93 protein-coding genes, 4 tRNA genes and 1 pseudogene (2 of these 98 cut by a window edge) are annotated in these 115,343 nt (G+C 51.2%); 56 read left to right on the plus strand and 42 right to left on the minus strand.

The features are described from left to right. On the minus strand, positions 1–693 hold the 5' portion of the coding sequence (locus BUB38_RS06170; RefSeq protein ID WP_073158655.1) for a CdaR family protein. 324 nt of this gene lie to the left of the window's left edge; 693 of the gene's 1,017 nt are visible here — the first part of the coding sequence; its start codon is at positions 691–693; the stop codon falls past the left edge of the window. Positions 694–784: 91 nt separating this feature from the next. Here BUB38_RS06170 and BUB38_RS06175 point away from each other — a divergent pair, with 91 nt between their 5' ends. The 5 genes from BUB38_RS06175 to BUB38_RS06195 are packed head-to-tail and all read left to right on the plus strand — an operon-like array spanning position 785 to position 6,486. Next, positions 785–1,627 carry a cell division protein FtsX gene (locus BUB38_RS06175; protein WP_254794886.1) on the plus strand — a complete coding sequence of 281 codons (843 nt, stop codon included), beginning with the start codon at positions 785–787 and terminating at the stop codon, positions 1,625–1,627. A 6-nt stretch (positions 1,628–1,633) separates the two neighbouring features. Further along, positions 1,634–3,007 carry a murein hydrolase activator EnvC family protein gene (locus BUB38_RS06180; protein ID WP_083539700.1) on the plus strand — a complete coding sequence of 458 codons (1,374 nt, stop codon included), beginning with the start codon at positions 1,634–1,636 and terminating at the stop codon, positions 3,005–3,007. Between the two features lie 12 nt (positions 3,008–3,019). Beyond that, positions 3,020–4,177 (plus strand): DNA polymerase III subunit, encoded by a 1,158-nt coding sequence (locus BUB38_RS06185; RefSeq protein WP_073158661.1) that lies wholly within the window; start codon positions 3,020–3,022, stop codon positions 4,175–4,177. Then, positions 4,174–5,928 (plus strand): single-stranded-DNA-specific exonuclease RecJ, encoded by a 1,755-nt coding sequence (gene recJ, locus BUB38_RS06190; RefSeq protein ID WP_073158664.1) that lies wholly within the window; start codon positions 4,174–4,176, stop codon positions 5,926–5,928. Before BUB38_RS06185 ends, recJ begins: the two co-directional genes overlap by 4 nt. A gap of 9 nt (positions 5,929–5,937) precedes the next feature. Then, positions 5,938–6,486 (plus strand): hypothetical protein, encoded by a 549-nt coding sequence (locus BUB38_RS06195; protein WP_073158667.1) that lies wholly within the window; start codon positions 5,938–5,940, stop codon positions 6,484–6,486. A gap of 65 nt (positions 6,487–6,551) precedes the next feature. On the opposite strand, the gene BUB38_RS06200 is transcribed toward BUB38_RS06195, so the two are convergent. Together BUB38_RS06200 and BUB38_RS06205 are read right to left on the minus strand one after the other, a co-directional pair. Continuing rightward, a complete protein-coding gene (locus BUB38_RS06200; RefSeq protein WP_073158670.1) occupies positions 6,552–6,992 on the minus strand; it encodes a hypothetical protein in 441 nt (146 codons plus the stop codon). 36 nt (positions 6,993–7,028) lie between these two features. Beyond that, a tRNA-Leu gene (locus BUB38_RS06205) sits at positions 7,029–7,111 on the minus strand. Positions 7,112–7,183: 72 nt separating this feature from the next. Here BUB38_RS06205 and BUB38_RS06210 point away from each other — a divergent pair. Next, complete coding sequence (locus BUB38_RS06210; RefSeq protein WP_139258286.1) at positions 7,184–7,591, plus strand: hypothetical protein; 408 nt, start codon at positions 7,184–7,186, stop codon at positions 7,589–7,591. Positions 7,592–7,713: 122 nt separating this feature from the next. On the opposite strand, the gene gpmI is transcribed toward BUB38_RS06210, so the two are convergent. From gpmI to BUB38_RS06235, 5 genes are all read right to left on the minus strand, one after another. Continuing rightward, entirely contained in the window at positions 7,714–9,348 is a 1,635-nt protein-coding gene (gene gpmI / locus BUB38_RS06215; RefSeq protein ID WP_073158676.1) for a 2,3-bisphosphoglycerate-independent phosphoglycerate mutase, read from the minus strand. Positions 9,349–9,477: 129 nt separating this feature from the next. Further along, entirely contained in the window at positions 9,478–10,521 is a 1,044-nt protein-coding gene (locus BUB38_RS06220; protein WP_073158679.1) for a hypothetical protein, read from the minus strand. A 157-nt stretch (positions 10,522–10,678) separates the two neighbouring features. Beyond that, on the minus strand, positions 10,679–12,889 hold the full coding sequence (uvrB, locus tag BUB38_RS06225; protein ID WP_073158682.1) for an excinuclease ABC subunit UvrB: 2,211 nt from the start codon (positions 12,887–12,889) through the stop codon (positions 10,679–10,681). A 73-nt stretch (positions 12,890–12,962) separates the two neighbouring features. Continuing rightward, complete coding sequence (locus BUB38_RS06230; protein ID WP_073158685.1) at positions 12,963–13,661, minus strand: FISUMP domain-containing protein; 699 nt, start codon at positions 13,659–13,661, stop codon at positions 12,963–12,965. 7 nt (positions 13,662–13,668) lie between these two features. Beyond that, complete coding sequence (locus tag BUB38_RS06235) at positions 13,669–14,424, minus strand: FISUMP domain-containing protein (RefSeq protein WP_139258288.1); 756 nt, start codon at positions 14,422–14,424, stop codon at positions 13,669–13,671. 170 nt (positions 14,425–14,594) lie between these two features. Here BUB38_RS06235 and BUB38_RS06240 point away from each other — a divergent pair, with 170 nt between their 5' ends. Both BUB38_RS06240 and BUB38_RS06245 read left to right on the plus strand, forming a co-directional pair. Beyond that, the gene (locus BUB38_RS06240) at positions 14,595–14,792 is read left to right on the plus strand and encodes a hypothetical protein (protein ID WP_139258290.1); all 198 of its coding nucleotides are present in this window, start codon (positions 14,595–14,597) and stop codon (positions 14,790–14,792) included. 737 nt (positions 14,793–15,529) lie between these two features. Further along, positions 15,530–16,123 carry a hypothetical protein gene (locus BUB38_RS06245; protein WP_139258292.1) on the plus strand — a complete coding sequence of 198 codons (594 nt, stop codon included), beginning with the start codon at positions 15,530–15,532 and terminating at the stop codon, positions 16,121–16,123. 29 nt (positions 16,124–16,152) lie between these two features. Here BUB38_RS06245 and BUB38_RS06250 read toward each other — a convergent pair whose 3' ends face one another. Beyond that, positions 16,153–17,286 (minus strand): acyltransferase family protein, encoded by a 1,134-nt coding sequence (locus tag BUB38_RS06250; RefSeq protein WP_073158697.1) that lies wholly within the window; start codon positions 17,284–17,286, stop codon positions 16,153–16,155. 45 nt (positions 17,287–17,331) lie between these two features. Between BUB38_RS06250 and BUB38_RS06255 the strand changes: the two genes are divergently transcribed. Continuing rightward, positions 17,332–18,657 carry a GntR family transcriptional regulator gene (locus BUB38_RS06255; RefSeq protein WP_073158700.1) on the plus strand — a complete coding sequence of 442 codons (1,326 nt, stop codon included), beginning with the start codon at positions 17,332–17,334 and terminating at the stop codon, positions 18,655–18,657. A gap of 204 nt (positions 18,658–18,861) precedes the next feature. Here the strand turns inward: BUB38_RS06255 and BUB38_RS06260 are convergent, their stop codons facing one another. Further along, on the minus strand, positions 18,862–19,527 hold the full coding sequence (locus BUB38_RS06260) for an MBL fold metallo-hydrolase (RefSeq protein ID WP_073158703.1): 666 nt from the start codon (positions 19,525–19,527) through the stop codon (positions 18,862–18,864). Positions 19,528–19,593: 66 nt separating this feature from the next. On the opposite strand from BUB38_RS06260, the gene BUB38_RS06265 reads away from it, so the two are divergent. From BUB38_RS06265 to BUB38_RS06330, 14 genes are all read left to right on the plus strand, one after another. Then, entirely contained in the window at positions 19,594–20,400 is an 807-nt protein-coding gene (locus BUB38_RS06265) for an alpha/beta fold hydrolase (RefSeq protein WP_073158706.1), read from the plus strand. Positions 20,401–20,498: 98 nt separating this feature from the next. Further along, positions 20,499–21,830: a fibronectin type III domain-containing protein gene (locus tag BUB38_RS06270; protein ID WP_073158717.1), complete on the plus strand. Its 1,332-nt coding sequence runs from the start codon at positions 20,499–20,501 to the stop codon at positions 21,828–21,830. A 111-nt stretch (positions 21,831–21,941) separates the two neighbouring features. Next, positions 21,942–23,045: a vWA domain-containing protein gene (locus BUB38_RS06275; protein WP_073158720.1), complete on the plus strand. Its 1,104-nt coding sequence runs from the start codon at positions 21,942–21,944 to the stop codon at positions 23,043–23,045. A gap of 167 nt (positions 23,046–23,212) precedes the next feature. Continuing rightward, positions 23,213–24,241, plus strand: a complete 1,029-nt coding sequence (locus tag BUB38_RS06280; protein WP_073158723.1) for a VWA domain-containing protein — start codon at positions 23,213–23,215, stop codon at positions 24,239–24,241. A 178-nt stretch (positions 24,242–24,419) separates the two neighbouring features. Beyond that, entirely contained in the window at positions 24,420–25,103 is a 684-nt protein-coding gene (locus tag BUB38_RS06285) for a DUF4956 domain-containing protein (protein WP_073158725.1), read from the plus strand. A gap of 10 nt (positions 25,104–25,113) precedes the next feature. Then, entirely contained in the window at positions 25,114–26,178 is a 1,065-nt protein-coding gene (locus tag BUB38_RS06290; RefSeq protein ID WP_073158728.1) for an HlyD family secretion protein, read from the plus strand. 42 nt (positions 26,179–26,220) lie between these two features. Then, on the plus strand, positions 26,221–27,600 hold the full coding sequence (locus BUB38_RS06295; protein WP_073158730.1) for a hypothetical protein: 1,380 nt from the start codon (positions 26,221–26,223) through the stop codon (positions 27,598–27,600). Between the two features lies 1 nt (position 27,601). After that, on the plus strand, positions 27,602–28,432 hold the full coding sequence (locus BUB38_RS06300) for a polyphosphate polymerase domain-containing protein (protein ID WP_073158733.1): 831 nt from the start codon (positions 27,602–27,604) through the stop codon (positions 28,430–28,432). Between the two features lie 38 nt (positions 28,433–28,470). Then, positions 28,471–30,120 carry a lamin tail domain-containing protein gene (locus BUB38_RS06305; protein ID WP_073158925.1) on the plus strand — a complete coding sequence of 550 codons (1,650 nt, stop codon included), beginning with the start codon at positions 28,471–28,473 and terminating at the stop codon, positions 30,118–30,120. Between the two features lie 174 nt (positions 30,121–30,294). Continuing rightward, positions 30,295–32,118, plus strand: a complete 1,824-nt coding sequence (locus tag BUB38_RS06310) for a TolC family protein (protein WP_083539737.1) — start codon at positions 30,295–30,297, stop codon at positions 32,116–32,118. 37 nt (positions 32,119–32,155) lie between these two features. Continuing rightward, positions 32,156–33,154 (plus strand): HlyD family secretion protein, encoded by a 999-nt coding sequence (locus tag BUB38_RS06315; RefSeq protein WP_073158739.1) that lies wholly within the window; start codon positions 32,156–32,158, stop codon positions 33,152–33,154. A gap of 18 nt (positions 33,155–33,172) precedes the next feature. After that, positions 33,173–34,351 (plus strand): ABC transporter permease, encoded by a 1,179-nt coding sequence (locus tag BUB38_RS06320; protein WP_139258299.1) that lies wholly within the window; start codon positions 33,173–33,175, stop codon positions 34,349–34,351. Next, a complete protein-coding gene (locus BUB38_RS06325) occupies positions 34,352–35,542 on the plus strand; it encodes an ABC transporter permease (RefSeq protein WP_254794887.1) in 1,191 nt (396 codons plus the stop codon). Positions 35,543–35,619: 77 nt separating this feature from the next. Further along, the gene (locus tag BUB38_RS06330) at positions 35,620–36,336 is read left to right on the plus strand and encodes a zinc metallopeptidase (RefSeq protein ID WP_083539733.1); all 717 of its coding nucleotides are present in this window, start codon (positions 35,620–35,622) and stop codon (positions 36,334–36,336) included. A gap of 320 nt (positions 36,337–36,656) precedes the next feature. On the opposite strand, the gene BUB38_RS06335 is transcribed toward BUB38_RS06330, so the two are convergent. Then, positions 36,657–38,417: a segregation/condensation protein A gene (locus BUB38_RS06335; protein WP_073158747.1), complete on the minus strand. Its 1,761-nt coding sequence runs from the start codon at positions 38,415–38,417 to the stop codon at positions 36,657–36,659. 90 nt (positions 38,418–38,507) lie between these two features. On the opposite strand from BUB38_RS06335, the gene BUB38_RS06340 reads away from it, so the two are divergent. Further along, positions 38,508–39,080 (plus strand): FISUMP domain-containing protein, encoded by a 573-nt coding sequence (locus BUB38_RS06340; RefSeq protein WP_073158750.1) that lies wholly within the window; start codon positions 38,508–38,510, stop codon positions 39,078–39,080. Between the two features lie 73 nt (positions 39,081–39,153). On the opposite strand, the gene glmS is transcribed toward BUB38_RS06340, so the two are convergent. Next, the gene (gene glmS / locus BUB38_RS06345; protein ID WP_073158752.1) at positions 39,154–40,980 is read right to left on the minus strand and encodes a glutamine--fructose-6-phosphate transaminase (isomerizing); all 1,827 of its coding nucleotides are present in this window, start codon (positions 40,978–40,980) and stop codon (positions 39,154–39,156) included. A 127-nt stretch (positions 40,981–41,107) separates the two neighbouring features. On the opposite strand from glmS, the gene BUB38_RS06350 reads away from it, so the two are divergent. Then, positions 41,108–42,049, plus strand: coding sequence for an FKBP-type peptidyl-prolyl cis-trans isomerase (locus BUB38_RS06350; protein ID WP_083538093.1), 942 nt, complete (start codon positions 41,108–41,110; stop codon positions 42,047–42,049). 155 nt (positions 42,050–42,204) lie between these two features. Further along, on the plus strand, positions 42,205–43,518 hold the full coding sequence (locus BUB38_RS06355; RefSeq protein WP_073158755.1) for a M23 family metallopeptidase: 1,314 nt from the start codon (positions 42,205–42,207) through the stop codon (positions 43,516–43,518). A 6-nt stretch (positions 43,519–43,524) separates the two neighbouring features. Here the strand turns inward: BUB38_RS06355 and BUB38_RS06360 are convergent, their stop codons facing one another. Genes BUB38_RS06360 through BUB38_RS06370 form a run of 3 tightly spaced genes read right to left on the minus strand, consistent with a single transcriptional unit; the run spans position 43,525 to position 47,109 of the window. After that, on the minus strand, positions 43,525–44,943 hold the full coding sequence (locus BUB38_RS06360) for a S41 family peptidase (protein ID WP_073158758.1): 1,419 nt from the start codon (positions 44,941–44,943) through the stop codon (positions 43,525–43,527). A gap of 42 nt (positions 44,944–44,985) precedes the next feature. Continuing rightward, positions 44,986–46,317: a S41 family peptidase gene (locus BUB38_RS06365; RefSeq protein WP_073158761.1), complete on the minus strand. Its 1,332-nt coding sequence runs from the start codon at positions 46,315–46,317 to the stop codon at positions 44,986–44,988. Between the two features lie 39 nt (positions 46,318–46,356). Beyond that, complete coding sequence (locus BUB38_RS06370) at positions 46,357–47,109, minus strand: leucine-rich repeat domain-containing protein (RefSeq protein WP_073158764.1); 753 nt, start codon at positions 47,107–47,109, stop codon at positions 46,357–46,359. A gap of 302 nt (positions 47,110–47,411) precedes the next feature. On the opposite strand from BUB38_RS06370, the gene BUB38_RS06375 reads away from it, so the two are divergent. The 4 genes from BUB38_RS06375 (at position 47,412) to BUB38_RS06390 (ending at position 52,277) form a co-directional block, all read left to right on the plus strand. Further along, positions 47,412–49,304 (plus strand): AIPR family protein, encoded by a 1,893-nt coding sequence (locus BUB38_RS06375; protein ID WP_073158767.1) that lies wholly within the window; start codon positions 47,412–47,414, stop codon positions 49,302–49,304. Positions 49,305–49,541: 237 nt separating this feature from the next. Next, complete coding sequence (locus BUB38_RS06380) at positions 49,542–51,326, plus strand: fibrobacter succinogenes major paralogous domain-containing protein (RefSeq protein WP_073158769.1); 1,785 nt, start codon at positions 49,542–49,544, stop codon at positions 51,324–51,326. Between the two features lie 241 nt (positions 51,327–51,567). Further along, on the plus strand, positions 51,568–51,975 hold the full coding sequence (locus tag BUB38_RS06385; RefSeq protein ID WP_073158772.1) for a beta/alpha barrel domain-containing protein: 408 nt from the start codon (positions 51,568–51,570) through the stop codon (positions 51,973–51,975). Beyond that, positions 51,972–52,277, plus strand: coding sequence for a hypothetical protein (locus tag BUB38_RS06390; RefSeq protein ID WP_073158774.1), 306 nt, complete (start codon positions 51,972–51,974; stop codon positions 52,275–52,277). The genes BUB38_RS06385 and BUB38_RS06390 overlap by 4 nt, the downstream gene beginning before the upstream one ends. A 236-nt stretch (positions 52,278–52,513) precedes the next feature. On the opposite strand, the gene BUB38_RS06395 is transcribed toward BUB38_RS06390, so the two are convergent. Next, on the minus strand, positions 52,514–53,569 hold the full coding sequence (locus BUB38_RS06395) for a PD-(D/E)XK nuclease family transposase (RefSeq protein WP_073158777.1): 1,056 nt from the start codon (positions 53,567–53,569) through the stop codon (positions 52,514–52,516). Between the two features lie 303 nt (positions 53,570–53,872). Here BUB38_RS06395 and BUB38_RS06400 point away from each other — a divergent pair, with 303 nt between their 5' ends. The 3 genes from BUB38_RS06400 to mnmA all read left to right on the plus strand — a co-directional run bounded on the left by BUB38_RS06400 (position 53,873) and on the right by mnmA (position 63,816). Then, positions 53,873–55,495, plus strand: coding sequence for an acyl-CoA carboxylase subunit beta (locus BUB38_RS06400; protein ID WP_073158779.1), 1,623 nt, complete (start codon positions 53,873–53,875; stop codon positions 55,493–55,495). A gap of 302 nt (positions 55,496–55,797) precedes the next feature. After that, positions 55,798–62,688, plus strand: coding sequence for a T9SS outer membrane translocon Sov/SprA (gene sprA / locus BUB38_RS06405; protein ID WP_254794888.1), 6,891 nt, complete (start codon positions 55,798–55,800; stop codon positions 62,686–62,688). Between the two features lie 51 nt (positions 62,689–62,739). Continuing rightward, positions 62,740–63,816, plus strand: coding sequence for a tRNA 2-thiouridine(34) synthase MnmA (gene mnmA, locus BUB38_RS06410; RefSeq protein WP_073158782.1), 1,077 nt, complete (start codon positions 62,740–62,742; stop codon positions 63,814–63,816). 60 nt (positions 63,817–63,876) lie between these two features. Here the strand turns inward: mnmA and BUB38_RS06415 are convergent, their stop codons facing one another. From BUB38_RS06415 to BUB38_RS06425, 3 genes are all read right to left on the minus strand, one after another. Beyond that, entirely contained in the window at positions 63,877–64,665 is a 789-nt protein-coding gene (locus BUB38_RS06415; RefSeq protein WP_073158784.1) for a tetratricopeptide repeat protein, read from the minus strand. 21 nt (positions 64,666–64,686) lie between these two features. Next, positions 64,687–66,510 (minus strand): BatD family protein, encoded by a 1,824-nt coding sequence (locus tag BUB38_RS06420; protein ID WP_073158787.1) that lies wholly within the window; start codon positions 66,508–66,510, stop codon positions 64,687–64,689. Between the two features lie 73 nt (positions 66,511–66,583). Next, a complete protein-coding gene (locus BUB38_RS06425) occupies positions 66,584–67,657 on the minus strand; it encodes a CofH family radical SAM protein (protein WP_073158789.1) in 1,074 nt (357 codons plus the stop codon). A gap of 136 nt (positions 67,658–67,793) precedes the next feature. Between BUB38_RS06425 and BUB38_RS06430 the strand changes: the two genes are divergently transcribed. After that, positions 67,794–69,233 carry an esterase gene (locus BUB38_RS06430; RefSeq protein WP_073158792.1) on the plus strand — a complete coding sequence of 480 codons (1,440 nt, stop codon included), beginning with the start codon at positions 67,794–67,796 and terminating at the stop codon, positions 69,231–69,233. Between the two features lie 76 nt (positions 69,234–69,309). Here BUB38_RS06430 and BUB38_RS15785 read toward each other — a convergent pair whose 3' ends face one another. Then, complete coding sequence (locus BUB38_RS15785; RefSeq protein ID WP_083541984.1) at positions 69,310–70,995, minus strand: FISUMP domain-containing protein; 1,686 nt, start codon at positions 70,993–70,995, stop codon at positions 69,310–69,312. Positions 70,996–71,221: 226 nt separating this feature from the next. Between BUB38_RS15785 and BUB38_RS06445 the strand changes: the two genes are divergently transcribed. From BUB38_RS06445 to BUB38_RS06480, 8 genes are all read left to right on the plus strand, one after another. Further along, positions 71,222–72,619: an ATP-binding cassette domain-containing protein gene (locus BUB38_RS06445; RefSeq protein ID WP_073158794.1), complete on the plus strand. Its 1,398-nt coding sequence runs from the start codon at positions 71,222–71,224 to the stop codon at positions 72,617–72,619. A 1-nt stretch (position 72,620) separates the two neighbouring features. Then, entirely contained in the window at positions 72,621–73,745 is a 1,125-nt protein-coding gene (locus tag BUB38_RS06450) for an Mrp/NBP35 family ATP-binding protein (protein ID WP_073158797.1), read from the plus strand. A 10-nt stretch (positions 73,746–73,755) separates the two neighbouring features. After that, the gene (locus BUB38_RS06455; protein ID WP_073158799.1) at positions 73,756–74,067 is read left to right on the plus strand and encodes a DUF971 domain-containing protein; all 312 of its coding nucleotides are present in this window, start codon (positions 73,756–73,758) and stop codon (positions 74,065–74,067) included. A gap of 69 nt (positions 74,068–74,136) precedes the next feature. Next, positions 74,137–74,988 (plus strand): sigma-70 family RNA polymerase sigma factor, encoded by an 852-nt coding sequence (locus BUB38_RS06460; protein ID WP_083538097.1) that lies wholly within the window; start codon positions 74,137–74,139, stop codon positions 74,986–74,988. 17 nt (positions 74,989–75,005) lie between these two features. Then, the gene (locus BUB38_RS06465) at positions 75,006–76,733 is read left to right on the plus strand and encodes a tetratricopeptide repeat protein (protein WP_073158804.1); all 1,728 of its coding nucleotides are present in this window, start codon (positions 75,006–75,008) and stop codon (positions 76,731–76,733) included. Positions 76,734–76,779: 46 nt separating this feature from the next. Continuing rightward, the gene (locus tag BUB38_RS06470) at positions 76,780–78,690 is read left to right on the plus strand and encodes a tetratricopeptide repeat protein (protein WP_073158806.1); all 1,911 of its coding nucleotides are present in this window, start codon (positions 76,780–76,782) and stop codon (positions 78,688–78,690) included. A 30-nt stretch (positions 78,691–78,720) separates the two neighbouring features. After that, positions 78,721–79,146 (plus strand): septal ring lytic transglycosylase RlpA family protein, encoded by a 426-nt coding sequence (locus BUB38_RS06475; protein ID WP_254794889.1) that lies wholly within the window; start codon positions 78,721–78,723, stop codon positions 79,144–79,146. A gap of 132 nt (positions 79,147–79,278) precedes the next feature. Continuing rightward, a complete protein-coding gene (locus tag BUB38_RS06480) occupies positions 79,279–79,527 on the plus strand; it encodes an RNA-binding protein (RefSeq protein WP_073158810.1) in 249 nt (82 codons plus the stop codon). Positions 79,528–79,597: 70 nt separating this feature from the next. On the opposite strand, the gene prmC is transcribed toward BUB38_RS06480, so the two are convergent. The 4 genes from prmC to BUB38_RS06500 form a co-directional block, all read right to left on the minus strand. Then, positions 79,598–80,515: a peptide chain release factor N(5)-glutamine methyltransferase gene (gene prmC / locus BUB38_RS06485; RefSeq protein WP_073158812.1), complete on the minus strand. Its 918-nt coding sequence runs from the start codon at positions 80,513–80,515 to the stop codon at positions 79,598–79,600. A 27-nt stretch (positions 80,516–80,542) separates the two neighbouring features. After that, positions 80,543–81,610 carry a peptide chain release factor 1 gene (gene prfA, locus BUB38_RS06490; RefSeq protein ID WP_073158814.1) on the minus strand — a complete coding sequence of 356 codons (1,068 nt, stop codon included), beginning with the start codon at positions 81,608–81,610 and terminating at the stop codon, positions 80,543–80,545. A 136-nt stretch (positions 81,611–81,746) separates the two neighbouring features. Continuing rightward, a complete protein-coding gene (gene gltS, locus BUB38_RS06495) occupies positions 81,747–82,937 on the minus strand; it encodes a sodium/glutamate symporter (RefSeq protein WP_073158816.1) in 1,191 nt (396 codons plus the stop codon). A gap of 9 nt (positions 82,938–82,946) precedes the next feature. Continuing rightward, entirely contained in the window at positions 82,947–83,909 is a 963-nt protein-coding gene (locus BUB38_RS06500) for a TAXI family TRAP transporter solute-binding subunit (RefSeq protein WP_083541986.1), read from the minus strand. A 58-nt stretch (positions 83,910–83,967) separates the two neighbouring features. Here BUB38_RS06500 and tsaA point away from each other — a divergent pair, with 58 nt between their 5' ends. Then, positions 83,968–84,798, plus strand: coding sequence for a tRNA (N6-threonylcarbamoyladenosine(37)-N6)-methyltransferase TrmO (gene tsaA / locus BUB38_RS06505; protein WP_249269385.1), 831 nt, complete (start codon positions 83,968–83,970; stop codon positions 84,796–84,798). Here tsaA and BUB38_RS06510 read toward each other — a convergent pair. From BUB38_RS06510 to BUB38_RS06570, 13 genes are all read right to left on the minus strand, one after another. Then, a complete protein-coding gene (locus BUB38_RS06510; protein ID WP_175547649.1) occupies positions 84,790–85,617 on the minus strand; it encodes a tyrosine-protein phosphatase in 828 nt (275 codons plus the stop codon). The genes tsaA and BUB38_RS06510 overlap by 9 nt on opposite strands. Before the next feature lie 116 nt (positions 85,618–85,733). After that, complete coding sequence (locus BUB38_RS06515) at positions 85,734–88,280, minus strand: NHLP bacteriocin export ABC transporter permease/ATPase subunit (RefSeq protein WP_073158821.1); 2,547 nt, start codon at positions 88,278–88,280, stop codon at positions 85,734–85,736. After that, on the minus strand, positions 88,281–90,419 hold the full coding sequence (locus BUB38_RS06520) for an NHLP family bacteriocin export ABC transporter peptidase/permease/ATPase subunit (RefSeq protein ID WP_073158823.1): 2,139 nt from the start codon (positions 90,417–90,419) through the stop codon (positions 88,281–88,283). After that, complete coding sequence (locus tag BUB38_RS06525; RefSeq protein WP_073158825.1) at positions 90,419–90,928, minus strand: hypothetical protein; 510 nt, start codon at positions 90,926–90,928, stop codon at positions 90,419–90,421. Before BUB38_RS06525 ends, BUB38_RS06520 begins: the two co-directional genes overlap by 1 nt. Then, entirely contained in the window at positions 90,929–91,105 is a 177-nt protein-coding gene (locus BUB38_RS16005) for a bacteriocin (RefSeq protein WP_112131996.1), read from the minus strand. A 30-nt stretch (positions 91,106–91,135) separates the two neighbouring features. After that, a complete protein-coding gene (locus BUB38_RS06530; RefSeq protein WP_073158827.1) occupies positions 91,136–91,537 on the minus strand; it encodes an ATP-binding protein in 402 nt (133 codons plus the stop codon). A gap of 37 nt (positions 91,538–91,574) precedes the next feature. Further along, positions 91,575–91,871, minus strand: coding sequence for an STAS domain-containing protein (locus BUB38_RS06535; protein ID WP_073158829.1), 297 nt, complete (start codon positions 91,869–91,871; stop codon positions 91,575–91,577). Between the two features lie 126 nt (positions 91,872–91,997). Further along, positions 91,998–93,101: an SDR family oxidoreductase gene (locus BUB38_RS06540; RefSeq protein ID WP_249269384.1), complete on the minus strand. Its 1,104-nt coding sequence runs from the start codon at positions 93,099–93,101 to the stop codon at positions 91,998–92,000. Further along, positions 93,098–93,652 (minus strand): NUDIX hydrolase, encoded by a 555-nt coding sequence (locus BUB38_RS06545; protein ID WP_073158831.1) that lies wholly within the window; start codon positions 93,650–93,652, stop codon positions 93,098–93,100. The genes BUB38_RS06540 and BUB38_RS06545 overlap by 4 nt, the downstream gene beginning before the upstream one ends. Before the next feature lie 8 nt (positions 93,653–93,660). Next, positions 93,661–94,575 carry an MBL fold metallo-hydrolase gene (locus tag BUB38_RS06550; protein ID WP_073158833.1) on the minus strand — a complete coding sequence of 305 codons (915 nt, stop codon included), beginning with the start codon at positions 94,573–94,575 and terminating at the stop codon, positions 93,661–93,663. Between the two features lie 197 nt (positions 94,576–94,772). After that, positions 94,773–96,014 (minus strand): MFS transporter, encoded by a 1,242-nt coding sequence (locus tag BUB38_RS06555; RefSeq protein ID WP_083541989.1) that lies wholly within the window; start codon positions 96,012–96,014, stop codon positions 94,773–94,775. 100 nt (positions 96,015–96,114) lie between these two features. Then, positions 96,115–97,275, minus strand: coding sequence for a class I SAM-dependent RNA methyltransferase (locus tag BUB38_RS06560; RefSeq protein ID WP_073158837.1), 1,161 nt, complete (start codon positions 97,273–97,275; stop codon positions 96,115–96,117). A 561-nt stretch (positions 97,276–97,836) separates the two neighbouring features. Further along, a tRNA-Gly gene (locus tag BUB38_RS06570) sits at positions 97,837–97,908 on the minus strand. A gap of 123 nt (positions 97,909–98,031) precedes the next feature. On the opposite strand from BUB38_RS06570, the gene infC reads away from it, so the two are divergent. Genes infC through rplT form a run of 3 tightly spaced genes read left to right on the plus strand, consistent with a single transcriptional unit; the run spans position 98,032 to position 99,235 of the window. Beyond that, positions 98,032–98,652, plus strand: coding sequence for a translation initiation factor IF-3 (gene infC / locus BUB38_RS06575; RefSeq protein ID WP_249269383.1), 621 nt, complete (start codon positions 98,032–98,034; stop codon positions 98,650–98,652). Between the two features lie 23 nt (positions 98,653–98,675). Then, a complete protein-coding gene (gene rpmI, locus BUB38_RS06580; protein ID WP_073158842.1) occupies positions 98,676–98,873 on the plus strand; it encodes a 50S ribosomal protein L35 in 198 nt (65 codons plus the stop codon). 11 nt (positions 98,874–98,884) lie between these two features. After that, positions 98,885–99,235, plus strand: a complete 351-nt coding sequence (gene rplT / locus BUB38_RS06585) for a 50S ribosomal protein L20 (protein WP_073158843.1) — start codon at positions 98,885–98,887, stop codon at positions 99,233–99,235. Between the two features lie 186 nt (positions 99,236–99,421). Here the strand turns inward: rplT and BUB38_RS06590 are convergent, their stop codons facing one another. The 4 genes from BUB38_RS06590 to BUB38_RS06605 form a co-directional block, all read right to left on the minus strand. Continuing rightward, a complete protein-coding gene (locus BUB38_RS06590) occupies positions 99,422–100,546 on the minus strand; it encodes a GGDEF domain-containing protein (protein ID WP_175547650.1) in 1,125 nt (374 codons plus the stop codon). A 66-nt stretch (positions 100,547–100,612) separates the two neighbouring features. Continuing rightward, a complete protein-coding gene (locus BUB38_RS06595) occupies positions 100,613–101,884 on the minus strand; it encodes a M16 family metallopeptidase (RefSeq protein ID WP_073158847.1) in 1,272 nt (423 codons plus the stop codon). A 5-nt stretch (positions 101,885–101,889) separates the two neighbouring features. Then, positions 101,890–102,741: a nuclease-related domain-containing protein gene (locus BUB38_RS06600; RefSeq protein ID WP_083541991.1), complete on the minus strand. Its 852-nt coding sequence runs from the start codon at positions 102,739–102,741 to the stop codon at positions 101,890–101,892. Between the two features lie 47 nt (positions 102,742–102,788). Beyond that, the gene (locus BUB38_RS06605) at positions 102,789–105,209 is read right to left on the minus strand and encodes a DEAD/DEAH box helicase (RefSeq protein ID WP_083541994.1); all 2,421 of its coding nucleotides are present in this window, start codon (positions 105,207–105,209) and stop codon (positions 102,789–102,791) included. Positions 105,210–105,500: 291 nt separating this feature from the next. Between BUB38_RS06605 and rbsD the strand changes: the two genes are divergently transcribed. The 8 genes and pseudogenes from rbsD (at position 105,501) to rbr (ending at position 111,984) form a co-directional block, all read left to right on the plus strand. Continuing rightward, on the plus strand, positions 105,501–105,899 hold the full coding sequence (rbsD, locus tag BUB38_RS06610; protein WP_073158851.1) for a D-ribose pyranase: 399 nt from the start codon (positions 105,501–105,503) through the stop codon (positions 105,897–105,899). Between the two features lie 20 nt (positions 105,900–105,919). After that, positions 105,920–107,404, plus strand: a complete 1,485-nt coding sequence (locus BUB38_RS06615) for a sugar ABC transporter ATP-binding protein (RefSeq protein WP_073158853.1) — start codon at positions 105,920–105,922, stop codon at positions 107,402–107,404. Then, positions 107,404–108,378, plus strand: a complete 975-nt coding sequence (locus tag BUB38_RS06620) for an ABC transporter permease (RefSeq protein WP_073158854.1) — start codon at positions 107,404–107,406, stop codon at positions 108,376–108,378. The genes BUB38_RS06615 and BUB38_RS06620 overlap by 1 nt, the downstream gene beginning before the upstream one ends. A 13-nt stretch (positions 108,379–108,391) precedes the next feature. Beyond that, positions 108,392–109,300: pseudogene (locus BUB38_RS16970) on the plus strand (substrate-binding domain-containing protein); the annotation flags it as partial. After that, complete coding sequence (locus BUB38_RS16975) at positions 109,295–110,167, plus strand: substrate-binding domain-containing protein (protein WP_346348710.1); 873 nt, start codon at positions 109,295–109,297, stop codon at positions 110,165–110,167. The pseudogene BUB38_RS16970 and the gene BUB38_RS16975, both read left to right, overlap by 6 nt. A gap of 9 nt (positions 110,168–110,176) precedes the next feature. Then, entirely contained in the window at positions 110,177–111,067 is an 891-nt protein-coding gene (locus BUB38_RS06635) for a ribokinase (RefSeq protein WP_073158856.1), read from the plus strand. A gap of 117 nt (positions 111,068–111,184) precedes the next feature. Next, positions 111,185–111,269 (plus strand) — tRNA-Ser (locus BUB38_RS06640). A 175-nt stretch (positions 111,270–111,444) separates the two neighbouring features. Beyond that, entirely contained in the window at positions 111,445–111,984 is a 540-nt protein-coding gene (rbr, locus tag BUB38_RS06645) for a rubrerythrin (RefSeq protein ID WP_073158858.1), read from the plus strand. A gap of 237 nt (positions 111,985–112,221) precedes the next feature. On the opposite strand, the gene BUB38_RS06650 is transcribed toward rbr, so the two are convergent. Next, positions 112,222–112,294, minus strand: a tRNA-Glu gene (locus tag BUB38_RS06650). Positions 112,295–112,466: 172 nt separating this feature from the next. Here BUB38_RS06650 and BUB38_RS06655 point away from each other — a divergent pair. Beyond that, a complete protein-coding gene (locus tag BUB38_RS06655; RefSeq protein ID WP_073158860.1) occupies positions 112,467–115,214 on the plus strand; it encodes an ATP-binding protein in 2,748 nt (915 codons plus the stop codon). A 126-nt stretch (positions 115,215–115,340) separates the two neighbouring features. Continuing rightward, positions 115,341–115,343: the 5' end (the start) of an anaerobic C4-dicarboxylate transporter gene (locus tag BUB38_RS06660; RefSeq protein WP_073158862.1), read on the plus strand. The gene runs 1,368 nt beyond the window's last position; only the first 3 of its 1,371 coding nucleotides appear in the window; the start codon lies at positions 115,341–115,343; its stop codon lies off the right edge, out of view.

Below are 115,343 nucleotides of genomic sequence, written 5' to 3' on the forward strand. Positions count from 1 at the left end.
GGGAATATTCTGGAAAGTCTTGCTGTCCATCTTCTGGATGTTCACGGCGATGGTCACTGTGGAATCGCTTGGCTTTACGAAGGATGGAAGAGATGCGAAATTCAGGGGGACTTTGAACTTGCCGCTCTTACGGAGGGTATCGTAGTTGACAGAGTCTGTGGGAATGTCGATAATGCGGGTGAGGGCATTACGGGCGCCGGAAACCTTAAGCTCTTCGGGGAGGATGGCGGGATCGTCGGCCAGCAGGTAACCCTGGGCGGCGTTGAAATTTACGTTAGACTTGATGGGAACGTTACGGACGATGCGGGTGTCGATTTCCAGGTCGATAAAGATAAGCTGGTTGTCGGGTTCCACAAAGCGGATGTCGGGGAATCCGGGGGCCACGAAGTTGTGGGCGTCCAGGTGGATTCGGGTTCCGCCTAGTTCGGCGTTCTGCAGGTCTACCACCATGGCTACGGAATTCTGTTTGTCCTTGTTCATCTGGTGGCGCAGACGGATCAAATCCCAGGACTTGCCTTCTACGGTAATGTGCAAGGTGTGGGGCGGTTTAGAGGCGATGGCCATGTTCTCGTGAAGCTTCACGAAGTGCAGGGGAACTTCCATGGAAAGCTGGAAGTCCTTCTGTGAAATGACAAGAAACCAGAGGGCTATGCCAAAGACTAGTGCTGTTATCTTTATTACGATATTTCCCATTGTCGCCCCGTAAAGAACTCTTGAAAATTTAGTTATTATTCAACCCGTGCTTGGACAACTCGGCTACTTAATATCAGAATCTTTTAGAGGAATGAGGCAACACCGTACGGTGATCTTGCCTTCGTTGGTCACAATCTTTCTCTGTTCCCTATTGCTTTCGGCTTCCATCACCGTTTTGGGTGGTGTTGTGCGTCTGATGTCTACGGAGCGGAACCTGTATGCAATCGAGGCTTTCCTGCCCGAATCCCTTTCGATGGATTCCATAAAAGTTATACAGACCCGCCTGCAGCATACCAAGCATATCGATTCCGTTTCCTTTATCAGTGCCGATTCCGCCCTGGCGGATTTCCGCAACCATTTCTCGGGTGAGATGCTGGACCTTGTGGAAGGGAACCCCATTCCTCCGTTTTTCAGGGTGACCCTGGATGAGGCTAGCCAGAATCCTGCCGACCTGGTGACTTTGCGGAATGCCCTGGCCCAGGAAGAATTTTTCGAGGAAGTCCAGGCGCCTGTGGAATGGGTTGAAAAATTTGCGGCCTGGAAATTCAAACTGGTTTTCTGGCCCGTCTGTATTAGCGTGTTGCTGCTGGTGACGCTGTCGCTGATCATCTGTAATTCCGTTCGCCTTTCGCTGTTCTCTCGCCAGCTGCTGGTAGAGAACATGAAGTACGCCGGCGGAAGCTATTTCTTTATCGAGTTCCCCTTTGTGCTGCAGGGCGTGATTCAGGGCCTTGTGGGTAGCGGTCTTGCGGTGATCCTCTTGATGACACTGGTCAATTCCGTGACGCAGGCTTTCCCGATTGTCTGGACTTACCTGGATGGGCTGGGTCTTGTCTTGGCGCTGGTGGTCTTGCTGGTGACGGCCCTGTCGGGTTATTTCAGCTTTAGGACTGTTCGCCGGTTCCTGATGGTCAAGCGTAACGAACAGGAATAGGGCTTCATGCGTTTTTTGGTCTTGCTGTTGTGCTTTCTGGTGGGTGTAGGCTTTGCCGCTCCCAATGGAAAGGCTGCGCCTGCAAAACCTGCTGCGAAATCTGCGCCTGCAAAACCTGCGGCTTCAAAACCTTCGGCCGGTAAGCCGGCCGCCTCAAAGTCTGCGGCTCCTAAGGCGGTCACCAAAAAAACAGACGCCCAGATCAGCGAACAGAAAAACGCACTTAAGAAACTGGAGTCCGACCTGGCCAAGAAACGTCAGGAACTGGCTCTCCTTGAAACCGAAGAGAAGGGCGTGCTGAACACGATTTCTCTTCTGGACCAGAACTTGAACCAGACTCGAACTTACATCAGCGAACTTTCCAAGAGCGAGAACATGCTGGAAAGCGCCATTGTTCAGCTGGAGGCCGATATCGATTCCCTTGACCAGAAGATCGAGGAACGAAAGGAGGCCATGAAAAAGAGAATTAGAACTTTGTATGTAAATGGACGCGCTAACGAGGCGAAGGTCCTTTATAATCTTCTGACTCAGGAAGGCAACCCTGATCGACAGGTGTACTGGGTACATCGAATTTTGAATCAGGACCAGCAGGAAGTGGAAACCTTGCAGCAGCTGGTTTATGAACGTGATGAAAAGAAACAGCAGTCTACCGACCATCTGGCTGACTTGAAGAAAATGCGCGACAAGAAAGCTGCCGAAGAAAAGGGTCTCGTGAGCCAGATGTCTGGTCAGGAACGGATGTTGAAGTCCCTGAAGCAGGACCAGAATATGCAGCGCCGCGCCCTCAAGGAATTTGAGCAGAACCAGAAGACCATGCTGGCCTTGATCAAGAAGCTGGAAGAGCGCCGCAAGAAGGAAATCGAGGCGGCCAAGAAGGCCGAAGCCGAACGCAAGGCAAAGGAAAAGGCGGGCAAGTCTAAGGGCAAGAAGCCCGAGAAGAAGGATACGAAGACGGTGTCCAAGCCCAAGGTCGTGGTGGCCGAATCGGTAAAGGGACCTAAGTGCAGACCTTTGAAGGGTGACGTCATCAGTAATTATGGTCTCCAGGAACATCCGGTGCTTCATATCATGACTCGCAATTTGGGTGTAGAAATCCGTGGCAAGCGTGGCGAAATGGTGAAGGCTGCTTCTGCCGGTACCGTGGTCATGGTCTCCGAAATTGACGGTCGCGGCCCCTCCGTGATTATCGAACACCAGGGCGGAACCTATTCCGTGTATGGTCATATGAAGTCTATTCGCGTACAAGAAGGCAAGGAAGTCCGAAATTGCGAAGAAATTGGCGAGGTGGGCGACGTTGCTTCCTTAAATGGAATTAAATTGTACTTTCAAGTTAGCGAGGGGACTCAGACCGTGGATCCCCTTCAGTGGTTAAAGCAGTAAATAAAGCAGTAGATGATTGAATATATTCTAAATGGCCCCGCCTCCCAGGAACGTGCAAGGATCCGGCTGATGTCGGCTCTCCGTGAGAATCGTTTCCCGCAGTCAATCCTGATTGACGGTCCTGCCGGTATCGGCAAGAAGGCTCTGGCCATGAAGCTTTCTCAGGCTCTGCAGTGCTCTAACCCTGACGAACGCCCTTGCGGCCACTGCTTTGGCTGCCGTATGGCGATGGACAGCGGCGATACCAATAGCTGGGTTATTCCCCTGGATACCAAGGAAGCCCACTCCAAGAGCGGTGCCGACGTTTCTGCCGGCAGTACCGCCAAGACTGTAGAAGATATTAAGAAGGGCTACATCGAGGAAATCCAGAAGAACCCTTACCGCGTAGACCTTTTTGGCCCTGCCTCCTTTATTTCGGTGGACCTGATCCGTTCCATGACCGGTGGATTCGCCATGAAGGGTGACCGAGTCCGTGTGGTGATCATTGCCGAGGCGGACCGCATGAACGAGGCGGCCAGCAACGCCTTCCTGAAGACTTTGGAAGACGTTCCCCCCGATACCTATTTCATCTTGACCACGTCTTCCCGCGAGAAGATGCTGCAGACCATCCGTTCCCGTTGCCTGGCCCTGCACCTGCTGCCCCTGACCGATGCCGAGGTCCGCAGCGAATGTGCCCGGGTTTCTGCCGGCGAGGTTTCCGAAGAGGAACAGGATGAGGATAGCTTTAGCGAAGGTGTTGAAATTCCCGACGATGTGGTGGGCCTGGCTGTAGGCTCTCCGGGCAAGGCTCTCTACTATGCCAAGCGGAGCAAGACTTGGTGCAAGCTTGCCGCCGAATTCGTCCGCAAGTCCCTGTTGCAGGACTACACCGACCTTTTTATGACTTTGAAGGATGCCGAACTGGATGAGGCCTACGAGGCCAACCGATTCCTCGAAGTTCTTTCCTTCCTGATTGCGGACCTGATCCGCCTGGTGGCTGGTGCGCCTTTGCGCTTGCCCGAGACCACGGCTAACGTGGGTATCGAGAACTTCCCGCGGGTAGATGCCACCGCCCTTGAACTTTCACTGGTTGCAGTCCAGGAGACCATGTCCCGCATCGAGTCCCGCCGCGTGACCGCCTCCATGTGTCTGCAGAATCTGGCCCTTAAACTTTTCGAGGGCTATAAATGACTTTTGGCGTAACAGAAGAACGCCTGGCGACGTCTATCTCGCACAGCCTCAGGATCCCCCATGTGGTGGCCCGATTCCTGGTGGCCCGCGGAATTACTTCTGCGGCCGATGCCCACCGCATGCTCTGCGGTAGCAAGGATGATGTGCTGGACCCCTTTGGAATCATGGGGATGGAAGACGCAGTCAACTGGCTTCTGGATGTGCGCGAAAAAGGTGGCAAGGTTTTCGTCTTTGGTGACTACGACCTGGACGGTATGACTGCCGTGACCTTGATGACTCGTGCCCTGGCTGAAATCGGCATGGAGTCTGACTGGCGCCTGCCTAACCGCTTCGGTGATGGCTATGGTCTTTCTATGTCGGCGGTAGACGAGATGTACGAAGCTGGCGCCCGCTATGTGGTGACTGTCGATACGGGTATTACCGCCAACGCCGAAATTGCTCACGCCAAGGAACTGGGAATGGCGGTCATGGTGATCGACCATCATCAGCCTTCTGGCGATGGCCTCCCGGTTTGCGATGTTCTTCTGGATCCCCATCAGGAAGGCGATACCTACCAGAACCCTGAACTTTGCGGCGTGGGTGTTTCCTATAAGTTTGTCTGTGCTCTGTACTCCAGGCTCGGACGTCCCGTTCCCGAAAAATTCCTGGACCTGGTGGCTCTTGGAACTCTGGCCGACCTGGTTCAGATGACTCCCGAGAATAGATGCTTTACCAAGGCTGGCCTCAAGAATCTTGAGAGCAGTAGCTGGCCCGGCCTTCAGGAAATGTATGGCAACTTGATGAAGCCCCACAGCGCCGTGGGCGGCATCGACGTGATGTACAAGTTTGCCCCCATCCTCAATGCCCCCGGTCGAATGGAACGTCCGGATCCGGCACTTAAGCTTTTGCTGAGCCCCAACAGAGCCAGCGCCAATGCCCTGCTGGCGGAACTTCGCGACTGGAACGCCCGCCGCAAGCAGAAGGAAGCGGAAATCACCGAGATGGCCATGGAACAGGTTCGCGCAGTCTATGGCGAACGTATTCCCACCGTGATTGTGGTGGCCGGTGAAAAGTGGCATGTGGGTGTGATCGGTATCGTGGCTGCCAAGCTGGCCCAGGAATTCCACAGACCCTCCGCCGTCATGTCGGTTTGTGATGGTATGGCCCACGCCAGTGCCCGCGCTGTTCCCGGCTTTAACTGGCACAAGGCCCTTTTCGAATCCAAGGATTTGTTTGACCGTTGGGGGGGCCACGCCAACGCCGCCGGCTTCTCTCTCCCTGCCGACAAGGTGGATGAACTCCGCGCCCGTCTGGAGCGCTCTGCCGAAGTTCAGGGCTACACCGGCGAAGAGGAATTGCAGGAAGAAGCCTACCCCTACGATATTGAAGTTTCTCTCCACGAACTTGAAGTGGAAGCTGGACAGTACATGCCCACCAAGGGAATCCCCTTCGCCCAGAACCAGATGCTGCGTCCTATGATCACGGTGCTGGACTTCTTCGATATGATGGAACCCTTCGGCGGTAACTTCCCGTCTCCGACCTTCCGTGCCGCCGGCGTCCGCGTACACAGGATGCGTGAACTGAAGGGCGGACACCTGCAGATGGATATCTCCCAGGCGGGTAGCCGCGTGTTCCCGGCCATCGCCTTCGGCCTCCGCAAGAACAAGAACTTGCTGACTCGCGGTGAACTGGTCTCCGTGGTTTTCGAACCCACCTGGAACTACTTCAACGGCAAGAAGACCCTGCAACTTTGCATCAAGGCCATCGAGTAGCACTGGATCATGCGTAACCTTCCCCTGATTTTTCTGGCATTTGTCATTGCCGTAATGGTGGTTGCCCTCCTGCGCATCCAGCAGGCTCCTGCTCCCATCGTGACCATCATTCCCGCCGAGCCCGCTCCCGTTAGCCCCATGGCCGGTTACACGGGCCGCATGGTCATGCCTTCCATCAACGACATCTACGTTCTCGAGAATACGGCCAACCGCGACCTGAACCAGATCGCCCAGTATATCCAGGGCCGTGCCGCAGGCCTCCACTGGCTGGCTGCCGAACACTTCAAGGCCAAGAAGAAATCCCGCAAGAAACCCAGCCGTCTGCAGCCCCTGTCCTCCGAGGGCGACATCCTCATGGGCATCAAACTTTCCCTAGATTCTCTGGGTCAATTCGAATCCCAGATCCTCTTCAGCAACGTCAACGACGAAGCTTTGAACGCCCTGGTGCAGCAGCATATCAGCCAGTTCTGGCGCTACAGGAAGAGCGCCGGCGGTCGCTTTGAAATGTGGGCCCCCTTTGTCTGGAAACAGGACTGGAGCCCCTTCGTGGCTAAGTGAATCAAAAAGGCTGAGCTTTCCGCCCAGCCTTTTCAAATACGTCAAACTTTAAATAAACGTTGGAATTACTTTGCCTTCAGAATAGAAAGCAACTGGTCGGCCTTCTTTTCGATCAGGATGAAGGCTTCGAACATGCGGGCTTCGCGCCACTTGATCAGGTACTTGGCACGCCAATCGTCAGCCACCATTTCGGTGTCTTCGTGACCGCCGTCCTTTTCCTTTTCGTTCTGATACCATTCTTCCTTCTTGATTTCGCGGATCATGTCGCCCAGTTCGGCGGCGGGCTGCAGGGAGCCCTTGCACAGCAGCAGGGCGCGCAGGTTGTCCAGAAGGATTTCGTCGGTAGGTTCGTCGGCGTCGTCACGGGCGCAGTCCCAGATTTCGCCACGGTGGCGTTCCGTCCAGCCAATCAGGTGCTTCTCGGTGCGCTGAAGTTCGCCCTTGGCAAGCTTCTCTTCCACCGCTTCGCGCGGGTAGTAAATGCTGTTCGGATAAAAGTCGATCATGTTGACCTCGCTACCTTTTAAAAGTTAGCTCATTAATGCCCGGGGCGGGACTTGAACCCGCACGAGGTTGCCCCCAAGGGATTTTAAGTCCCCAGTGTCTACCATTCCACCACCTGGGCTGGTGTGAGCGTAGCGCAAATATATAAAAAAGCGGGGCAATGCAGGCTGTTTTTTTAGCTACATTGGGTTTTATGAAGAAGTTAATCCGTAATACCCTTGTTTTTCTGGCCCTGAGCCTGTTTGGATGCCTTTCCGCCTTCGCCTATGATGGCGACATGGACGAATACCACGAGTTCAAGGAAGACCTGGCCCTGGTCCGCGACAGCTATGTCCAATGCGTCAATATGGTGTCCGACGAGAATCCCGAAAAAATCGGCGGCAGCTGGCAGACCCTGGAATTCGAGGCTCCCCAAACCGCCTACGTAAAAATCGATGAAGTGGCCGGCGGCTTCAAGATCAAGGGCACCCATGGCGCCTACAAACTGGACGTAGAAGTCCGGGTGAAACTGAACCAGGAAGGCGACATCAAGTACGAAATCAAGCACGGCAAGGGCAGCAACGCCCCCGGCAAGGAAATCGCCAGCGAAGTATTCCGCTAGTTTTTATTTTGTTCGCAAAATAGAACTGCATACTATAAAAAGAACATAAAAAAGAAAAGGTCGAGCTGAATGCCCGACCTTTTTTAACACCGACCTTGGTCGGTGTAGATGACTCATAATTCCTACTTAACAATAAGCATCGAATCATCCCAGGCTTCGTGCTTTTCGAAGCCCATGAGGTTAGCAGTGGTAGCTGCCAGGTTGGACAGACCCCAGTTGCCTTCCTTGAGAGAGAGCTTGCCGCCGGTAACGTTATCGTACAGGATGCAGGGAACCTTGTTCAAGGTGTGGCTGGTCTTAGCCTTGAAGGAACCATCCTTGTTCACCTTGGGCATGCCGGTCTTCTTGTCGATTTCGTACATTTCGTCGGCGTTACCGTGGTCAGCGGTAATGAGAGCAACACCACCGGCTGCGTCGATCACCGGGAGGAGACGGGCGAGGCCGATATCCACAGCTTCGATAGCCATGGTAGCAGCACGGAAGGAACCAGTGTGGCCCACCATGTCGCCGTTGGGGTAGTTGCAGCGGAGCGTCTGGTACTTGCCGCTCTTGATAGCTTCGATCATAGCGTCGGTCACTTCTGCAGCCTTCATCCAGGGGCGCTGTTCGAACGGAACAACGTCGGATTCGATTTCCAGGTAGGTTTCACCGTCGAACTTGCTGGAACGGTTACCGTTCCAGAAGTAAGTCACGTGGCCGTACTTCTGGGTTTCGGAGCAAGCGAACTGCTTAACGCCAGTTTCTGCGAACCATTCGCCAGAGGTTTCCTTGATTGCCGGAGGAGGAACCAGGAAGCGGTTGGGGAGCTTCAGGTCGCCATCGTACTGGAGCATGCCGGCGTAGCAAACCTTGGGGAAGCGGACGCGGTCAAATTCATTGAAGGATTCTTCTTCGAAGGCACGGGTGATTTCGATAGCGCGGTCGCCACGGAAGTTGAAGAACACCACGGAGTCGCCATCGTTGATGGTGCCCACGGGCTGGCCGTTGGCAGCGATTACGAACGGAGGAAGATCCTGGTCGATAGCCTTGGTTTCGCCACGGAGAGTTTCGATAGCCTGCTTTGCAGATTCGAACATGCGGCCTTCGCCCAGAACGTGGGTCTTCCAGCCGAGTTCAACCATCTTCCAGTTAGCATTGTAACGGTCCATGGTGATCTGCATACGGCCACCACCGGAAGCGATGCAAACGTCGAATTCAGAAGAACGGAGTTCAGAGAGGAACTGTTCGAAGGGTTCGACGTAGTCCAGAGCGGAAGTTTCAGGAACGTCACGACCATCCAGGAGGATGTGGATACGAACCTTCTTCACGGCTTCCTTCTTAGCCTGGGCCACCATGGCCTTCAGGTGAGAAATGTTGGAGTGAACGTTACCGTCGGAGAAGAGGCCGATGAAGTGGAGCACGGAGTTCTTTTCGCGAACGTTGGCGGAAATTTCCTTCCAGGCGTCGCGGCCGAAGATATCGCCAGAAACGATTGCGTCCTGAACGAGAGCGGCACCCTGGTTGTAAACCTGGCCAGCACCGATAGCGTTATGACCGACTTCGGAGTTACCCATGTCTTCGTTGGTGGGCATACCCACGGCGCGTCCGTGAGCGTTCAGAAGAACGTTGGGGTACTTGGCGAACAAGGCGTCCAGAGTGGGCTTACGAGCAGCGGCAATAGCGTTGCCCTGTTCGTTGGGGTTGAAACCATAACCGTCCATCACGATAGTGACAACGGGACCCTTGATACCAGGGAAGTTGGAAAGCTTCTTAAGCATAGTTTACTCCAGTTATGCCCGGACCTTCCGGGCGCGTTAAATTACGGTTAAAAAATAGAAAAATGTGGGGTACAATAAAAGGCTCCCCGCCTAAACGGGAAGCCCTTAAAAGGAGAAATTCGCTAGGAATTACTGTGCAGGCTTGTAGAGCTTGATAGAGAAGGAGTAGTCGTTGTTGGTCAGCTTCTTGTAGGAGGTTTCGGTTGCGAAGCCCAGTGCGTAGAAGCCGCCGGCAGCGGTCTGGATGACATAGATCTGTTCTGCACTTTCGATCATGTTTGCAAAGCTTGCGTTTGCAATTGCACGATACGGGAAGTCGCTCTTGTAAGCCAAGGTGCGGTTGTTTGCAGTTTCGGGCCAGTAGCCTACGGAGTAGTCTGCATCCAGCTTGCCGAACATAGCGCCGTTGCCGCTAGACATGGTGATGTCGCCATTTGCTGCGGTGAAGATGACGTCGGCGGTTGCTGCAGAAGCAGCGTCCACTGCAGTGCAGGTTGCCAGGTCGAGACCCGGAGCCATGTTGGTAGAAAGTTCAACCTGGCAGTTGGTCATGGGAACTTCTTCGACTACGTCTTCAGAAGAAGAAGATTCCGGTTCGCTGGTTTTGCAGAAAGATTCAGGACGGTCGAAGGTGATGAACTGGTTGGAAACCTTGTCGTTGCCTTCGGTATCGACAGCGGAAACCTTGACGACCAAGGTGTAAGTGCCGCAGCCGACCGGGTCAAGAGCGGGATTTGCAAGAGAAATGGAAACGCCGGCGGAGTTGGCGGAGCCCAAGTCGATCATCTTGGTGGGGAATCTGACTTCCTGGTGGGCGGTCAGGTCGCCCAGAGATCTGTAGCTTTCGCCCGGAACCACGGTACCGTAGGCCACGTCATAGGAAATGGCGGTGAAGCTGATATCGGTGGCTTCGCCGGTCTGCTGTGCGCTCAGGTCGATGTCGAAGTTGCCGCTAAAAATTACTTCGGCGTTGATACCGATGCCTCTAGTTCTGGAACCCAGGTTGGTTGCGCTGATAGAAATATCCTGGGTGGCGTCGGCGCTGGCGGAGCTGCCCGGCTGTTCATCTGCAGGTGCGCTGCTACCGGAATCATCACCGCAAGCGATGAGGCCGAAAGCGCCCATGGTAATCACGGAACCCATCATAAGGGTCTTTGCGAAATTAAAAGTCATATAGATTCCTCTCTCTAAATGTTTTTTGCCCATTGAAAATACACAAAAATATTCCAAAACGGACTAGGGGACCTATTAAATAGGTGTAAAAAAACGTGAAAATGTTGTGAATTCAGGCTAAAAAAGCATACTAAAAAGGGTTCCGCAGGGGGTAAAATCACTTTCCCAGGTCGCGGATCAGGTCGCGGAGACGGGCTGCCTCCTCGAAATCCAGCTTGGCCGCGGCGGCCTTCATCTGCTTTTCCAGCTCCTCGATTGACAGGTCGCTTCGCTTTGAGGTGTGAGGTGGCATTGCTTTCAGGTTCGAGGATTTTTTGGGTTTGCCCATGGGGGCGCCCTTGAACAGGGGGACATCCCCATCTTCGTCGTTGTCGGCGAAACCGTAATCTGCGTCGAAATCCGGGTCCTCGGCTGCCTTGGGAGTCTTGTCGCCGCGCCACAGGTCCATCAGCGGATCGTTGATGACCAGGTCCCCTTCCAGCTTGCGGGAAACGGACTTTGGCGTAATGCCGTGTTCCTTGTTGAATTCCTCCTGCAGGGTGCGGCGGCGGATGGTTTCGTCGACGGCCTTCTGCAAACTGTCGGTCATGTTGTCGGCGAACAGCAATACGGTTCCGTTTACGTTACGGCTGGCGCGGCCCATGGTCTGGATCAGGCTGCGGTAATTTCTCAGGAAGCCTTCCTTGTCGGCGTCCAATATAGCCACCATACTGACTTCCGGAAGGTCCAGACCTTCACGCAGAAGGTTGATTCCCACCAGCACGTCGAACTCACCGGTTCGCAGCCCCTTGATCAAGTCGTGACGTTCCAGGGTCTTGATGTCGCTGTGTAAATATTTGGCCCTGATGCCCGCTTCCACAAAATAGTCCGTAAGGTCCTGGGCCATCTTCTTGGTCAGCGTTGTAACCAGTACGCGGTCTCCCTTCTTCACCACTTCGTCAATACGGTAAAGCAGAACGTCCATCTGTCCCTGGATGGGGAACATCTCGATCTTCGGATCCAATAGGCCGGTGGGGCGGTTAATCTGCTCGGCCACTACGCCACCAGTCTTTTCAAGTTCGTATTCCCCCGGGGTGGCGCTGACGAACAGCACCTGCTTGGGGTACATATATTCGAACTCCTTGAAGTTCATGGGGCGGTTATCAAGAGCGCAGGGGAGGCGGAAACCGTAATTTACCAGAGTGGTCTTTCGGCTCTTGTCGCCTTCGGCCATGCCGCCTACCTGGGGGATGCTCACGTGGGATTCGTCTACCATCAAAAGCCAGTCATCGCCGAAGTAGTCGATGAGGGTAAAGGGGCGGGTGCCGGGGCCGCGGTTTTCAATAAGGGCGGAATAGTTCTCAATGCCGGAGCACATGCCGGTCTCGCGGATCATTTCCATGTCGTAGCGGGTTCTGCTACTCAGTCGGGCGGATTCCAGGACCTTGCCTTCCTTGTCCAGTTCCGCAAGGCGGTCCGTCAATTGCAACTGCATGCGCTGCAGGATCCCGGCTCGGCCTTCTTCCTTCGTGACGAAGTGCTTTGCCGGGGCGATGGTCATTTCGTCCAGCTCCTGGATGACCTCGCCGGTAATGATGTTGAAGCGCACCAGACGATCCACCTCGTCGCCGAACAGCTCGATGCGCATGCCGTCTTCGTCGTAGCTGGGGTGGATTTCGATGACGTCGCCGTGGCAGCGGAAGGTTCCGCGTTCCAGGCTGAAGTCGTTACGGGTGTACTGGATGCGGACCAGTTCATGAAGCAAGTCGTCGCGGTCCTTGATGTCGCCCTTCTTGATTCGGACCATCAGGTCGAAGTATTCCGCGGGGCTTCCCAAACCGTAAATGCAGCTGACGGAAGCGATGATGATGACATCGCGACGGGTCAGCAGGTTAGCCGTTGCACGCAGACGCAGCTTGTCGATTTCGTCGTTGATGCTGGCGTCTTTTTCGATAAAGGTATCGGTGTGGGGAATGTAGGCTTCGGGCTGGAAATAGTCGTAATAGCTGACAAAATATTCCACCGCATTCTTGGGGAAGAAAGCCTTGAATTCCTGGTAGAGTTGGGCGGCCAAGGTCTTGTTGTGGGTCAGGATCAGGGTAGGCTTGCCTACATTCTTGATGACGTTGGCCATGGTAAACGTCTTACCGGAACCGGTTACGCCAAGCAGTGTCTGGAATTGATCGCCTTGCTTGAAACCTTCGGTAATCTGCTCGATGGCCTTGGGCTGGTCGCCGGCGGCGGCGTACTGGGAAACCAGTTCGAAGTTGGCGCGGGTGGGCGCCTGGAACTGACGCAATCTGCCCGGAAGGCTCTGCTCGGGGGAGAGAACCTTTGCTATCGGTTTTGCATACGGATCCGGGGTAATTGTCTTGCGCGCTCTAGCCATGAGGAAGTGATTAGTAGTTAGTGGTTAGTAAGCAGAGGGGGTGATGGAATGATTTGAATTGGTATGTTGGATTCTAGTCTTTTACGCAGCGGATGGATTGATAATCTTCGTGGTAATATCTGTATATTAACGCAGAATTTTTTTGTGTTTCAAATAATACACCGTATGTAGATGGTGATCCGAGTGTTGAATCTAAGGGATTCCCGGTCCACACTAAGGCAATGTAGCCATCAATTGCTTTGTCTGGTGTATATTTGAAATGGTTTACAAAATTGTCTATTACAGGGATTGGGTAAAGGCTGAAGCCGCAATCGTCCGTCCCATTTGAGGCTTGTCCCGGGTTCAAGGGTGTCCACCCCTCGGTTGCCTTTAGGCGGGCTGCTGCGATATCTATTCCACCAACATTATCAAAAAGTATGTTCCACTCTATTTCTGTAGGCAAATGCCAGCCATTCGGGCATGCGTTTTGCGCGTCCATCGGGGTGTATTCTCGACCTTTTTCTGAACAGGATTCCTTGGCGCAGGGAGAACCATTGTCAAAATTAAGGTTCTCGGCCATCCACACTTGGTTACCGATGGTGGTGTACTTGTACACCTGTCCATCACGTTCATCAGTGAATGAACCTCGGTTCGGTTCGCCGTATGCGTTCGTCCCTTCGGCTGGGCAGACGACGTTTGCGTCAAAAGTGTCCTTAGGCTCCGAAGGGCTATCTTCGGAACACGCGCAAAGCAAGGAAACAAAAGCGGTAAAAAGAATAAACTTTGATTTCATGTGAATGTTAATTCTTTAGACACCTAATAGTCATTCTGGGGCGATTTATTTCTATTGACTGACTTCCAAGATTATAGGCATACATTGTATCATAACTTCTTCTTGTAGAAGTCCAATAAATAGCATAAATTCTATTTCCCAAAAGTTCTCCGTTTAACATCCAGGATCCTGCAGGCAGGGCGTTAAAACTACAATCATCAGAACCAGAGTTATAATATTCTCCAAAATCATTGGATGACTTTAATCTGGCACTTCCCTTTTTACCTTCCCCAACATTATTCGCCAATTCATTCCATTCATCCACCGAAGGCACATGCCACCCAGCAGGGCAAATGGTGTCCGCCAAAACTTGATCAATGAGGGCAAAATAATCGCCATTTACGTACAGAGTGTAGAACCTGCCGAACGTTTCGCAAAAATTTTCTTCTCTGGCATAGCATAGGCTGTACGGTGCGTCAAATTTCAAGTTCTCAGCCATCCACACTTGGTTGCCTATTGTGGTGTACTTGTACACCTGTCCGTCGCGTTCATCAGTGAATGAACCTCGGCTCGGTTCGCCGTATGCGTTCGTCCCTTCGGCTGGGCAGACGACGTTTGCGTCAAAAGTGTCCTTAGGCTCCGAAGGGCTATCTTCGGAACAAGCCCAAAGCAAGGAAACAAACACCGTAAAAAGAATGAACTTTGATTTCATGTGAACAAATATAGGTAATGCAGAATAGAATTTTTGCAGATAAAGTGAAAAAACGGGTGCTTTCGGAATCATTTGTGAAAATGTAAGAAAAAACACAAAAACGCAAGATTTGCAAGTTCTAAATTTTAGCGGTTGTTTTTCTCGGAGAAAAAACGAACAAAGCAATATCCCTCCTGTTGTTCTTTACGGCTTTTTATTGCCATTCTTATGATGGTTCCTTGGACCCTTCCGAAGCGGTAGATGTGCTTTTTAAGAGAGCAAATTCTGTTTTTAGTAAGGCCCTGAATCAGTGGTCCCAGAATAGGAAAAATTCAGCTTCTAAGAAAGTTCCCAATAAATTTGTAATCATTGCCGAAGGTGTTGCGGGTCTTGCTGCACGCGAGTATATCCAAAGTAAGGAATATCAAGGAGAAATCGATAACGTATTGTTCTTCGAATAAGGCAAAGTCTGTATCCGATTATAGAAAGAAAAATAAGCGTTTTTATTAAAAGTCTAACTAAAAAATATTTGTTTATTATACACTCTGAATAGTATAGGGCTCCGAGCCATGAACACATGGGAATGCATGTGTGCAGTAGTTGCCCTGGCCCATGAACACATGGGAATGCATGTGTGCAGTAGTTGCCCTGACCCATGAACACATGGGAATGTATGTGTGCAATAGTGGCCTTGAGCCATGAACACATGGGGATGCATAATACGAAATGTGAGTCCGCAGAACTTTTACATGGGAATGCATGTGTGCAGTAGTAGCCTTGAGCCATGAACACATGGGAATGCGTAATACGAAATGTGAGCCCGTAGAACTTTTACATGGGAATGTATGTGTGCAATAGTGGCCTTGAGCCATGAACACATGGGAATGCATAATACGAAATGTGAGTCCGTAGAACTTTTACATGGGAATGTATGTGTGCAATAGTGGCCTTGAGCCATGAACACATGGGAATGCATAATACGAAATGTGAATCCGTAGAACTTTTACATGGAAATGTGTCGGTGTAATAGTAAATTAGCGGAACTTTTTGTGCGCTTGTATACAAATGGTGGCTTTTAGTAAATATAAAGTATGATTAATTTATGCAAATGTTGAGTATAAGCTTTTTCTATATTTTGAGTAAATGAAGGTTATGGAGCATGAATCATAAAAAGATTAATTACTTTAGTGACATGGGGATGATTTCTTTTTTGAAGCAACATCTTGAAATTAGTGAGGGCGCAAAGATGATTACCAATCCCTTGCTTACCCATGCTGTTCAAAACTATGTAGCGCAAGTTTCTGCGTTGTCCAAAGTTATCCTGGTTCCCAAGAATTTGAATCTTGCTCAATGCCGTTGGAATATTGTAAATGCATATAAAATATGTCGACTGGGCGTAAAATCGCTTGCCCGCTATAATAGCTCCAAACACAAGGAACTGGTGTCTACTCTTGTAGAAGCCTTTGATGATGCCGTGTGGGGGTATCGTGTCGTAGAAGTGAAAGCGACCATTGTAAATGCGGTGCGGATCGCGTCTGCCATTCCCATGGAAAAGCTGAAGGAAGTGGCCATGGATGAACGGGTGGCTACCTTGCTGCGGGAATATAATCAATATGTTCAGTGCCGTAAGGCCCTGGATAACAACACCTCAAAAAAGAATAGCACCGAGTACGCCGTGTCTCGCAAGAACTGCCTTGTCGCTTACAGATGCTTATTTGAACAAGTAGAAAACCTAAGTAAAATCGGTGACCCCGACAGCAAAAAATTCATGGCCTGGCTAAGAGCACTGTAGATTAGATATGAGTTACGAGATATGAATTCTCACTTAATGCTCAGGCTTTCCTTGACGGTTGTCTTTTCCTTGCCGATGACTTTGTAGAGTTTGCAGCGGAACAGGGGAATGGCTCCGATTGAGAATGCGGTTACGATCAGGATCGAGAGGTAGGCGATAATAGGTTTGTCCAGCTGAGGCTTGAATACGGTTCGCAACACCAGCAGCGCCCACCAGTGAACCGCCAGGATGATCAGGGCGTTCCGGGAGATGTTCCGCAGGATTCCCTTGACGATGCGCAGGACGTTTACATCCGGCAGTTTTGAAAAAAGTTGGAAGGCCCCGATCAGCGTCAAAATACCAAAAATGGAACTCAATATGAACTGGGGCAAATCTTTTCCCAGGTCGTTGTTCATGATGCTGAACCAGGGATCTGGCTTTTCAAAATAGATGTAGAGGGCTAGTGCCGCAATCGTTAAAAAGAAAGTCAATAGGGAATGCTTGCTTAACTTCTGGATGGCTTCCTTACAGAGGTTGCCCAGGGCGAAGAAGGCAAGGCAGGTCAGGTCACGTTCGATTCCCAGGGGCAGGCGGATGTGGTTTTTGAAAAGCAACCAACCAGCGATTAAACTGCTTGCGGCAACGGCGGCTACAATTATTTTCTGAAGGACTGGATTCTTCGCGTTGCTCAGAATGACGCTGGTTTTTTGTACTCCAAAGAACATCAGGCTGATGGAATACAACGTAAATACAAACCAGATAGGTCCCGACCCGATGCAGGATTTCCCCGCCACGAATATCTTGGCCAGGTTCCATCCTACATAATCCTTGAGGGTGTGGATTTCGGGCCGGATTGTCAATACTTGCATCTTGGGGGCTCGGGGGAACCAGTCAAAGTTCCATACCACAGGATCTAGGACCAGGAACAGCAGCGAAAGCCAGATGTAGGGGAGGAGCAGCACTTCGGTCTTGTGGAGGGCGTAGCTCTTGAAATCCTTGAATCGGCGGGTACTGAACAGCACCCCGGAAATAAAGAAGAAGGCGGACATGCGCATGGCGCTCAGGTGCAACATCCCGAAGTCGATATTCTTGAAGGACTGTTCCACATGGAATAGGCACACCAGTAACAGGACGAATCCCTTGAACTCGTCAATCCACAAAATTCTTCCCTTGCTCTGCTGCATGCTCGTATAAATTTATTATAGTTTAGGGTGAAAGAGGGAATAGACATGCTAATTGAAGACGTAAAGAAGTCCATTGCCGCAGCCGGTTTTAACGATGGCGACAAGATGCCGTCGGTTCGTAAGATGGCTGCCCAGTTGGGGCTTTCTACCGCTACCGTCCACAAGGCCTATAGGGAACTTTCGGACGAGGGCTTTATCAAGTCTTATCAGGGCAAGGGCTGTTTCTGGGGCGATCTGCCCGTGGCCATGTCGGTTCCCAAGAGCGATACCAATTCCGTAGTGGAAGCCCAGTTCGCCAGAGACCTGGAAGCGGGATTCCTGAATGCCTTCGAACGTTTGCCTTCTATTAAGGAACTGTCGATCCGCTACAAGGTTTCGCCCTACAGCGTCAAGAATTTTTTAAGCGCCCAGGTGGCCCGCGGCGTGCTGCGCCAGGTGGGGGCCAAGTATTATTTTAACGAAGAACGTCCGGTCGGATTTTCCAACTACATTATTTTCGTCCACCGTTCCGATGAACATGGCCATTTTAGGATCGATGCGGAACGTGAATCCGAAGTATTCCGCATGATGTCCCAGTTTGCAGCGGAACAGAAAATCGCGGTGCATTTCGTAGGCTATCACGAATCCAGCGATACCCTGTTTGCTTCGGATGGACGCCCCTTTGTTCCCAGGGATGACGTTCACTGTCTGGGTGCATTCCTGTCGACCTGGCTGGTGTTCAATCCCTCGAACCTGTTCAATCATTTTGCAAAGTTCACGGGCCCCATTTCGGTGTGGTGGGAGTATTCCCCCAATGATGTTCCCAAGACGACACAGAACCGAAAGAAGTGGGCGTTCTACAATGTGGCCTTTGGTAAGGAAGCGGGCGTTATCGTGGCGCAACACCTGAAGTCCAAGGGCTTGCAGAGGGTGCATTTTATTTCGCCCTTCCATAACAGCTTCTGGTCTAAGGCCCGAATGGAAGGTTTGGAAATTTCTGGATTGGAAGTTTTGCCTTTGGTGGATGACCGCTTTGCCAGTCCCTTTGATATTCCCGATGTGGCCGCCGAAGAGGGCGTCACTCCCCAGGCGTATTTGCGTGCCATGGTGGAACGGCTATTGGATGGGGCGACCCTCAATTCGTTTGTGTGTTCTAACGATTGGGTGGCCTTGACCTTGTTGGACATCTATAGCGACAAGGGCTACCCCCGTCCTTACGTCATCGGCTTCGACGATACCATCGAAAGCTACAAGTATGTTTTCGATTCCCTGGCCTTTAACGTAGAGACCATGGTGAAGGAATCGCTGTACCACATCACCTCTCCCAGCATCTACGCCAACTTCCGCCGACAAATGCAGACCCCCCTGGGGAAAGTGGTTGAGAAGAAGTAGGCAGTGAATAGTGAAGAGTGAAGAGATCTTTTGACGTGTCATTCTGAACTTGTTTCAGAATCCCATGAATGCACGAGACCCTGAACGCCTGAAGCCTATCGCCTAGAGAAAATTATCATTTACGAGATATGAGTTAACAACTTAGGCACCGTTGGCGCGATTATCTAGCTCGTCGCTCACGGCTCATCGTTCCCCGCTCTTCGCTCAGAATTGCGATTTTCTTTCTTCTTCGATGGTTGTGCTTGGACCATGGCCGGGGAGTACGATGGTTTCTGGGGGCAGTGTCAACAGCTTGTTCTTGATTCCCGTTGCCAGGGCGTGATCGTCGCCTCCGAAAAGGTCGGAGCGTCCGCGGCTTCCGGCGAAGAGGATGTCTCCCGAGAACAGTAGCGGAACCTCGATGCTTTTTGATGGAGCTAACTGCAGTGAAGCCTTTTCGCAGTAGAATGCGACGCCGCCGGGGGAGTGGCCTGCCACGTGAAGGACATGGAGTTTTACTCCGGGGACTTCCACTGTATCGCCCTCGGCGATATAGTCCCCCAGGGCGGGGGCGGGATCCTCAAACGGTAACCCATAAAGTTCGCTTTGTTCTTCCTGCAGATCCAAAAGAAATTCATCTTCCTGGTGGGCTTCTGCCTTTACGCCGTAGGTGCGTTCCACGAAGGCGTTGCCTAGCACATGGTCCAGGTGCAGGTGGGTATTCAGCATCCTTCGCACCGTCAGGTTATTCTCCTTGATGTACTTGTCCAATGTCTGCTGTTCCATTGTGTTTGAAACGCTGGGATCGATAAGGATGGCATCGCCCTGTTCGTTGCTCAATACGAAGCAGTTCACGCCGAACGGATTGAATGTAAAATGCTGAAATTTCATGATGGACCGAAAATAAAAATTTGACGTTCTGAATTTACTATATTTGAGCTCCTTACGGAGGTCGTTATGGCAGAAATCCTATCGGTAAAAACCGAAAAGTTTGAAATGGAATATGCTAAGTTTGGTGATGGTCCCAAGACGTTCATCATTATTCCTGGTCTTAGCCTCAAGAATGTGTTGAACTCGGCTTCGTCGGTTGAAGTTGGCTATAAGATTTTTAAGCAGGACTATACCTGCTACCTTTTTGATCGAATCAAGAACCCTCCGGAAGTGTACCCCATTTCGCAAATGGCCGAAGACCTGGCCGAAACCCTCAAGGTCCTCGGAATCAAGGACGCTGACGTTTTTGGTTCGTCACAGGGCGGCATGGTGGCCCAGTACATGGCCATCAACCATCCGGAACTGATCCGTAAGCTGGTACTTGGTTCTTCCTCTTCCCGTGCGGAACCCCGCCAGCTGGAATGTATCGGCGGCTGGACCGACATGGCTATTGAAGGCCGTGCCGAGGAACTGGTGAATTCCTTCATCGACAACTGCTTCAGCAAGGAATTCGTGGATCGCTGGCGCAAGGTGCTGCTGAAAATGAATTCCGGTGTGACTCCCGAAGAAATGCATCGTTTTTCCATTATGTCTGCCGCCTGTGCCGGAGTGGATACTTACGATGACTTGGGCAAGATCAGGTGTCCGGTCTATGTGATCGCTGCCGGTAATGACTCCGTAGTCACGACTGTTGCTTCCGAAAAGATTTTTGCCAAGCTCCAGGCCGAAAACGTCCCCAGCGAATTCTTCATGTATGAGGGGCTGGGCCATGCCGCCTATGACGAAATTCACGAGTATAAGCAAAAAATTCTGGATTTTTTCAATAAGGCTTAAATCAGGTTTGTGGAATTGACGAAAAGGCAATAAAAATCTTACGCAATATGCTATATTGTATGCGAGTCCAATAGGGGATTTAACCTAAAGAGGAAAATATGAAAAAGATTCTCGTTCCCGCAGCTGCTATTGCTATGCTCGCAGCCTGCTCCGACAACACTGTCGTCAATTCTTTTGAAGAAGCCAAGTGCAAGGGCAAGATTACCCTGTCCGTGATGGATGGCGATGCCAACACTCCGGTCGCTGGTGCTTCTGTCCGCTCTCAGTACAGTGCCGCAACCGAAAAGACTGATTCCAGCGGTTATGTCGTTTTTGACAATAACGATATCGGTGGCTACATCTTCGAAGTTTCCAAGAGCGGTTACGCAACTGTCCGTTCCTATGTCAGCGTCGAAGAAACCGGTGCAAACGACGTGTCCCGCGTTCCTGACGTGGTGCAGACCATTCCCATGTACAAGGCTGGCGTCACCGTTTCCGGTAACGTCTACTACCGCGATGCCGAAACTGGCAACCTGAACCCGGCCAAGAACGTGACCGTGATCCTTTCTTACCCCGAAGCTTCCATCTTCCCGTCTGAAATCGAAATGAAGACTGGCAAGGATGGCTCCTACAAGTTCGAAGACGTGGCCGAAAAGGTTGAGTTTAGCATCGAAACTGTTCAGTCTACCATCGACGAAAAGATTTACATTCCCGAAAATTCCGTTTCCGCTGTGGGTGTCCGTACCGGTTCTTCCAAGGATATGGACATGCTGGTCCTGAAGCGTGACTCCAAGGCTCCTCACTTCCTGAGCAGCAATCTCAGCAAGATGGATACCGACAAGAACATCGAACTGACCTTCTCTACCGCTCTGGATGCAGACTCCCTGCTGAACAACTGGACTGTCAAGCGTAACGGTTATGCTGTTCTTACCACCCAGTCTCTGTCTAAGGACAAGAAGACTGTGGTTATCGAACCGGTTTCCGGTAGCTGGAGCGATGACGCTTCCTACACCGTTAACGGTGTTGCCTACAGCAAGGAAGGTGGCAAGGTTGTCTACTCTGACGTATTCACCATCGGTTCCGTTGCCCTGCCTGGTCAGGTCTCCAACTTGAAGGTCTTTGTGGATACCACCGGCTATGATCCTGAATACGAAGAAGACTATGGCTATAGCGATTCTGAACTCCTGGCCATGATGAACCTGAACCTGACCTGGAAGGCTCCCACTGGTGATGTAGATACCTACGAAATCTACTACAAGACCGACGAATCCAACGATTTCGTCCAGTTCACCTACACGTCTTCCACCAGCTACTCTGAAACTCTGACTAACCTGCCTTCTTCTATCACTTCTGCTGAAAAGGTTTCCTTCTACGTGCTGCCCAAGAACAAGACTGGCATGGCAAACCCCGAAGAAGCAAAGCCCGTAAGCTGGACTGTGGTTAAATTCTAAGCTTTTTTAAGAGCTGATTTTTAAGATAAGGTCTCTCTACGTAAGTAGGGGGGCCTTTTTTTGTATATTATGAACCGCTAAACGAATATTTGATGTCATTTGGAGTTTTTTATGGATATCGGTACCTTGCATTTTCAGAATCCCGAGGCCTTCTGGCTTCTGCTTCTGGTTCCTATTCTTATTGCCTCTTATATCTACCGCAATAGACGCCGCAAGAGTACCATCAAGTTCCCTGCCCTGTCCATCGCCAAGAAGGCGGTCCCCAGCCGTCGTGTCAAGTTCCGCCACATTGTGCCGGCCCTGCGACTGGCTGCCCTCTGCTGTTTTGTTTTTGCCCTGGCCCGCCCCCAGAATGCCATGGAAGTGGAATACACCTCTACCGATGGCGTCGATATCATGCTGACCTTGGACGTTTCGGGCTCCATGGGTACCTTGGATATGTTGACCCGCGCCGAACAGGCAAAACTTGGGGTCATGAATGCCGAACGAATTTTGAAGACCGGAGCCTACTGGAAGTATAGCCGTATGGGGTACGCTCAGGAGGTCATCGCAGACTTTATAAAGAAGCGCCATAGCGACCGTATCGGCCTGTCGGCCTTTGGTTCCCGCGCCATGACCCAGTGCCCCCTGACTCTGGATTACGGGAGCCTTCTTGAAATCCTGGGCGCCAGCGATGAACTGGCCAAGGATTCCGTTATTGCCGGCCGTACCGCTATCGGTGATGGATTGATGAACGCCCTGGCACGACTCGAAAAGTCCGAGGCCAAGTCCAAGGTGGTGGTCCTCTTGACCGACGGTAAGGATAACGCCAGCGTGATTCCGCCGGTTCGTGCCGCCGAAGTGGCCAAGTCCCTGGGTGTAAAGGTTTATACCATTGGCGTGGGTAAGCGCAATGGCAAGATTCTGGCCTTCCAGCAGAACCCCTGGACAGGGGATATTAGCTGGGGCGAACGTGATATTACCCCCGAAGAAGGTATCGATGAGGATGTTCTGAAGGCTGTTGCCCAGAAGACCGGCGGCCGTTTCTACCGCGCCGAGAACAAGGACGAACTTGAAAAGATCTATTCCGAAATCGATGAACTGGAAAAGACAGAAATCGAGACGGTGGCCTATGCCCGCTATGCAGAAAAGTTTTACCCCTGGTTGTTAGTTGGCGCCCTGTTGATCTTGCTGGAACTGCTCCTCGCCAACACAAGATTCGTGAGGATCCCGTGAGGCAGGATTCAGATACAAGATCCTATAATCGCGCCGGAGGCGCCTGGCGTCACCCTGAGGGCGCTCAGGGTCTCGTGCATTCATGGGATTCTGAAACAAGTTCAGAATGACACGTCAAAAGACCTCTTCACTATTCACTGTTCACTATTCACTCTTAACTATTTGCCATGCGTTTTGCTGAACCGATGTTTTTGTGGGGCTTGCTGACCCTCCCGCTGTTTGCCTTGCTCTTTGTGTACGCCTATCACCGTCGCAAGAAGCTGGCTGCCCGCTTTGTCTCTCTTTCCATGCTGCCGAAGCTTTCCACCTCGGTGTCCCCCTGGCGTAGACTTGCCAAGGTGCTGTTGCTGCTGTTGGCCATCGCCTTCTTGTTTGTGGCTCTGGCTCGACCCCAGTGGGGCCGTAAGATGGAACATATTGAACGTCGCGGTCTGGATCTGGTGCTGCTTCAGGATATTTCCCTTTCCATGTTGGCAGAAGACATCAAGCCGAACCGTCTGACCCGCAGCCGTCACGAGATTTCCGCCTTCCTGGAAAGCCTTTCCGGCGACCGCGTCGGTCTGGTGGCCTTCTCCGGCGAAGCCCAGGTCATGGTTCCCCTGACTCTGGATTACGGTACCGTGCAGATGATGCTCCGTGAACTGAATCCCGGCTGGCTCATGCCCGGCACCAATCTGGAAAACGCTATCCGCAAGGGTATGTCGCTGTACAGGAATGCCGGCACTGGTGGCCAGTATTCCGTCATGATCCTTATGAGCGATGGTGAAGAACTGGAAGCTGCCGCCGTGAATGCCGCCAAGGAAGCCGCAGAAATGGGGATCCGCATCTATACCATCGGTATCGGTTCCCGCGAAGGCGTGCCTATTCCCGTGCCCAGCCGCAATGGGGAAGTGGCCTACAAGAAGGACGTCCAGGGTAACATTGTGACTACCCGCCTTGAAGACGGAACCCTCCAGGAAATCGCCAGCGTCACCGGCGGCCTGTATTTCTATGCCAGTCCCGGTGAGTTCCAGCTCCAGAAGGTGCTGACCGAAATCGCATCCCTCGAAAAGAAGGAACAGGCCAGCGACCGTATGGAAAACTACCAGGACCGTTACCAGATTTTCCTGGGTCTTGCCGCCCTCCTCTTCTTGATAGAGGCTCTCGTATCCGAACGAGGCGGACGTAAAAAAATGCAAATAGGGCGTTTTAACTGATTTTTTAGATTATATTACGGTTGGTGTTTGAAAAATTGAGGTGATTTATTCCCGAAAATGGCCTCAAAGGTGCTGTTTGGTTTGCTTTGTTCAGCCGAATTTACACAAAAACCCTTAAATTTAGGGCTTAAAAAGGTAAATTATGGGGGCAAAAATACAGTAAACCAACGGAGTCTTTATGTTAGACCTTTTAGCTGTCCAGTCCGGCACAGCCAACGCTTCTCTGATTACTCTGGCCTACACTCTTATTCTGGCCTTTATTCTTTCTTCCGTTATTGCCTGGACTTACGAAAAGACCTTCCTTGGCCTGTCCTATTCCCGTAATTTTGTTCAGGGTATAGTCCTGAGTTCTGTGGTGGCCGCCATGGTGATGTCTGCCATCGGTGATAACGTAGGACGTGGTCTTGGTATGATGGGTGCCCTTTCCGTGGTTCGCTTCCGTACCAGCTTTAAGGACCCCCGCGACATCATGTTCATTTTCGCTTCCCTGGGCGCCGGTATCGGTTGCGGTGTGTACGCCTGGGGTGCTGCAGCCGGCGGTACCTTGGCCTTCTGCGCTGTAGCTTTCCTCCTTTCCCGTACCGGTCTGGGTACCAAGCACTTCTTTGACGGCATGCTCCGCTTTGCCATGCCCAATGAATCCGCTCCCCGTCAGGCTATCGAAGATATCATGCGCAAGAACATCAAGACCTACGTGCTCATTACCATGCGCGAGGTTGATGGCGGTGCCCGTGTGGATTGCGCCTACCAGGTCCGTCTCCGTGCCAACCGTCCTGCTGCAGAGATCCTGAAGGAACTTTCTGCTGTAGAAGGCATTTCTGACATTAGTTTCATGATGCAAGACGCCACCACGGAAATGTAAGGGGTAAAAGATGTCTAAGATTGAAGAAATTCTCGATAACTTCTGGAACACCCACAAGACCAATCCCGGTGTGGCCCACGTCTACAAGTACAAGCTGCTCTATGCCTGGTGCCTGAGCATTCTGGTGGTGATTGTCCTGGGTATGGTTTACCAGGGCAAGGCTACCATGTTCCAGGGTATTGCCGAAGCTGACGAAACTACCATCAGTGTTCCTAGCGCTACCGAAATTGTGAAGGTCCATGTGGTTCCTGGCCAGGCCATCAATGCCGGCGACACCATCGTCCAGCTGAACCGCCCCGACTTGACTTTGCGCATTAACGAAGTGACCCGCGAACTTGACGCCCTGGAAGGCCGCAGCAATCTTTCTACTGCAGAAATCGACCAGAAGGTGGCCGAAGTCAAGGCAACTCTCGCTACCCGCAGCTTGACCCTGAAGGCCGAAATCCGTAACCTTGAAACTGAATACAAGAAGAACAAGGAAATCGCCTCTAAGCTGAAGAGCCTCAAGAATTCTAACGGCGACAGCGATGGCAACGACGCCATGGCCATGCAGATCAAGAGCCTGAAGAACGAACTGGCAGTGGCCCAGGCCAACGCCAACGAACAGATCAAGTTGCTCAAGAGCAGCGGCCGCCTCCAGAAGACTACCGGTAAGAATGAAGCCGAAAACCTCCGCAAGGAACTGGCTGAACTCCAGAAGGAACAGGAAGAACTGATCCAGGTCGCCAAGGAAAGCTGGGTTGTAGGTTCCGTGAATGTTCGCGACGGCGAAAAGGTTTCCAGCTTTACTCCCATCGTGACCTTGACTCATAAGTCTCCCACCCTGGTCCGCGGCTACATCCACGAAAAGATGTACCAGCGTATGGACCTGGGCGAAAAGGTAAAGATCCGTACCTTGGGCGGTTCCGGCAAGGCTATCGAAGGTAAGGTTGTGGGTCTTTCCAGCCGTATCGTTCCGTTCCCCACCCGTATGTGGAAACTGCCCGAAATGCCGATTTACGGTCGCGAAGTGACCATCTCCATTCCGGCAGACAATCACTTCCTCCTTGGTGAAATGGTAACGATTTCTGAATAGTACGTTTTTGAAATAGAACGTTTTGGATAACAGGTTTTTGATATGAAAAAGTTTGGGTTAATTTCTCTGGCTCTTGCCGCATCCGTTTTTGCAGGTCCTCTTACTTGGGAACAGCTGATCAAGTCCGCTGACAATGACCCTCGTTACCAGGCTGCCCAGAAGCGCGCCCAGATGACCGGTGGTGAAAGGAATACCAAGCTTTGGGACAAGCTGGAACTGCGCTACAAGCTTGATGGTTTCAGCTTTGCCCAGCACGACTTTGAACTTCGCATTACCCCCAAGGCTTTTGGCGAAGGTGCCGCTGACCGTGCCCACTGGGACGCCCAGGTCCAGTATCAGAATGCCCGTCTGGCCGAAGACCGTGGCGTGCTGATGTATGACCGTTATGAACGCGCCATCCATTACCTGATGCGCCTCCGCCTGAACAAGCTGACCAAGGAACAGTACCAGGTGAATGCCGACCGTATCGAGGTGATGCACCTGAAGTCCGGTTCTGCAAGCTTTAATCCCCAGGACCTGATGACCGCCCTCGAAAAGGAAGCTTCCCTCAGGGCCGAACTCATTAGCGACAGTACTTCCCTGATTAACGCCGAGGCAAAGCTCCGCCTGTGGGTGCCCGACTTTGATGGCGTGGAACTGGATTCCTCCTGGCTCCCCACCATGGAAGAAGTGGAAAAGGAAATTCAGGAAGGCATTACCGTAGACGAAAGCTTCCCGCAGATTGCCAAGGCTCTGGGCAAGAAGAATTCTGAAACTTCCAAGGCCAGGCAGGATGTGGCTTCGGGCCGCGACTATATTTCCCATGTAGGTATCGGCTACTCCATGAAGGTGGAATCCCTGATGGAGAAGTATAAGGATCTTGATGCCTATGATGTATTCTCGACAGGTTCCTATGCAGATTACAGGGACGAATTTACAAGCCAGACAGGCTGTACCTCTCAGTTGAACTGTACTTCTACGGCTAGCGTTCTTGTTCCCGATTATGACAACCGCAAGACTGCAGACAAGTTCTTCTTGAATGTGGGTGTCCGTCTGCCGTTCTTCGACAGCAACAAGGATAGCGAGCTTCGCTACCAGGTGGCTGAACTGGATGCCGAAGGGGACTACATGGATGTGGTCCGTTCCGTGAACCAGAAGGTGACCAAGATTGTAGAAGAAATTAACGCTCTCATTGCCCAGTGGAAGGTCCAGAAGGAATTTGTGGAACAGGTGAATGCCGGCTCTATCTTTGAACAGTTTGCAAAGAATGCCGGTTCCGACCCGCTGCTGTTGCTGCGTGCCCGTGAAAGCGGTATCGAAAGCGATATGCGCGCCATCAAGCTTGAAACCGAAGTGCTGAACCGTTATCTTGAATTGCTGATGTATGCCGGTGTGCTTTCCCAGGAAGGAACCATGAACCATCTGCAGAAGGGCCTGAAGTAATATGGCAGAAGCCCGCGGTTTTAGCCTTCTCGAACGCTTCGAGCTGAAGTACCACATTCCTGTGGAATGGGCCGACAAGATCGGCGCCTTCATTGCTCCCTATTGCGAAGAAGACTATTACTCCAAGATTACGCCCGGTGGATTTTACTGGATTACCAACCTGTACCTGGATTCTCCCACGTGGACTTTCCTGGGTTGGAAGAAGAAACAGTTGCTGGACCGCTTCAACATGCGTATTCGCACTTATGGTGAACACCCTGCTCAGGATGGGACGTTCCACTTTGAGGTAAAGCGCAAGATCAAGAGTATCTGCTATAAGAGTCGCGCCACCATCAAGGGAATCAATCCAGGCGAAGTTTGGCATATGAAGCCTGAGGAATGGCCCTGCAAGACCGACAAGGATCGTAAGTATCTGAAGGACTTTCTGTATAAGACAGAACTGCATGGCGCTCATCCCCGTCTGTTGACCCAGTACAAGCGTCGCGCCTGGTTCGGCCTTCGCGAGGAATATTCCCGCGTGACCATCGATACCGGCATGCGTTTCCGCGAAGAGAACGGTTTTGACTATACGGTGGACCCCCATTATATGCAGACCACGGGAATTCCCAGGTTCTTCTTGCCGGGCTGTGATGCGGTTCTGGAACTGAAGTGCCCTTGTTCCCAGGTTCCTTATTGGATGATCGATTTGATTCGGTTCCTGAACCTTAAACAGGGTGGATTCTCCAAGTTTGGAAATGCTGCGGCTGAATGGCAGAGACTTTATGAAAATCCCCGCCGTTTCAAGACCCCTTATTGGACCAAGCTGGGCCAGACCCTAGAAGAAAATTTGTAATATAAACCTTAAGGCTTTATAAAAAGAGGATGTCTCCTATGGATATCAAGAAAATTATTTTGACCGGTTCCTGCGTGGCTGCCATGGGCATGTTCAGCGCCTGTTCCGATGATAGTGCTTCCGCTGAACCGGAATCCAGTTCCAGCGTTCAGATGATCACTTCCGTAGACGATAACGGAAACGAAGTCCTGGTGCCTGCATCTTCCGCAAGTGCTCCTACTTCAGCTGGTTCCGATGTCCTGGTGTCTAGCTCCGCATTGAGCGACAAGGATGAACCTCAAATGGCCTGCTCCGAAATCATGTACAACGCTCCGGATAGCTCTTCCCTGGAATGGGTGGAAGTCTATATCGCTGGCGGTATGGACATGGACAACATGCAGGACTTCTTGCTGCACCTGAGCGGCGACGTGTCTTTCGACTTCCCTGCTGAACCCTTGAAGAAGGGTGAGTATGTGGTGGTGACCAACGATATTGACAAGTTCAAGGAAACTTACCCCACCTTTACGGGTCGTGTCTTTGGTAACATGACCGGCAAGATGGTTAACGAAGGTGGCGTGGTGAATGTGAAGGTCCGTGGTGAAGGTGACGTTACCTGCGCCTTCAGCAGCGAACCTCCTTGGCCCAGCCTGGCCGATGGTAAGGGCCGTTCCCTGGTCTATACCGGTGGCATTGCCGCCCAGTCTGTTTCCTGGTGCGCCAGCGCTGTTGACTATGGCGTTCCTGGTGTAGGCAACGATGCCTGTGTCGATGCCGTGAATACGGTTCGCATTAACGAAGTCAAGCCTTATGACAGCGATGCTGATCATTCCTGGATGGAACTTTACAATTCTGGCTCTGAAGCTGTAGATGTGACTGGATGGAGGGTTCGTGTAAAACGTCGCAACGATACCTTGACCATTAAATCTGGCGTGGTGCCTGCCGGTGGTTATCTTGTTCTGGATGGTGTTGACGATTTTGATAAGGAACTTGTGGTTGCAAAGACTGGTGGTGAAATTTATTTAGACGGTACTGTTACCGGTCAGGAATCCAGCATCTGGATTCCCGCAAGTGAAGGTGTCAGCGGTACGATCGATGTTGCTGACGGTTCTATTGCCCAGGGTCCCCTGGCTAGCGCCACTCCGGGTGAAAAGAATGCCGCTCTGAAGCTGGGTTCCGTCTATATTGATGAAATCCATTACCATCCCGATGATAAGGGAGCTTTGCCCTTTGAATATATGGAACTGGTAAATGCTACTGACGCTGACATTTCTCTTTTCAGCACTACGGTGAATAAGGGCTGGAAGATTGAAGGTATCGGTTTCGAATTCACTTCCAGTAGTGTCATTCCTGCCCATGGCAGGATCCTGTTGATTCCTGAAAATCTGGAAGATATCTCTATCGATAACTGGGGTCCGGAACTTGTTCGTACCAGCTATGGAGTTCCTGCAGACGTTCAGATTTTCACCTATACCGGTAAACTTTCTAACCGCGGTGAAACTATCGCTGTGAAGGAACCCTTCTCCAAGGAAGGTGTTGGTGTCGATGCGAAGTTCTTCTACACTTGGCATGACGCAACCCTCTATTCCGATGCATGGGCTGGTCTTACCAGTGCTGACGGCATGGGTTATAGCTTGCAGCGTAAGGATTTGACCACCATGGGTTATGGCCCCTCTGCTTGGACTGCAGCGGAACCGACCCTGGGTAAGTAACGTTCTCCATCTAACTTTTCATTAAAAGCTTGCGGAAACCTAGTGCGGTAAACACTGGGTTTCTTTTTTATTCATTACATAGATTGTAAGTTTTGTGTAATAAAAACGTAAATATCGTAAGTTTTGCTTACCTATGTGGTTTACCATAGTCCAGTTTATTATTTTTTACGTGGTATGAATAAGAGCTTGTTTATTGCATTGTCGTCTTGCGCCGTTGCCTTTGCAACGCCTATTTCTCTTGCTGATGCCATTGCCATGGCAAAATCCTGTAACTCCCAGATCAAGGCCGAAAAGGCCAAGGTGGAAATGGCCGAAAGTGGTCAGACCGAGGCTCGTTCCCGCTTCTTGCCCCAGTTGACTTTGACCGCCAGCGTTACCAAGATTAACGATCCCATTACCATTGACTTGAGTTCCTTGCAGGGACCCTTGGCCGATATCGCAGGGACTGCCGCTTATTCCAAGGCTTATATTTCTACATACAGTGCCGCCTACGAAAAGAAATATGGGGAACTGTATGATGGGGCTGTCAAACAGATGATGGCTGCCGGTTTGACGGAGACTCAGGCCAAGGCTCAAGCTAAGACCATTATTGATGAAAAGGCTGGAGATATTTGGAGTGGCGTGGTTTCTAGCAGGGATGCTCACAACGCCGCCGTTCAGCAGGCCGAAACTTACCAGAAGGCCACTTCCGACCAGATCAAGGAATCCAGGGATTTCGAGATGAAGGTTCAGGACGACGTTTTCTTTAACGCTCGTCTGACTGCCATTTGGCCCTTGTTTACCGGTTTCAAGCGCACCGCCGCCTACGACGCCGCCAAGGAAAATGTGACCGCCAAGAAGGCTGCCTTCGACATGGCTCAGAATACGGTCCTGATGGACGTGGCTACGAAGTATTTCACCTTGCGTCTGGCCGAAGAATTGACCATCATGCGAGAGGATACAAAGAAGAATCTGGAAGAACATCTGGAGCGGTCAAAAAAATTGGAAGAGGGCGGCCAGATTAGCAAGGCAGAACGCCTCCGTGCCGAAGTGGCTTTGGCCGAAGCCCAGAATGCTGTTGAAGATTCCTACCGCGATCAGACTCTGGCCCGCATGGCTCTTGCAAGCCTTTTGCATACCGATACCAGCCTGACTGCAACAACTCCGGTTCTTGCTCCCGAGAATATCCATTCCATGGAAGAGTTCAAGGCTTTGGCTTTGGATAAGCATCCCGGTCTCCGTCAGCTGCGTACCGAACGTAAGCGCTCACAGGATGCGGTTAGCGCTGCCCAGGGTGATTATTACCCTATGATCGCCTTGTTCGCCTACAAGGAACTTTATACCAAGGATTTGACCATTCTGGAGCCGGAATGGGCTGTAGGCGCCAAGCTCCAGTGGGATTTGTTCAAGGGTGGCGAAACCCGTTCCAAGGTGGCAAACGCCAAGGCTCTGGATCGCTCCCTGGCCAGCATGGAAGAACAGACCATGGATAATATCAAGCTGCTGGTAGAAAAGCGCTGGCGTGAAATGGAACATGCCAAGAGCCGCCTGGAAAGCTTGAAGAAGACCCGCGAACTTGCAGAAGAAGCTCATCGTAGCCAGACCTTGGCTTACGAGGCTGGCCTTGCTACGGGCCTCGATGTGGTGGATGCAGAACTTTCACTTTCCCGTTTGCAGGTGGCCGATTTGAAGGCTCATTACGATGCCGTGATTGCATGGCTTGGCTTGCTGGAAGCCAGTGGTGAAGTGGGTAACGCCGGAGAGATGATGGCTAACGTTCAGGCTCCTGTTGAACCGGCCAAGGTTTCTGAACCTGTGGCAGCCCCGGCTCAGCCTGTATTGCCTGTAGTTCAGCCCGCCGCTCAGACTGCGGCTCCGGTTGCTGAACCCTCTGTTCCGGCTGCAGAACCTGCTGCAGAAACCGCTGCACCTGTAGCCCCGGCTGCAGAACCTGCTGCAGAAACCGCTGCACCTGTACCCCCGTCTGCTGAACCTGCTGCAGAATCCTCTGCACAGTAAGTTTTACCACGAAGATTTTAGAAATGGAGAATGACAAATGAAGGCTATCAAGTTCTTAGGAAAGTTTTTTGTTGTTGCCGCCCTCATCGCTCTGATTGTCCTGGGCGTAACGACTTTGCAGAAGTTCGCTACCGAACCTCGCGATGCCTATTTGCAGGGCCAGATGGAAGCCCGTCGCGTTCTGGTGGCCGGTAAGGTTCCTGGCCGTGTGGAACGTCTGTTCTTCCGCGAAGGGGATATGGTCGAAAAGAATGCCATTGTGGCCATTATCAGCAGCCCTGAAATCGAGGCCAAGAAGATGCAGGCCCAGGGTGCTCTCGGTGCTGCCCGCGCCCAGGCTTCCAAGGCCAAGAATGGTGCCCGCTCCGAAGATATTACCGCCTTGAAGGCCATGGCCGATCGCGCTCAGGATGCCGCCAACTTGGCAAAGAGCACTTACGACCGCGTTCAGAAACTTTATAACGAAGGCGTTCTCCCGCTGCAGAAACGTGACGAGGCCGAAACTCAGATGAAGGCTTCCCAGTCTGCCGCCGATGCCGCCAAGGCTCAGTATGACCAGGCTCTTGCCGGTGCCCGCTCCGAAGATAAGGCTGCCGCCAACGCCCTGGTGCTTCAGGCTAAGGGCGCCAATGCCGAAGTGGATGCCTACCTGGAAGAAACCAAGATCCGCGCTCCCATTGCAGGTGAAGTTTCTGTGAAGCTGGTGGAAGAAGGCGAAGTGGTTGGCTCCGGTATGCCGGTGGTGGCCGTAACCGACCTGGAAGATTCCTGGGCCGTATTCCACCTTCGCGAAGACATGTTGAAGAATGTCTCCAAGGGAAAGGTCTTCATAATGTATATTCCCGCACTGGCGGCTCATATCGATATGGAAGTCAGCTATATCGCTTCTGTGGGTGACTATGCCACCTGGCGCAGCTCCAAGGAAAGTGGCGGTTTCGACTTGAAGTCTTTCGAAGTCCGCATGCGCCCCACCAAGAAGATTGAAAATCTCCGCCCGGGCATGAGTGTCCTTTTCCCCGTGGATCAGATTCAGTAATTCGGCTGGACGGTTCTAGTGTTTCGGAATTTCTTTAGAGCGGTTCGCAAAGTTTACTTCGGCCACAATCTGGTGTTGTGGCTGGTGCTTCTGATTTTGCCTGTAGGAACCTCTGTCTTTATGGTGGATGTGTTCTCGGCGGAAATCCTGCAGCACATTCCCATTGGAATTATCAAGCAGGACCGTAGTCAGCTGGCCGATAAGATCGAGGCCGGATTCAAGGCCAACCCGGTGTTGGATGTGGCCTTGGAATGCCATGACTTTAGCGAATGTGAACACGCCATTGTAAAGGGTGACCTTCAGGCTTTCGTGGTGCTGCCCTATGACATGGAACGTCGTGCGCTGCGCCTGGAAACACCGGTGGTTCCCGTTTATTCCAGCGGCCAGAATTACCTGACCAATTCCTTTGCCACCAAGGAAATCCGTACGGTGGTTTCTTCTGTGGGGGCAGGCGTCTTTACCAAGTCCATGGACGACCCGGTTAAGGTGCAGTTACAGTCCGTAGGAAATACCAGCGGAAACTATCAGGGCTTTCTGGGAATGGGGCTTGTGACGGCCATTTTCCATTTGGCAGGTATTCTTGCAGCCGTGTACTTGTTCAGCTTGACTTTCCGTGACCATCGCGTACGTGAATATTTGGCTGCTGCCGGTAATTCCCGCACCATCTTGTGGCTTGCAACAATGCTTCCGCTGGGTGTTGTCCAGTCTTTGGCCATGATCGGTGTCTATGCCTATACCCACCGCTTTATGGCGCCTATGACCTTGGACGAGTTCATTATGACTGCCGGTGGCCAGGTGGCCATGGTGTTTGCCTGTAATGGTGTCGGTGCGGCGTTTGTTGGCCTTACCGGAAACATGCGCATGTCTACCAGTGCGGCTGGCGTGATTGCGGGCCCTGCCTTTGCCTTTGCCGGTCAGACGTTCCCCATTATGGCTATGCCCTTTGCCGTTCGCTGCTTTGCCTTCTGCCTGCCTCTGACTCACATTCTGAAGGTGCAGTCCTGTATGTTGCTTGGGGCTGCAGGAAAGGCTCATGCCTGGAATTCCATCGAGATTCTTTTGGGGATGGCTCTCTTCTGGCATCTGCTTGCAGTTTTCATGCTGTCTACTCGCTGGAAAAAGAGGGCTGAACGTGAACGGGAACTTAACCTGCGCTCCGTAAGCATTATGGGCGACGAGATGGAGGAGGCTAAATAAATGTTTGAATTGTTTGCCCGACTCATCAAGGTAGCCTTTGCTGAATGGAAACTTTTCTACACGGATGCTGCCGCTGTCTTGCTGTTGGTGGTGGCCGGTATCCTGTATGCTTTTTATTATCCCACGCCTTACATGAACCAGACGGTGTCTAAGGTGCCTGTGGCCGTGGTGGATATGGACCATACGGTTATGTCTCGCCAGCTGACACAGATGTCGGCATCGGCCCAGCAGATCGACGTGCGCTATATCTTCTCTGATATGCGTGAGGCGGAAGAGGCCTTGGCCAACGAGAAGATTTATGGCTTCATGGTTATTCCCAAGGATATGGAAAAGACCTTGCGCAACGGCGGCAGTGTGAACGTGAATGTGTTCACCCATGGCGCCTACGTGATGCTCCACGGAAATATCGGAACCGCCTTTACCACTTGTGCCTTGACTGTTGGCGCTACCACCAAGGTGAAACGTATTGCCTTGGGAAAGAAGGTGCCTGCCGCCAAGGCCATGGCCATGCGCGACCCTACGCCCCTGAGCATCCAGACGTTGTATAACAACACGGGTAGCTATTCCAATTATGTGGTTCCCAGTGTATTGGTGTTGATCTTGCAGCAGACTCTGGTGATCGGTATCTGTGTTCTGGGTGGTGCCCGCGCCCACCGCAAGTTCCGCAAGAAATATCGCGAAGCCGCCGTAGAAAATGAGGAGTTGCCCTACCGCTATTTTGGTCGTTCCCTGGCGTACTTCTTGCACTATTGTAGCTTTATCCTGTTCTACCATTTCGTGGTCTATAATCTGTTTGACTTCCCCCGTCGCGGTCAACTCCTACCTATGATTGCCTTTGCCGTGGTGTTTCTGTTTAGCACCATCAATTTCGGCATGGTGCTTTCCCAGGTATTCCTCCGTCGTGAAACCAGTATGCAGATTTTCCTCTACATGAGTATTCCCATTCTGTTCCTGGCGAATTTCAGCTGGCCCAGTTACCTTGTTCCCAGTTGGATGGTGGGGCTGTCGGCTTTGCTGCCTTCCACTTTTGCGGTACCGGCCTGGCTTAGCATTCAACAGCGTGGTGCCGACATTTACGAGGCTTCGGCCTTGCTGTACCCCCTGGCGCTGCAGGCAGTGTTCTATATGCTGCTGGGGCTGGTGCTAACCCGCATTCGCGACAAGACTCCGCTGAAGACTGGCGACATGTAGCCACTTACGAAAAAATAATGACGCGGGCCGTGTTTATGGAGTCCGCGTTTTGTACATTTAGGGTAGAGGTATAAAATATGATGTTTGATCCCCTATATATGTCCATCCTGGTGGTAACCCTTGCCCTTTCCGGCATTGTTTCGTGGATGGTGAAGTCCCGCTTTAACGCAGGGCAGAAAGTGAATATTTCCAGCGGCCTGACCGGTGCCGATGTGGCCAAGGCGATCCTTATGGATGCTGGCATTACCGATGTGACTGTACATGTGCATCAAGGTTTTCTTTCGGATCACTATAATCCGCTGAACAAGACCCTCAACCTTTCAAAGGAAGTTTTTTACGGCAGGAATGCAAGCGCTGCTGGCGTAGCCGCCCACGAAGTGGGCCATGCTATTCAGCATGCACAGGGGTATTTCCCCCTGTGGCTCCGCAGCTTCATCGTGCCCGCCGCCAACATCGGTTCCAATCTGGGACCGTGGCTTGTGATTATCGGTATCATCCTGATGGGTGCCGGTCGCGCCCTAGGGTACTCCCTGGCTATCGTTGGCGTTCTGCTGTTTGCCATCGCCACCCTCTTTACGCTGGTGACTGTTCCGGTTGAATTTGACGCCTCTGCCCGCGCCAAGAAGGCTCTTGCCCGCATGGACATCGTGGCCCAGGGTCGCGAATACAATACGGTAAGCGGAGTGCTCTTTGCCGCAGGCCTTACCTATGTGGCGGCCGCTATCGGTTCCATTATGCAGTTGCTGTACTGGGCTTACCGCGCCGGGCTGCTGGGCGGCCGTAGCGACGATTAGCTCGGCATACTGCCGCGACGATTGTTGGCTGCATTCAGTCAAAAATGCTGAAAAATGCGATTCTTACGAACCAAATGGCATATATATCGCTGTTTGGTTCGTATTGTTTTGTATAAAGTAATTGAAATTGGGCGGAAGAATGTCGAAAAATCGCATTTGGGAATGAAAAAGGATTGTGAAATCCTCTAATTCTCAAATTTAAAATGAAATTTTGTCCCAAAATACGGAATTTTATTGTGTATAAACTAAATAACTACTTACCGATGCCGGAGAATTTGTTCGCTTGGTTCGTAGTTTTTCAAATTTCGTGAATTTGAGGATTATTTCTTGCCGAAGTTCTTGGCACTGCGGGTAAGGTAGGCGATATATTCAGCATCGGTCATTTCGTTGCCAGCGAAGATGGGGCCCTCGTCCTCATCTTCTTTTTCGTCTGCGGGTGCCGGGGCCGGTGCGACAGGTGCTGCGGGCGTCTCAGAAACCGGGCGCTCCTCGATAGGCTTGACGGCGGGGTCGGCAGGGGCCTGGGTAGGCTTTGGCATGGGCATTGCCGGGGCTTCGCCCTGACCGCCGTTGTTGTAGAATTCCTGGGCCTTGCGCATGAACTCGGCGAATTCCTCGTCGGACATCTGGGACGGATCGCTGCTTGCGGCAGGCTGTTCTGTCTTTGCGATGGTTGCGTCGGGTTGTTCCGCTGCACTGGCGACAACAGGCTCTTCTGCAGGCTCTTCTTCGTCATCGTCGGCGGAAGTGACTACGACGACGGGGGCGTCATCCTCTTCATCTTCTGCGGTTTCGAATTCATCGCCGTCTTCAAAATCATCTTCAAACTCGCCATCTTCAAACTCGTCGCCAAGGTCTTCGCTTGCGGCAGTTTCGGTGGGCTCGTCGTCTGCGAATTCTGCGAGACGTTCAACGACCGGTTCTTCGATGGACTCGTTGGCGGCTTGTGCCGGTTCTGCGGGCTCGCTAACCATTTCCGCGGCCTGTGCATTTTCCGCGGCTTCTGCAGCCGGTGCTGTACCTTCCTGCGGCATGCCGTTCATGGCCTGTTCGGCGGCTTCGTCTGCCTTCATCATTTCGGCGAAGGGATTTTCCTGCACGTCGGACATATCCACCTTGCCTTCCAGCATGGCGGTCAAGTCTTCGTCAGAAACGCTGCGACCGTTGTTGGTCCACTGCACCGCTTCGCGCATGACAGCGGCCAAGTCTCCCACAGACTGTTCCTGGGAGCGGGCCAATGCCTGGTTACGGATGGCTTCCACAAGGCCGGGCTTGACGTCGGGATCCTTGCTGAAGAACACGGTCTCGCGAGCCATTTCGTCGGCATAATCAGCATTGTTCTTCTTGCGGTAAATCCAGATCGGTCCAAAAAGTTCGCTCTGTCTAAAGACGATTTCGTCGGTCTTGATCATCTCCAGCATAGCCATGAAGGTAACGGCTGCCACGATGGGGTGGGAGTCGTTGTCCAGCAGGTCTTCGAACAGGGCGCGACCATTGACGCTCAGGTAATTGTTGATTGCCTGCTGACGGTCCTGAATGGTGACGTAATCCAGTTCGATGTGGTGGATAGTCTCGGAAATCTTGGTCTTCAGACTCTTCTGATAGGCGCGGAAAAGCTGCCAGATGTTGGCGTCGGCCAGGGTGTCTTCGTCGGACTGGGTCTTTTCGAGACGGCCGCGGGAATAAGTACCGAAGTTGTTGCCTTCCATTTCCTGGAGGCCGCTGGCCACCTGCTTGAATCGCTGGTATTCCAGCATTTCCTTCATGAGGGCTTCGCGGTCTTCGTTGTATTCCGCTTCCATTTCGGGGTCGCGTTCTTCGGCAGGCAAAAGTTCCTGCACCTTCAGCGCCATCAGTCGGCTGGCCATCGACAAAAAGTCGCCTGCCTTGGAAAGGTCCATGCTGGTGGATTCGCTATAGACGTTCACCCATTTCAAGAACTGGTCGGCAATTTCCGCAATGGAAATCTGTTCCAGGGGAACTTCCTTCTTCTGGACAAGGTACACCAGAAGGTCCATGGGGCCGTTGAAGGCTCCAATGCGGACTTCGTAATCTTCCTGTTCCAAAAATTCCTGTTCCATGGAGCGAAAAATGTAGAAAAATCAGAATGGAACGTCTTGCTTTATGGGGTGGATGGAATCTAGATTTATTCAAAGAAAAGGAACTGCTCCATGACCTGGAAACCATCTCGAATTTTGAAGTCTCTGCCCCGCGTCATGGCCGGGGTTTCGTTGCTGTCGGCCCTGTGCTTTGCGGGCACCCTTGTAGATAAAAGGGACGGGACGTCATACAAGACCGTCAAACTGGGGAAACAAGTTTGGATGGCGGAGAATCTGAACTTCAAGACTCCGGGAAGCAAGTGCTTTAATGGCGACGACTGCGCCACCTATGGACGCTTCTACCGCTGGAAAGAAGCTCGTGAAATTTGCCCCGACGGCTGGCACCTTCCGGTAAAGGGGGAACTGGATGCCCTTCTGAAGCTTGGTCCCAAGAACCTCCAGTCCGCAAATGGATTCAACCTGAAAGTCACGGGTAGCTTTGGGGGACAGGACGATGTCGTCTACAATGCCGATAATTCCTTTATCTGGAGTGATACCTTTGTAGACGAGTGCGGTGAAGGTGACGAAGGCATCATCGACTGTTCCTACACCTACGTCCTCAGAAATTCCCATTTCGGAATTTCCATCGTGGAAGAATTCTTTGATGCGGATGTGCTCTATTCGGTACGGTGTGTCAAGGATTAGTTTGGACGTCAAATGAAAAAGCCTCCAGGAAAAATCCTGGAGGCTTCTTTGCAAACTTTTGAGACCCTGCGGATTATTCCACAGTCACGCTCTTGGCCAGGTTGCGGGGCTGGTCCACGTCGTTTCCGCGGAGCACGGCAATGTGGTAAGCCATGAGCTGCAGGGGAATGCAGGTGAGGATCGGCATCAGCATGCTGATGGTCTTGGGAACCTTGATCAGATGGTCGGCGATTTCATCCAGCGGGTGACAATCGTCGGTCGTGATGGCGATAACCTTACCGCCTCGGGCCTTGATTTCACGGACGTTACTGATAACCTTGTCAAAGAGGGCGTCCTTGGGGGCGATGACCACCACGGGCATGTTTTCGTCGATCAGGGCGATGGGGCCGTGCTTCATTTCGGCAGCGGGGTAGCCTTCGGCATGGATGTAGCTGATTTCCTTCAACTTCAGAGCGCCTTCCATAGCAACAGGGTAGTTGTAGTGGCGTCCCAGATAAAGGAAGTTGTTTGCTTTTACATACTTCTGGGCGATGCCTGCAATCTGGTCCGAAAGCTTGAGGGTCTGTTCCACCTGTTCCGGCAATTCCTGCATGGCCTTGACGATGTCTGCACCGCTTTCAAAGCTGAGGCGACGCTGACGGCCCAACAGCAATGCAATCATGGCAAGAACGGTCACCTGGGAAGTAAATGCCTTGGTACTTGCCACACCGATTTCGGGACCGGCGTGCAGATAAACGCCACCGTCGCTTGTACGGGCGATGGTAGAACCAACGCCGTTACAGATGGCAAGAGCGGTGGCTCCCTTCTGCTGGGCTTCCTTCAATGCGGCCAAGGTATCGGCGGTTTCACCGGACTGTGAAATGGCCAGCACCAGGGTGCCCGGCTTAATGATGGGGTTGCGGTAGCGGAACTCGGAAGCGTATTCCACTTCAACAGGAACGCCTGCCAGATCTTCGATCATGTATTCGCCAACCATGCCGGCATAATAGCTGGTACCGCAGGCGGTAATGATAATGCGGTTGATGTTGCGGAGCTCGCGGATGTTGGTGTCGAGGCCTGCAAGCTTTGCGTTGCCTTCGGCGCACAGGAGGCGTCCGCGCATGGTGTTGCGGAGCACTTCGGGCTGTTCAAAAATTTCCTTCAGCATGAAGTGGGCGAAGCCGCCCTTGGCGATGGAGTCCGCATCGAATTCCACATCCTGGACTTCGTGCTGAACCGGCTGGCTCTGGGTGTTCAGCAGGTTGTACTTTTCACGATGGATTTCCACCACGTCGTTGTCGTCCAGATAGACCACCTTCTGGGTGTGGCTGATGATGGCGGAAACGTCACTGGCCAGGAAGAATTCGTTCTGACCGATACCGAGAATCAGGGGGCTACCGCGACGTGCGCCAATCAGAGTATTGGGCTCATCCTTGCAGATGACGGCCAGGCCGAAAGTTCCTTCGATGAGGGAGAGGGCCTTGAGAACCGCTTCCTTCAGGTTGCCCTTGTAGAACTTTGCAATCAGGTGAGTCACCACTTCGGTGTCTGTTTCGGACTTGAACAGGATGCCGTCTGCCTGGAGACGCTTCTTCAGGGAGGCATAGTTTTCGATAATGCCGTTATGGACAATGGAAATCTTGCCGTCAAAGCTCTGGTGGGGGTGGGCGTTCTGTTCGGTGGGGGCGCCGTGGGTGGCCCAGCGTGTGTGGGCGATACCGATGCTTCCGCTTACAGGGGTGGCCTTGAGCTTAGCTTCCAATGCCGAAATTTTGCCCGATGCGCGAACAGTGCTGATTTCATCATTGTCGATGAGGGCGACGCCCGAACTGTCGTAACCACGGTATTCTAGCTTCTTTAGACCGCCAACTAGAATCGGTAAAGCCTCACTTTGCCCAATATACGCGACAATTCCACACATATAAATTCCTTACTTTTTTAATAAAGTGCAATATATGAAAATCTTTTGGTAAAAATGCGTTACAGATTGTCTTTTGAAGCCGCATTTTGTTATTTTTCCACTCGTCTAACAAAAAAAGAGGAATGAAATGAACAAAAAAATGCTTCTTGCTGCAGGTGCAATTGCTCTTGCTATGACTGGTTGTGATCAGCTGTGCCAGGGTTCCGCTCCCGCAAAAAAGACTGCTCTCGTTACTGAAAAGGATAAGTATAGCTACGCTCTCGGTGCTCACTTTGGTAACCAGGCTCACTTCCAGCTGGTGACTCGCGACTCCATCGATCTGGACATCGACGTGTTTATCCAGGCTTTCAAGGAACGCTATAACGAAGATTCCGCAAGCTTCCTGATGAACGATTCCGTTATTTTCCAGACCCTGACCGACCTTTCTCAGTCCCGTCAGAAGGAAAAGGAAATGAAGGATAGCATCGCTGCCGCTAACAACAAGGCTGCTGGTGAAGCTTTCCTCGCTCAGAACAAGACTGCTGAAGGTGTCGTTACCACCGAAAGCGGCCTTCAGTACAAGGTAATTACCGAAGGTACTGGTGCAACTCCTGCCGATGGCCACATCGTCAAGGTTCACTATACCGGTACTCTCCTGGATGGCACCAAGTTCGATAGCTCCGTCGATCGTGGCGAACCTCTGGAATTCCCCATTGGCGCAGTGATTCCGGGTTGGACCGAAATGCTGAAGCTCATGAAGGTTGGCGAAAAGGTTACCGCATGGATCCCCAGCGATATCGCTTACGGTCCCCGTGGTCGTGGCCCGCAGATTCCGGGTAACAGCACTCTCGTGTTCGAAATGGAATTGATCGACACCCACTCTGCTGACGAACCCAAGGCTGAACCCGCAAAGGAAGAAGCAAAGGCTGAAGTGAAGCCCGCTAAGGCTGAAAAGAAGGCTCCCGCCGCTAAGGCTGCAAAGCCCGCAGCTCCCAAGGCTGAAGCTAAGCCCGCTGCAGAAGCACCCGCTGCCGCTGCACCGGCTGCTGCTCCCGCCGCTGCTGCAGAAGCTCCGGCCGCTGCACAGTAATTTGCGCTGAAATCTTTTATGATTTGAGGACCTCTCCAAACAAAGGGAGAGGTCTTTTTTTATCTTGCGCTTGTTAACTGAAATAGCTGCATTTTATGTGATGCTTTTTGAGGGTTCGCAGATTTGACAATGCAGCTTGTATAGTCGAGGTGTTTGTGTTCCGTTTCTTTATAAAATTTGCGGTAGTCATTTGCGTCATCACCCTTTGGGGTTGTAACGAACAGGAAAAGATCCTGCAGTTGCAGGCAGAGGGTGTCGCCCTTCAGGCCAAAATCGATTCCCTGAATCAGGCTATAGAACAGTCCCAGATGCTTCCCGGAAACTGGATTGTAGAAAATGATACGGTCCGTGCTGGCGATGGCTTGTTCCAGGTGCTTTCCCGCATGCATATTAACGAAAAGGAACGCGGCAAGCTGGTGCTTGGCATGCAGGATAGCGTGGAACTTTCCAAGATGCGTGTGGGGCAGGTCTTCTTTGCCGCCCTGGATTCTACAGGCAGCGTTCAGCGATTCCGCTATGCCACTTCTCCCGCCACCATCCACATGATGAGCAAGACGGATTCGGGCTACGTCTATAGCCGTATCGAAAAGCCGGTGACCCGCCGCATGTCTATTTTCGAGGGTGCTCTTACCGAAGGCAGCACCCTGAACGGCACCCTGTTCAAGGTGGGCATTCCTGGCCGCATGGTGGGTATCGTCAGTGGCGTGCTCCAGTGCAAGGTGGCCTTCCCTCTGGCCCGTGCCGGCGACAAGTTCCGTATCCTTCTGGAAGAGACGTTCTATCAGGATTCTATCTGGATTAGCGGCAAGGTGGTCTATGCCGAATTCGACGGTCGCATTGTGGGCCATCACGAAGCCTTCCGCTACGAGGATCCGGATCCCAAGAGTTCCTTTAACGCCCACTATACCGAAAAGGGCGAAGCCCTGGTCTATGACGGTCTGCGTTACCCCTTGGACCGTCTCCACGTAACAAGCCCCTATGGCTCCCGAATTCATCCCATTACAGGCCAGCGCAAGAGCCATCACGGTATTGACTATGGTAACCCCACGGGCACTCCGGTTTATGCCGTGGCCGAAGGTGTGGTCGTGGTTTCGGGTTATGATGATTTAAGCGGTAACAAGATTGCAATCCGCCATCGCGACAATTCCCAGAGCTGGTACATGCACCTGTCTGTTCGCGGTGTAGGTGTCGGTGCCAAGGTGGCTCCCCGTCAGGTTATCGGCCGCGTGGGTAACACCGGTCGTAGCACCGGCCCCCATCTGCACTTCGGTTTCAAGAACGAGAAGGGCGCCTGGATCAATCCCACCAGCAAGACCATGATTGCGACTCCCAAACTGGAAGGGGAACGCCTGGGCCGCCTGCAAAAACAGGTTGCCGAAATCCGTGGAGAAATTGAAAAGACCCTGGCCGCTCCTGCGGTCAAGGCCAATGATACGACGGACGTCATGGTCCGTATGCGAAACCTGTAACAGGTGCTAATTCGCTACTTTCTTGAATCTGAAGCTTCCTGCGCCGCGGCGGATATAGTCGCGGTCAAGAACCTTTGCCTCGCTGCTTTCTCCGGCGGCTTCCTTGTCGAAGTTTCCTGTAGAGACCTTGCCGTAACCGGCTGTTCTTTTTTCTGTGCCTAGGGTGGCAATTTCTACAGCCTTGGCCATTTGCTTGTCGGAGTCGTAGATGAGGTGGTCGGGCTCGATTCCGAAGGAGTGGTATGTTTCCCCGTTCTTGTCAAAGATGTGGGCGTCGGTAATACCGAAGATTCCTCCTGCGAAGGTTTCGCTATAACCCTGGCCGATGCCCTTGCCGTAGGTGGTGGTTCCTACAATGGGGGAGGCCTTGTTGCTGGTAATGTTCATCAACATGATTTCAGAGCAGCTGGCGGTATTCTCGTTGGCCAGGAATACCACATACAGGTCCTTGCCGATGCCGTCGACTTCTGCGTAATCCGTGGTGGTGTCGAATTTTTGAACAATCTTGTTCTGAATTCCGCTTTGAACGGAATCCCAGGTGGCTTCAACGAATGTGGCCAGTTTTTCTCCCTTGGAAAGCAGGTCTGCCGATGCATTTTCGCAGTGTTCGATTGTGCCGCCACCATTGTCGCGCAAGTCGATGATGAGGGATTTGTCGCCGTTGTCTACAATCTTCTGGAGGCGTTCATGGAATTCTCCATAGGTTCCGTATTCGTTTGCGGTAATGTCGGTAAATTCATCGATGGTAATGACAGGGATGCCGCTTTTGTATGCCAGATGGACTGTAGGGGCGTTAAATGAGTCCAGCTGGATCACGGCGGTGTGGGATTCTCCGTCGCGGATGTATGCAATCTTGATGATGTCCAGCTTTTGCCCCTGAATCGCCTCTTCGTAATCGGCCTGGCTTGTGATGGTTCGGTAGTTTACCGCGGTGATGATGTCGCCTTCCTGCAGCCCTGCGAAATAGGCGGGGGAATTGCGGAAGATTTCGGTAAATACCAGTGCGTTGTCGATAACGTCAACCTCGGCGCCGATACCCACGCTTTCTGGAGATTCGGTCAGGGCCTTCATGATGCCGTCAGAGAACTCGGGGTCGTAATAGCGGGTGTACCTGTCGCTCATCTGGTTGTACATGCCGCAGACGTCTGCATAACGAGATGTGCAGGCACCCTTGGAGAAGTCGGCGGTAAAGAGTACCTTGAAGTAGACGTCGGGATCGCTGTTCAGTTCATTTTTGAGGTGGGCGTCGTAATAATAGGCGCTTAACAGAAAATGATTGTACAGGAGTTCCTGGTAATAGATGGATTCCCTGTCCTGGTCCGTGATTTCCTTTGTGGCGCTGCTGCTGTTTTCGGTACAGCCCCACATCAGGAAACCCATGGTCAACGCAGCAATGCTTGCTATAGATAAACTTTTGTTCTTCATTTCATCCTCAAAAAAACTAACCCAGACTTTCTAACCCAACGTTCAAAATATAAGAAAAGGTTCTTCACTTTCTATGAAAGCACCACCGATAGATGGTTTGCTGGGGCTAATGGCCTTCTTCGAAACTTTATCGTCTTCGGAATCGGAGAACTTTTTCCCGTAATATTTTTCTAGGGCTTTCATGCCGCAATTCAAGTCGACGCTTTGACAGGGGTAGTCGGGAATGATTCCGATTTTGTGGTAGGAGTTCCCCTTGGGTGTCAAAAATTCCAGGTTGGTGATAATGGCGAGGCCGCCTGCCATGGTGTTCCAGGTGGTCTGCCCGATGCCCTTGCCGTAGGTAGTGTCGCCGGCAACAGGGATGCCAGCGCCCTCGGCGATGGCTGCAGTAAAGATTTCCGCGCAGCTGGCGCTTCCTCCGTTGACCAGGACCAGGAACTTTCCTTCTTCGCCTGCGTCTCCGGAAATGGCGTTAGATGTATTTGACTTTTTGACAGGAGTCCCGTCGCCGTTAAAAGTTCTCCAGCTTCGGGTAGATATGGGTCCGGACTTTATGAATAGATCCGCCATGTTGACGCACTGGGTTACATGTCCGCCCGGGTTGTTTCTCAGGTCCAGTATTCTGGGCTTGCTGTAATTCCGCGTGGAATCAAGATAGGCTTTCAGTTCGCCATACGATCCCTTTTCCTTGTCGGCGGTAGTTTGTTTGAACTCGGTGATGGTAACCACGATGGTTCCGTCGATTGTGGTATCTACGAAAACGGTGGGGGCGTAAACGTCTTCCTTTTCCATCTTGTAAGAAAGGGTGTCGTCTTCGTAGGCGACCTTCAATTCAATGGACTTGTTGTAATTCAGGATGGAATCGTAGGTGTTGTAGGCGGCGCTATAAGAAAATGTCTCGGTTTGCAGAAGGCTCTTGCCGTTGACTTCCGTGATGTAACCCCAGCGGCGAATTCCTGCGCGCCCTGCAGGGCCATTGGGGTAGACCCGCTTAATGCGCAAGGGGTATGGCTGGTTAGCGTAGAGCACGTATTCCATGCCTAGAGAACCGGGGACGATGCTGGTGTTGATGGAGATGGAAGTCTGCTCGCTCTTGGACGGGGCCACGTATCGGGTGAATGGGTCGTCCAGGACTTCATACAGGGTTTGAACGGAATCCCCTTCCGGTTCCAGTTTTCCCAGTTCCTCTTCGAAGAGGTAGGTCCGTTCCAGCAGCCAGTAATTGTAGGTGTACTCTGTGGGGGCAGGGGTGCTTTCTACGGGGTGCATAAAATCACCGCAACCCCAGAGGTTGGCGATAATAAGCATACCGATAAAAAAAGAAAAAACCGATGGAATGTTCTTCACACCGGTTTCTGTAGAAAGCTTCTGCATAACCCTTTAGTCTTTAACCTTTAATCGCTAAGCTAATGATTACTGGTCGATTTTCAGGTTCTTCTTGTCCAACAGGATGCGAGGAACGCCGCCTTCCATGGGGTTTTCCATGACGGAGATGGTTTCCAGCTTTTCGCATTCGGCCAGGCTTTCGGGCAGGGATTCCAGCTGGTTTGCGTCCAGGACCAGTTCCTTCAGGTTCTTGAGGTTGCCGAATTCAGAAGGAATTGCTCCCAGGCTGTTGCCGGAGATCATGAGAATTTCCAGGGATTCCAGCTTGCCCAGGGTGGCGGGGATGCTGGTGAGATCGTTATTGTCAAGATAGAGTTTTTTCAGCTTGGAGAGCTTGCCCAGAGATGCGGGAATTTCGGCCAGCATGTTGTCGTGGAGACTCAGCTTGGTCACCTTGGTCCAGGAGCCGATTTTGTCGGTCAGGTCCAGCAGCTGGTTCTTGGCGATGTTCACCTGCTGCAGGTTCTTGAGGTTACCTACGGAATCCGGCAGTTCAGACAGGCTGTTGTAACCCAGGTACAGGTGTTCCAGCTGGGTCAATTCGCCAATGGTTTCGGGAAGTTCCATCAGGTCGTTTTCGCTGACGGAAAGCTTTTTAAGGTTCTTGAGCTTGCCGATGTCATCGGGCAGTTCTACCAGCATATTACGGTCTAGAACCAGTTCCTCGAGGGAATCCAGTTCGAACAGTTCCGGAGGGAGCAGACGAATATTCTGCTGCGACAGATCCAGTGATTTGGACTTGTCGGCTTTGGCCTTGGCAATAACATCGAGCAAATTCATAACGTATCTCCTATAGCTTTAATCATAGTATTTTTAAGTTGCGTTGGAGCGACATCGGCCGAAAAAATGCTAAAATCCATCTTACATTTTTCGTACGGTTAGAGGTAATGATTTGAGTGTTTTTCTATAATTAGTGCTCAAATGTTTATGAAAACGTCAATTTTTTTCAAAAAAAATTAAAAGTTTTTTGAAAATTGTGCTCAAAGGGGGGGATTTGAAGCTATTTTTTATATATAAATATGACAAATTGGAAGGTACATCATTAGTACCGGACTTTTTAGTGTATCATACTGAGGAAAAAAATGGAATTGACCAAATCACAGGAACGCCGTCTAGCATTTGTAGCTAGCCTTTTGAGTCTTAACCCTAACGATCCTACCGATCGAATCAAGGCACTTCGGCACCTAAACCTGGATGAAAATGGTTGCTTCCATGGATTCCAATACTCCCAGGGCTTTATGGAATTCTTCATCTTCCTGGATGAAGATACTCCTCTCGAAAAGGTTGTGGCTCACCTGAATGCCGACCTGAAGCAGTTGCAGATCGCCGTGTTCCGTACCAGCGATCCTTCCAATCCGTTCTTCATGTCTCTCCGTGAAGAAGCCGACCCCTGGGCTGTCAACAAGATTTCCGATGATGCCGAAGAAGAAGATTCCGATGCACCGGCAAGCCGCCCCTACATGGAAACTCTGGAAATCACCGTGCTCCGCACCCGCGCCAGCCGCGATATTACCGACTCCGAACTGGAACGTACCCTTAAGGACATGCGCCGTAAGCTTACCCTCTGGAAGGACGAAATCAAGGCCAAGCTGGAAATCGTTGCCGAACACGATGACCTGACCCGCGACTTCCGCTCCGCCGACGACAAGCTTGAAATCGTCATGGAATCCGAACCGCTGCACCTCACCAGCGATCACGGTGAACTCTTCCTCGGTTTCTGCCCCATCCGTACCATTTTCGACTACCATGTTGCATTGGGCAAGCGCCTCAAGACTAAGCACAACATGGCTATCGTCAGCTCCAATATCCGTACCTACCTCGGTAACCTCACTCATACCAACGCAGCCCTTATCGATGCCTTCCAGACCATGGAACGCGCCGACGACCAGAATGTGAACGTGGACGACTTCCCGTTCCTGCACAACGGTATGACCCTTACCGGCGATGACCTGCGCCTGAAGGATCGTGACGGCAAGAAGGTGCTGTTCATTGAACGCCCCAAGATTATTAACGGTGCTCAGTCCCTGTTCACCTACGAACAGTACGCCAAGAAGAGCAAGAAGCCGGTGAACCCCTACGTTCTCGTGAAGGTTGTGGTGCCGTACCCCGGTGCCGATAGCTTCCTGAACCAGGTGACCATGGCTAACAACCGCCAGAACCCGGTATTCAGCTACCACCTGCGCGCTGCAGACGATCTGCAGTTCTTCATCTGGCAGCGTTACCAGGAAGAAGGCTTTACCTATGTCTATAAGGATGGCGTCCGCCTGAAGGCCCGTACCCGTAAGCTGGAAGTCCGTATGCGTCCGGAACTTGCAAAGACCCTGTTCATGATGGATGGCAAGCTTTCTGAATGCCGTTCTTCTGATTGCATCTTCGACAAGGAAACCCTTTACCAGCGTTGCTTCGGCGCCTTCGTCCGCGTGGCTCCCGAAAAGGAACGGGATTTCGTTCGCAAGACTATCGCCTTCACCAAGGCATGGCAGCTCCTGAGCCGTCTGCCCATCAAGATCCGTAAGGTGACCCCGGGTAAGGGCGTGTCTATCGAAGCTAACGACGATAATCCGCTGACCCGCATTACCTGGAACGGCCGTCTTGAAGACAAGTTCATCTTCCGTAGCGCCGTCAAGGACCTGGTCGTGGCTCTGGCCCTCAAGCACTGGCTCATCTACGGTGATCCGATCCAGGACTTCGAATGGCTGGTCGAAAACGAACTGAACTTCAACGATTCTATCCTGAAGTATGCCGCCAAGATCTACACCGACGATCTGAAGGGCATCCTCATCAGCGAATTCAAGGATAACTCCAACTACTACGACACCATCACCACCATCGACAAGGATAGCGGTGAATCTGTGGAACGTCGCCTGTGGAAGGGCTTCTCCAACACGGCCACCTACGAAAAGATGATGGATCTGTTGTGCAAGAAGAACCCCCAGTGGGAAAAGTGCCGCGAAGGTATCGAAGCATTTATTTAGGAAAATGAGGCCGGTCCCCTTGCAGGGTCCCTTTGAGGGATGAGGTCGCACCTTCGGTGCTTTTAGGTAAAAGGCTCCTGGCGAATGCCGGGGGCTTTTTGTGTTTGTGGGATTGGTTTTGGACGTACAGTCCGTTAATACTTGTTTGGGGAGAGGGGCACTGGCAAGGGCCTGTAAATTAAGTTATACTTAACGCATGGTGCGAGTATGCAAACTTGTTCTCGGGGGGTAGATTCGATGAACATAAATTTTTTTGAAATGGTTGCGGTTAAGGCCGGCTTTGTTGCCTTTGCTCTGGCCATGGGTCTTGTGGCCTGTGGCGATGAGGGTTCTACAAATGGACCGTCTAATGGCCATAATGACTCGAGTGCTTCGTTCGTTGAGTCTGAAGGTGATTTGCCTAACTGTACAGAAAGTGGGGATGGTTCTGTTAGCTTTGTTGACGGGACTAAGGAAGGCTTTGTTTGTAAGGACCGTAAGTGGCTTCATTACGATATGATTGTTGACGTTGATGAAAACTTGCCTGGCTGCACGGGGTCAAGAGAAGGCCTGACTGCCTACCTTTATGAAGAAAACCGCGAACTGAAATGTGTAGAAGGTGCCTGGGGGGCTGTTGGCGAAGAGGCTGGCTCGTCTTCTTCTGTCTTCCCGAGTTCTTCTTCAAGTGTCATCCCGGGCACCGCCCCGGAATCTGGCAGCTCCGTTGCTGACAAGGCAAACTGGGCCTACTTGAATCCGAACATTGACTACGGCACCATGACCGACACCCGCGACGGCCAGGTGTACAAGACCGTCACCATTGGCTCCCAGACCTGGATGGCGGAGAATTTGAACTACAATACAAGCAATAGTTATTGCTATGATAATAACGCTAGCAATTGTAGTAAGTATGGTCGCCTGTACACCTGGTCTGCGGCAATGAACGCTTGCCCCTCTGGCTGGCACCTGCCAAGCGATACAGAGTGGAATACTTTGTGGATTGCGGTAGGCGGAACCGGCACCGCCGGTATGAAACTGAAGTCCACCAGTGGCTGGTCTGGTGGTGGTAACGGAACTGATTCCTTCGGCTTCGCTGTTCTGCCGGCGGGCCGCCGCAGCTACGGCGGCTATTTCAGCACCGAGGGCGACCGCGCGAGCTTCTGGAGTTCTTCTGAGTTCAGTTATTACTACGCGTACGATTGGTACTTCTACTACGACTACGACGACGTGAACAGGTCCCACGACAATAAGGATACCGGTTTTTCCGTACGTTGCCTCAAGGACTCGTCTCCCGCCAGTGGCGAAGCCACCTCCTCCTCCAGTTCGCAGACGCAGCCAACGAGCTCCTCCTCCAATGTCATTCCGGGCTTCGACCCGGAATCTAGCAGTTCCAGCGTCAAGTATGGTTCGCTAACCGATTCCCGCGATGGTCAAACATACAAGACCGTCACCATAGGTACCCAGACTTGGATGGCCGAGAACCTGAACTATGCCTATAAGGGCGTGAAGTTCAACTATAGCGTCGGCACCTCCGACTCCACCAGCTGGTGCAACGGCAACAAGGCTTCCAACTGTGACAAGTACGGTCGCCTGTACACCTGGAGCGCCGTGATGGATAGCGCCGCCCAGTTCAGTGTGAACGCAGGTACCAAGTGCGGCTACGGTAAGACCTGTACACCTAACAGCCCCCACCGAGGCATTTGCCCCGAGGGCTGGCATGTGCCCACGAACGAGGAGTACAGTACCCTGTACACCTACATAGGTGGATCCAGCGCTACCGGTTCGTTGTTGAAATCTACCAGCGGCTGGAGCAATAGCGGTAACGGTACCGACAAGTATGGTTTCTCGGTGCTCCCCGCCGGTTTCAGGTTCGGCAATGGCGTTTTCGACTTTGGGGACTACGACGCCTACTTGTGGTCTGCCTCTGAGGACGATAGCGACGACGCGTGGTACCAGGACTTCTACTACGGTCGCGACTACGCGCTCCAGTACGGCGGCAGCAAGGACAGCGGTCGAAGTTTGCGTTGCCTCAAGGACTCGTAAGGCGAATCCTGCACGAAAAAGCTTGCTTTTTCGTAAAGGTGAGCCGCAGAGTCCTGCGCGATGCGCCAGGACTCGTCCTAACCAGGCCCAACGGGCCATAAAACAAGGTGCCGTAGGCACCACAACAAGCGGCGCGAGCCGCCCCCCCCAAAAAAAAGAAGCCTCCCGGGCGTAAGCCCCAAGGCTTCTTTTTATATACAAAGGAATAAAATGGAAAAACTCGCTATACACAAATCCCCGAGTGCTTGAAATCGAAACCGGCAACACGAAAATAATACACATGTACTTGCGCAGGGCTCACTACCATGTGTTTGAACAAAGCGCAAGCCTGTTTCAACAATATATCGCCAAGTACAAGGTGGTGCTTACCGTTCCAAAGAACGTGGGGCGCGAAGTCTTGTTTATTGGCTTTGGTATGAACCTTCTTGAAAAGGTCAAGGGTATTGCCGAAAAGCAAGGCTATACCCTGAAGGTGCTGGATAAAACCCATGTGGTTATAGAGGACTTGCCTGTACTGGAAAACTTTGCAGAGTGGCGGCGGAAAGTCATGGTTAGTGCCGAGTTCGACTACAATAAACGACTTTTGCAGAAGGGCTTGCCTAACAATATTATTACAACGAAAAAACGAAGTTTGTCTATTCTACCATGATCTCGGTACGTGAGCTGTGTTCCGTCATATTTGAACTTACCGCAGTGATTCCCGCCAAGCAACGGCCTGTGTATGGCGACCGACTCCGGGAACTGACCATGCGACTTCACGAGGAACTGTTTGTAACAGTGGAGCGCGCAAAGAAGGAAATTGATAAAATAAAGATTTATGAGTGGCTCGTCCGGATTCAGGGCGGGCTGATTTTTTTGAAGGATATGTGCCAGTTCAAGAATGCCTGCTGGGTTCATGCCTTGGAAGTTGTAAATAGACTAAAGCAGGATTTGTATGGTGTCAAAAAGTAAACTCAAGAAGGACTTGGTATCTGCTTATCTTAGCGCCTGCAAGCACAAGCGTCGTAAGAAGTATGTTGGTGAATTTCTTAAAAATTTTGAACAAAATATCGATGACTAGTAAACAATTTGTGCTTGGGATTTTTGTCAGAAATGATATTGCGTCCTCGCAAAAAAAAAGCTAGCCTAGCATAACACCCCAAAAAAAGAAACTCCACCCGCACGATGCAGATGGAGCTTGATTTTTTTTACTTTCCCTGCAGGTTCTTCTGGATTTCTCGCACCCGATCAATCGAAACATCGTTGTCTTCTGCGATTTCATCCAGGGTGAGCTTGCCTCGCTTTAAAGCCTTGATGACCGCCTCGGTCCGAGCTTCGTCCTTACCTTCTGCACGGCCTTCAGCACGGCCTTCAGCACGACCTTCTGCGTGTCCTTCGGCAAGTCCCTTTTCAAAGCCTTTTGCAAGCCCTTCGTTGATGGCGTCGTCGATGCAACAGTCGATGTCGTACTGAGTAGTCATGGAAAAAGCCTGCCTTTCTAGAACTTCCTTGGGGGTCCTGCGGATGCGCAACCGCTCGTAGGCGTCGCGGATGGCGCCCTGGGCGGTGCTGGGAATTTCGTCGCGGCTGCCGCAGTTGTTGATGAAGTCCATCCATTCCCGCTCCCTTTCGGGAACGTCCTTGGCGGCTTCCAGCTTCGGCAACTTAATGAAAATATAGTTCAAAACATCGCTTACGGGCAAGGCGTCCTTGTTTCCCAGGTCGCTCTTGCGGTAGATTGCCCAGGTGTCGCGGTAGTCCTTGTTACCGTCGGTGGCGTTCTCGCAGATCCAGATGCTGTATATCTTGGGCATGCGATAACGTTCTGCGAGGGAGAGTTCGCGGCGGCGCTTCTGAAGGGAAAGAAGTTCTTCGCGGTGGGCCTCGGCGGCCATGACGGCTCCGTACAGAACGACGCGATCCTTAAAGTGAGTGTGACCGTATCTCTGCATCTCTACGTCGATGTATTCGCCCTTCTTGGTCTTGGCGTGAACATCGACACCGACGATGTCGTCGCTGGGGTAGATGACCGCCAGGTCGCGGTTCATGTGCTCAACCTCTGTAATGGCATCCTCGTCGTTGCGACGGAGGACTGCGTTCAGGAAGTCCATCAGGATTTCCTTGTCCTCGAAAAGCCTGACGAAGGCGGTGTTCTCCTTCGCGGAAAGGAAAGTGGATTGACGCAGCAGCTCCGGAATTTCCTGTTCCGGAAGGTCCTGGTTCAAAATGACGCCGAAGTCGGCGCGTGATCCCAATGCTATCATGGGATACCTCTTGAGAAAAAGTTTAACGATATGGTGCCGACCTCAATTTTTCGTTGAAATCGGGGGCCCTACGTTACACACTCAGGAAGCGCTTTCCCAGGTACCCTGCGGCGTCCTTCCTTCGGTCAAGTTGAAGGCGAAGTGCCGCGAGCAGCAAGCAGAGAGTTAATGGCCGCGCACGAATGCCGGATGAGAATAGGCTGAATATAGTAAAATACTCTAAAGATGGCGTTTTTTGTTGACCGCTTTTACAGCGTTTTTTATCTTTGTTTGCGAAAATTTTACACAAGGGGTTCTTACAGTATGTGGAACGAAAAACATTTGAACAGACTGAATGAGTACCTGAGCCAGGCTCAGGCTGCTGGTGGCGCTGCCCGTATCGATAAGCAGCACCAGTCCGGCAAGTATACTGCTCGCGAACGTATGGAAATGCTGTTCGACGCAGGTACTTTCGTGGAAGTTGGCGCTCTCCGCAAGTCCAGCAACCGCGTTCTCAAGGAAAGCAAGGTCATCCTGGGTGATGGCGTCGTTACCGGTTACGGCAAGGTGAATGGCCGTCTGGTATTCGCTTCTTCTCAGGACTTTACCGTTGGTGGTGGCGCTCTCGGTCAGTGCCATGCCGAAAAGATTTGCCGCGTCATGGACATGGCTGTTGAAGCCGGTTGCCCGTTCGTTGCTATGAACGACTCTGGTGGAGCTCGTATTGACGAAGGCGTGTTCTCCCTGGCTGGCTATAGCGCTATCATGGCTCGTAACGTTTGGGCTTCTGGTGTTATTCCCCAGATCGCCGTGATTATGGGCCCCTGTGCTGGTGGTGCCTGCTATTCTCCGGCTCTGTCTGACTTCATCTTCATGACTCAGTCCACTTCCCAGATGTTCCTCACTGGCCCCGCTGTGGTTAAGCAGGTCATGGGCGAAAACATCACCGCTGCCGAACTGGGTGGCGCTCCGGTGCATACCGCAAAGTCCGGTGTGGCTCACTTCATGTTCGAAGATGACGTAAAGACTTTGGAAGGCGTTCGCAAGCTCCTTTCTTACCTGCCCCAGGGCAACAAGTGCAAGCCCGTTCCCGCTGCAGAACAGCTGGAAGAAAAGGCTGACGAAAAGGGCATCAAGAAGCTCTTCAAGAAGTTCCTGAACAAGCAGGAAGCTACCTGCGAAACTGCAGAAGATAAGAGCGCAACTATCCAGGACATCGTTCCGGATAACTATAAGCAGGCTTACGACGTTAGCGCCGTGATTGCCGCTTTCGCTGACGCTGACAGCTTCTTCGAAGTTCAGAAGGACTGGGGCAAGAACGTGGTGATCGGTTTCGCTCGCCTGAACGGTGAAGTGATCGGTATCGTGGCTAACCAGCCCAAGGTCCTGGCTGGTTCTCTGGATGTTGATGGTTCCTCCAAGGCTGGCCGCTTCGTTCGCTTCTGCGACGCTTTCAACATTCCTCTGCTGGCTCTCGTAGACGTTCCGGGTTACATGCCTGGTAGCAAGCAGGAATACTCTGGCATTATCCGCCACGGTGCAAAGCTCCTGTACGCCTTTGCCGAAGCAACCGTTCCTAAGGTTACCCTCATTCTCCGTAAGGCCTTCGGTGGTGCTTACATCGCCATGAACTCCAAGGACGTGGGTGCAGACTATGTCTTCGCTCTGCCTATTGCTCAGGTGGCTGTGATGGGTGCAGAAGGTGCTGTTGAAATCATCAACAAGAAGGAAATCACTGCTGCACCGGATCCGGTTGCCGCACGTGCCGCTTGCATCGCCAAGTACGAAGACGAATTGATGAACCCCTACGTTGCCGCTGCCATGGGCGTGGTTGACGAAGTCATCAAGCCGGAAGACGTACGTAAGCGCCTTGTGGGTGCCTTCGACGCTCTGAAGACTAAGGATCAGAAGCGTTTGTGGAAGAAGCACGCTAATATTCCGCTGTAAGTGAAATAAGGCCGATAAAGATCGGTCCTTGATGCTCACTGTTCTTAAAAGGTTCCTGGTTAATGACCGGGAACTTTTTGTATAAACTAATCTGCTGTTTTGAGGCTGTTTCGGCGGATTATGCGGTTTAGGGGCTCTTGTTGTAAAGTTTGCGGCTTCTACTGCGAAAAAAAATGCTAATTTCCCAAAAAATTTCGGTGCTTTGTCCATAAAAGTAATGGTCTCCGCAGGGCGGAATTCAGTATTTTTTGGTAGAGTGGCCGAGGGGTTGCTTACAAGGATTTTTTCGCGGCTTATTGTTTGTGTCTATTTCTGATTTGAAATACTGGTTTTATGCTTTAGGTGTTGCTCTGACGGCGGGTTTTGCCTGGTCTCAGAGTGATTCCATGTCTGTTGTTTCTGCGGCGGATGCCGAGGTTGGCGAGGTTGATCCTGCAGAAACCGAGTGGCAGCCTACCATGCAGTATATGGAGTTGCCCCCGTCCGTGACACCTTTGAGCGGTATGGCGCCTTTTGGCGGAATCGGTTCTTCTCCCCGTTTGATGAATACCATGAAGGGGCAGGTGTTCACCCACGATGTGGATGTGGCAACCCGTGAAATGGACATTTCCGAGAAGCATGTGAATGCCGCTTCCCGAGATACCACCGTGCTCTGGTCGGCACATTATCCGGAATTGACGGATTACGTGAACGACATGTATCTGGCAGGCCGTAAGAATTTATGGTTGAACGGTCTGGTGGGGCAAGCTAACGAAGGGTACGAGACTCCGGAGACGGGTTCCGTTTTCGACATTACGGTCCCGGTGACTATGCCGGCCTGGATGCGCGATTTTGGTCTGGATAAGCCTAAGCTGATGCTTCAGGGTACCATGGATATCCGACTGAAGGGATACGGTGAAAAGGATGATGCCGAAGGTAGTACTTATACCAGCCTCTGGCCCAGCCCCACGCTGAACTATACTCCCAACTTTATGGTGAAGGGCAAGATCGGCCCTTACATTACCGTTGAAATCAATAACGTTGAAGAAGGCCTTGGTACCAAGAACCAGGTGCGCGTGGTGTACGAAGAATCCTATAAGGATGAATTCGAGGACTACATCTTGCAGCGTGTGGAAGCGGGTACCACGAACCTGGCCCTGACCGGTACTGAACTGACGGGTTATTCGGAAAATCATCAGGGCCTCTTTGGTATCAAGGCGGACTGGAAGCTGGGCGACTGGCGCCTGACTACCATTGCATCCCAGGATGGTGGTGAACAGGAAGAATATACCTTGAAGGCTAGCGAGTCTACGTCTGAATTCCAGATTCTGGATAAGCAGTTCATTGCCTACCGTTATTATTTCTTGAACCATGGTGCCAGGAAGGCTTACGTTAAGAACGCCATTCATGGTAAGACTACGTCTGACTATCCTGCCGCAAAGAACTTGCAGCTCTATAAGCGCGGAAACATCACCACTTTCAGCAATTCTACAAAGGATGTAATCGATAATGTAACGGCGGTCTATAGGACTCCCGATGGCAAGGTTATCGAGAAGAAGGTGGACCGCCTGATCGCCCTGGACCCCAAGACGGACTTTACCTACGATAGCAAGACCGGTATCTTGAAGGTTAACGGTGTCAGCCGCAATACCTTGATTGCCGCAAGCTGGAGCGACGATAGTTCTGGCCGTGGAAATACGTCTGACGTCAAGAACGGATCCAAGGTAATCTTGGTGCAGTGGGATGCGGCTCTGCCGGAACTGACGGACATCGACAAGTTGATGCTCCGTAACGTGTACTCTGTGGGTATTTCTGACGCCAGTGCCTCCAGCTATGTGCTGCGCATGAAGAATAAGTCTGGCATTGCCGGCAACTATCTTAAGACCCTGGGCCTTGTGGATGATAAGACCGGAAGCCCTCTGGTTAACGACGCAACCATCTTCAAGAAGAATGAATCCGGTACCTACACCGGTGAAATGTGGCTTCCCTGTAAGACCACTTCTGATACGACGGTAAAGTCTGAATCCAGATTGATGGATAATTGTCTTGAACCACTCCGCTGGGTGGACTCCTCGGCGGCTATGGCCCAGATGTATTCCTTGCCGGTCTACAACCTTTCCCGCTACACCAGCAAGTTCTATTTCGAAACTGTGGGCAAGCGCCGCAGTTCAACGCTTAGCGTTCGTGATCCCAGCTCCAGCTATTCTGTGAATGGTAGTTCCTGTATGGATATTTCTCCGGGCTCCGAAAAGGTGACCGCAGGTTCTACGACTCTTATCCGTGGTACCGACTACGAGGTAAACTACGAACTGGGGCAGATTGAACTTTTGAGTGAACGCGCTCTTGACCCGAATAAGGAAATCAAGGTCAGCTACGAATGCGAACCGCTCTTTGAAATCGACAACAAGCTGTTGCTGGGTGCCCGTGCTGAACTGCCTTTGGACTTGTATGGCCTGGGTGCAGGATCTGTTCTGGGTATTACCGCCCTGTACAAGAGTCAGAGCACCACGGCTGAAGTGCCGACCTTGGGTAACGAACCTTACTCCAGCGTATTGCTGGGTATGAACCTGCGCTTGCAGGATACCGTAAACGCCTTGACTGAACTGGTGGACGCCATTCCGGGAATCAATGCTACTGCTCCGTCTTCCTGGCGCTTTGAAGCTGAAATTGCCGCAAGCCATCATAATGCAAATACTAGCGAGAACCAGTCTGCCTTGGTGGAAGACTTTGAAGCCACCACCTCTGGCTTGACTTACCCGCTGTCTAGGCTTTCCTGGTATCAGGCTTCTCCTCCTGGTGGTACGGACCGCTCCATCTTTACATACATCCCGGAGCTGGATTACAGACATCAGGGTGAATTCATCTGGCATAGCAATAATACGGAACTGTACAAGAACATCTACCCGGCTGTGGGTAATTCCGATGTGGACAATCAGCACTTGACCGTGCTGAAGATGACGCTTCGCCCCAATGACAACCTGATGGGAAATTCCTGGGGTGGTGTCATGCGTCCCAACAGCGCCTACTATCAGGATATGAGTGACCTGAAGTATGTCGAAGTGGTGGCTCGTGGTAACGTGGGATCTATTTACCTGGACCTTGGTCTTGTTAGCGAAGACTTGTCTATTAACGGTGATCGTCCTAACGAAAAGTATGATGGTGAAAATGACCTGGGTACGACTACGGCCCTGCACGACAAGGGTCTGGACAACGCTACTGGCGCCGATGAAGTCCGCTATGTGTGGAAGTGCAGTAATGCCGGCTGTGAATCCAGGGAAGTGAAGGCGGATGCCGGTTCTACGGATATCGCTCGCGATGATTACGATGATGACTTGGAAGATCTTAGCGATCCTCCGGTAAACATTAACGGTACCGAAAATAACTCCGGTGAACGCAGCTACGATACCGAAGACATTAACAAGAACGGCGCCCTGGATACGGACATTAGCTTTGTTCGTTATCGTATCGACCTTTCTGATACGCTGAAGGCTCATTTCGAGGAATTGAAGAACGGCTGGCGCAAGTGGCGCATCCCGCTGAACCAGTATGATACCATCGTGTCTTCTACAGGTAGCGATTATCTGTCGATCTTGTCGGGCGCTCAGTATTCTCGACTCTGGATGGGTTCCTTGAACAAGGGTGTGGCCGAAGCCAAGGTCCAGATTGTTCATCTTGCCGTTGTGGGTAATGCCTGGGAAGAAACAACCGTTGCCGACCTGTATCGCACTTCGACTAACGAAAATTCCCAGATTGTAGAAATCAATGGCGTTGAAACTCAGGTGAGCGAAGTGACCTCTGCAAGGGATACCACCTACATCAAGGTTTCTACAATCAATAACCGCGAAAACTCCGACAAGTATTCCAAGTCTCCCAATACGGCGACGGAACGTGATTCCGATACAAACGCTCCCTTGAAGGAAACGGCACTTGTCCTGGATTACCATAATATGCAGCCGGGTCAGGAAGTGGGCGTGACCCGCATCTTCGAGACGGACAAGAAGGACTTCTCCAGCTATAAGTCGGTGAAGATGGAAATCCATTATGCCGCGAAGGACAATACGGGTGACGTCCGATTTGCCATTCAGTTCGGTGAAGGCTCGCTGGAAGGTTCAAGCGATTACTACGAATGGAGCTTCAAGCCGGTTAAGCTGGAATGTAGCTCTACCGTATGCCACGATGACAACTGGCTCGACAACGCCTTCTCTATGAATGTGGCTGATTTCTCTGACTTGAAGCGTGGCCGTACTCCGCCGTTTGTAACCGCTGTCGAAAAGAAGCTGAAGCCGAAGAGTGGCGAAAGAGACCGCGAAGAAAAAATCCGCCTGGTGGGTAATCCGTCTATTACCAGCATTGACTGGATGCGCTTTGTGATTATTGCGGATTCCAGCAGCGACGCCTCTAGTTTTGAAGGTACCTTCTGGGTAGACGACTTGCGCCTTTCCGATATGGATACGGATTGGGGTTATGCAGGCCGTGTTGGCGGTCAGGTGAACTTCTCTGACTTCATCTCCCTTTCTGGAACGGTCCGTTATCAGGATGGAAACTTTGCTACCCTTTCTACTTCTAATGGCTCTCCCAAGCCCAAGGTTTCTGAAGCCGCTTCTCAGCTGGATGTGGCCAGCGACTTTACCATGAATTTGAACAAGTTCCTGGATGATAGCGCCGGCTTCCATATTCCGCTTTCTTTGGGATACCATAGCACTACGAAGCGCCCCTACATGAAGCCTACTGATGACATGATGCTGAACCACAGCAGCTTTGTCGAAATGACAGGCGATATGTTCCAGCAGCAGCTCGAAGTGGATCCCAGTGATGAACAGCAGCTTCGTGACGAAGGTGAATCAAAGGGCTACCAGTCTTACGTTCGCGAAAAGACCATCGGTATCAGCTACCGCAAGGACTACAAGGCTCACGAATCCAAGTTCGGTGAAGTGATGTCCCAGATTTTCCTGGACCGCCCTGCGTTCAGTTATTCCTATACTGAATCTGAAGGCCGTTCCACAACCAGTGCCGACTCCACTTATTCGTACCATACGATTCTTGAATATAAGTTGGGTACGTTTAGCCTCTTTAAGTTTAAGCCGATGGAAGGCCTGTCTGACATCTCCTGGCTCAAGGAACTTTCCAAGACTGAATTTGAACCTTGGCCGCAGACTTTCGACTTGACCCTGTTCGACTTGAACTATGTGCGTTATGTGAACCAGGCTCGTGATCCGGATTATGTGGATCCCCAGGTAGACAAGGTGGTTACCTATACCACGGAATTGAACCACAAGCTGAACATGCGCTGGAATATTTTCTCGTTCTTGACGACCAGCTATTCCTTGAACATCAAGCGTGATATGTATGGTGGTGGCGACCGTGAAGCCTTTGTAAAGAAGAACTTCTTTACTTCAAGAGACGGCGGCCTCTTTGCCAGCGATTATGTCTTTGATTTCGATCATACTGATCGCAAGGTCTACATTTCTTCTGATAGTGTGCTTGTCATTCCTTACGACACCATTCCTAGACCGAAGCTTTCTGCCGATGGCGATACCTTGGGTGAGGACTGGGTGGTCGATATGCAGAATCCCGACTCCTATGAAATCCTGTATGATAGCACCCGCTTCTACAAGGTGGATAGTGTGGGCCACAGGGAATATGGCCGTTCCTATGGTATTCTTCGTAACGAACGTGCTCGTAGTCAGCAGTTTAGAATCGGCTTTAACCCCAGGCTGATTCCCTTCATTCCGTTTACCACGAATTTCACCTCTGACTTTAGCCAGCAGAAAACGATTCCCGATGATTTCTCCTTTAGGGATGAAACCATGATCGAAAAGAACTACTGGACTATTTCTCAGACCAACCGATTCGAATTTTCTCCCACCTTCAGGATTTTGGATTTGGCTCAGAGCTTTGGCAAGGAAAATGCCGTGGCCAGCGCCCTGGAAAAGATCAAGTGGCGTGAAATTCGTTTCAACTGGACTGCAAGCACAAACACCGTGGGTGAAAACTTCACCTTGTCTCAGCTTTATGAAGATCAGGGTGTGACTCCGCTGCAGTATTATCTGTACGGTCTCGGTCTTGGCAATGGCTATAGGAACCGCGGACTCTACAATATCGTAACTGGCGACATGGGACTTGACCATCGCGATGATTTCCGCAGGTTTGCCCAGTATCGTAACCATGAAGTGGATACTCTGGTTTATCAGGGGAACTTTAGACATGCCGTTTCCCGCCAGTTCCAGGTGGGTACGGGAATTACCTTGCCGATTTGGGATATCGGTGTGACGGGCGATTTGCAGTGGAAGGAAGATTTCTCCCAGTCTCGTGAATACCCGCTGTATATCGATACCACCACGTTGTGGCCGAAGATTGGTGTCGGTGTGACTGTTCCCAACTTCGCCCAGAGAGTTTCGTTCCTGAATGATTTCAAGAGTGTTTCTACATCTCATCGTTTCGACTACTCCTACACAACGACGGTTCATCCGTTCCAGAGTGCAGAAGATTCCTGGAGTCAGACGCTTAACTTCAATCCGCTGGTCAAGATTACCTTCTTGCTCCAGAACAATATGCGTATCGAAAATGCGGTCCGCATGAAGATTGAGAGCACGGATCGTCGCCCCAAGGAAGAAGTGGTCAGCTGTACCAGCTGGGCTCCTGAAAATCAGGATTGCAGTGGCGGAAGCTCTCGCGATACGACGGACTATTTCTGGGAAACGCCCTGGATTCATACGGCCCTGTATAACGACTTCGCCTTCAATATTGGTGATGACTTTACCGTTACCTATCCTCTTAAGCTAGACAAGGTTCTTAAGATCTGGAAGTGGTTCTACAAGTTCAAGAATTCTATCGACCTGAAGTTCACCGCAGGTTACGACTACAAGAAGACTATTCGTAAGGAATACGTTCCCAACGAAGGTTATGACATGTGGGCTCCCGAAAGCGGTACTTCTGATGGTGTCTTTAGACAGTGGTCTTATGTGGCTCCCACGACAGGAACTGAAGAGACTCTGACGGTGTATAATCCGAAGCTTCATCTGGAAGAACGTAGGGTTCCCTCAAGAACACACGAATGGTTCCTGCGTCCTGCAGCCAGCTATCAGTTCAATAAGATGGCCTCTATGAGTTCTTACGTCGAGTACCGCCAGATTCATGAAAAGCTGGATGACGAAACTCCTCACCTGCGTCAGATTCTGCAGTTTGAAATTGCGCTGATGCTGCGATTCAATTAAAAAATATGAGGCGCCTCTTCGGGGGCGCACATTGTTTTAAAGGATGTAATTATGGCAAAGCAAAGAGTAGCTGTTGGAATGAGCGGAGGTGTGGATTCCTCGGTGGCGGCGCTTTTGTTGCAGGAACAGGGGTACGAAGTTTTTGGTGTGACCTTGCGAGTGTTGCCTCCCTTGGCCGAGGCTTCTCGCGCCTATGATCCCGAAAAAGATGAGAGCGTTTTGAAGGCTCGCTCCGTGGCTGATAGATTGGGAATTGAGCATCATGTGGCTGTTTGTGATGACGCCTTTACGGAACGTGTGTTAAAACGTTGCCACAATGATTTTTCTAGGGCCCGTACGCCAAACCCCTGCTGCTATTGCAATCGTTACATCAAGTTTGGCTGGATGATGGATTTCGCCCTGGAACATGGTGCTGATTTTTTGGCGACCGGTCATTATGTCCAGATGAAGGACGTTGACGGAGCTCGCAGACTTTTTAAGGGACTTGACGTAGGTAAGGACCAAAGCTATTTCCTTTTCGGTGTTCCCGACGAGTCGCGTGCCCGTGTGCTTACTCCTCTCGGAGGTTTTGTTAAGTCCCAGGTTCGTGAAATTGCCTCCCAACATGGTTTCGTAAATGCCAGTGCCAGCGATAGCCAGGATATCTGCTTTGATATTTATGGCGAGGACTATACAAACTTCTTGACGGACCGTTATGGCCAAATGACCCGTGGCGGGAACTTTGTTACGGAAGAGGGCAAGGTGCTTCGCAAACATGACGGTTTCCATCGTTATACGGTCGGTCAGCGTAAAGGGCTTGGAGTCGCTTTGGGCGTGCCTGCCTTTGTGCGGAACGTGAATCCGGAAACAGGGGACATTGTGGTGACTGCCGACAAGGCTGCCGTAAGTGCCGACATGGTGCAGATTGAAAACTGCGTGTGGCATGGAGGGGCGGTAAAGCCCGGTGATGTATTCCGCTGCGAGGGCATGGTGCGTTATAGGCAACGTCCTGTGTCTTGCGAGGTAAGCATCCTTGAAGGCGGGAAAGCTATCGCCCGCTTTATGGAACCGCTATTTGCCGTGACTCCGGGGCAGTGTGCCGTATTCTATGATGGCGACATGGTCGTCGGTGGCGGCTGGATCGTATAACTAAAAAACGCGGGAGATGCCCCGCGTTTTCTGTTTAGATATTTTTTGTGAATCGAATGCCTAGCGGACGATACCTATTTCGCTACGCTTTACAAACCCCTTGACCTTTTCGCCGAGGCGGATTTCTACGAAACGGCCTTGTTCCGAAAGAACTTCGAAGGAGGTTCCTTCAGAAAGGGTATTCAAGGTTTGGGCCTTGTCGTTAGGTGCGCTGGTGACATCGGCATCGGCTGCGGTAACGACTCCGGTAATTTCGGTTTCGGCAACAATGATCTTGTAGCCAGCGCTTGCTCCGATGATGCTGAAAATGGCGGTGAGCACGAAAATGAACCCGATAAAGATATTCTTGGTCTTTTCGCTGGTGGAAACCTTGCGGACGATGGCTGCCAGCATGATGAGCCAGAAAATACCTAACAGGGCGAACATCTGAGCTTTCAGGGAAAGGGCATGGTGGGCCTTGAAGAGACCTGCCAACAGCGGGTTCTCTTCGTCGTCTTCATCAACCTTGTCCTTGGTCATAGCCTGGGCATAGGCCAGATTGTGCTGGACGTCGGCATCGTTGGGACGTAGGCGTAGGGCGCTTTTAAAGTAATAGATGGCATAACCCAACTTTGCGCTACGGAAATAGGCGTTTCCCAGATTGTACAACAAGTCGGCGTCCTGGATGCCTTGTTCTTCGTAGCTGTCGTTGCAGGTGCGCCATTCGTCGATGGCTCGTTCGAAATCGCCTTCGTTGTAGGCTTTTGTTCCGGCCTCGATGCCGGCGCAGGCGGTAGGTGCTGCACTAGCTATTCCCAGACTTGCGATACAGAGGGCTGCTAAAAACCAGACTTTAAAAATATTCTTCATTTTATAAAACCTCTTTTGGCCTTACTTCAGCCCGTTCAGACTTTCGCAAAGTTTTTCCACGTCCGCGAGCATTTTCTTCTGTTCTTCGGCGGAGGGACTGACCGGGGCGAAACGTGCGAAGGCGCATTTTTCAAGCCAGCTGTCAATGGCGGAAATGGTTTCGGCAGAGACGCCGCGGCTTTCCAGTTCCTGCTTCATCTGGGGACGGGTCATGCCCCTGAATTCTGCGTTGGTCAAGTCGCTAAGGTAATCTACCAGACCGTTTTCTAGAGCGGCGTAGAGAGCCTTGGCGTCGCCCTTTTGCAGTGCGGCATTGGCGTTGGCAAAGCGGGCCTTCAGCTGCTTGCTAGCCTTGCCCTTGCGAACCAGGGCCTGGTTGCTGCTGAGTTTGCGCTTACGCTTGATGGCCAAGGTGACAATGAAGTAGAAGGGAAGGGCCGCTGCAAAGAGAATCCAGTAGAGGACGTTCTTGTAAGGGGCTTGACTCGAAGCGGTACCGCTAATTTTATGAATGAAACGGATGTCGCTGCCCAGAGCCTCGATCTCTTTCTTCTGAACTGGGGCGGGACCGTTCGATACGTTGGCTACAGGTGCCTGGAACATGGCTTCTGCAGAAGCGTCGCCCTTTTCTACTTCGATATTCCAGGGGCCAGCCACTGCGGTTTCGTATTTCTTCTTGCTTGGATTGAACCAGCTGTACTTGATTTCGGGGATGGTGAATTCGCCCTTCTTCTTGGGGTAAAGGAAGACTTTTATGCTCTTGCTGGTGACCACCTTGTTTCCAACGATCTTCTTGGAGATGTCATTTTCGGGAGGCACCGAGCGGAAATCGCTAAAGTCGGGAAGCTTGGGATCGGTAATGGATCCGGGAAGGCCGTCACCCTTGATGTTGATGGACAGGGTCATGGCTTCGCCCACCTTGAGGTTGGTGCGGTCAAAGTCTGCGCTAAAGCTGTAGTTGCCTACCATACCGCTAAAGTTTTCGGGCTTGCCTTCGGTGGGGAGGGGCTTAACGGTAATGTTGACGGTGGGGGAGGTGGCTTCGGCCTCGATCGATTCCTGCTTGACGCTTCTGCTCGAGAAGGACATGCCGCCCATCTGCTTCTTTTCTTCGACGACCTTGGGTTCACCCAGCTTGGTGTATTTGAACTTGAATGCCGGAATTTGCAAGTTGCCGCTCTTGGTGGGGCTGAGCCATGCAAACTTGGCGCTGGCCTGAAGTTCTCGGCGGGCGTTTTCAACCGGTTCGAATTTCATGTTGGCGAGATCACTGCGATGGACGATAAAGTCGTTACCGGTGCTCATGTCGGTGGCCTGCAGGTTCCCCTGGAAATGTTCGTAGGTGTGGAAACCCAACGTAACAGAGAACTGTTCGCCTTCGTAAACGGATTTCTTGCTGGGGGTCAGGCTAACGGCAAGGGCATCGTCGGTAAAGGCCCGCTGAATGTTGACTGGGATATCGCCAGTGATGCCATGTTTCTGGCCATCGATGTTCATGAAGATGCCACCGGCGCTGATCCGTCCGGTTTTCTTTGGGGCCTTCAAGGTAAAGGTGTAGACGCGTGCCTTGTAGCTGCGGGCTCTGCCGCCACCGCCAAAGAAGGATTCAAAGGGGTCCATTTCTGGACGCATGACCTGGTCGGCACTGTCCAACTTTACAAGGTTGAATCCATTCTGGGCTTCAAAATGCAGGTCGCTTCGGTTGTCGGGCAAATCCTGCAGGGGGAACACAAGCTGAATTCCAAAAGTGTTGCCAGCCTCAATACGGTCCCTGTCAAATTGGAGGGACGGGCGGGCAAAAGCCATGGCTGTAAGGGCCATACATGCTAGCGTCAATTTTTTCATGGCCTAAAAATACCAAATTTTAGGTTGCGAGATGTATAAAACGGCTGGATTTCGTGAACAGAAAACGAAGATATCAGTCGAAATTCAGACTGCGGCGGTAAGGAGTGAATCCTGCCTTACGGATAAAGTCTTCTGCGGCTTCGATGCTGGTCAATCCGTGGTTGGTAAGGACGTTTTCTTCGATGACAATGCTGTTGATGTCGTCGGCACCGGCGTGCAGTCCCAATTCACCCAGCGAAAGTCCCATCCCCAGCAAAGAAACTTCGATATGGGGGATGTTATCCAGGTAGAGGCGACTGAGGGCCAGAAGCTTTAGGTATTCGTCTCCGCGAACATGGCGGATGGGGAACTTGTCTGTCTGGGGTTGGAAAGTCCATACGACGAAACTGTTAAATCCGGCGACGTTTGCGGTGACTGCCTGGTCCTGGGTCTTTCGGACGTACTCCAGGTGCTCGATAATCTCTTCGGGGGTTTCGACACTGCCGAATACGATATTGGCGCTGCCGGGGAGACCCTTCTTGTGGCAGGCTGCCAGAATGTCGCACCATTCCTGTGCTTGCAGTTTCTTGGGGCTGAGCATTTGACGCATGCGGTCGCTGAGAATTTCTGCGCCTGCACCCGGAACAGAACTAAGACCTGCATCCTTAAGAATGTCCAGCAGACTTTCGAGAGGCATGTTGTTGAACTCGGCCATGCGCTTGAGTTCTACGGGCGAAAATCCGCGGACTCGTACTCCCATTTCCTGGGTCAGCATTTTCAGTACGTCGGTGTAATAGGACAGGGGGATTTCCTTGTTGACTCCGCCCTGCAAAAAGATGTGGTCGGCGCCCTTGGCCTTGGCCTCGATGGTCTTCTGACGGATTTCGTCGAGAGTCAATACATAGGCTTCGGGGCTCTTGTAGGGCCTGCAAAAACTGCAGAAACTGCAGGTCACTTCGCATACGTTGGTGTAGTTCACGATGCGGAATGCGGTGTAGCCCACACGGTTGCCGGGAAGGCGTTTTTGACGTACCGTGTTGGCGGCTTCTACCACCTGTGTCCAGGGTGTTTCTGTCAGGAGTTCCAGCCCTTCCGCAGGGGTCAGGCGGAAATCATTATTTGTCGGGTTTTCTGCCCCTAGAATCGCTTTTTGCAGGATCTTATTCATTGTCCCCTAAAATAGAAAAGTCTATGCCGGTTGTGCATGGATATATCGTCCACGGAAATCCACTTTGTTCATAAGCCATTTATCGTAAATAAGGGTAAGTTTACCTTGTGGTTTTTATCAAAAAAGGAAAAATGAGATGAAAAACAGGAATGTTCTGGCTTTGGGTTTGGCCACAGCGCTGTCTGTATCTTCGGCAAATGCCTTTGTTTTGACAGGTTCCGTTCATGATGCCAAGGGAAAGGCGGTGAAGGGGGCTGAACTATCTTTGATCGGCACAGAGTATTCTGCTGTTTCGGACGGGGTAGGCTCCTTTACCATTCGCGATACGCCGATTAATACTACGGCGATTAAGCCTGTTGTGAATCCTGGCTTCGTAAGAGTCGATAACGGAATACTTTCTTATTCTCAGGCTGCATCGGCTCCTGTGCAGGTACAGGTTTTTGATGCCATGGGTTTTAGAGTTGTGAATCAGGAATTGAACGGCTCGGGTTCCGTTGATATGCGTAGCTTTGTAAAGAGCGAAGGAACGTACTATGCCCGAGTGAAGATGGGGAACGCCTTGCAAGGTGTGAAGTTTACGGCCCGAGGTTCCTATGGTTCATCTTATGGAGTGGCTCCTGTAAATACCCTGAAAAAGGAAGGGGAGGGGGGAACTCTACAGGTTACCGCAGACGGTTATGATACACTTAAAGTAGCTCTCGCGAATCTCGATACCAACTTGGATCTGACCCTGGAAAAGGCCGTGGGTGCAGAGGAAGTTTATGACTTTGGATGGGCCAAGGGGAACGCACCCGTGCCTACTCGTGGTTGTGGCAAAACCTGGAGCCGCGTAAAGTCGGGCAGCTATGAATTCCAGTGGAGCAAGGGCAAGCGTACCATCAGAATCGATATCCCTGACAACTACGATAATACCAAACCTTATCGCCTTGTTTTCGGTATGCACTGTATGGGTGGTTGGGCTGGTGGCGTCCAGCAAGAAGGCTACTATGGCATGAAACCTCTGGACACCGAAAAGACTACCATCTTTGTGGCTCCCGAAGGAAACGGCAATCAGGCTCCCTGGGCCCAGGATGACTACATTCTCTTCGATGAACTTTTGGCTGATCTCCAGAGCAATCTCTGCATTGACTCTTCCCGCGTGTTCTCCGCCGGCTTCAGCTATGGCTCTATGTTCACCAACGGCCTTTCCCGCGACCATCAGCATGTGCTTCGTGGTGTAGCAGCTTACGAAACGGCTGAAATCAACATCTATGTTCCGCCTCATTCCGGCAAGTCCATTGCCTGGATGGGTGTGCTTGGCCTGCAGGACGACCTGTGCCGTCCGGACCTTGGTCGTGCAGCCCGTAATACAGCCTTAAAGCACAATGGTCCTAACTTTACCGATGCTAGTGGCGAACAGGCTGAAGAATATAAGGGTTCCGGTCCTCACGTTTGCTACGATTACAAGACCGTAGACGAACGCTTCCCCGTTAAATGGTGTACGCAGAATGGCGGGCACATCTGGGATCATAAGGATCCGGGATCGACAAAATCCTGGGTTCCCGAAACAACTTGGGAATTCTTCACCCAGTTCTAGAAAAGGTCTAAAAAAGCCTAATAAAAAACGCCCTGGCTGTGATGCCAGAGCGTTTTTTGTTTCTATGATAGAATGGTTAGTCCTTGACGCAGCGAACGGAGTAGCCCCATTCATACTTTTCTTCGTATTCGGTATTGAGACTGGTGTTGTCGTAATAGCCGATGTTTCTGCGAATTGCAGAGTCAGAAGATTCAGTAGCGCTCCAGAAGTCTGCGACCCAATCAACGTTGTCGAAGTAATCGGAACGGTCGATGAGGTCGGTTTTCCAGTTTCCTGCCAGCATGGCGGAGAAGCCTAAATCATCAGTGCCGCCGTATGTCTTTGCAAGGAGAGCCTTGCCGATATAGCTGTTCTTCTTGCTGACGACGTAAGCGAGAGAGTCCCATTCGGGATTTGTGGGGAGATGCCAGCCAATGGGGCATGCACCCTGGTGTTTTTCGGAGATTCTTGCGCTGCTTCTGTTGTAGCTTTCAGAAACGTCGGCTGCTGCGGCCCATGAATACAGTCTTCCATAGATATCGCAGTTGGCTTCCTGGTTCTTATAGCACCAGCTCTTGCTGGCGGTACCGGCGTAGTTCAGGTTTTCAGCCATCCAGGTCTGATTGCCGATGACAACGCACTTGTACCACTGTCCATCGCGGGTGTCCTGGAACTGACAGTAGTCAATGTCGGGGTTCAGATTGGCCCAAGTCTTCTTGGTGATTTCGACAGTGTCACAGCAGTTGCAGTCTTTGCCGTCCTTGCCATCGACACCGTCGCGGCCGTCCTTGCCATCGACACCGTCGCGGCCATCCTTGCCATCGACGCCGTCACGGCCGTCCTTGCCATCGACGCCGTCACGGCCGTCCTTACCATCGATACCATCCTTGCCGTCAACGCCATCGCGGCCATCCTTACCATCGATACCGTCCTTGCCGTCAACGCCATCGCGGCCGTCCTTACCATCGATACCATCCTTGCCGTCAACGCCATCGCGGCCGTCCTTACCATCGACACCGTCACGGCCATCCTTACCATCGATACCGTCCTTGCCGTCAACGCCATCGCGGCCGTCCTTGCCATCGATGCCATCCTTGCCGTCAACGCCATCGCGGCCATCCTTGCCATCGATACCGTCCTTGCCGTTAACACCATCACGGCCGTCCTTACCATCGACGCCGTTTAGACCGTGGAGCAGGACTCCGACGGAATCACCACCGCAGAGGATTTTATAGCCGGAGTTGTCTGCAAGAATTGCAACAGTGCAGGATGTTCCATCCTTACCGTCAACGCCGTCCTTGCCGTCGATACCATCACGTCCATCCTTGCCGTCTTTACCGACAATTGCTGCGACGGAAGTGTCCAATGCGCTGTTTCCTCCAATGACCAGAGTGCCAATGGTGGCATTACCGCAGAACACTACGTTGTTGTTGCCGTTTCCGGAAATGGTACATGTATTTCCGACGGAGGTTGCTTGCTTCTGTTCCGACCACAGTCCTCCTGTGCACTGGAAGTAGGCTTCTTCGTCAATGACGTAGGTGGCGTCTCCCTCGTTGCTTGTGTTGCAGGGGCCCAGTCCATAAATGGACTGAACCATTGCACGCAACGAAGGTGCAGTGGTAGAAACGCTGGCTGATCCAGATACTTCAATAGATCCGGAGATTTCTGCAGAAACAGTTTCGCTAGTTGCTCCAGTTTCTGATGTTACGGCTTCTGTACCTGCTTCAAGACAGCCTCCCAGCAGGAATGCCGAACATGCAACGAATGCTACTGACTTTTTCATAAAAACCTCCGCAAAAGCGAATTAAAATTTCCCAATTAATAAAATACGCTTGCCTTGAAAATAGAGGAGAAAAAAGTGCAAAACGGATGTTTTGTCTTGGAATAAAAAATCAGGTGCTGTCTGATTTAAATCACGCTTAATCTTGTTTTTGTGCGACGGCCGTCACACTTCGTGTTTGCTAGAGCCGTTTCGGCCGATTTATCCATTAAATACTATCTTTGGACTCATGGAATTCAAACGTTTTGAAGCCTTGATAGAGAAGTTCCCGCAGGTGCAGATTTTTAGTACCGAAGGTGCTGATCTTGACCGGGTCATTACTCATTTTTTGAGTCAGCGAGAAAAGGTTTCCACTATGTCGGAAACTATTCAGCGAAAGATTCAACAGGCTCTTGCCCCGTTCTTTCAGCAGCGCTTTATTAGCCTCCATGATGATGAGGCTCTGTTGGTGCGTAATCTGCTTTTGAACAAGAAGTTCTTCTTGCAGACGGATCGCTATATCGAGGACATGGCCTGGCCAGAAACGGATCCCGAAAAACTTGATGAAGCGTTAAAAATTGCGGACCTTGCAGAAGGTATTCTGGATAGAAAGCTTCTGAGCCTTTCTAACGGGGAGCTGCGTCGAGTCTTGCTGGCTCGCATGTGGATGGAAAATCCGGAGTGGATTTACTTCAACGATCTGTTTGGCGGGCTGGATCCTGAGTATCGCGCCCATCTGGCAGGCTGTGTGGCAGAACTTGCCCGTAGTCGCGGCACCGGCTTGAAAATCGCTGTCCGTCTTGCTCGAGAAGACGAACTGCTCCCGGAAATTCCCGCCTTTGTTTATGCCGACAAGACTTTTGTGCAGTACGAGGGTGAATTGCCCAAGGAAGCGGCGAAGCCCAAGTATACCAAGGCAGAACTGAAAGATTATGAAATCGTGGAATTGAGGTCCGAAGCTTCAGACTCCAAGTCCGAGGATGCTGAAATTCTCTTCGACTTGAAAAATATCAATGTCCGCTTTGGTGAAACCGATGTCCTGAAGAATTTGAACTGGACTGTTCGCAAGGGTGAACACTGGGCCGTGATGGGCGAGAATGGTGCCGGCAAGAGTACGTTGCTGGGCATGCTTACTGCGGACCATCCCCAGATTTACAATAATGACATTACACTGTTGGGGGAACGCCCGGGCCATGGTCTCAACATTTGGGACCACAAGGCCAAACTGGGATTTTTCTCTCCTGAACTGGCCTTGCAGTACCGTGAAGATTTGACGCTCCTGGAGGTGCTCTGCACTGGCTTTACCCCTAACCTTTGTCGCGCCGCCAATCCCACTTGGGAAGAAAAGGCGAAAGCTCGTGAATGGTTGACTTATCTGGGATTTGAAGACGTGAACCAGAATATCCGTTCCCTGTCGCCCATCGACAAGCGTCTGGTGCTCATGGCTCGTGCCGCAATTCGCCCTCCCGAGGTTCTTCTGTTAGATGAACCTTCCCAGGGGTTGAAGGGTGAATATCGCGAAAAGCTGTTCCATCTGTTGCAGCTCCTGTCCACAGAAACCACTCTTATTTTGGTTAGCCATTACGAAGAAGAATGGCCTCCTTGCATGACTCACTTGTTGCGCATGCCGAAATTCTCGCTAGGTTAATATGACTCTAAACGAAAAGACCATTTTGAAGGCGCTTAGTGCCGTGCAGGATCCGGACCTTCACAAGAATATTGTGGAACTGGATTTCGTGCAGAATCTTAAGATTGAAGGCGATAAGGTTAGCTTTGATCTTCGCTTGACAACTCCCACTTGTCCTATCCGTGATCAGTTCAAGGATCAGTGCATTGCCATCGTGAAGTCTCTTGGCGCAAGCGAAGTGAATGTGACCTTTACCGCGAAGGAAGGTGGCGCTGCCGGTAATTCCGCTGCCCAGGCTCCTAAGGATTCCCATATTGGCGAAGTGGCCCATGTGGTGGCCGTGGCTAGTGGCAAGGGCGGTGTGGGTAAGTCTACGGTGACTGCTAACCTGGCCATGGCCTTGAGCCTTTCCGGTGCCCGTGTGGGTATTCTTGATGCTGACATTTACGGCCCTAGCATGGGTCTTATGTTCGGTATCGACAAGGCTCCCGAAGTTTTTGACGACAACACCATCGCCCCTGTTGAAGCAAAGGGCGGCGTAAGCATTGTGTCTATGTGTATGTTCGCTGATTCCGATAAGGCTACCATTTGGCGTGGACCTATGGTAAGTCAGATGATTCAGCATTTTATTCACCATGTGCGCTGGGGTAAGTTGGATTACCTGCTGGTGGACTTTCCTCCGGGAACAGGCGATATCCAGCTGACCTTGACCCAGAACTGCCCCATGTCTGGTGCGGTCGTGGTGACTACTCCCCAGGAAGTGGCCCTGGCTGACTGCCGCAAGGGTATCGCCATGTTCGATAATGTTGGCGTTCCTGTGGTCGGCGTTGTAGAAAATATGAGTTACTTTATTTGCGACCAGTGCAATAAGCCTCACTACATCTTCCGCCAGGGTGGTGGTGAATCCATCGCTAAGAAGTGGGGTGTCCCCCTGATCGGGAAGGTGCCTCTGGAACCGGCCGTTGCCGATTGTGGCGATGGGGGAACTCCTGCCGTGTTGAGTAACCCTAATTCGGAATCGGCAAAGGTCTTTATGCAGGTGGCCGATGCCATGGTCCGTACGATTTCTGTATTTGACCATGAAGATGAGGGAACTCTTAAGTCCTATAACTACGAATTTGACCAGCTGCCGGTAGAGACGGTCTAAGGAGTGCTAAATGTTGCAACCGAAAAAATTCTTTAGAACTGCAGATGGAAAACTGGGCGTGGAATGGAATGATGGTACCCGTGGGGCTTGCTCTGCCCGTGATTTGCGTTGTGCCTGCCCCTGCGCCCTGTGTGTGGATGAACATACGGGTGTAAAGACGCTGGATGACGCTTCTGTCCCTGCTGATATCGCTCTTTTGAAGGTACAGTCCGTAGGACGCTATGCGGCTAGCCTTACTTTTAGCGATGGACATAATTCGGGAATTTATCCGTACGACAAATTGCGTAATTTGACCTTGGGTAAATTGACAGAATCCGTATAAAAAAACATATTTGTTCAACTTCAAGGGCTTTTGCCCGCGATGAATAAAAATGGATTGATAGGTGATCTTATGAGTGATGCAAACGAAGCACTATATTTCCGGGACTTGAATCGTTTCCCGACTCTTACCCCGCAGGAGGAGTCGGCTCTGCTTTCGATTATCAAGACCGGGGCTACAGAGGAAATTCGCAAGTCCGCTCTGCAGCGCCTGATTCGCGGCAACCTTCGCTTTGTGGTCAGTGTGGCCCGTAAGTACCAGGGCCGTGGTCTTTCTCTGCTCGATCTTATTAACGAAGGCAATCTGGGCCTTTTCAAGGCGGCTAAGCGCTTTGATATGGACAAGGATGTCAAGTTCATCAGCTACGCCGTGTGGTGGATTCGCCAGTCAATCCAGAAGGCTTTGTTTGAACAGGTGGGCGCGGTCCGAATTCCGCCTAACAAGCTCGCTCTTGTAAACCGCTTCAAGCGTGCCCTTATGCAGAACGATGGCGACTACGATCGCACCATCGCCATGGAAGAATTTTCCCCCTTCGAAAAAGACATTGTCGAAGTCATGGAAAAGATTGTGGACATCTCTCTGGATGCTCCCATTGGTGACAGTTCCACTGTTTCCAGTTCTAGCGAATCTGTAAGCACCCTGATGGATGTTCTGGGTACCGATGGTAACCAGGATGAGGACATGGAAAAGGATGAACGCCGCAAGCTCATCCAGGAAACCTTGTCTAGCCTGCCTCAGCGTGAAGAAGAAATTCTTCGCATGTTCTACGGTCTCGATACCGTAGAAGATACGACCTTGAAGGATATTGGCGAAGACCTGAAACTCTCTCGTGAACGTGTCCGCCAGATCAAGAACAAGACGCTCCGTCGCCTTCAGAAGAGCAAGGAGCATAAGGAAAAGCTGGCTGACTTCCTGGAACTCTAACCGAGGCTTGGAATCAGATGTCCAATTCCAATAATGCTGCCCGCAAGGCTGCCTATCTCTTTTTGACATTGTGTTGTGGAGCCCTTCTTGCTTTTGTGGGCTTTCGCGTGTACGAGATCTACGGCCCGTCTAAGGTTTCTGTTCCGGCCGTCCCCTACGGATTGCCTGTCGGTTCGACGGTTCTGTTGGGCGATGCTCCCGATTTTAACTCCTCGGTAACAAAGCTGCCTGTTCAGGTTCAGACTGAACTGCGTCGTGCCTCTGAACTTTCTCGCGCCGGAGCCCTTTCTTCGGCTTACGACATCTACGATGGCGTTGTTGTTCTCTACCCTGATTTGCTGAATGCTATCTGGGGTGGGGTGAACATCCTCTTTGATATGGCGACCAATGGGGTTGCCCTGACTGAAAATCAGAAGGACCGTCTTGCCCTGTTGACAGGTAAGTTGCAGGGGCGTTATCCTGGAACGGGTCTGGCTGCCTACCTGGAAAGCCGAGTGGTGTATATGGCCGGTAACGAATCGGCTTCCCTTGAACTGGCTCGTGTCGCTACAGAAAAGGCTCCCTCCCTGACTCAGGCTCGACTCTGGTTTGGTGAATTGCTCCTTAAGAATTCCCGCAGCATCCAGGCGGCCGGCGAACTGAAAACCGCCATTAGCCTTTCTAACGGAGATTCCCCCCGAGCCTATGAACTGTTGGCTGAAGTTTACCACGACAGTGGCTTGCTGGATAGCTGCTCCGCCGTTGTGGAATATGCCCTTTCCCAGTTCCCGGTTGATGCTAAACTTCTTCTGCTTCAGGGATACCTGAAGGAATACCAGGGACACTTTGATGCTGCCGAAAAAATCTATCAGCGCATTCTTGCCTTCCAGCCGGATTACGCCGAGGCTCGTGCCGCCGCAGCGACTCTAGGTGAAAAATCTCCTCCGGGTTCTGGAACTGGTGTTGCTCTGTCTCCCCAGGATCGAGCCCAGATTGCCTGCGATATTCTGCTGCCCTTGGTAGAAAAGTATCCCGAAAACCTGCCTTTGCGGGAGGCTCTTGGCCGTGCCTATCTGAAGGGTCGTCAGTTTGACCTGGCTCGTATGCAGTTCCAGGAAATCAAGAAAGCCGATCCCGAGTATCCTGAAATCCAGCTTCGTATCCAGGAAGCAAGTATCACGCGTCCTGCTCCCATTTCGAAGACCGACGGTCTGGCCGCCAACTTGAACCGTGCTATCGACAGCCTCCGCGGAACATCTGGCCCTGCGACGACCCATGACTTCTCTTCAATGTTGGGCCATTATCTTGTTCGCTATGGCGCGACTCCCCGTGAATTTTTCAAGAAGTATTCGATTTCCAATTTCCGCCCGGTTGCAAATAACGTTTGGCAGGAATCTTTCTACATCGCCCCCTATATGCATACCTATACGGTTGTGTTTGATTCCCTGAATCATTTCCGACAGGTTCATGTGGTTGTTGTGGATTCTTCTTCAAACTCTAACCACCTGGGGGTTGCTCCCGAGGTGTTTACGCGTCTGTTGAAGCAGAATTCCCGAATTTCAGGTATTGGAAACAGTACCGGCGAAACGGATTGTGGCGATGGTCTTGTCTTGGATGCCGCTGTATGGGAAACGCAGGATAATTTTGAAATGCTGGCCCGTGTAGTTGGTAAACCTGCCGAGGTTCGTATGGTGCGTTTTGACAAGTCTGCCCTGCCGCCAGGTCTTAAACTTTGTGATTATGCCTCCTATTTGAACCGCTACTAGAATTTGCGATTGAGTACCATTGCCTTTTTTGTATTTTTGACCTGATATGTTCAAGTTTAAGATTATAGCTTTTGCCCTGCTCGCCTTCTTTCTTGAAGGGTGTACCTGCTGTGCTTACTTGAACCACATGTTCAATGCGGAACGTCTTTATGATGAAGCCGGAGAGATGCGCACTGCCCGCCAGGATAGTGTTGCCGATGCCGAGGAATCTAGGCCCAGTCCCGAAGAACGTCAGAAGTATGACAAGGTGATCGAAAAGGGATCCCGCGTGCTGGAACGTTTCCCCAACAACAAGAAGCGTACCGCAGAGGCTGTCTTCCTGATTGGCGAATCTTTTAGACATAAGCAGGAATGGGACAAGGCCATTACCAAGTACGACGAGTACGAACGCTATTTCTCTGATTACGATTCAATGCCGGCGGTAGAATACCAGCGTGCCTACTGTCTCTACAAGAATCATGAATATAATATTAGCCGTTTTGCCCTGGAACCGGTTGTCGCTTCCAAGGACCATCCCTATTACTTCCAGGGGCTGAACCTTCTTTCGCTTCTTGATGAACAGGCTGAATTCCCCGACCAGGCTATCGCCTCTCTAGAAGCAGTTCTTGCCGATACCATGGGTACTCCCTTTATGCGCGGCAAGGCCCATTTTAGATTAGCAGGTCTTTATTTCAAGAAAGAAAATTGGGAAAAGGCTCGTGAACATTATGTGGCCGAAGAGATTAAACTGCTGAACTCCCGTGAACGTCAGACCGCCGGAGAACAGGGTGCTGAATGTCTGGTGAATGTTGGACAGTTCCTTCCTGCCGCTGACGAGTATAAGGCACTCTACAAGGAACCTGAATTTGAAACCAAGCAGCCGGATTATCTGGTCCGTATTGGCGAAATCACCATGATGGCTCAGCGTTATCCCGATGCGTTCATTGTTTTCCAGAAGGTGAATTCCGAATATCCGAGATCCGTGCATGCGGCAAGAAGCTACTATAACCTGGGCGATTACGAACAGCACAAAACCTTGAATTATGAGCAGGCCGTTGTCTATTACGATAGCAGTTTTACTTCTAGGACCATTAGCGATTGGGGTCAGAAGAGCCGCGAACGTAGGGATGCTTTAAAACGTTTGCTGGCCATGCGCAAGCAGAATGACGATGACCGGGCCGACTCCATTCCCAATGTGGATAATTTCTTCGGAACGGAATTCCAGATTGCGGAATTGTTCCTTTTCAAACTGTCTGAGACGGATAGCGCTGTTGCAAGGTTGGACGTCATTATTAACGAATCCAAGGATAGCGCGAGGGTCCTGAAAGCGACTTACGCCAAGGCTTTCATCTACGATGAATTTTTGCATGACCCGGATGCCGCCGAAGAAATCTACAAGGAAATCGTAGAAAAATATCCGGATACGGAATATGGAAAGCAGGCCCAGGCAAACCTCGGTATGCGTGTTACCCTCAAGACTCAGGAAGATCTGGCCAGGGATCGATATATGGTGGCAGAAAGCTTGTGGACTGTCGCATCGGAAATGCCCCTGGATCAGATGGAACTGGTGGATTCTGCTTATGCCCATGCCTTTGATTCCTTTGACAGTCTTTATCAGGAGTATCCCGAAACCCAGTCCGGTGTTCAGGCCCTGTACATGAAGGCCGTCTATTTCCGAATGAACCCGGAACGCGTTGACAGCGTCTTTGCCATTTACAAGGTCCTTCGCGATAAGCATGGTGACACGCCCTGGGGTAAGGAAGCCGCTAGGAAGTTGAATTCTCGCCTGACGATTTCTGATGATGACTTGAAGCGTCTCCGCAAGCGTGTTCAGACTAGCGAGGCCCACATCAACAAGCTCTCGGCTCAGTATTACGAACAGCTCAACCAGAAGCCCGAAGAGAAGAAGGCCGAGGTCAAGAGCAAGGAAGATGAAATCCTCGAGAATACATACAATAGTATGTATGACTTTGAATAGGAACGGCGGATGCGTTTAGGCGGATTGAGTTTGCTTTTGGCGCTTGTTTGTTCGTCTGCCTTTATTGTTGGCTGTGCCGGTTCCGATAGTATTGCCGCCCGAAGAGGGTATGTCCGTTTTCCCGGTAAACATTATGCCTCCAAGGAAAAGGCCGAAATTGGTACGACGATCTCGGGAGAGGCCAGTTACTATGGGCCGGGTTTTCATGGTAAGAAGACGGCCAGCGGCGAAATTTTTAACCAGAACGATCTAACCTGCGCGCACAAAAAATTTCCTTTTGGCACCGTGCTGAAGGTGACTCGTATCGATAACGGCGAAAGTGTTGTTGTCCGTGTGAATGATCGTGGCCCCTATGTGGGTGATAGAATTTTGGATCTGAGCGTGGCTGCGGGCAAGAAAATCGGCCTGGACAAGGTAGGACACGCAAAGGTGAACGCCGAGGTTATAGGGAATTAATCGCCGGGATTGAAACGTCTCATTTTTTTAGAAAGGCGCAAGGTGTCATAATATGACATCTCTGTTTTTTATATTTACTGCTCGTAAAGGCACTTTGAATTAGACGTCTGTGAGTGCCTTAAAGGAATGAATATGAAAAACGAAAAAAAGGTAAGTAAGAAAGTTAGTCGTAAACGCATTGTCGAGATTCCCGAAAACAGCATGTGGGAATCCGAAGAGTATCGCGATCGTTATTCGGGATTTGTTGCTTTTAAACGTCGCATCGATGAACAGCTCCAGCTGATGGATGCCGATGTATGTATCGATGACGACGATCTTCTGCCCTTTTACCGCATGGGCGAAAGTGAGAACTTTGTTCTGAGTGCGTTAGGCTGTTTTTAATATTTAGGCCTATGAAAAATGCCGCAACAATGTTGCGGCATCAATTGTCTTTTTTTGCTGAAGGCGTTATTTATTTTGCCTTGTAGCTGACAAAGCGGATGTTGTCGTTATAATCCTTGTGGATTCCTGCAAATTCCAGCCACGGGTAGTTCTGGGCTTCGTCCTTGAGAACTTCTGCCTGCTCGCTTCCGATTTCCAGCAGGATGGGGGCGCCAGAATTAAGGCGGCCTTGGGTCTGCTGCAGAAGCTTGCGAACCAGGTCGAGTCCGTCGGGTCCGCCGTAGAGGGCCAGTTCCGGGTCGAACTTGTCTACTTCGGGCTGAAGCTTGCCCTTTTCCGAATCGGGAATGTAGGGCAGGTTTGCGATGAGACAATCTATCTTGGCATTGGCATCTTGGCCGGCTGCCGTCAGAGCTTCTGCGGTGGCGGCGTTCAGCAGGTCTCCCTTGGCGAAAGTCAGCTGAGGGGCGGCTAGTTCATTGGCTTCGGCGTTTTCGCGGGCCAGGGAAAGTGCATCTTCAGAAATGTCGCAGGCAAGAACCTTGGCGTTTTCGATTTCCTTGGCGCAGGAAATCGAGATGCAGCCGGAGCCGGTTCCGATTTCTACGATGAAGGGTTTTTCAACGCCTTTCAATCGTTCGCGGGCCATGTCTACCAGGCTTTCAGTTTCGGGGCGGGGAATCAGGGCACGACGGTCGCACTTGATAATGAAACCGCGGAAACTGGTGTCGCCGATGATGTGCTGCAGAGGTTCGCGGTTGGCGCGGCGGGCTACCATCTCGCGGAGAACATCCAGTTCGGAAGGGGTCAGCGGCTTTTCGAAGTTCAGGTAGATGTCCATGCGGCTCTTCATCTTCAGCCCATGGCTGATGATGTACTGGGCGTCCAGCAAGGCGTCGGGAACGCCCTTCTTTTCGAAGAAGACCTTGGTGCGGTTCAGAATTTCGAGCACCGTCATGGGGCCCTGGTTTGCGGGTGCGTTTGCCATCTTGTGCCTGCCCTGGAATTCGCCGAATTAGGCGTTGAACTTACCCAACTTTTCCTGGGCGTTTGCCATCTGGAGGCCGTTGATCACTTCCTGCAGGTCGCCTGCCACTACCTGATCCAGATTGTACAGGGTGAGGCCGATACGGTGGTCGGTCACGCGGTTCTGGGGATAGTTGTAGGTACGGATCTTTGCAGAGCGGTCGCCGGTACCCACGAGGGCCTTACGGCTGGCGGCTTCTTCACGTTCCTTCTTGGCGATGACTTCGTCAAGAATGCGGGAACGGAGCATTTCCATAGCGTGCAAGCGGTTCTGGAGCTGGGAACGTTCGGTCTGGCAGCTCACCACCACGCCGGTGGGAATATGGGTCAAGCGGACGGCGGAGTCGGTCTTGTTGATGTACTGACCGCCAGCGCCACTGGAACGGTAGGTGTCCATGTGGATGTCTGCTTCGCGGATTTCCACGTCCACTTCTTCAGCTTCGGGGAGGATTGCCACGGTAGCTGCGGAAGTATGCACACGGCCCTGAGTTTCGGTTTCGGGGACGCGCTGCACGCGGTGTACGCCACTTTCAAACTTCAAGGTTCCGTAAACGCTATCGCCTTCGATATAGGCACGGATTTCCTTATAACCGCCAACAGTACCTTCGCTGAGGTCCTGGATGGTCAGCTTCCAGCCCATCTTTTCGCAATAGGCGCGGTACATGCGGAAAAGGTCGCCTGCGAACAGGGCGGATTCGTCACCGCCGGTACCGCCGCGAATTTCAATCGTTGCGTTACGGAAGTCCCAAGGATCCTTGGGAACCATCAAAATCTGCAATTCATCAATGAGGCCGGGCATGGTCTTTTCGATGGTAGAGAGCTCGGATTTGGCCATGGCCACCATTTCGGGGTCAGAATCGCCAAGAGCAGTCTTCCATTCTGCCTGGTCATTCAGCATCTGCAGGTATTCGCGAGCCTTGATTACGGCCTTTTCAATACCCTTGTATTGCTTGTGAATCTTGTTGTAACGAGCCTGGTCGCCCAAAACATCGGGATTGCCCAATTCGGATTCCAGTTCTTCGTACTTTTCAATGAGTTTACGTGCTTTATCTTTCATCGCGAGCAAAGATAGAAAATGGTATGAGGTGTGAGGTAATGAGGTCGGGGCCCAAGGCCCCTTTGAGGTTGGAAAATCGTAAGCTCTTATACCTCAGAGCGAAGCGACCTCATTCCTCAAAGGCCGAAGGCCGACCCTAGAACTGGTTGATGAAGAAGGTGATGCAGAGGCTGTTGATGAAGTCGGCGAACATGCTGCCGATAATGGGCACAAGCAGGTAGGGCTTCACGGCGGGGGCGTAACGGTGTGTCAGTGCCTGCATATTGGCCATGGCGTTGGGGGTGGCTCCCATGCCGAAACCGCACACACCTGCCGAAAGCACTGCGGCATCGTAATCGCGACCCATGACGTTGAACACCACGTAATAGGCGAACAGGAACATGAGCAGTGTCTGGGCGCAGAGCAAAATCACCAGGGGCAATGCCAGGGAGGCCAACTGCCAAAGCTTCAGGGTAATCATGGCGATTCCCAGGAACAGGGAAAGGCAAATGCCACCAACGTCGCGGATTTCACCCATATGGACTTCGTACTTGCTGCTATACTCGCAGATGTTTCTCATGATGGCGGCGATGATCATGGCGCCAATGTAAGAGGGGAACGTCATGCCAGTCTTTGAAAGGAGCGTGGAAACCAATGTTCCGAGGCCCATGGCGATTGCCAACTGGAATGCGGCGGTAGAATAGCGCTGTGCGGAACGGCGATACTTGCTCTGTTCCTCTTTCAGTTCCGCCTGGTTTTGAGATTTGACTGTTTTGAGCAAGTCGTGCTTGATAATCAACTTTCTACCAATGGGGCCGCCCATCAGGGAACCTGCCACAAGGCCAAATGTGGCTGCTGCGGTACAGAGGGTTGTTGACCCTTCCATGCCGAAGTCCTCGAGAACGGGGCCGAATGCGCCCGCTGTTCCGTGGCCGCCAACCATGGAAATGGATCCAGCAGAAAGTCCTACCAACGGGCTGACGTTCAAGAGGTTGGCCAAGGCGACTGCCAGGGAATTCTGGAATACGATCAAGACGCAGACGCAAACCAGAAGCAATACCAAGTTGATGCCTCCACTTTTTAAGATTTTAAGGTTTGCGTTAAATCCTACCGAGGTAAAGAACACCATCATACAGATGGATTTAAGAGTCTCGTCAAAGGAAAATTCCAAGACGTTTAATTTGTATAGAATGCAGGAAATGAAGGCGAATACGATACCGCCCACAACGGGTGAGGGAATGCAGAATTTCTCCAGCAACTTGATTTGCTTTTTCAGGTTGGCGCCGAATACAAGAACTACTACGGCAAGGGCCAATGTCTGATACATGTCTAAAGAAAGTTTGTACATCGGGTCTCCTTAGTCGCCAGTAGAAGGAATGGGGCCGCGGCCGGGCAGAGGTGCGGCAATTTCCACGTTCATGTTCTTGGTCTTGTAAACGGCCGCTGCACCGGGGTGAAATCCCACAGGAATGCCTACAGTCTGCTGAGCGCCTACGGTGAAAATTTCTTCGGTGATTTTTGCGACGGTTGCGCTGTCCAAAAGCTGACTTGCCACGAGAACGGCCTTGGCTCCGAGAGTCTGCACCGCAGAATCCTGGCCCGCGTAAGTGTTGGCGGGAATCTCGCTTACGGTGAGTTCTGGGTGCAGGTTCATGATGCGGGTCATGTCTGCTGAATCCAGAGAAATAATGCGGATGTTCTTGTTTGCAGAAAGCTCGCTGATAGAGGGCGTGGGAATGCCAGCGGTGCAGAAGAAGGCGTCAATGCGACCTTCGCGAAGTGCTGCTGCGGCGTCCTTGAAATTGAGATTTTCCTTCTGGATTTTTTCAAAGGTAATGCCGTAGGCTTCCAGGATGATTTCTGCATTGCGCAACACACCGGATTCCTCTTCGCCAACGGAGACGTGGCGGTTTTGCAAATCGGCTACGGTCCTGATTTCGGAATCGGCCGAAACCACAATCTGGATGGATTCGGTGTAAAGACCCGCCACCGCAGAAATTGCAGAAACCTTGCGGCTTCTCATCAGGTGATCCTTGAGGATGTCTGCCTGGACAATTCCCAGGTCAATAAAACCTTCTTCCATGAGGCGGATGTTGGCGTGGGAACCAGCAGTGTTCTTGGGCTGGATTTTGAAAGTCTTGCCGGCGCCGTTGATTTTTTCGGCGAAGGTGGTGGCGAAGGTGTCGTAGAGACCGCCTTTGTTGCCTGAACCAAAACGAACATTTGCGTTTGCGGAATCGCAGGCGTTAAAGAGAAATGCTGAGGCTGTTGCTAAAACGGCAGTGGCCAAAACCTTGGATAAGAAAGTCGATGGTTTCATTGGATAACTCCAGTGGAATAGGGACTAAGGTAATAATAGAAATTCTAACTTTGTATTCATGGAAGTGACTCCCATTGGTACATTTTTTGGCGATGCTGTATACAAGTACGAGGCTCCCCGACAGGGTCGACTTTTCGCTGGGCATCCGGGCCGCATTGAACTGAGTAAAGGTCAGAATTTTGAAACGGCCTTGCGGGACCTGGATGGCTTTGAACGTATCTGGGTCATCTTCCAATTTCACGAAAATGAAGGTTGGCGCCCCACGACAAGGCCTCCTGTACCGCCCAAGGGCAAGGACCGCGTAGGAACCTTTGCAAGCCGAAGCCCCTATCGCCCCAATTCCATTGGCCTTAGCTGTGTTCGCTTGCTGAAAGTGGAGGGATTGACCCTTTACGTGGATGAAGCGGATTTGCTAAACGAAACTCCCGTGCTGGACATTAAACCCTACATCCCCATGGCCGATGCGTTCCCTAACGCGAAAGCGGGCTGGGTTGACGAACAGGATGGGGAAAAATGGCAGGTGAGTGCGTCTGACTTTTTTGTTAAACAGAACGAGTGGATTGCTGAACGCAGTACCTTTGACCTGTACAGCTTTTCTCAGGTGCAGTTGGGCCGAGGCGGTTTTAGCGATGGTGTTTTTGACGGCACTCGTCGACGTTTGACTTTGGATGAAAATGCAAAAACAGGGGTGCTTGCCTACCGCACATTCCGAATAGCATTTTCCTATGATGAATCTGCGCAGCGTGTCACCCTAGAAAAAATCTCCAGCGGTTATTCCGCTGAAGATCTTGAAACAGGTTCGCCTGATAAGTATGGCGATAAGCAACTGCACCGAGACTTTCTTGTTGCCTTTGCAGAAGCTTCCTGCGTTCAACGAACTCTATTCTAGATAGAAAGAACGAAGGAGTTCTCTCTTTTCTGCGGTTAGGCCGATTTTCTGCTCCATATAGTCTTCCATGGAACCGAAGTTTGCGTTGATATAATCCAGGGCGCGTTTCATATAAGAGGGGTTCACGCCGAGCATTGCCTGGATAACACCTTGATGCTCCTTGGAAAGTCCCTTATCCTGGGCGACTTTGAGAGCGACGTCAACCATGGTTTGATAGGATTCGTTGGACTTTGCGAAATCTTCCATGATAGATGTGCTGTCTACGCCAAGGGCCGAAAGAATGAAAACTGAAGCCAGTCCTGCGCGGTCCTTGCCTTGGGAACAGTGCCACAAAATGGTGCCGCCCTGGGTGGCGAGAATGGAATCGAACATTCTTGAGTATTCCTGCTGGGCGTGCTCCTTGGCGACTAGACCTACGTACAGGTTTTCCATGACGCTGTCAAAGACACCCGTTTGCACGAAGTCGGCGAGATGTGCTGCCGCTTCTTCGTTGAATGTGTTGGGGTTCATAGCCTTCCCGATTTTAACGCCTTCCTCGGTTTGCTTGACGCTTGATGTTTTTTGGGGAAGCGCCCCCAGTACGTTAAACCATATATTCTGCGCGCCAGAAATTTCAACGTCCAGATTATTTTCGCGTTCCTGTTCCGTGCGGAGATCGCAAATCAGTTTGAGGTTCAAACCTTGCAAAAACTTGACGTCATTTTCGCTGGCTTTAGCCAGGTTGGCCGACCGGAAAAGAACGTTTGACTTTACCTGCTTTCCGTTGGAAGTCTTGATTCCTCCCAGCTCTCTTACGTTAGCCACGTTTTCTAGTTTCATAACTCTTTCCGTGTGTTTTAAGACCGCTGTTTCCTTGTGTTCTACTTCGCTGTTGCAGGCGAGAATGTTCGCCGCGATCATTGTCGTAAGAACCATTTTTGCAATATTTTTCAATATCATAAATTCTGTCTAGATGATAAATCGTAAAAGAAACCTTTCTTGCCCATAAGCTCTTCGTAGGATCCGGATTCAACAATTTCACCCTTGTTTACAACGATGATTCTGTCGCAGTGAATGACCGTGCTTAGGCGATGGGCTACGACAATCTTGGTGCATTTCATTTTTGAAAGGGTCTCGCCGACGATGGCCTGAGTTTGGTTGTCCAGGGCTGATGTCGCTTCGTCAAAGAATAGAACTTTGGGTTTGCCGACAATGGCTCTGGCAATTTGAATTCTTTGCTGTTGTCCACCCGAGATCGTAGAACAGCTTCCCGAAAGAACAGTATGAATGCCCATGGGCATTTCCTGGATGTCTTTTTCTAGGCCGACATTTTTAATTACTTCTTGAACTCGATCTAGAGTTGTCTTTGGATGGGCTACAGTAATGTTTTCAAAAATAGATCCTGAAATCAGCTTGTCATCTTGCAAGACCACACCAAAATATTTTCGAAGTTCCTTCTTGTCAATTTTGTCGATGTCGTTCTTGCTGTAATAAATTTTTCCAAGGGTAGGCTTCTCGAATCCAAGCAGTAATTTTAATAGGGTAGATTTTCCGCTACCGGAACTGCCAACGATGCCGATGTATTCCCCTTCCCTTATGTTGAGGTTGATATTTTTTAGTGTCGGGGTTTCGGCACCCGGGTAAGAAAAACTGACGTTGTTTACTTCAATGTCGCCTGCGATTTTGCCTGGCAGTAGGGTATCGTCAGAAGTTTCGGGAAGTTCATCCAGAATGACTTTACATTCGTCAAACATGGGGATTGCCGTTACGGCAGAGAATGCCTCTACAAGGCAGAGGATGATGGCGTTGGAGAACAATCCGAATGCAGAAACGAATGCCAGGAACTGACCGGTGGACAACGTTTCTGTGTGGCTGGCCAGATAGAAAAAGCAGATGCTTTCAAAGATTTGGAGCGCGTTAATAAATATGTTGAACTTATTTTGCGTCCATTCCTGTTTCTGTTCCATTTTCTTCTGTTCTGCATAGAACTTCAGATATTCAAGAATGAAGCGGTTGCCGGCGTTTGCGATCCTGATGTTTGAAATGCCGTTGATAGCCTGGATCATCCAGCTGGAACCTTGATTTCCGCTTCTGATGATCATGCGCTCGACATCAATCTGCCGATGGCAAATGATAACCGCCACGACAGCGATAAGGACTGTCAATCCGACTCCTATGAGGGCCAGCGAGGAAGATATAGAAACCATCTGGCAGAAAAAGAAAACCGAGAAAATTCCGCCAAGGAGCGTTCTAAATAAACCGTTAGAAAGAAGACTGAAAATTCTAACTGGTTGCAGTGCCTTGATGGTCAATTCTCCGCTAGGGAATTTTTGAATGAAACTTTCGCTTAAAGAAAACAGTCGATCGAAAACGGCACTCTGTATGCTGATTTTCATCGTGTTGATGCTACGAAGCATGGCAAAATTTTTGACCAGGGCGAAGGCGGCGCTGCCTACGGCAAAAACAAGTACGACGAAACAAATTTGAATGAGTTCGTTCTTGTTCTGCAGGGGGATGACCTTATCGAAGATGATCTGGTTTAATGCCGGCAGGAACATGCCGATGCATGTGCATATGAGCGAGAGTAATGCGAATGTGAAAATGTCTCTTTTCTGGATGTCTTTCAATCCAAACAATATCAAGTCCCTTAAACCAATTTTCTTGTTGGGGAACGGTCTATAGAAAACAAATGCACTAGGTAAGATTTGCTGAGCGTTTGATTCCGTTACGGCAGAAATTTCACCTGTTGCCGGGTTGCATACTTTGTAGACTCCATGGCCGTAACACAGAAATGCCAAGGGTTCGCCGTCAGAGGAATATCCCAGGAAAGAACCGCAATCCTTTTTGAACCAGTCCGCTTCCAGAATGACCGGACGGAGGGTTACATGGCTTATTCGAGTTATGTCGTTCAGCTCAAAACGCTTGCCGCAGCTTTCACGAATACGGTCGATAGAAGCGATTGAAAAACCTTGGTGAATTCCCAAACTGTGAATCGCGTCGTAAAGGTTGTTGCCCGTGCGGCTCGACAGGAGTTTCTGATTTTCGCGCTTTTCGAAAAAGTCATAGATAATCTGGAAACTTTTTGCAGTGGTCTTGCGCTGTTCTTCGCTGGTGGCGTAAATGGTACCTTCTTCCTTGATGAGGTTCAGCCTGTATTTTTCTACAACCATTTCGTTGTAGGAATCTTCATCAAAGTATCTGATTCCGATTTTTTTTGCGAATGTGGCGTTGGCATTGGATATGTCTTCGGCGGATGCGGAGTTACCTTCGAGCTTTACGTGTTCAAGGGTAGAAATGCCAAAACTCCAGTGGCCAAGTAATTCGGAATCGATGCAGAAAGATGGGAACTGTTCGCCCGCAGAAAGTTCACAGAGGAGGATTCGTCGCCCTGCGGCATTTTCTTCAATTGGGACGATGTAGATAAGGGCAGACCCTTCTACCACGGTAAAAATGGTAGGCTCGCTAGTCAAATACAATTTGCCGCTCTGTAAAGAGATTTCCATTTACATGCTCCTTACTAGGGTTTGATAGGTTCCTTCTGCATTTACTAGTGATTCGTGGTTGCCCCTTTGAATGATTTTCCCGTGCTCCATGACCAGGATTTCATCGGCATCACGAATAGTGGAAAGTCTGTGGGCGACAATTAGACATGTACAGCCGCGTCGTTTGATATTGTCGAGAATCTTCTTTTCGGTAATGGGGTCGAGAGCGCTGGTGGCCTCATCCAGAATAAGGATGGTGGGATTCTTTACCAGGGCTCGTGCAATTTCAAGACGCTGACGTTCTCCACCCGAAATATTTGCTCCGCCTTCAGCCAGTTTGAAATCGTATGCGCCTGGCTTCGAGATAATCATGTCGTGGATGCAGGCGTCCTTGGCGGCTTGCAGAATGTCGCTTTCCTGCGTTGTAGAATTCCACATGGTCAAATTGTCGCGAATGGTTCCGTTGAAAAGGGAAATCTGCTGGCTTACAGTAGAGATACTTGCCGAAAGAACGTCTTGCGGAATCTTGCTGACAGGAATGTCGTCGCAAAGCATTTCGCCATTCCAGGGCGCGAATAGGCCGCTGACGATTTTTGAGACGGTTGACTTTCCGCTGCCCGATGAACCCACCAATGCAATGGACTGCCCACTGCTCAGTTTAAAACAGAAATCCTCCACAAGGGCTGGCTCCAAGTTATTGTAACCGTAGGAAATGTTTCGCAACTCCAGACGTCCTGAAAGTTTTGTTTCCATATGGATCTTTTCGGTTTCCTTGAAGGTCTCGTCTTCGGGGTAGCTTTCTATGTCGTCAACTCGATTCAAGTCGGCCTTAAGGGTCTGGACTTGATTGTAGAAAGTCAGCAGGTCGTTCATGGGCGACATGAATGAGGCTAGAAGCGTTGATGAGGCGAGGAGTGCGCCTGCAGTCATGGATCCGTCAATAACAAATAGAGCGCCAATCATCAACACGAGAATGCTTGAAACGATTCCTGAAATTTCGGGAATTGTAGAAAGGGATTCCTGCTTCTTTTGCAGTTGATTTCCGACATTGGCCATTTTGGCGTAATGGCCTTGCAGTATACCCATGTAGCGCGCCTCGGCGCCAGAAGCCTTCAATGTACTGGTCAGAGAAATTCCTGCAGACAGGGAACCTGCCAATTTTCCAAAGTCCTGCTGGTAACGTTGAGCCAGGTTAGAAACGGATTTTGCCTGCAGTTTCATCATCAGGGAATTGAACAGGACGTTGACTAGCCCGATCAGGGCCAGCACCACGCTAAGCTTTGCGAGGATGATAAAATAGAACAGGGCTACGAAAACATTCAGGATGGTTTCTGCAAACTGGTTGTACAGGAAACTATTTACGGATTCGTTATTGTCTATTCGGTTGGCGATGTCTGCCGAGTACCTCTGACTGAAGAATCCCATGGGCAGTCTGAACAGATGATTTATAAAACTGTAGGTGGACAGGAGGCTCTTTTTGTTCCGCAAACGAATAAGAATTTTTTCCCTGTAATAGTTCAGTATCGAGCTGAATATCAAAGTGCAGAACATGGCGCCCAGCAAAAAGTGAAGCCATTGATTATTCTGGACCGCAAGAACCTGGTCCACAAAGAATGCAGAAAATGCTGGAATCAGTGCGCCAGGCAAAATCAGCAGAAGGCCCACTGCAATGAGGGAAAGCAATGATTTTTTTTCGCCTGCCAGACGTTTCTTCAGGAGGTCTATGAAACTTTTTTTGAGGGAGACCTTCTGAAAATTTTCGGTGGGGGTAAAGGTAAGTACGATTCCCGTGTAGCTTTCGTCTAACTCCTGCAAGGTGAGCTTGCGCTTGCCCATGGCGGGATCGTTTATGTATGCGAACTTTCCGCGGGTGCCCTCATAAACTACAAAGTGGTTGAAGTTCCAGTGAATAATGCAGGGGCCTTCTGTCTGAAGAAGACCTTCAAAACTACGCTTGTATCCCTTGGCCTCGAAATTGAATTTGCGGGCCGCCTTTAGAATGTTGCTCGCCTTACTGCCGTCTCGGGAAACTCCCGTCTCGATGCGCATCTGCTCTAGAGGAATGTGCAATCCGTAAAAGGCGGTAATCATGCAAAGCGAGGCCGCGCCGCATTCGGTGGCCTCCATTTGTAGCACTGTGGGCGTTTTGGCGACTGCCATTATTTTGCCCCGGAAATAAGAAATTCTATGGGGGCCACTTCCTTAGTGATGATTTCGGCTCTTGCGGAAGTACCCTTGAGCTTGTTGGCCTCTGTGGCCTGGATTTCCACTTGTGCGAAGACGGATGTGCTGGAGTTGCCTTCAACTTTTTTTCGGAGATTTTCTACAAGCTCTTCATCTGATGCGGTGTAGGGCTTGACTTGACGTACTGTTCCGTTCAGCAGTTGTAACTGGGTGGAAATGATCGCCTTTTGACCGGCCTTGATGTCGTAGCTTTCGTTTACGGGAATAAAGCAGACCAGGGTAGATTCGTCGGAATCAAGAAAGACTCCCTCGGCAGTAATGCTTTGGGGGAGCGTTCCTAAAAATGACCAGAGGGCCACGCAGAATACAATAACAAAACCGCCCACGATCGCTATCCAGGATGATGGCGAAATTGCCACGATCATCTTGTCTAGCTGTTCGGGGGAGGATATTTTTTCTAGAGCTGTTTTTCTAAAAAGAGGCATTTAGAATCTGCCAGTTCCAGGAAGGCTTTTCTTTAGCTGGTCAATGGCTGCCTTGGCTGCCTTTACGGCGTCATCAACGAATGTTCCTGCGCCGATGGTGTTTGCTGCGTTGCCTCCGGAAACCTGATCCAGTTCGTCTTCGGAGATTTCCTGATTGATTTTTTCGTTGGTGCTCATAATATTTCTCCTTATACGTTGGCTATTGTATTAAATGGCGATTGTCATGGTCAAGACGTTTGACTCCTGAACCCTTTCGTAAGAAACGGAATTCATCATCTTCTTAACCATGAAAATTCCAAGGCCTCCAATTTCCCGTTCTTCGGCGCTGGCTGTTGTGTCAGGTTCCTTTACCTCGGTAAGAGGATTAAAGGCCTTGCCGTTGTCGCGGAGAGACATGGTTACCATGCCATTTTCCTTGCTGCAAGTGATTTCCAGCTCTGTTGCGCCGCTATAGAAAACGACGTTGCTCACAACTTCGTCTGCACAAATGGAGAGCTTTGTAGAAATCTTCATTCCTATGTCATTGTTTTCTGCCCAAAGGGATACGAATTCCTGGACGTCAGAAAGACTTTCCTTTTGAACAGGAAACGTTTTTTTCTCGCTAGCCATGTTGAGCCTTCCTTCAGACTATATGATATAGCTTTCTTTAGGCAATGTCCAGGATGTCGACGAAACCGGTCAGTTCAAACACTTCCTTAACGTTGTCGCTGACATTGATGAGTTTCTGGCTGCCGCAACCATTCATCTTTTTCTGAATCTTGAGCAGGACGCGGAGACCGGAAGAGGAAATGTATTCGACTTTGGCAAAATCCACAATGAGATTCTTGGTTTCGTTGGAAGCGGCTTCCATTTCGGTTTCAAAAGCGGGGGCGTTTGCGGTATCCAGGAATCCTTCCGGTGCAAGAACGATAGAGTCCTCTTTTTGAATCTTATTAATAACCATTGTTTGCATCCTTCTTAATGTTGATTTCACTGTATTGGTACAGGAAGTCTTATAAGGAAAATATAAACAAAAACAAACAAACTGGTTTAGAAAGCACGAAAAAACTGATTTTTGACGAAAAATGCCCTAAAAGTCCAATTTTTCACCAATGACCAAAAGTCTATAAATGGCTTCTTCGCTGCCGACTCGGTGCTTGTCGGGGCAGTTTCTGCCAAAAGTCTTGTGCCAATCCCTGCCTGTGGGAACTATGGCGTCGTCAAAAGGCCAGGGGCGGATAAAGCCTTCTGGAAGAAGACTGTAAAGTTTGCTGCTGTCGATGTCCAGGTCGCCTACGCGCGGGGGCATGGGTCCTGCATCAATTCGGGGACAACCATGAAGCAGTTCTTCGGGGTAACCTCCGATGGCGTTGACCAACTGGCCTGCGTTATAAAGGGTGACTCGGCGGGGGCCGCCACAGTTGTAAATCCCTGCAGGGAATTCGTGTTCCAGAATGTACTGCACCACGCGACACATGTCGTTTCCGTAGATGGGTCTGCGGTATTCGTCGGTATAGAGGGTGGCAGGGCGACCCGGTCTAAAACGGTAGCTGATCCAGTCGATGGCTCCAGCGCAACCGCCGGGGGCGTAATCCATAGGCAGTGGCACGCGAAGCATTACGGCATCGGGCTTGATCCGCTGGATTTCGATTTCTGCTTCCAGCTGGTGTTTGCCGTAATTGTGGATAGGATCCTTGGGCGCGTCGTCTTTGTAGGGGCGGAGTTGGGCAGTTTCTTCGCTGCCACTCCAGACCATGTCCGTTGAAATTCTTACGAAGGTGCAGTTGTAATCGGCGGCCAGCTGGGCGGCATCTACACCCTGTTCGCAGTTCAGCAGATGGCTTCGGGGTGTGTCACATTCGCAGGCCTTTAGGGCGCAGTTTCCACTGGCGTCAATGACCGTCTTGAACTGATGCTTTTCGAAAAGGCGGGTGAGGCTTGCGGTATCTTCGGCGTCGATGGCTACTACATCGGATCCAAAAACGCAGGGATGCTTGATGGGCCGGATGCCGATTAGTGGTGCCGCTGCATCAGGGTGACGGGGGGCCGGATGGATTGTTCCGCTGGTGCCGTCGCTTTCGTCGGTGCCGCCAAAAAGTTTGTTGAAGTGCCTGAAAAGGGCGTAGCCCGGAACACCGTTCAAACCGAGAACGAGAATGGGTAACTGCAGTTTTCGTGAGGCGAGCTCGATCACTTCTGGCTCAGTTTCCACTTGAGGTAACCCGCCATCTGCAACGGGTGATTGAATGTTCCGTCAAGCATTTTGGCCTGCAGTTCTTCGTCAGAAAATTCGGAGGATTCTATTTCTTCGGTTTCGTCGAAGTGGGTTTCGCCTGCTCGGATTACGCCGTCGATGAATACCACATGGAACTTTCCACGGTGACGATCCGGGTTCACCGGATATGAACCCAGGTATAAAGGCACTTGCTTATTAGCTGCGCTGGTGACTCCGTAACCGCATTCTTCCTGCAGCTCGCGGAGGGCGGCTTCTTCGGGAGTTTCATTCTTGTCGATGATTCCCGCAGGAAATTCCAATGCGATTTTTCCTGTGCCGTGGCGGTACTGTTCTGTCATGACCCATTTACCGTCTGCGGTACGTGCCAGAATCAAAACCCAATCGGGCTGCCACAATGTGTAGAAATCGTCGATGACTTTTCCGTTAGGCAGCTCGCATTTTTCCTTGGCCACTTTTAGCCAGGGTGCGTTTACCAGGTATTCCGTATCAAGAAGTTTCCAGGGTTTCATCGTGAACCTTACTTTGCAAATCCCGGCGGGGGAAGGTGCATGCCGGCCATGGTCAGGTTGTTCTGCTTGGCGTAGGCGAGAATTCGCTTGCGGGCTTCGATGGACTTTTCCTTGTCCATGTCGTAATTGGAATTGATTTCGGGATGGTCCTTCTGCAAAGCGTAACCGTGCATCAGGTCACCGATAATCAGCAAGTCGGATTTCTGGAAAACGGTGTGGCCGGGCGTGTGACCCACGGCGTCCATGGCGATGACGTTGTGGGGCAGAGTGTCGCCAAAGGCGAAGAGCTTGAGGCTGTCGCTGTATGTGTTCAGAATGCCGACGGCAAGACCGTTGTCCTTGATGTCGTTGAACCAGGCGTCCTTTTCAACTTGGCCCACATAGACGGCGGCGTTCTTGAAGACTTTTTCAAAACCGGTGTCGGTCTTGTTCACGAGACCGTTGATGTGGTCCACGTGCAAGTGGGTCAGGTAAATCTTGGTGATGGAATCGGGGCTGATGTTCAGTTCTTGCAAGTGGTTCAGCATCTGTCCGCCGAATGCTCCCAGACCTGCGTCGAAGAGGACGTATTCCCCTTGGGACTTCAGGAGGTAAGTGCTAACCGTGGCGGGAATGCCGTTAGGGAGATTCAAACTGTTGTAGAGAGAATCACTGGCGTCGCTGAACAGGTCGCGAGGGTTCAGCTTTTCGCCTGCGTTGTCCTGGATCCAGGTGACAGTGGAACCGTCTGCCAATGTGATGGTCTTGGTCACGGCACGAGCTTCCGGGGCCGTTGTGTTTTCATTTGCTACGGAAGTTTCTGCGGATTCTGTTGCTTTGACTTCGGAAGTGTTTTCAGACTTCACTTCCTGCTTGTTGCAAGCGGTGAATGCAAAAGCCAAGGCGAACGCCGGCAAGGAAATTTTTAAAAGACGATTTTTCATAAAAGAATCCTAGACTAAAGATATCAGATTATGAGATATAAGATATGAAAAAATAGGTATGAGGTACGAGGTGTGAGCTCGGAGCCTGCGGCTCCTTTCAGCGGAGAGTTTTGAGCCTTGAGCGATGAGCCAGATAATCGCGCCAGAGTCGCCTTACTTTAACACACAACTCATATCTCCCTTTAACCTTTTACGCTTTAACCTTTCTCCTTGCTCATTTCCCTTGTGTAGTATTTGCTGGTGTAACTTAGGTACATGATGTCGGCGACGAACAGCGCGGCGCTGCATGCCAGGAATACTTGCTGGTGCATCCCGAAATGCTGTGCCATGGATCCACCTGTTAGAATGCCTGCCCCGATTCCAATATCCCAGGCGCTCAGGTATGTGCTATTGGCTGTACCTCGTTGATCGTGTCTTGCCAGGTTGACGCACATAGTCTGATATCCCGGAAAAATAAGTCCCAGGCTTGTACCAATCATCAAAGCCGATGCAAAGAACAGCAAGGTCGTTCCACCGGGAATCATTGGTCTCAAAGTGCCGCAGAAGGAAAGCAGTAAGTAGGCCGCCACGTTCAAGGTCATGCCCATGCCCACCAGACGGGTAAGCCATCCTTTGTCAATCAGGCGACCGGTAAGAACGCGGTTTATAATGAGGCCGGCTGCAATCAGGGCGTAGAACCAGCCGCTTCCGCCGATGCCTTGTTCCTTTGCATAAAGAGCGATGTAGTTGGTGACGGGACCGTAGGCGAATCCTACGAAAATGAAATTCAGGAATTGAGGAAAGGCGCGGGTCAAGAAAAAGCGGTCCAGGGAAAGGGGCGGACGTTTTACCTTGGGGCGAGGCTTTACGGGAAGCGTCTTTACCAGGATGAGGCCTATTACGCAAAGGGCCACTGAAATGGCGAAAACCACGTTGCTTCCGAGACCTTCGTAAAGGAACATGCCGGTCATGGGACCTGTGGCAAAAGCCAGGTTCACGCTAATGCCAAAGTAGCCGATGCCTTCGCCGCGGCGGCTGCTAGGAAGTGCGTCAATGGCGACGGTGTTACTTGCCGTGGTAGAAATTCCGAAGAACACGCCGTGCATGAAACGGACCACTGCAAGCAGGGGCAAAAGTCCCAGAGCCCAGTAGCCCACAAAGCACAAGGTGAATGCAAAGAAGGTCCAGAAATACAGCGGCTTGCGATTGAGGCTATCTACCAGGAAGCCCGCGAAGGGCCTACAGCAGAGGGCGCCGATAGTGTACAGCGAAATGATGATTCCTGCGGTAGAATTGTCCGTCTGGAATTTTTCAAAGATGTACAACGGCAGAACCGGCAACAGCTGGTAAAAGCTGAAGAATAGAAGAAAGTTGGCTGCGGAACACGTTACAAATGGGCGCGTCCACAATGCGGGGCGGGATTCTGCGACGGAGATGTGTGATTGAGGCGCTGTAGACATGCGGACCTAACTATGAATTATAAAGTATGAATTAAGAAGCTGGATGGAGCTTTATGGGAAAAATCTCGTACCTCGTAATTCATAACTCATAATTAACGATCTACTTCTTCTCCAGCATCACGATAGTTTCGAGATGGGGAGTTCCCGGGAACAAGTCCAGGGGCTGCACTTCGCGGACGCGGTAGCCGTAACGTTCCCATTCCTTGAGGGCGGCGGGGATTTCGTCGGTGCCGCAGAAAACGTGGCACACGCGGATGGGCTTACGCATGGCGAGAGCGTGAATGACGCCCGGTTCGCAACCCTTGCGGGGCGGGTCCAGCAGAATCTTTTCCGGTTCGCCGGGCACAACGCGGGGCAGGCGCAACTGCACGAAATCTTCGTCGATCTTGCCTGCGATAAACTTGTAGTTCTTCTTCAGGTAGCGGGCGCTGGCCTTGGCGGTTTCGATGGAAGGACCTTCCCATTCGACGCCCAGCACAGACTTGGCGGCTTCGCCCAGGGCGAAACTGAACAGACCGTAGCCGCAGTACAAATCCAGGAACTTGTCTTCCTTGGTAAGGCTCAGCATTCGGCTGGCGGCCTTGATCAAGTTGTGGATCTGGCTTTCGTTAATCTGGCTGAATCCGGTGACAGGGTACTTCAGGCTGAAATGACCTAGGTTCAGAGCCAGCTCGCGGGGTCCGTAAAGCTGCTTGAAATTCAGACCTTCCGTGGGGCGCTTGGCTTCCAGATAGTAGTCGGATTCCGTGGTGTCTACATAGGCGTGGGCGGCGGTTACATTCAGTTCGCTCTTCTGCAGCACTTCGGAAATCTGCTTCAGTTTGCGGACGATGGTGGCGTCGATTTTCTTGATGTTAAAAATGACCACGCGGTAGCGGTAAGTACCACGGATGATAATCCAGTTCAAGGCATAGGCCAGGGGCTTGTAAGCCGGAGTGATCAGCTTTTCGAAAAGCAGGTCGTAAATCTTGTTGTGTTCTTCCGGTTCCAGCATGGATTCCTGGCGGTCGAACTGCAGGTTGCCCGGGACCATGGCCACGCGTCGCTTACTGGTGGTGCGGTAACCGCGGGGCATGGGGCTTGCGATGACGTTCTGCGGATTGCCTGCCAGACGGTTCACGTCCCAGAATTCCTTGATGGCCTGATTCTTGATTTTCAGTTCGTCCTTGTAGTCGAACATGGCCAAAGATTCGCCGTGGGCGGAATCGGCTTCGCGGGTGTAATTGGGGACGCAGTTTGCAATAGCCTGCTCAAAAAACATAGGTGCCTCCGTGGCGGCAAAATTTTACAAGTGCAAATGTAGAAAAACGGCGTTGGATTACAATATTTTGGACGTTTGAAAATGTTTCTTGCTTCCGGTTACTAACTAATCTTCGGGTAAATGCTGGATTGGATAGTAGTTTTTATGGAAAAGATCCAGATAAAGAGATGCCTTTACTAACCAAGCTCCCTGAAAAATGGAATTTGGTTAGTAAAATGGTTGTGGACAAAGTAATTTTTACTAACTAAACGCCGATGACTAGAGGGTCTGGTTAGTAACCATCGCCAAATGGACCCAAAACATCCATCGAGGAGGGGCCAGGGGAGGGTGCTAAGATCGGGTTCGTCCAGCAAAAAAGTCCCCCCACCTTTGGAGAGGATGTTGGGGGAGGGTGCTAAGATCGGGTTCGTCCAGCAAAAAAGTCCCCCTCCTTTGAGGAGGGGGTTGGGGGAGGGTGCTAAGATCGGGTTCGTCCAGCAAAAAAGTCCCCCTCCTTTGAGGAGGGGGTTGGGGGAGGGTGCTAAAAAAGGTCCCTTCCAGAGGAAGGGACCTTTTTGTAAAAGCGGCGGACCGGGATCGAACCGGCAACCATTAGCTTGGAAGGCTAAAGCTCTACCATTGAGCTACCGCCGCAATTTGTGCTCAATTATACAAAAAAACACCCGATTTTAAAGGGGTAAATAAAAAAGTATTGTAATTTTTCAAAAAAAATGTTAAATTTACGCCACTTAAACAATTTACCTGAGGTAGCTTAACTTGGCTTTACAACCCCCCCGTGGCCGTCAGATGCCCAACCGTCAGAGCGACGGCACCCGCATCAACGAAGACATCCGTATTTCCCCCATCCGTCTTGTGAAGGAAGAAGGCGAAGCCATCATCATCGAAACCCACAAGGCTTTGCAGATGGCTAAGGACGCCGGTCTGGACCTGGTGGAAGTGTCTCCCAATGCTAAGCCCCCCGTATGCAAGATCATCAACTACGGTAAGTACAAGTTCGAGCAGGTCAAGAAGGCTAAGGCCGCCAAGGCCAAGCAGCATGTGGTGAAGCTGAAAGAAATCAAGATGCACCCCAAGACCGCCGAAAACGACTACCAGTACCGCATCAAGCAGGCAGGTGAATTCCTTCAGGATGGCATGAAGGTGAAGCTTATCATGCAGTTCCGCGGTCGCGAAATGGCCCATATGGATTATGGCAAGCGTCTCATGGAACGTGCAAAAGAAGACTTGGCCGCCTTTGGCGACCTTGAAATGGACTCTAGAGTCGAAGGCAATACCATGCTTTCTATCTATGGTCCTAAGCGTGGTGCCGCTGCCGCCAAAAAGCAGCAGGATGCACCGAAGCCCGTAACCGAGCCCATGGCAGCAGGTGAGGCTTAACTTAATAACCTAACGAGGTAAAAATGCCTAAGATGAAAACTCACAGCGGTTCCAAGAAGCGCTTCCGCCTGACCGGCTCCGGCCACGTCAAGTTCAAGCGCGCTGGTATGCGCCACATTCAAACCAAGATGACCACTAAGCGTAAGCGTAACCTGCGTAAGGGCGCTCTCATTAAGAAGGTCGACATGTATCACGTCAAGCGTCTGCTTGTAGTAGCATAAGGAGTGTAAGAATGCCCCGCGCAAAATCCAGAGTTCCTTCCCGCGAACGCCGCAAAAATATCCTCAAAGCCGCTAAGGGCTTCTACGGTCGTCGCAAGTCCAACATTCGCCTTGCTATCGACGCAGTTGCTCACGCCGGTCAGTATGCCTACGCACACCGCCGCGACAAGAAGGGTGACTTCCGCTCTCTGTGGATCACTCGTCTGAACGCTGCAGTTCGTGAATACGGCATCAGCTATAGCCAGTTCATTTACAAGCTCTCCAAGGCTAACATCAAGATGAACCGTAAGGTTCTCGCTGATATGGCAGTTGCAGATCCTGCATCCTTCGCCAAGGTCGTGGACGCTGTTAAGGCTGCATAATTTAGACGCAGGTCTAAATTCGCTCTAGCATCATCTAGCGAGAAATTTACCCCGCTCTCCGGAGTGGGGTATTTTTTTGTGTAGTCTGCCCCGGCCGGGCCGTACTTTGTCTGGCGTACACGGCGGGCGAACTTTGAATGAACGTACTTTGTCTGAAGTACCTGGCAGACGTTCTTTCTTAATGTACTATCTCAGTCTGCGGTCATTTTCTGAGTGAACCGCATAATAGGCCTTCTTGTTTTCGTACATCTCTCGGTCGATGGTGTTGATGAACTCGTCCATCGTTCCCTTTTTCAGATCGAGCAGTCCCTTTCCGATGGAGGTGGAGAGTTTGAAGGGGGCCTTGGAATTGTTGTTGAACTTTTCGATGCGGTAATGGATTTCGCGGATGAGGCAGTCTGCCTTTTCTTGGTCCGCCGTGTTCAACAGCACGATAAATTCGTCGCCGGCATAGCGGATGGCGACCCCTTCGTCGTGGATGGTCCTCTGGAGGATGTCGGCCATGGCGATCAGGGCGCGGTCGCCAATGGAATGGCCGAAGTCGTCGTTGATCTTCTTGAAGGAGTTCAGGTCCAGCATCAGACCGGTCATGACGGTTCTACGTTTTCGTGAGAAGACGTTCATGTGGCGGTCCAGGTACACGCGGTTGTATAGGCCCGTCAGTCGGTCGCGGAAGATGAGTTCGTTCTGCAGGCTAGAGAAGATGCCGGCAATAGAAACGGCCAAGCCTGCCGAAATGGTGGAAATGCCGTAGAACAGGGTCTGGGCAAAAGTGCCAATCATCAGCGGGAAGAAATACACCCAGATGGGGAAGTACTTCAGGATACCGTTACGCCTGCGGCTCCAGAAGTAGACCACGATGCTGTCCATGGTGATGCCGTAGTCGATAATGGTGTAAATCCAATAGCCCCACATTCTGTGGTAGTGGTTGTTGCCATCGATGGAAAAAATGAACGGGCAGAAAAAGTTGATGAGTACGCCCAACGTTCCAAGCCCCACGACGGTTTTCAGAATCTTGGCGTGAATCCTTGATACGCCTCCACAAATGTGTTGCGAAAGGAAGACGAACCACAGGGTAGAGCAATACATGTTGGATCCGTAGAGCCAACCGTTGCCATAGATGTTGATGAATTTTGCGAGGGCTCCGGGGCGACCTTCCGATGTGAAAACAATGGGGTCGATAAGGCAATTCAGGAATCCGAGGATCAGCATGACCAGGAGAGACGTGTTCTCCAGATTCTTGCGGGGAAGCTTCCAGACGTTACCTGCGGCAACAACGGCCAGAAGTACTGCACCGAAGATGTTAACCACATATATGCACGACAGGGTTGAATCCATACATTTTTAATATAGATTCTTGTGGGGCGTTTTGAGGGCCTAGAAAAAATCTGTTGTGATTTCCGTCTTCTTCTTGCTCTTGGGTTCGACCACGGCGGCGGAGTATTTGGCGTTTGCGAACAGGTCGTTTGTGAGGCCCGTCACATCTTCGGCGGTCAAATCCCGGACGATCTTTTCGGAGTGTTCCATGGTGTGGAATTCGCCCAGGTGCAGAATCTGTTCCGCCATGCGGATGGCTCGCTTTTCGGGATTGTCTGCACCCAAGTGCATGCCGCCCAAAATGTTGGCTTTTGTCCGTTCCAGTTCGTCTTTCATGAAGCCTTGCTTCAGGAATTTTTTCGTTTCCTTGACGCTCAATTCCAGGGCCAATTTCAACTGCTTTGGTTCTGTTGCCAGGGCCACTCCCCAGTCCACGCAGTCGCGGTAGATGTCGGCGGTGGAATAGACGGAATAGGCAAGGCCCTTGTCTTCGCGGATCTTCTGGAAAAGTCTGCTGGCCATGCCTGCGCCCATGGCCACATTAAAAATGGAAAGGGCGCAGCGACCCTTTTCGTCCATGCGGCTCTTGTCGAAACTCATGCCCCAGAAAAGATTGGACTGGGTGATGTCCTGCTTCTGCACCACCTTTACGCTCTGGTTGGATTTGTAGATGTTGGCGGGTGCGATCCCGCCGGATTTCTTGCGGGCGAATTTCTGCAGGCAGAGTTCCACTAATGCGTCGTGGTTCACCTTGCCTGCGGCGCAGACGTAAATGGGCAATTCATTAATGACTTGGTCGCGATAAGCCAGCATCTGCTTGTGGGTCAGTTCCTTGACTTCCTTGACGGTGCCGGTAATGGAGTGGGCGATACCGCAACCCTTAAAATGGATGGCGTTAAAAACGTCGCCTACAAGTTCTTCGGGAATGTCATCGTAGCTGTGGACTTCCTCGATGATGACTTTCCGTTCCTTTTCCATTTCCTTCTTTTCGAAGCGTGGATTCATGAGCATGTCGGCGATGACGTCGATGGCGAGAGCCAAGTCGCCACTTTCTACGTTGGCGTAAAAGCCGGTTTCCTGGCGAGTGGTGTAGGCTTCCAGATTTCCGCCGCGGTCTTCGATGGCACGGGCGATTTCAAGGGCGGTACGATTTTCGGTACCCTTAAAAACCAGATGTTCATAAAAATGACTCAAACCAAATTCGCCCTTGGCTTCGTGTCGGCTGCCCCGGGGGAACCAGGCGCCAACGGTTACGGAATAGGCATGGGGCATGTAGTCGGTCATGACCACAACGCCGTTAGAAAGCTTTGTCTCTTTGATAATCTGCTTCATATAAATTAGCGGTGTTTTGACTGGATGTAGGCCCTGTGTTCTGCCTTGGTCTTTTCGTTTGCCATGGCGCAGGGTTTCAGTTTCCAGTATAGGCTTTCAAGCTGTTCTGTTTCGAGAATTGTCTTTTGGTTCTTTATGATGTTAGACAGCTTTTTTTGCAATTGAAAAATATGGAGGATGATCCAGTTTACGTCTAGTGAAGAACCGCTAACCTTTGGGGCGGTTGGGATTCCCTTGAGAACGCAGCGGTCGCTGAAGACGATGGCTGAAAAGACGGGAAGCTCGTCAACGTTCAGATCGCTTTTGGAAAAGTTCTCTTTCAGAAAATGTCGGAGGGCGCGGATGTGTCCGGCGTTTTGCTGGATGGGGTTGTGGAAGGTGTGGGTGGTGCGGGCGTTCAGGCGCTGGTGCCAACGTTCCTCTTCCAGAGTGCCGGTAATTTCACCGGAGATGTTCTTGGTTTCTAGCACGTAGATGCCGGACTGGTGCAAGAGCAGGGCGTCGATTTCGGTGGTACCGCCGTGGCTTGGAATGTACAGGTTTTTCATCAGCACGAATTTGCGTCCATCGTCGTTGCAAATGCTGGTCAGTGTCTTGAAAGTGGCCGCTTCGCCGTAGACTCCGTCGGGATCATTTTCCAACTGTTCCTTCTGGAAGTCCTTGAAAGTCTTGCGGCGACCATCGTTATGGAACTGCCCTGCCTTAGGCTTGGCGGCCTTTGTCTTGAAAAAGGCGAATGCCAGCAGCAGGATTATGGCGAGCAATGTAACGATGGTGGAAGTCATGGCGAAAGTATAAGAAAAATGTTCCGCTAAAATTTTTACAGAATGGTTTATGCAAACGAAAACGGCTCGCATTTGGCGAGCCGTTTAAAATCGCGTTGGTTGATTGCGAACTTGCCGTATTAATGCCTGCCGAAGCGGCGGGTCTTGCGGAAGGGCTTGTCGCCGAAGTCGCGTTCGTCATGGTCCTTACGGAAAGGCTTTTCGCCGAACTTTTCACGACGGCGTTCTTCGCGGTTGCCTGCAAACTTGCGGTCTCCGCGTTCGCCGTGATCGACACCGAAACCGCGACCTTCACGTTCCTTGTGGAATCCGCCACGGCGTTCTTCACGATTGCCTCGGCCAAAACCGCCGCGGCCTTCACGGTGGAAGCTGCGTCCTTCGCGGGGGCGAGTTCCCGGAGCGGGGCCGGTAGGAGGTTCGTCTGTCATCAGACGGAAGCGGGCGTCGTTTCCGCGGATGGTGATGCCTGCCAGAATGTCAAGAACTTCCTGGCTAGTGTCTTCGGGCAGTTCAACGGTGCTGAACTTGTCGAAGAGCTTGATGCGGCCGATGATGGAGCTGCTGATGTTTGCTTCGCCGGCGATGGCGCCTACGATGTCGCGGGGGGTAACGTGGTCGATGCGGCCCACGCCCATGTAGTAACGCAGGTAACCTTCTTCAACGCCGTTATTGCCTTCCTTACGTTCCTTGCGCAGACGCTGCTTTTCTTCGCCGTTCATGCCTACGCCAAAGTCGTCACGTTCGCGGCGGGCCTTTTCACGGCGTGCTTCGCGGGGAGCGTCCAGGGGCTGCAATTCCGGGAACAGGGGCTGCTTCTTCTGGTACATCTTGATGATGGCGGCGGCTACGTCTTCGGCGGTGATTTCGGTAACGGATCCATCTTCGTTTTCAACGCCGTTGGTCTTATTGCAGCCGGCTGCAACCATTTCCTGGACCAAAGTCTTGAACTTGTCCAGTTCGCCGTAGCTCAAGACGCTGTTCACCTTTTCCTTGAAGGCGGCCACGCGCTTCTGGCTGATGATTTCGCCGGTGGGCATTTCCATCACGTCGATGGGCTGGCGGGTGGCCCGTTCGATAATCTTCAGCATGCGCTTTTCGCGGGGAGTGATGAAGAGGATGGCGTCGCCGCTACGGCCTGCACGACCTGTACGTCCAATGCGGTGTACGTAGGATTCCGTGTCAAAAGGAATGTCGTAGTTCACCACCAGGGAAATGCGGTCCACGTCGATACCGCGGGCGGCCACGTCGGTAGCCACCACGATATCCAGCTTGCCCATCTTTAAACGGTTGATGGTGCGTTCGCGCATGGACTGGGCCAAGTCGCCATTCAGCGGGGCGACGGTAAAGCCGCGGCTTTCCAGCTTTTCGGCCACTTCGGTGGTGTTCTGCTTGGTGCGCACAAAGATCAGCACGCCGTCAAATTCTTCGCCTTCCAGGACGCGGGCCAAGGCTTCGACCTTGTGCTCGTTCTTTACCATCAGGTAACGCTGGCGGATGTTTTCAACGGTGGTGGTCTTGCTTTCGATGCAAGCCTCATCGTATTCGCCCAGGTACTTGTCGATAATGGCCTTCACCTTCTTGGGCATGGTGGCGCTAAAGAGGGCGCGCTGTGCGCTTGCGGGAATTTCCTTCAGGATGGTTTCGACATCTTCTTCGAAACCCATGTCCAGCATTTCGTCAGCTTCGTCCAGGACGATAGCCTTCACGCCGCCCAGGGTGATGGTGCCGCGCTTGATATGGTCAATAAGACGACCCGGAGTGGCAACGATGATGTTGGCCTGGCGCTTGAGGGCGCGGATCTGCACGGCGATATCCTGACCACCGTAAACGGGAACCACATGGACCTTGGGCAGGTTTACGGAATACTGCTGGATGGCTTCGGCGACCTGGATGGCCAATTCGCGGGTAGGAGTCAGCACCAGCATAGAGGTTTCGTGACCGTTGAATTCCAGGCGGGAAAGCAGGGGCAGGGAGAAGGCGGCTGTCTTACCGGTACCTGTCTGTGCCGTACCCAGGAGGTTTCCGCCCTGAAGCAGTGCGGGAATAGCCTTCACCTGAATGGGGGAGGGGGTCACATAGTTCATGGCCTTGATGGCGTCCAGAACGGCGGGAGCCAAGTCCAGGTCCTCGAAAGTGACCAGTGCTTCGTCACCTTCGGTTTCGTCGCTCAGTTCTTCGTCTTCGTCCTCTGTGGAATCGTTTTCGTCTGCGGAATCGTTTTCGTCTGCGGATTCTTCGACGGTTTCGATGTTTTCTTCTTGCTCTTGTTCCGTAGTTTGCTGTTCTTCGTCGACGAATTCAATAGATTCACCAACATTTGCCTTGGCTTCTGCGCCAGCCTTTACGATGTTGCAATCATCATCGATGACGATTCCATCGGGATTCAATGCCAAAAAAGCGGCTTCGTCAGCTTCGTCTTCGTCGGCCCCACCAGCAATGGATGCCAAAAAGGCATCGGCTTCGCGGGCAATCTTGGATTTGGAGTCAATAGTTTCTTCGGGGATGCGATCTTCCGCACCCTGCTTTTCAGGATTCTTCATAAATCACCTTCGGGGACCCGTAAACTTCATCTGCGGCCCATGCCGCGTCATCTCGTCGCTGTAAAGCGTTTAAAATAAGCCCCGAAGTGCACTCGCACTCAAAAAACCTGAAGTTCGTTAGGTCACCTAACTCAAATGTGGGCACAAAGGTAGAAATGTGTATTGGAAAATCAAAGGTTATAAAAAGCACATATTCCAATATGGAATATATTCGGGTCTTGCTTTCTGCCCCTTTGTGTAATATTAAAATAAGTTAGAAACAAAACGTAAAAGGAAAGAAGGGACCAATTAATGAAGCGAAATGGAATTTTAAATAGTGAAATTTCCCGAGTTTTAGGGTATTTGGGCCATACGGACTGCATTTGCATTGGCGACTGTGGCCTGCCCATTCCCGACGAAACAGAGCGTATCGACCTGGCTCTGGCTTTTGGCGTACCCACCTTTATGCAGACCTTGACCGAAGTGGTGAAGGATATGAAGGTGGAAAAAATCGTCTTGGCCGAAGAAATCAAGACCAAGAATCCCCAGGTTGAGGGTCAGGTGCTGCAACTGTTAAAGGGTGTTGAAGTGGAATATGTACCTCATACGAAACTGAAGGCACGCACCCAGACTTGCAAGGCTGTAATTAGAACTGGGGAAACTACTCCTTATGCCAACATAATTTTGCAATCCGGGTGCATTTTCGCCTGATAGGAGGATCGTAATACTCTATGCATGTTGAAATGAAAGGCATTAACAAGTCTTTTGGAAGCAACCAGGTATTGAAGGATGCCGGCTTCTTCCTGAAAGACGGTGAAATCCACGCCTTGATGGGTGAAAACGGGGCCGGAAAGTCGACCTTGATGAAGATCCTGACGGGCGTGTATACCCGCGATTCCGGTACCGTGATTGTGGATGGCAAGGAAGTGACCTACCACAGTCCCAAGGAAGCCGAAGAGGCGGGTATCGTTTTTATTTACCAGGAATTGAACGTTCTGTTTGACCTGACGGTTGAAGAAAACCTGTTCATGGGTCGCGAAATTACCAAGCGCTTTGGTATCTGCGACAAGAAGGCCATGCGCGCTAAGGCCCAGGAAATCATGGACCGCATGGGTGTCCATATTCCCGTGGATGCGGTCATGAGCGACTTGTCTGTGGGTCAGCAGCAGATGGTGGAAATCTGTAAGGCCCTTATGGTGGATGCCAAGGTCCTGATTATGGATGAACCTACCGCCGCATTGACCCAGAGCGAAACTGAAGTCCTGTTTGAGGTCATCAATTCCCTGCGCAAGAAGGGCGTCTCTATCGTCTACGTTTCTCACCGCATGGAAGAAATCTTTGAATTGTGCGACCGTATCACCATCCTCCGCGATGGTACCTATATCGATACCAAGTACATCAAGGATATCACCATGGATGACGTGGTGAAGATGATGATTGGCCGTGAAATCGGTGAACGTTTCCCCAAGCGAGAAAATGCCATCGGCGGTGAAGTGCTCCGCGTGGAAGGCCTTACTCATGAAAAGCTGTTCCGCGACGTAAGCTTTAATGTCCGTGCCGGCGAAGTGCTTGGCGTGTCGGGCCTTATGGGTGCTGGCCGTACCGAGATTATGCACGCCGTTTTCGGCAATATGCCTACAGTGTCCGGCAAGGTCTTTATCAACGGTAAGGAAGTATTTATTCGCAACCCGCGTCAGGCTATTGAAGCGGGTATCGGCTTTATTACTGAAGACCGTAAGACCGAAGGCCTGCTGCTGGAAAAGAGCATTGCTGAAAACATCGAACTGACCAACTTGGGAATCGTTTCCAAGAAGGGTGTTCTGGATGCTGCCAAGCAGTCCAGCCTTGTGAAGCGCGGTATCGAGGAATTCCGCATCCGCTGTTTCGGCCCTCAGCATGAGTGCGGTAACTTGAGCGGTGGTAACCAGCAGAAGGTGGTTCTTGCCAAGTGGATTTATACGGACCCCAAGATTCTCATTCTGGATGAACCCACTCGCGGCGTGGATATCGGCGCCAAGAAGGAAATTTACAACGTAATCAATGATATGGCCGCCAAGGGCGTCGCCGTTATCATGGTGTCCTCTGAATTGCCCGAAGTTCTGGGCATGAGTGACCGCATTATGGTGGTTCACGAAGGACATGTGACTGGCATTATTAATGGTGCCGATGCGGATCAGGAAAAAATTATGACTCTTGCTACAGGAGGTAAAATCTAATGAAAAAGGAAAATAAGAATCTAGGTGCTTTTTTATCGGAATATGGCGTCTTTATAGCGCTTGCTATTCTGGTGGTGGTCATTAGCTCCATTAGCCCCGAATTCCGCCAGCCGGGTAACTTCCTGAACTTGTTGCGTCAGGCTTCCTTTAACGGCTTGATTGCCTTCGGTATGACCTGTGTCATTCTCAGTGGCGGTATCGACCTTTCTGTGGGTTCTACCTTTGCCTTGAGCGCCATTGTCTGTGCCGAAATGATTGGCCATGGCGTACCTGTCATTGTTGCGGTTCCCGTAGCATTGCTGGTGGGTGTGGCTCTCGGCTTGATTAGTGGTCTTTTGGTGACCAAGGGTCGTTTGCAACCGTTCATTGCAACCCTTATTACCATGACGGCTTATCGTGGCCTCGCCATGATCCTTACCGATGGTAAGCCCATTTCCCGCCTGGCAGAAAGTTCTGGTGATAGCCTTTTGTTCAAGGCTCTGGGTAAGGGTAATGTGGTCTGCGATTTCTTGCCGGCTATTAAAATTCCTATTCCTATCTTGATCCTGTTGGCCTCCTTTGGAATCTTCTATTTCTTGCTGAAGCATACCACTTTCGGTCGCCGCCTTTACGCTACCGGTTCTAACGCCAAGTGCGCCGCACTTTCTGGCGTGAACATCGATCGCGTGAAGATGAGTGTCTATGGTATTTCCGGTTTCCTCAGCGCATTGGCCGGTCTGATCATGATTAGCCGTGTGGACTCCGCACAGCCTATTATGGGTAGCGGTTATGAACTGGATGCCATCGCTGCTGTTGCCCTTGGTGGTACCAGTATGAATGGCGGCCGCGGAAGAATTACCGGTACAATTGCAGGTGTTCTGATCATTGCTGTTTTGAACAACGGTTTGAACATCTTGGGTGTCACTTCCTACTATCAGAACGTGATCAAGGCTGTAGTAATCTTGGTTGCTGTGCTTGCTGATCGTAAGAGATAAGGAGATTTGAATCATGAAAAGAATTTTTGCTTTACTTTTCGCTTCTTTTGTGTCTGTGATGATGGCTGCATGTTCTATTGTCATTGACGGTGAAGAAAAGACTACTGCCCAGAAGGTTGATTCCAAGGGCGCAATCGGCTTGTCTGTTTCTACTCTGAACAATCCTTTCTTCGTGACTCTTGTGGAAGGCGCCAAGAAGGCTGCCGTGGAACTGAATGCCAACATTACTGTGGTGGATGCTGGTGATAATGTATCCAAGCAGGTGAGCGACATCGAAGACTTGGTCAGTAAGAATGTCAGCATCCTGATTGTGAACGCTGTAGACTCTGACGCCTTGACTGGTGCTGTAAAGGCTGCCAAGTCCAAGGGCGTGAAGGTCATTAGCGTGGACCGCGCCATCAACGGCGTGGAAGTGGATTGCCAGATTGCTTCTGATAACGTTGCCGGTGCAGAACTTGCAACCCAATATATCGTAGACAAGCTTGGCGAAGGTGTTGTGACTGCAGAACTGCAGGGCACCATGGGTTCTTCCGCTGCTATTGATCGCGGTAAGGGTTTCCACAACATTGCCGATGCAAAGTTGAATGTGGTCGCATCCCAGACTGCAAACTTTAACCGTACCGAAGGCATGAGCGTTATGGAAAATATGCTCCAGGCCAACGGCAACATTGCCGCAGTCTTTGCTGCCAATGACGAAATGGCTCTGGGTGCTGTTGAAGCTAGCAGCGGTGCAGGCAAGAAGGTGATGGTGGTTGGCTTTGATGCAACCGACGATGCTGTAGAAGCTATCAAGGCTGGCCGCATGGCTGCAACCATCGCTCAGCAGCCTGGCCTGATTGGTGAAACTGCTGTTCGCGCTGCAGTGGATCTGAACAATGGCAAGTCCATCGAAAAGAACATTCCGGTGAAGGTCACCTTGGTCACTGCTGAAAATGCAGACAAGTTGAATGCCGATAAGCCCAGCTTCAGCGGTACCATCGGTCTGTCCGTTTCTACTCTGAACAATCCCTTCTTCGTTACTCTGGTTGAAGGTGCCAAGAAGACAGCTGCCGAATTGAAGCTTGCCCTCACTGTGGTTGACGCTGGTGACAATGTTTCCAAGCAGGTTAGCGACATTGAAGATTTGATTAGCAAGAACGTTAGCATCCTTATCGTGAACGCTGTGGATTCCGATGCTCTGACCGGTGCCGTAAAGGTGGCCAAGTCCAAGGGCGTAAAGGTCATTAGCGTGGACCGCGCCATCAACGGTGTGGAAGTGGATTGCCAGATTGCATCCGATAACGTTGCCGGTGCAGAATTGGCTACCCAGTACATCGTAGACAAGCTGGGTGAAGGCGTTATTACCGCTGAACTTCAGGGTACTCTGGGTTCCTCTGCCGCTATCGATCGCGGTAAGGGTTTCCACAACATTGCCGATAAGAAACTTAAAGTGGCTGCCTCTCAGACCGCAAACTTCAACCGTACCGAAGGCATGAGCGTCATGGAAAATATGCTCCAGGCTAATGGCAAGATTGCTGCAGTCTTTGCCGCTAACGACGAAATGGCTCTGGGTGCCGTAGAAGCTAGCAGCGGTGCAGGCAAGAAGGTGATGGTCGTTGGCTTTGATGCAACCGACGACGCTGTTGAAGCCATCAAGGCTGGCCGTATGGCTGCAACCATCGCTCAGCAGCCCGCACTGATTGGCGAAACTGCTGTCCGTACTGCCATGGACATCGCCAACGGCAAGGTTGTAGAAAAGAACATCCCGGTGAAGGTCACTTTGGTCACTGCTGAAAATGCAGGTAAGTAGGAAGGTATCATGAAAGTTCTAAATATCGGATCCATGAACCTTGACCACGTCTATAGCGTGGACCACATTATCCTGCCGGGCGAAACTGAAGCTACCGGAGCCGTCAAGCATTACCTGGGCGGCAAGGGTATGAATCAGTCTGTTGCTCTTGCTAAGGCTGGCGTTGAAGTTTATCAGGGCGGTATGATTGGTGAAGATGGTCAGCCCTTCCTGGACGCTTGTAAAGAGTATGGTGTTCACGGGGAATTCATTGCTAAAGTCGATGATCAAACTGGCCATACCATCATCCAGATTGACAAGAACGCCCAGAACAGTATCTTGCTGTATGGTGGTGCAAACCAGCGTCTGACTCAGGAATATGTGGATGGCGTTCTCGGCCACTTTGCTGCCGGCGACATTCTGTTGCTGCAGAACGAAGTGAACCTTTTGCCCTACATCGTGGACAAGGCTTACGAAAAGGGAATGCAAATCGCCTTGAATCCGTCCCCATTCAACGAAAAGCTGGATGCGGTGGATATGACCAAGATCAGCATCTTCTTGCTGAACGAGGTGGAAGGCAATCAGGTGACCGGCAAGACGGACCCGGATGAAATTCTGGCTGAAATGCGCAAGCGTTTCCCCAAGGCCCGCATTGTGCTGACCCTGGGCAAGGACGGCGCGGTATATAGCGACGGCGAAGAAAAGGTGTTCCAGCCTATCTTCCCCGTGAAGGCCGTGGATACCACTGCCGCCGGCGACACCTTCACCGGCTATTTCCTGGCAGGTCTCGCAGAAGGCATGCCCATTGCTCAGGCTCTCCGCATGAGCGCCCGCGCTTCCGCCATTGCAGTAAGCCGCCCCGGTGCCGTACCCTCGATCCCCTTGCGAAAGGAAGTGGAGGAAGCTCTGGCCAACGGCTGATGATGTAGCTAATTGGACCTGCACTAAGGGTTGAATGGACCGCCGCTAAAAACGGCCACCTGTAAAGGAGCCTTAATAGACAAAGCAGAGAAATTATACTACATTGCGCCTTACGTCGGAGAGATGTCAGAGTGGTCGATTGAGCCGGCCTCGAAAACCGGAGTCTGTAACAGGACCGAGGGTTCGAATCCCTCTCTCTCCTTTGAATAAAAGACGCCCCCAGGTGGGGCGTCTTTTATTCTATAGACGATCGGGAGTCGAGCCCTCGATTAAGAGGGTTCGCTTGACTTCGCGAGAGCCGTAGGCGAACTGTTCTTTCTAAAAAAAACATTGTATATTGTTTCAGTAACGTTTTAACCTCAATTCAAGGAGACACGATGGCTAATAAGTACGCTGGTACCCAGACCGAAAAGAACCTCGAAGCTGCATTTGCAGGCGAATCCCAGGCTCGTAACAAGTACACTTACTTTGCATCCCGCGCAAAGAAGGATGGTTTCGAACAGATCGCAGCGCTGTTCCTGAAGACTGCAGAAAACGAAAAGGAACATGCCAAGATGTGGTTCAAGGAATTGGGCGGCATCGGTGACACCGCAGAAAACCTGAAGGCTGCTGCCGACGGTGAAAACTACGAATGGACCGACATGTACGAAGAATTCGCAAAGACTGCTGAAGCTGAAGGTTTCGCCGCCCTTGCAAAGAAGTTCCGCCTGGTAGCAGCTATTGAAAAGCATCATGAAGAACGCTACCGCGCACTTCTCAAGAATGTGGAAACTTCCGCCGTGTTCGAAAAGAGCGAAGTCAAGGTTTGGGAATGCCGCAACTGCGGTCATATTGTCGTGGGTACCAAGGCTCCCGAAGTCTGCCCCACTTGCGCTCACCCCCAGTCCTACTTCGAAGTCAACGCTGAGAACTATTAAGAGCCGAGCGTCGCAGAAAAAAGAAAGAATCCGGTGGGGTTCTTTCTTTTTTTGTTGGGAAATTACGGTTGAAGAAGATGTCTTTCCTGAATTAGACCGTATGATTGTTGTTGTGGAGCTTGATTTTTGATTACTGGTACGGTTTATTTTTGAAAAAAATGAATTTCCAACCGTAGTTCCCGTGGAACGGGGGGGGGGTATACAAAAAACACCACTCAAGTGAGCGGTGTTTTTGTATACCTCCAAGCGGTTTCGAACCGCTGTTGCGGGAATGAAAATCCCGAGTCCTGGGCCACTAGACGATGGAGGCGTTTAGGTGCGACCAAATATAGGAAAGTATCTGAATTAGTCAAGGGTGCTGCATAAAATTTTTTTTTCGTACAAATTTACCGTTTTGCCTCACATTGTATTATATTTGCGCTTCGTAAGATTTTCGTAGTATTTTGGGCCTTTTGTGAGGCTGATTAAGGCGGATGTGATTGATGTCTAGCGGTGTTGAATTGCTTGAAACTGTTTTGGACGGCTCTGATCGTCTGGTCCTGGTTTGCGATGCAGAATCGTTTTCTGTGGTTTATGCGAATAAGATGGCCCGAGATTATGCAAAACAGGGTGAAACTCCCTATAAGGGGGTGCCTTGTTTCAAGTATATGATGGGCCTGGATAGTCAGTGCCCTTTTTGCCCCCTCCGCAAGTCAGAAAAACGCGATTCCCTAAATGCCGATGTGAATCTTGGTGACCGAGTTTATAATACCAAGGTTGAATACAAGGAGCTGGATGGCCGGAAGGTTTTTGTTGAGTATGTTGCTGACGTAACCTCCATTCGCCGTACCGAAAAACAGTATGTAGATCAGCTTAAATTGCTGAAGGATTCCATTCCCAATACCGATGTGGTTTTTCATTTGGACCTTACCGGCAATGCGGTCCTGGGGGTAGATGGCGAGGACGGTTACATCGAGGGGCTTAAGTCCTGGATGGCTTCGCGTCAGGAACCCACGACAGTAGATTCCATTGTGGAAATACTTTCCTGTAATATCCCCAAGCAGGTTTCCCGTATAGCTTACCTCAAGGATTTTGCTTGTGCTTCCTTGATCCGGCATTATGAAGAGGGCAAGATGTCCTTCGAACGGGAGATGGAATGTTTTAGGGACGATGAAATTATTCCGTACCGTGCTTGCGTCCGCTATATGATGAACCCCATCAACGGTCATCTGGAAGCGGTTATCTATGGAGTCGATCTTTCTCAAGAGAAACTGGCTCAGGAACGTCAGCTGAACTTCGTTACTGCCTTAAGCCAGGATTTCCGTTATGTGTACCTTTGGAATCCTGACAAAGATGAGATCTCCATTGTCAAGCAGGACGGCTTCATGGTCCGTAGCGACCTTGGGGCTGAAAACAAGTTCCCGTATGATGCCATGTGGGCTCACTACATTGAAGACCGCGTCTTCTCGGAAGATCGCGAAATGATGTACAAGGCCATGGAAAAGGAGAAGGTCCTTGCCTATCTCAAGGATCATGAAAACTATGTGGGCACTTACCGCGTGGTTGAAAATGGAGATATTCATTACTTCCAGTACAAGTACGTAAAAATCGAGGGATCCTCCGAGATTATTGCGGGTTTCCAGAACGTGGACAAATTGTTGGATACCGAAATTTTCCGTAATTCCATTATCAGTACCTTGGCCAAGGTTTACTTCTGTGCCTATGATATTGACCTTTCTACGGGGCATTTCCGCGAACTGGGCGATTCTACCCGAGATTATATTTCCAACGTCATCGGTCAGATGGGTGAGTCCATGGAAAAGTTCAGGGCCATTTGCCAGACGACGGTGGCGCCGGAACAGGTCCAGGAATTTCTCGATTTTACGAACATTCATACCTTGGCTGGCCGCCTAGCTAACCGCGATTCCATTGGTATCCATTTTAAGGGTTTGAATGCGGGTTGGTGTGAAGGTCTATTTGTTGTCATCAGTCGAGACAAGAATGGTCGGTGCTCCCATGTTCTGTGGGTTGTTCGTTCCATTAACGAAGAAGTGGCTAGGGAAGAAGCTTACAAGGTTCAGCTGAAGGACGCCCTCCGAAAAGCGGAGCGGGGAAGTGAGGCCAAGTCCAAGTTCCTGGCCAGGATGTCTCATGATATCCGCACGCCTTTGAATGGAATTATCGGTCTGCTTGAAGTTGCTGACCGTAAGGAACAAAGTCCGGAAGAGCGGGCGGAAGGCCGCAGGAAGGCGAAGAACGCCGCCAATCATTTGCTGTCGTTGTTGAACGATGTGCTGGATATGTGCGAGTTCGATGACGCCGAAACTCAACTGTTAGAAGAGCCTTTTGATCTTCAGCAGGTTCTTGGTGAAGTTCGTTCTATTGCCAATCTCCGTGCTGATGAAAATGATGTTGTCGTTAGATATGATGGTGCGTTGAGTGTAAAATGTCCCCATTTGCTGGGGAGCCCGCTCCATGTCCGTCAGGTATTCCTGAACATTTTGACCAATGCCATTAAGTTTAACAAGAAGGGCGGTTCCGTAGACTGTTATTCCGAAATCGTGAATGAGACGTCGGATGTCTTGACCTACTGTTTCCACGTGGTGGATTCGGGTATCGGTATGAGTAAGGAATTCCTTGAACGGATGTTTGAACCTTTTACCCAGGAACGTAATGATGCCCGAAGCACTTATCGGGGCTCCGGTATGGGCATGGCGATTGTAAAGGCCCTTGTGGAAAAGATGAATGGCCGGGTTACGGTCCGTAGTACAGAGGGCGTTGGAACTCACGTTGCTGTGACGATTCCCTTCAAGATTGATCAGAGTTCTCGTGTTTGCCTCACTGAAGGTGCGGAAAGCGAATCCCTGGATGGTATGAAGGTCTTGCTGGTGGAAGACAACGACTTGAATCTGGAAATTGCCCGCCGAATCCTGGAAGACATGGGCGTGGTGGTGACTAGCGCTAGAGATGGCGAAGAAGCGGTGCGGGTCTTTGAAAGCGCTGGCCAGAACGAACTGGACTTGATTCTGATGGACTTGATGATGCCTGTGCTGGATGGTTTTGGGGCTGCCAGGAAAATCCGTCTTTCTGCTAAGAAGGAAGGTGCTGAAATTCCCATTGTGGCCTTGTCTGCCAATGCATTTGCAGAAGATGTGAAAAAGTCCAGGGACGCCGGCATGAACGGTCACTTGGCCAAACCCATCGATATTCCCTTGCTAAAGAAAACGCTGAATATGTACAAAAGGGCTTGATTTTTTTTTGATAATTTATTTGGCGCTCCCCGTTCTTTTTTCAAAACTTTAGAGTAATTTCAATAGAAAAATGTTATCGTACTGATAACTTTTTTTTCTGGTTGCTTTTGAAAAAGCGGAGGAATTATG

It is taken from the genome of Fibrobacter sp. UWH5, assembly GCF_900142505.1.
Lineage (GTDB): Bacteria > Fibrobacterota > Fibrobacteria > Fibrobacterales > Fibrobacteraceae > Fibrobacter.

Excerpts from the sequence above, each read along its gene's own strand:
- BUB38_RS06175 (WP_254794886.1), top strand. The coding sequence starts at position 785 with ATGAGGCAACACCGTACGGTGATCTTGCCTTCGTTGGTCACAATCTTT.
- BUB38_RS06180 (WP_083539700.1), top strand. The coding sequence starts at position 1,634 with ATGCGTTTTTTGGTCTTGCTGTTGTGCTTTCTGGTGGGTGTAGGCTTT.
- BUB38_RS06185 (WP_073158661.1), top strand. The coding sequence starts at position 3,020 with ATGATTGAATATATTCTAAATGGCCCCGCCTCCCAGGAACGTGCAAGG.
- recJ (WP_073158664.1), top strand. The coding sequence starts at position 4,174 with ATGACTTTTGGCGTAACAGAAGAACGCCTGGCGACGTCTATCTCGCAC.
- BUB38_RS06195 (WP_073158667.1), top strand. The coding sequence starts at position 5,938 with ATGCGTAACCTTCCCCTGATTTTTCTGGCATTTGTCATTGCCGTAATG.
- BUB38_RS06200 (WP_073158670.1), bottom strand. The coding sequence starts at position 6,992 with ATGATCGACTTTTATCCGAACAGCATTTACTACCCGCGCGAAGCGGTG.
- BUB38_RS06210 (WP_139258286.1), top strand. The coding sequence starts at position 7,184 with ATGAAGAAGTTAATCCGTAATACCCTTGTTTTTCTGGCCCTGAGCCTG.
- gpmI (WP_073158676.1), bottom strand. The coding sequence starts at position 9,348 with ATGCTTAAGAAGCTTTCCAACTTCCCTGGTATCAAGGGTCCCGTTGTC.
- BUB38_RS06220 (WP_073158679.1), bottom strand. The coding sequence starts at position 10,521 with ATGACTTTTAATTTCGCAAAGACCCTTATGATGGGTTCCGTGATTACC.
- uvrB (WP_073158682.1), bottom strand. The coding sequence starts at position 12,889 with ATGGCTAGAGCGCGCAAGACAATTACCCCGGATCCGTATGCAAAACCG.
- BUB38_RS06230 (WP_073158685.1), bottom strand. The coding sequence starts at position 13,661 with ATGAAATCAAAGTTTATTCTTTTTACCGCTTTTGTTTCCTTGCTTTGC.
- BUB38_RS06235 (WP_139258288.1), bottom strand. The coding sequence starts at position 14,424 with ATGATTCCGAAAGCACCCGTTTTTTCACTTTATCTGCAAAAATTCTAT.
- BUB38_RS06245 (WP_139258292.1), top strand. The coding sequence starts at position 15,530 with ATGATTTCTTTTTTGAAGCAACATCTTGAAATTAGTGAGGGCGCAAAG.
- BUB38_RS06250 (WP_073158697.1), bottom strand. The coding sequence starts at position 17,286 with ATGCAGCAGAGCAAGGGAAGAATTTTGTGGATTGACGAGTTCAAGGGA.
- BUB38_RS06255 (WP_073158700.1), top strand. The coding sequence starts at position 17,332 with ATGCTAATTGAAGACGTAAAGAAGTCCATTGCCGCAGCCGGTTTTAAC.
- BUB38_RS06260 (WP_073158703.1), bottom strand. The coding sequence starts at position 19,527 with ATGAAATTTCAGCATTTTACATTCAATCCGTTCGGCGTGAACTGCTTC.
- BUB38_RS06265 (WP_073158706.1), top strand. The coding sequence starts at position 19,594 with ATGGCAGAAATCCTATCGGTAAAAACCGAAAAGTTTGAAATGGAATAT.
- BUB38_RS06270 (WP_073158717.1), top strand. The coding sequence starts at position 20,499 with ATGAAAAAGATTCTCGTTCCCGCAGCTGCTATTGCTATGCTCGCAGCC.
- BUB38_RS06275 (WP_073158720.1), top strand. The coding sequence starts at position 21,942 with ATGGATATCGGTACCTTGCATTTTCAGAATCCCGAGGCCTTCTGGCTT.
- BUB38_RS06280 (WP_073158723.1), top strand. The coding sequence starts at position 23,213 with ATGCGTTTTGCTGAACCGATGTTTTTGTGGGGCTTGCTGACCCTCCCG.
- BUB38_RS06285 (WP_073158725.1), top strand. The coding sequence starts at position 24,420 with ATGTTAGACCTTTTAGCTGTCCAGTCCGGCACAGCCAACGCTTCTCTG.
- BUB38_RS06290 (WP_073158728.1), top strand. The coding sequence starts at position 25,114 with ATGTCTAAGATTGAAGAAATTCTCGATAACTTCTGGAACACCCACAAG.
- BUB38_RS06295 (WP_073158730.1), top strand. The coding sequence starts at position 26,221 with ATGAAAAAGTTTGGGTTAATTTCTCTGGCTCTTGCCGCATCCGTTTTT.
- BUB38_RS06300 (WP_073158733.1), top strand. The coding sequence starts at position 27,602 with ATGGCAGAAGCCCGCGGTTTTAGCCTTCTCGAACGCTTCGAGCTGAAG.
- BUB38_RS06305 (WP_073158925.1), top strand. The coding sequence starts at position 28,471 with ATGGATATCAAGAAAATTATTTTGACCGGTTCCTGCGTGGCTGCCATG.
- BUB38_RS06310 (WP_083539737.1), top strand. The coding sequence starts at position 30,295 with ATGAATAAGAGCTTGTTTATTGCATTGTCGTCTTGCGCCGTTGCCTTT.
- BUB38_RS06315 (WP_073158739.1), top strand. The coding sequence starts at position 32,156 with ATGAAGGCTATCAAGTTCTTAGGAAAGTTTTTTGTTGTTGCCGCCCTC.
- BUB38_RS06325 (WP_254794887.1), top strand. The coding sequence starts at position 34,352 with ATGTTTGAATTGTTTGCCCGACTCATCAAGGTAGCCTTTGCTGAATGG.
- BUB38_RS06330 (WP_083539733.1), top strand. The coding sequence starts at position 35,620 with ATGATGTTTGATCCCCTATATATGTCCATCCTGGTGGTAACCCTTGCC.
- BUB38_RS06335 (WP_073158747.1), bottom strand. The coding sequence starts at position 38,417 with ATGGAACAGGAATTTTTGGAACAGGAAGATTACGAAGTCCGCATTGGA.
- BUB38_RS06340 (WP_073158750.1), top strand. The coding sequence starts at position 38,508 with ATGACCTGGAAACCATCTCGAATTTTGAAGTCTCTGCCCCGCGTCATG.
- glmS (WP_073158752.1), bottom strand. The coding sequence starts at position 40,980 with ATGTGTGGAATTGTCGCGTATATTGGGCAAAGTGAGGCTTTACCGATT.
- BUB38_RS06350 (WP_083538093.1), top strand. The coding sequence starts at position 41,108 with ATGAACAAAAAAATGCTTCTTGCTGCAGGTGCAATTGCTCTTGCTATG.
- BUB38_RS06360 (WP_073158758.1), bottom strand. The coding sequence starts at position 44,943 with ATGAAGAACAAAAGTTTATCTATAGCAAGCATTGCTGCGTTGACCATG.
- BUB38_RS06365 (WP_073158761.1), bottom strand. The coding sequence starts at position 46,317 with ATGCAGAAGCTTTCTACAGAAACCGGTGTGAAGAACATTCCATCGGTT.
- BUB38_RS06370 (WP_073158764.1), bottom strand. The coding sequence starts at position 47,109 with ATGAATTTGCTCGATGTTATTGCCAAGGCCAAAGCCGACAAGTCCAAA.
- BUB38_RS06375 (WP_073158767.1), top strand. The coding sequence starts at position 47,412 with ATGGAATTGACCAAATCACAGGAACGCCGTCTAGCATTTGTAGCTAGC.
- BUB38_RS06380 (WP_073158769.1), top strand. The coding sequence starts at position 49,542 with ATGAACATAAATTTTTTTGAAATGGTTGCGGTTAAGGCCGGCTTTGTT.
- BUB38_RS06390 (WP_073158774.1), top strand. The coding sequence starts at position 51,972 with ATGATCTCGGTACGTGAGCTGTGTTCCGTCATATTTGAACTTACCGCA.
- BUB38_RS06395 (WP_073158777.1), bottom strand. The coding sequence starts at position 53,569 with ATGATAGCATTGGGATCACGCGCCGACTTCGGCGTCATTTTGAACCAG.
- BUB38_RS06400 (WP_073158779.1), top strand. The coding sequence starts at position 53,873 with ATGTGGAACGAAAAACATTTGAACAGACTGAATGAGTACCTGAGCCAG.
- mnmA (WP_073158782.1), top strand. The coding sequence starts at position 62,740 with ATGGCAAAGCAAAGAGTAGCTGTTGGAATGAGCGGAGGTGTGGATTCC.
- BUB38_RS06415 (WP_073158784.1), bottom strand. The coding sequence starts at position 64,665 with ATGAAGAATATTTTTAAAGTCTGGTTTTTAGCAGCCCTCTGTATCGCA.
- BUB38_RS06420 (WP_073158787.1), bottom strand. The coding sequence starts at position 66,510 with ATGAAAAAATTGACGCTAGCATGTATGGCCCTTACAGCCATGGCTTTT.
- BUB38_RS06425 (WP_073158789.1), bottom strand. The coding sequence starts at position 67,657 with ATGAATAAGATCCTGCAAAAAGCGATTCTAGGGGCAGAAAACCCGACA.
- BUB38_RS06430 (WP_073158792.1), top strand. The coding sequence starts at position 67,794 with ATGAAAAACAGGAATGTTCTGGCTTTGGGTTTGGCCACAGCGCTGTCT.
- BUB38_RS15785 (WP_083541984.1), bottom strand. The coding sequence starts at position 70,995 with ATGAAAAAGTCAGTAGCATTCGTTGCATGTTCGGCATTCCTGCTGGGA.
- BUB38_RS06445 (WP_073158794.1), top strand. The coding sequence starts at position 71,222 with ATGGAATTCAAACGTTTTGAAGCCTTGATAGAGAAGTTCCCGCAGGTG.
- BUB38_RS06450 (WP_073158797.1), top strand. The coding sequence starts at position 72,621 with ATGACTCTAAACGAAAAGACCATTTTGAAGGCGCTTAGTGCCGTGCAG.
- BUB38_RS06455 (WP_073158799.1), top strand. The coding sequence starts at position 73,756 with ATGTTGCAACCGAAAAAATTCTTTAGAACTGCAGATGGAAAACTGGGC.
- BUB38_RS06460 (WP_083538097.1), top strand. The coding sequence starts at position 74,137 with ATGAGTGATGCAAACGAAGCACTATATTTCCGGGACTTGAATCGTTTC.
- BUB38_RS06465 (WP_073158804.1), top strand. The coding sequence starts at position 75,006 with ATGTCCAATTCCAATAATGCTGCCCGCAAGGCTGCCTATCTCTTTTTG.
- BUB38_RS06470 (WP_073158806.1), top strand. The coding sequence starts at position 76,780 with ATGTTCAAGTTTAAGATTATAGCTTTTGCCCTGCTCGCCTTCTTTCTT.
- BUB38_RS06480 (WP_073158810.1), top strand. The coding sequence starts at position 79,279 with ATGAAAAACGAAAAAAAGGTAAGTAAGAAAGTTAGTCGTAAACGCATT.
- prmC (WP_073158812.1), bottom strand. The coding sequence starts at position 80,515 with ATGGCAAACGCACCCGCAAACCAGGGCCCCATGACGGTGCTCGAAATT.
- prfA (WP_073158814.1), bottom strand. The coding sequence starts at position 81,610 with ATGAAAGATAAAGCACGTAAACTCATTGAAAAGTACGAAGAACTGGAA.
- gltS (WP_073158816.1), bottom strand. The coding sequence starts at position 82,937 with ATGTACAAACTTTCTTTAGACATGTATCAGACATTGGCCCTTGCCGTA.
- BUB38_RS06500 (WP_083541986.1), bottom strand. The coding sequence starts at position 83,909 with ATGAAACCATCGACTTTCTTATCCAAGGTTTTGGCCACTGCCGTTTTA.
- tsaA (WP_249269385.1), top strand. The coding sequence starts at position 83,968 with ATGGAAGTGACTCCCATTGGTACATTTTTTGGCGATGCTGTATACAAG.
- BUB38_RS06510 (WP_175547649.1), bottom strand. The coding sequence starts at position 85,617 with ATGAAACTAGAAAACGTGGCTAACGTAAGAGAGCTGGGAGGAATCAAG.
- BUB38_RS06515 (WP_073158821.1), bottom strand. The coding sequence starts at position 88,280 with ATGGAAATCTCTTTACAGAGCGGCAAATTGTATTTGACTAGCGAGCCT.
- BUB38_RS06520 (WP_073158823.1), bottom strand. The coding sequence starts at position 90,419 with ATGGCAGTCGCCAAAACGCCCACAGTGCTACAAATGGAGGCCACCGAA.
- BUB38_RS06525 (WP_073158825.1), bottom strand. The coding sequence starts at position 90,928 with ATGCCTCTTTTTAGAAAAACAGCTCTAGAAAAAATATCCTCCCCCGAA.
- BUB38_RS16005 (WP_112131996.1), bottom strand. The coding sequence starts at position 91,105 with ATGAGCACCAACGAAAAAATCAATCAGGAAATCTCCGAAGACGAACTG.
- BUB38_RS06530 (WP_073158827.1), bottom strand. The coding sequence starts at position 91,537 with ATGGCTAGCGAGAAAAAAACGTTTCCTGTTCAAAAGGAAAGTCTTTCT.
- BUB38_RS06535 (WP_073158829.1), bottom strand. The coding sequence starts at position 91,871 with ATGGTTATTAATAAGATTCAAAAAGAGGACTCTATCGTTCTTGCACCG.
- BUB38_RS06545 (WP_073158831.1), bottom strand. The coding sequence starts at position 93,652 with ATGAAACCCTGGAAACTTCTTGATACGGAATACCTGGTAAACGCACCC.
- BUB38_RS06550 (WP_073158833.1), bottom strand. The coding sequence starts at position 94,575 with ATGAAAAATCGTCTTTTAAAAATTTCCTTGCCGGCGTTCGCCTTGGCT.
- BUB38_RS06555 (WP_083541989.1), bottom strand. The coding sequence starts at position 96,014 with ATGTCTACAGCGCCTCAATCACACATCTCCGTCGCAGAATCCCGCCCC.
- BUB38_RS06560 (WP_073158837.1), bottom strand. The coding sequence starts at position 97,275 with ATGTTTTTTGAGCAGGCTATTGCAAACTGCGTCCCCAATTACACCCGC.
- rpmI (WP_073158842.1), top strand. The coding sequence starts at position 98,676 with ATGCCTAAGATGAAAACTCACAGCGGTTCCAAGAAGCGCTTCCGCCTG.
- rplT (WP_073158843.1), top strand. The coding sequence starts at position 98,885 with ATGCCCCGCGCAAAATCCAGAGTTCCTTCCCGCGAACGCCGCAAAAAT.
- BUB38_RS06595 (WP_073158847.1), bottom strand. The coding sequence starts at position 101,884 with ATGAAGCAGATTATCAAAGAGACAAAGCTTTCTAACGGCGTTGTGGTC.
- BUB38_RS06600 (WP_083541991.1), bottom strand. The coding sequence starts at position 102,741 with ATGCGAGCCGTTTTCGTTTGCATAAACCATTCTGTAAAAATTTTAGCG.
- BUB38_RS06605 (WP_083541994.1), bottom strand. The coding sequence starts at position 105,209 with ATGAAGAATCCTGAAAAGCAGGGTGCGGAAGATCGCATCCCCGAAGAA.
- rbsD (WP_073158851.1), top strand. The coding sequence starts at position 105,501 with ATGAAGCGAAATGGAATTTTAAATAGTGAAATTTCCCGAGTTTTAGGG.
- BUB38_RS06615 (WP_073158853.1), top strand. The coding sequence starts at position 105,920 with ATGCATGTTGAAATGAAAGGCATTAACAAGTCTTTTGGAAGCAACCAG.
- BUB38_RS06620 (WP_073158854.1), top strand. The coding sequence starts at position 107,404 with ATGAAAAAGGAAAATAAGAATCTAGGTGCTTTTTTATCGGAATATGGC.
- BUB38_RS06635 (WP_073158856.1), top strand. The coding sequence starts at position 110,177 with ATGAAAGTTCTAAATATCGGATCCATGAACCTTGACCACGTCTATAGC.
- rbr (WP_073158858.1), top strand. The coding sequence starts at position 111,445 with ATGGCTAATAAGTACGCTGGTACCCAGACCGAAAAGAACCTCGAAGCT.
- BUB38_RS06655 (WP_073158860.1), top strand. The coding sequence starts at position 112,467 with ATGTCTAGCGGTGTTGAATTGCTTGAAACTGTTTTGGACGGCTCTGAT.